The organism is Marinobacter sp. W-8 (genome assembly GCF_044342215.1).
Taxonomy (GTDB): domain Bacteria; phylum Pseudomonadota; class Gammaproteobacteria; order Pseudomonadales; family Oleiphilaceae; genus Marinobacter; species Marinobacter nauticus.
Genome location: NZ_CP172297.1, coordinates 1206435 through 1321777, shown reverse-complemented (window position 1 = coordinate 1321777; position 115343 = coordinate 1206435). Strand labels below are relative to the sequence as shown.

Here is a 115343-nt window from a genome sequence, read left to right as displayed (position 1 = left end):
TTTGGGTTGCGATGATCTCCCGTCGCAGCTGGTGTTCACCCAGCTCTTTCGAGAAACGCTTGGTCAGATCCCGCGGAAAGACCTTGTACATCTCACCCGCCAGCAGAGGATTGTCCGGCAGATTACTGTCGATCAGCACCTGTTTCAGATCCCCTTTGACGTAGGAGATCAGCACCGACAGTTCCGGCCGCGTCAGCCCTTTCTTGGCCAGCTTGCGCTCTGACAGGGTTTCGTCATCCGGCAGGAACTCCAGTGCCCGGTTGAGTTTGCCTTCGCTCTCGAAGGTATTCATCAGCCGACGATACTCTTCCAGCCGGGTGGCGGCATCCTCGCTGGCGATACTGATGGCCTGGGTCTGACGGTAGTTGTTCTTCAACACCAGCGAGGCAACATCATCAGTCATTTCCTCCAGCATGATGTTGCGCTGCTTGCCAGTCAGATCGCCCATGGCTACCGCCCGGTTGAGCAGGATCTTCATGTTCACTTCATGGTCAGAGCAGTCCACGCCGCCCGAGTTGTCGATGAAGTCGGTATTCAGGCGACCACCCTTCAGAGCGTATTCAATCCGCCCCATCTGGGTGAAGCCGAGGTTACCGCCCTCGCCTACAACCTTGCAGCGCAGCTCGGCACCATTGATCCGCAGGCCATCGTTGGCCTTGTCGCCCACGTCGGAGTGGCTTTCACCGCTGCCCTTCACGTAAGTGCCAATACCACCAATCCAGAGCAGGTCCACTTCGGCCTTGAGAATGTGACTGATCAGCATATTGGGCGGAACGCGGTCCGCCTTGATGCCCAGCAGCTTTTTCATTTCCGGGCTGACCGGAATGGACTTGGCATTGCGGCTGAATACGCCGCCGCCCTTTGAAATCAACTTGCTGTCGTAATCGGTCCAGGCGGAACGCGGCAGTTCAAACAGGCGCTTACGCTCCTTGTAGCTGCGTTCGGCGTCCGGGGTCGGGTCAATGAAGATGTGGATGTGGTTGAAGGCGGCCACCAGCCGGGTTTTTTCCGAGCACAGCAGGCCATTACCAAACACATCGCCCCCCATGTCACCGATGCCGATGGCGGTAAACTCATCCACGGCCGGGTTGATGCCCATCTCACGGAAATGCCGTTCCACGGAGACCCAGGCGCCCCGGGCGGTAATGCCCATTTTCTTATGGTCATAACCGTTACTGCCACCGGAGGCGAAGGCATCTCCCATCCAGAAGCCATATTCCGCGGCCAGGCCATTAGCGATGTCGGAGAAAGTGGCGGTGCCTTTGTCAGCCGCCACCACGAGGTAGTGATCGTCTTCGTCATGGCGGATGACCCGCTCCGGCGGCTGGATGCCGGAATCCACCAGGTTATCTGTGATATCCAGCAAGCCCCGGATGAATGTTTTGTAGGCCGCAATACCCTCTGCCTGGAATGCCTCCCGGTCAGACGGATCGGGCAGACGCTTGGCAACAAAGCCACCCTTGGCCCCCACCGGCACAATCACCGCGTTCTTCACTTGCTGCGCTTTTACCAGGCCCAGGATTTCTGTGCGGTAGTCCTCGAACCGATCCGACCAGCGCAAACCACCACGGGCCACTTTGCCACCACGCAGGTGAACCCCCTCCACACGAGGGGAATACACAAAGATCTCGAACATGGGTAATGGCAGCGGCATGTCCGGAATCTGCGACGGGTCAAATTTCACACTGATGTAGGGCTTGGGCCGGCCCTCGCCATCCGGCTGGTAGTAGTTGGTGCGCAACGTCGCCTGCATCAGCTCCAGATACAGCCGTAGCACGCGATCCTCACTGAGGTTTTCCACCTCATCCAGGCCGGCGTTGAATTCGATTTCCAGTTTCTGCTGGGCCGCCTCGCTTTTACCCTTACTCTTGAAACGCTCAGGGTTGAATCGGACCTCAAAGTATTCCAGCAGGATCCGTGTCAGGTTGACGTGATTCACCAACGTGTTGGAAATGAACGTCTGACTGTTGGAGAACCGGATCTGGCGCATGTAGCGGGCGTAAGTACGCAGCAACGCGATCTCACGCCAGCTCATGTAGGAGGACAACAACAGGCGGTTAAAGGCGTCGTTTTCGGCTTCACCGTGCCAGACCCGGCGGAACAACTCTTCGAAAATCGGGCGAATACGGTGAATATCCACCACGTTCCCAGTGTGGGACTGCAGGGTAAAGTCATGAATCCAAACCGTTTTACCCGTTCGATCAATCACCTCAAACGGGTGCTCGCCAATCACCCGGAAACCGAGATTGTCGAAAATCGGCATCACATCCGACAGTGGCAGCGGCTCGTCCGGATAAAACAGTTTGAAATGCAGCGTGTTCTCGTTTTCTTCCAGGGCCCGGTAGAAGCTCATGGCCAGATCATCGTCGCGGGCAGAGGCAGTGATGTGCTCCAGGTCGATGGCCGCCCGGCGAGGTGAAAACATGTCAGTGTAGCTGGCCGGGAAACCGCCTGCCCAGACGCGATACAGCTCATTGCCCTGCTCTTCGCCATAGGCTTCGCTCAATGCTTCGTAGAGGCCGTCTCGCCAGGACTGGGCGAGCTCAATAACCCTGTCGCGGATTTCAGCCAGCGGCAACTGGCGGTTTTCCACCTGCGGCACCCGGATGGTGAACTGCACCCGGGCCAGCACCGATTCGGAAAAGTGCGTAACAAACTCAATGTCCTCAGCCTCCAGGCGGTCCAGCAACACCTGTTCCACCTTCAGGCGTAACTCGGTGTTGTAGATATCCCTGGGGAAGAAGGCCAGGCAGGTCACAAACTGGCCGTATACGTCCTCCCGCATGAACAGCTCGATGCGGCGACGCTCCTGGATGTAGAGAATGCTCTTGGCAACGCGCAGCAACTCATCGGTTTCGATCTGGAACAGCTCGTCCCGCGGGTAGAGCGTCAGGATCTGTTCCAGCTCCTTGCCGGCGTAATCGTCGGTCAGGAAACCGGACCGCTTCATCACGCTCTGGAACTTGCGCCGCAACAGCGGAATCTCGTCAGGCCGCTCGTTATAGACCCGAGCGGTGTAAAGACCGAGGAAGCGGCGTTCGCCCACCACTTCACCCTTGCTGTTGAATTTCTTGACCGCGATGTAGTCCGGATAGGCCGGCCGGTGCACGCGGGACCGCTGCGCCGACTTGGCGAAGATGAAGATGTCATCAGAACGGGTCATTTCATGGCGGGTACGCTGTGGCAGTTCATTCAGCCGGACCCGATCCGGGCGTTCGTTGTTGACCCGCAGGATACCCAGTTCCGAGTTCTCTACCCGGCGCACCACCATGCCCTGTTTGTCCTTGGCAAAGTCGTATTCGTCGTACCCCAGGAATGTGAAGTGATCATCTACCAGCCAGGTCAGAAAAGCCCGGGCTTCTTCCTTACCTTCCTCACTGATCCCCGCCGTGGTGGCATCCAGCTCCTTGACGATCTCGCTGACCTTACCTTTCACGATCGGGAAATCACCCACCGCAATGCGTACCTCGTGCAGCACTTTCTGCAGTGTCTGTTCCAGGTCGCGAAGATCTTCCGGAGCACTGTGTCGGTCGATTTCAAGCACGATAAACGCTTCGTAGCTTGCGTCCTTCGATGCCTTTTTGGTGGTGTGCAGTTTCTTCAGCTTGCCATTGTCATCCCGCTCCACTCGCAGGATAGAATGCTGAATGGAGTGGGTGCCGATTTCCCGCTGATTGATGGCCATGCGCAGGGAATCAATCAGGAACGGAATATTGGGATGGAGAATGAAAACAACGCTGTGGGTAGACTGCCAGCCGTCACTTTCGAGGTCCGGGTTGAACACCGAAACCGGGGTTTCATCGGCGCTGCGTTTTTGCAGGAACTGCCACGCCGCCAGTACGGCACCGTAGGTATCCGAGAAGCGGCGACTGGCCAACTCCTCCAGAGGAATATGAGCGTAATGCTGTCTGGCAAAATCCGCGATCTTCTTTGCCTCGGTTTTTGCAATCTTTTCTGAGAACGCATCGGCCAACTGTTCGAAAAACTGATCCTTGCTGGCGATTGTCAGCGCATTCATATCCGACCTCTGGTTTGTGTGAAAGAAACGTAATCAGGGTATCGTCACATAAGCATAGTCAAACCCTTGATTTTTGCCGGCCAGACGCCAAAACTGCGGCAATCACTTACGCAGGCATTCATACATCAAGAGCAGTTATTTTCATGTCGTTACAGCAAACGTTCGGTGATCTCAGAGCACAGCTGGCCAAGCGTATTATTGGCCAGGACAAACTGGTCGACCGGCTACTGATTGCCCTTCTGGCCGATGGCCATCTTCTGGTTGAGGGCGCGCCGGGGCTGGCCAAAACCACCGCGGTGAAAGCACTGGCCGACCATCTGGAGGGTGACTTCCACCGGATCCAGTTCACTCCGGATCTGCTGCCTTCCGATGTCACCGGCAGCGAAATCTACCGCGCGGAGACCGGCACCTTTGAATTCCAGCGCGGCCCCATTTTCCACAACCTGGTGCTGGCCGATGAAATCAACCGGGCACCGGCGAAAGTCCAGTCGGCCCTGCTCGAGGCCATGGGCGAACGCCAGATCAGTGTTGGCATGAGAACCTTTCCCCTGCCCAAACTGTTCATGGTGATGGCGACCCAGAACCCGATTGAACAGGAAGGCACCTACCCGCTGCCGGAAGCCCAGCTTGATCGCTTCCTCATGCATGTGGTGATTGACTATCCCTCTGCCGATGCCGAGCGTGAGATTCTGCACCTTGCGCGCAGTGACTACCGTCAGGGAATCCCGAACGTAGACATTCGTCTAACCCAGGAACAGGTGATGGCCGCCCGGCAGGCGGTTTCGGATATCTACATGGCGGAACCTGTGGAGCAGTACCTGCTGGCGTTGATTCTGGCCACCCGCGATGCCGCGACCCTGGACCCTGAACTGGCTCGATGGACCGCCTTCGGCGCCAGCCCCCGCGGCACTATCGCACTGGACCGATGCGCCCGGGCACTGGCCTGGCTCGATGGACGGGATTACGTGACACCGGACGACGTCCAGACCATGGCTTACGATGTGCTGCGCCACCGGATTCTGTTGACCTTTGAAGCCGAGGCCGAAGGCATGACCGCCGATTCCGTGTTGCAGAGGCTGATCGACCGGGTGCCGGTTGCCGCCTGAGGTGTTGCTGACAGGAGACCATCACAGCGTCATGGCAGATTTCAGCCCAGCCACTCTCATTACTCTGCCGGAGCTGGTGCGCCTGCAGGCAGATGCACGAGCTCTGAAGCTGCCATCGGTAAAACCGGTCCGGTCACGCCAGGCCGGGCTACGCCAATCACGGCAGAAAGGGCGCGGAATGACGTTTTCCGAAGTGCGCCAGTACCAACCCGGTGATGACATTCGCAGCATAGACTGGCGGGTAACGGCCCGGCGCCAGGCACCGCACACCAAGCTGTATGAGGAAGAGCGGGAGCGGCCTGTATTGTTGATTGTGGATCTCGGGCCGACCCTGTTCTTTGCCAGTGCCGGCGCCTACAAACAAGTCCGAAGTGCCCAGGTTGCGGCTCTGCTGGCCTGGCTGGCACTCTGGGCGGGTGACCAGGTGGGGGGTCTGGTGTTCAATGACCGGGATCTGGCCGTGCTGCGGCCCGCCCGGCGCCGAAAGTCCGTCCTGCGCCTGCTGGATCATCTGGCCAACCACCAGCACCAGGGCAAAACACCGCCAACCCCCGCAACGAACGCCAGCCATGGGCTGGATACGGCACTGGCAGAAGCCCGCCGGGTCACACACACTGGCTCCCGCGTGTTTATCATCAGTGACTTCATGAATATCACCGAGCAGACCACCACCCTGCTGGGCGCCATGAGCCGGCACAACTCGGTCAGCGCCATACGGATTCAGGATCCGCTGGAAAAGGCCCTGCCTTCATCCGGCCGGTTTGCCGTTGCTGGCCCGGACGGCCCGATCTGGTTTGATGCTTCAAATCCTCGCTTCCAGCAGGCTTGGCAAGACAAAATCGACGCTCATGAGCAACGTCTGGCAGACTGTTTTCGGGCATCCGGCGTGTTTTCCGCAACTCTGTCGACCGGAGAGGATCCGGCCACGGCCCTGCGCCTGCTGCTGGGCCCGGGAGGTCGCATCGGATGAACCCTCAGGATCTCCTGGCACAACTTCGTGATATCCAGTTGCCAGCTACCGGTGGTTGGTGGCCGCCGGCTCCAGGCTGGTGGCTGCTGGCGATACTGGTTATTGTCGGCGCACTGGCACTTGCCTGGCTGTGGCACCGTCAGCGTCAGAAGCACCGCTGGAAACGCAGCGCCCGGACCGAACTGCAACAGCTTGAAAGCAAGGCCCGGCCGACGCCGGAATGGTTCGCAGCGCTCAATGCCCTGCTCAAACGTGCGGCACGACAGAGCCATCCGGAAAAGCATCCCGAGGCCATGACCGGGCAGCAATGGATCAACTTCCTCCTGGAAACCGCGCCGAAAGACCGCATCGCCTCCCGGCCCGTGGTCGAGGCCATGGTTACAAGCACCTGGCAACCCCGGCCCGGCGCACAGACTGAACAGGCACTGGCGTTCGCCAGAACCTGGCTGGAGGCCCAGTCATGATCAGTCTGGCTTACCCGTGGGTGCTGTTACTGGCATTACTGCCGCTGCTGCTTGGCAAACGCAAGCAGCAGAGCGAACCGGTGGATGCCCCGGTCATTCCGGTCGGGCACTGGTTATCCGGAATGCCGGGCGTAAGCTCCCGGGGGAGATCAACGCCGCTCTGGCGCCAGCTGTTGTTATTGCTGGGCTGGCTGTGCCTGGTGGTCGCCCTGGCCCGCCCTCAGCATGTTGGCGAAGAAATCCAGATGCCCGTAACCGGCCGCGATCTGATGTTAGTGGTCGACATTTCTCCCAGCATGGACGAACAGGACATGGTGCTTCAGGGCCGCAGCATCAACCGCTTGCAGGCGGTGAAACGGGTGCTGGATGATTTCATAGACGAGCGTGAGGGCGATCGGCTGGGGCTCATTCTGTTCGGCACCGAACCTTACGTTCAGGCGCCACTGACCTTCGACCGGGAAACGGTACGGACCCTGCTGTTCGAGGCAGGCCTGGGCATGGCGGGCCGGGCTACCGCCATCGGGGACGCCATCGGGTTATCGGTGAAACGTCTGCGCGAACGCCCCCAGGAACAGCGAGTGGTGATCCTGCTGACAGACGGGGCAAATACCGCCGGCCAGGTCAGCCCGGACAAGGCCACGGAAATTGCCCAGGCAGCCGGTGTGCGGCTTTACACCATCGGCATCGGCGCCGATACCATGATCCAGCGCGGGCTGCTGGGTTCAAGGCGAGTCAATCCCTCAAGGGACCTTGATGAGGAACTGCTCACGCGCATGGCAGAACAGACCGGTGGCCGGTATTTCCGGGCCCGAAGCCTGCCAGAGCTGGAAATGATCTACGACAGCATCAATCAGCTCGAACCGATAGAACAGGATGGCCAGTTCTACCGGCCGGTGACAGAACTCTACGCCTGGCCCGCCGGCATGGCCGCCGGGCTTTGGCTTCTGTTAATTGCCCTGCGACTGGCATCCAACCGTTATCAGCAAAACACCGCTACGGAGGCTGGCCATGGCTGACTTCCATTTTCTGCGCCCCTTGTGGTTAATTCTGTTACTGGCGGTTCCAGCCCTGTTTCTGGCCCGACATCAACTTCGCCAGGGTGAGACCGGATGGGCCCGATACATCCCCGCTCACCTGTTACAGCCCCTGATTCGTTCCCGGGCCAACGAAACTACTGGCACCACCCGATCGCCCCTGTTGCCCCTGAGTCTGGCTCTGGTTCTGCTCGCAATTGCCCTCGCCGGGCCAAGCTGGCGACAGGCACCGACTCCCCTGAAACAAACCCAGGACAGCCTGGTCATTCTTCTGGATCTGTCACTTTCGATGCTGGCCACCGACGTAGAACCGGACAGGCTGACCTTGGCCAAACGCAAGGTCCGCGACATTCTCGAGCAGCGAAAAGGCGGTTTGACGGCGCTGGTGGTCTACTCCGGCGACGCCCACACGGTAACGCCACTTACCGGCGACACCCGCACCATTGAGGCCATGCTTAGCGTGCTGGACCCCACCATCATGCCTGCCCAGGGCAACCGCGCCGATCTGGCCGTGCGTCAGGCGGTCGACCTGCTGGACCAGGGCGCACCGGGCCAGGGTCGCATACTGCTGATCTCCGAGGCGGTACCGGAACAGCAATACAGTGCAATCCGTCAGCAACTGGCAGAGACTCCCTATCCCCTGAATACTTTGGTGGTGGGCACCCGCGAAGGCGGCCCCATCCCCCTGGCAAAGCGCGGGTTCATTCGGGACAACGGCAGGATTGTCATCAGCCAGGCCGAACCAGACTCCCTGGCCCAACTGGCCAACATCAACGGCGGAACCAGCCACGAACTGACCCTGGATGACCAGGATATTCGCGCCCTGGCCCTGGAGCCATCACAGACCGACGAATGGCAGAACGAACAGGACGGCATGACCGTTAATCGCTGGCAGGACGACGGCTACTGGCTGCTGTGGCTGGTGCTGCCGTTACTCATTCTGGGCTGGCGTCGGGGAGCCTTTGCCATTCTGGCCTTCGCGCTGATTCCGCTGGCAGGCGCTCCGCGCCCGGTTCAGGCTCTGGACTGGGGCAGCCTGTGGCTGCGAGAAGACCAGCGTGGGCCAGATCTTATCCAGCAGGATCCGTCCAGGGCCGCTACCATTCTGGAGCAGCCGGGTTGGCGCGGCTCAGCGCTCTATCGCGATGGCCAGTACAGTGCCGCCGCGGAAGCCTTTGCCAATCAACCGGGGGCCGCCGGCGACTACAACCGGGGCAACGCCCTGGCCCGGGCCGGCCAACTGAAAGAGGCCATTGACGCCTATCAACAGGCACTGAAGCAGCAGCCGGATTTCGAAGATGCGCGCTTTAACCAGCAACTGGTTGAGCAACTCCTGAACCAGAAACAGAAGTCTCAGGGCGAGGGAGAAAGTGACAACAACCAGGAAAGCAACGATCAGAATTCCGGACAGCAGAATGGCTCCGGAGGCCAGGGCAATGACAGCCAGGACAGCGCCGGACAGGATTCTGCAAACAACAATGGCGAGAATCAGGATCCCCGGTCTGGCGAGCAACAGCAGCCCTCCGAAAACGGCGAGAATTCACGGGATGCCGCCGGAGAGCCACAACCGGAAGATGGCACACAGGAGCAGCGGAATGCCCAGGCAGGCCCGGACGGGCCTTCCGGAGAGGGGCAGAGTGGTGCCAGTGCGCCCGCCGAAATATCAGAACAACCCCTGAGCCAGGGCCAGGAGCAGTGGCTGCGGCGCATACCGGATAACCCCGGCGGGTTACTGCAACGCAAGTTCCTGCAACAGTACCAACAACGACAGACAACACCCGATGAGGGCGACACACCATGGTAACGCGCGTTATCTCCCTTGCCGCGACACTTCTTTTTTTGTTTCTGTCAGCCGCCAGTCACGCTGCCGACAGACTGGTGGTGGAACCGGATCGAACCCAGCTCTACGAAGGTGAGGTACTGACCCTGACCGTCAAGGGCTCCATGAAAATCGACATTAATCTGAGCAATCTGTTCAGCTTCGATCTGTCACAGTTGCCTTCGCCAGATATCGAAAAGGTGGAGCCGGATTTCGAAATTCTGGCCCGCAACCAGCGCTACAGCGTGCAAACCGTCAACAACGAAATGGTGGGCGAAATAACCTGGACCTATCAGCTCGCCCCGACCAGCACCGGCACACTGACAATCCCCGAACTGACGTTCAAGAATTCCGTTTCCGACCCGGTCGACATCGAGGTTATTTCCGGCACACCGCCGGATCAACCGGCGGCCACTCGTGACAGCTTTATCGAGCTGTCCGCAGACAAGGCGGAAGTGTACGTTCAGGAACAGCTGGTACTGACCATACAGTTGTTCTTCTCCGGCAACCTGATCCGGGGAGAGCTGTCAGAGCCTGAGCACCCGGACGCTATCATCGAGTCACTGGGCAAACAGCGTGAGTTTACCCGCTATCGCGACGGAATCCGGTATCGGGTGGTTGAGCGGCGTTACGCGATCTTTCCCCAAACACCCGGCACTCTCAGCCTGGAGCCCATCCGGTTCGAGGGCCAGGCCAGGGATGCCTCTGGCCAGCTGCGCTTCCTGCGTGACCGGCAGCAACTCTATGACGTTCCGGTCAAACCCGTACCTGCCGGGTATCCGGACAATCAGCCCTGGTTACCAGCACGAAGTCTGACCCTGAGCGACGAAGGCCTGCCGTCTACCCAGGAACTCGCCGTCGGCAGCAATCTCAGCCGGAAAGTGACTCTGCAGGCGCTAGGATTGCCCGCAGAAGCCCTGCCGCCTATATCCCGGGAGCTACCGGACGCCATCCGCAGCTACCCGGAACAGCCCCTGCGCAATACCGAAACCACTCCAGAGGGACTTCGCGCCACACTGCAGCAGGTGACCGCCCTGGTGCCCGTCCAGGCGGGCGAAACCACCCTGCCCGCGGTTCGAGTACCCTGGTGGAACACCGAGACCGACCAGCTGGAGGAGGCCGTGTTGCCGGAGCGCCGTTTCCGGATAACCGGCGACAATGCAACCGCCGCCCCGCCCGCGCAGACACCGGACGATTCTGCGGCGCCCGCGGATTCACCGGCAACCCCGGATACAGCCCCTGGTTCAGACGCCTCCGGCAACACTTTCTGGCTCTGGGGTACGGTTCTCTTTGCGGCGCTTTGGCTGCTGACCCTTGCGCTCTGGTGGCGGGCTCGCCAAACCTCAGCGCCCGGCCACAATGAGCCGGAAGATGACAGCATCAAGAACGAACGTCAGGCGTTTGAAGCACTACTGGAGGCTGCCAGACGAGGCTCCGGGGAGACGTCAACGCTGTTGCTGCGCTGGGCCCGGCTGCGTTTCCCACAGCACTCGTTTGATTCCGTTTCAGATCTGTTCAAACTGACAGAAGACCGCTCGCTGAAAATTGCCCTTGATCGTTTTCAGGCGGGACTGTATTCGGGTCAGCACCGTACCCACGTTGAGAATGCGAGACAGCAACTGCAACGGGAGCTGGAAAGCCTGCGCCGGAACACCGCCCGGGACAACGAAGCGTCATCACCCGACCTGCCGCCGCTGTATCCCGCGTCTCTCTCGCGCTGATTCCGGCCCAGAAAAAAGCCCGTCGAAGTGACGGGCTTTTCAAATTCAGTTGGTCAGTTCCTGGTTAATCACCAACTCCACAGGTGGTTCCGCTTCCACCGGGGGCAGCACCTCTGCCTCAACCCGGCCTTCCCAGTCTCCCGGCTGCGGATTAACACTGCCTGAGCGGCTCAAACGGGCGACCACCACCACATCTTGCTGGGCAGAAATCGCAGATTCAGGGGACATGGCATAACGATCATCCAGCCGGATCTCGGCGGGCAAATCGCCAGCTGTCATCCTGGCAACAGCAACCGGCGCACCGCCCGCCGCAGCCGCTGGCCGCGCAAAGATGAACAGCACGGTATTGTCAGCCACTTGCTGGCGCAAACCTTCGTCCAGCGATACCCGTAAGGACACGCCCGGTCCAGCAGCCTGCTGAGGCTCGGATGCAACCTGGCCCGGCGGGGTTTCGCCCAAGCGCTTGTAGGCCTCCTCGATACCACCACGGATGGCCCCAAGCTGCGGATGGTCCGGTGCCACCTCGGTAATACGCTGCCAGTATTCAATGGCTTCCCGGTAGTTTTGCTGGCCGAAGGCATTGATGCCCATCAGCCCCAGTGCATTGACCTCGTCCGGGTTCAGGGCCCGGGCAGCCGCAATGGCATCGATCACCGCCGGGGTCATCTCGCCTTCACTGGCAAAATAGTTGGCCTGAGCTGCTAACCCCAAAGCTACGGCGCTGGCGTTCCGATCTTCAGACACCACATCGGCCAGACGACGATAGGCCTCAGCCGCTTGCTCATAGCGCTCAAGACGCATGTAGGTCTGCCCCAGCATTGCCCAGCCATCGGCGTTGTCCGGACTTTCCTCAAGCCGCTGGCGCAATTGGTCCGCCAGTTCCGCCATGCGGGCCGTCTGGTCGCCCTGAGTGGCGTCCATTTCCTGCATGGCAAGGAACTGTTCCACCTGATCCATGGCGCCCCATTCCTGGTAACCAAAATAGGTGCCCACCGGCAAGACCAGGATCGCCAGCAAGGCGACAACCATGGCGCTACGCCGCCCGGGCACACGCCGCTGGGTAACGGGTTCTTCCGGTACATCATCGAGCATGGCGCCCGCCAGCTCTTCCTTTAGCTGCTTGTAGCTCTCGTCATCCAGTATGCCGGCCTCGAGCTCGTCCTCCAGCTCTTTGAGCCGGGTGCGATAGGCCAGCAGATTCTGATTTCGCAGATCCGCCTCAAGGCGGGCCCGGGGTTTATGAAAAAAGACTGGATAAAGCACAAAGGCCAGGGCCACCAGAATGAGTACGGTCCCGGCAATCCAGAAGGTATCGGTCATGGAAATATCGTCACGTCTCGAAATGAATGGGAGTTATCGGCGGTCAGCCTTGTCACTTTGACTGGCCAGAATCTGCTCTGCCCGGGCCCGGTCTTCCGGACTCAGGGGCGGCTCGTCTTCTCGCCTTCGGGCACGCCACACCACACCGGCCACAATCAGAAAACCTCCAATGGTGGCAATCGCCGGAAAGGCCCAGAGCAGGATGGTGCGGTTATCCACCGGTGGCTTGTACTGAACAAACTCGCCAAAACGATCCACCAGGGCACCGACGATCTGATCGTTGGAGGCACCGTCCTGCATCATACGGTAGACCTCATCCCGCATATCCTTGGAAATGGGCGCATTGGAATCGGCGATGTTCTGGTTCTGACACTTGGGACAGCGTAATTCTGAGATCAATTGCTGATAACGCTGCTCTTCAGCCCGGGTATCGAAGTCATAGACTTCTGACACCTCGGCAATTGCCGGGCCCGAGAGCACCATCAACACGGTTAAGAAAGCGGGTAACAAACGCATCAGCTGTTCCCCCGGGCCTGAGCGATAACCGGCAAGAGCACTTCTTCCCAGACTTTCTGGTTCACAACGCCTACGTGGCGATAGCGCACCACGCCCTCTGCGTCGATAACAAAGGTTTCCGGCGCACCATACACGCCCAGGTCAAAACCCAGGGTTCCCTTCGGGTCGAAGATAATGGTCTCGTAGGGATTACCCAGCCGGTTCAGGAACCGGAAGGCACTTTCCCGCTGATCCTTGTAGTTCAAGCCCACAATGCGAACTCCCTGCTCCCGGGCCAGATACATCAGGTATTCATGTTCATCCCAGCACGAGGGGCACCACTCGGCCCATACATTCAACAAGGACACTTCGCCCTGGAAAACTGAGGGATCCAACTGAACCTCCGGATCGTCCAGAGACTCCAGGCTGAATTCGGGAACGGGCTTGCCGATCAGCATGGATTCCAGTCTGGTGGGGTCCTTGCCCAAGCCGGCAAACAGGAATACCCCCACGCCGACGGCAATCACCAGCGGCAGGAACAGCAATACCCGCTTCATGAGGACGCCTCCGCCACTTTACCCGGCGCTGCCGGCTCGCCGCTTTTCACGGCTTCCTCATCGCGCACACGAATACGGTAGCGCTTGTCGGCAATCGCCAGGAATCCACCAATGGCCATCACCAGGGATCCGAGCCACAACCAACGCACTAACGGTTTATACTGCAACCGGATAGCCCAGGCATCTCCACTGATACGCTCACCGATGGCCACAAATATATCCCGGAACAGGCCGGCATCAATGTCCGCTTCGGTCATCACACTCATGCCAACCGGATACTGCCGCTTTTCCGGATGCAGGTCAGTCACGAGCTCCCCATCCAGGTAAACATTGAAGCTGCCATACTGGGCGGTAAAGTTGGGGCCACGACGCTCACCGATGTCGGTAAAGACTATCTCGTAATCCCCCACCATGGCGCGGTCACCGGGCTGCATGCGCACGTCGCGCTCGATGCCGTAGTTGGAAACCACCGTCGCACCGGCCATCACCATGGCAAGCCCCAGGTGGCCAAGTACCATGCCCCAGTAACTGCGGGACTGGCGCTTCAGGCCGTACCAGCGCCCTTTGCGGGACGCGGATTTATCCCAAAGGTCCCAGGCGGTGGCTACAGTCACCCACATGGCGGCAAACACACCCAGGAAGGCCCAGGGCGCGAACCCACCGTAACCGATCATCACCGCGGCACTGGCAATCAGACTGACGGCCAGCGGCCACAGCAGTTTGCGGGCCAGCCAGCCGCCGTCGGTTTTCTTCCAGCGCGAGAAAATCCCCGCGCCCAGCAGCAGGCCGGTTGCCACCGCCAGCGGGCTGAAGGTGGTATTGAAGAACGGCTCACCAATGGACAGCTTGCCCAGATCCAAATAATCCAGCACCAGCGGATAAAGTGTGCCTATGGCCACCAACAGGGTGGCGGATACCAGCAAGACGTTGTTCAGGAGCAGGAAGATTTCCCGGGACAGGGAACCATAACGGGAGCGGACATGCACTACCGGCGCCCGGAAGGCATAGAGTGTCAGACTGGCCAGAATGGTGATGCCCAGCAGGGCCAGCAGGAAACTGCCTCGCTCCGGATCCGACGCGAAGGCATGGACGGAGGTGAGCACACCGGAACGAACCAGGAAGGTACCCAGCAGGCTCAGTGCGAAAGTGACAATAGCCAGCAACACGGTCCAGCTCTTGAAGACCCCGCGTTTTTCCGTGACTGCCAGCGAGTGCATCAAGGCGGTACCCGAAAGCCAGGGCAACAGGGAGGCATTTTCAACCGGATCCCAGAACCACCAGCCGCCCCAGCCAAGCTCGTAATAAGCCCACCAGCTGCCCAGGGCGATGCCCACCGTCAGGAAGGACCAGGCAACCGTGGTCCAGGGGCGCGACCAGCGAGCCCAGGCCGCGTCCAGTCGGCCGTTGATCAGTGCCGCGATGGCAAACGCAAAGGCCACCGAAAAACCAACATAACCCATATAGAGCATGGGCGGGTGCATGATCAGGCCGATGTCCTGCAACAGCGGGTTCAGATCCTGTCCATCTGCCGGTACGTTCGGCAGCAGACGGTCAAACGGGTTGGAGGTCAGAATGATAAACAGAAGGAAGCCAACGGAGACCATGCCGAGAACCGACAACACCTGGGAGACCATCACCGACGGCAGTTTACGGCTGAAGATGGCCACGGCAAGCGTCCAGCCTATGAGCATCAGTATCCACAAGAGCAACGAGCCCTCATGGCCGCCCCAGACTGCGCTGAACTTGTAGTACCAGGGCAACATGCTGTTGCTGTTATTGGCCACATAGGCCACCGAGAAGTCATCCACCAGAAAGGCGTGGGTCAGGATCGCAAACGCCAGGGCGGTGAACACAAACATGCCGGACGCCAGTGGCCGGGCAAATGCCTGCAGGCTGTCACGCCCGGTCAGAGCGCCCGCAAGCGGCACCACGGAGAGAAGTACTGCCAGCAGCAACGAGAGAATCAGTGCAAGCTGTCCGAGTTCCGGATACATCGGGTTTCTCCAACGTCAGAAATGAATTGAGCGCTCAGTACGCCGTGGTTTCAGCGGCTTTTTCCACATCAGCAGACTTGTGCTGCCCCTTGGAAGAGCGCTCCAGCGCCTCGGCCACTTCCGGTGGCATATAATTCTCATCGTGCTTGGCCAGTACCTGATCGGCCACGAACACGCCCTGTTCATTCAGCCGCCCCATGGCCACCACGCCCTGCCCTTCCGCAAACAGATCCGGCAGTATGCCCTCATACTGTACCGGCACCGACGCCGCATAGTCGGTCACCCGGAAGTTCACCTTCAGGCTGTCGGAATCCCTTGCCACACTGCCCTCTTCAACCATGCCACCGGCCCGGATCCGGACATCAACCGGCGCGTTACCCGCTGCAATTTCCGTAGGATCGTAAAACAGGTTGATATTCTGTCGGAGTGCATAGGTGGTCAGGCCTACCGCAATGGCAATACCGGCCACCAGAAAGAGCACAATGGTCAGTCGTTTTTTTCGGATCGGATGCATGGATTACCTGCTGTTTATTCCTGGGAAACTTCGACACGGGCGAACGTAGCAGCCTGCTTTGGCCGGGCGCTGGTGCTGTTTTCCTGCTGCTGGTAGCGGCGTTTGCAGCTGGCCATAACCGCCTGATGGTGCCGGGACGACCAGACCATCAGGCCCACCAGCAGAACGGCGAACACGGCATAACAGGCCCAGACATAGGGACCATGGCCTTCCATTGCGATAAATGCGGAAAATGAATCAAACGCCATTGCTCAGCCTCTCCCCGCCATCACCAGCTCTTTCACCCAGCGGGTTTTCTGCTCCCGCATAACAATTTCGGTTTTCATGCGCAGGCACGCCAGCCAGCCAAACAACAGGTAAAGCCCAAGCACAGAAAGCAGCAACGGAACCCACATCTCGACGGGCATTGAGGGCTTCTCGGTAAGCTTGAACGTAGCCGGCTGGTGCAGTGTATTCCACCACTCCACGGAGTATTTGATAATCGGGATATTTACCACCCCCACCAGCACCAGCACAGCCACCGCCCTGGCAGCAGATTTTTCATCATTGATGGCCCGGTCCAGGGCGATGGCACCGCCATAGAGGAAAAGCAGAATAAGCATGGAAGTCAGCCGGGCATCCCACACCCACCAGGTTCCCCAGGTAGGCTTACCCCAGACGGCGCCGGTAAATAGCGACAGGAAGGTAAACACCAGGCCAACCGGCGCCACGGCCTTCACGAAGACATCCGCCAGTTTCATGCGCCAGACCAGCGTAACCACGGCGGCGGACGCCATCATGATGTAGATGGATTGGGCGAGAAAAGCGGTGGGAACGTGGATAAAAATAATGCGATAGCTGTTGCCCTGCAGGTAGTCCTTGGGAGCAAACGCCAGGCCCCAGATCAGGCCGGCAAAGAGCAGAATGATACCGATCGCCAGCAACCACGGCATAAACCGGGTTGCAATCCCGAAGAACCATTTGGGAGAACCCAGTTTGTGAAAGAATTGCCACATCAGTTGGTCACCATCTTCACTGTTATCGTTTGGTTGGTTGCCGGTCCCAAAGAACCGATCAGCTGTTCGAAAGACTGATTCTCAGGGCCGCTGCCGAGGCGAAAGGCGACAGTGTTACCGCCAGAACCAGAAACGCGCCCATCAGAGCCAGGTATCCGCCAACCGGCGCGCCTTCGGCTGCCGCTGCTACTGTGCCGGTACCAAAAATCAGCACGGGAATGTACAGCGGAATGATCAGCAGTGACAAGAGCACGCCCGCCGAGCGCAATCCCAGGGTCAAAGCGGCGCCGATAGCTCCGATCATGCTCAGTACCGGGGTGCCAATCAGCAGCGTTAGACACAGAATTGCAATAGAGTTCCCGTCCAGGTGCACCATCACGCCCAAAACCGGCGCTAACAGCACCAGTGGTAAGCCCGTTAACACCCAGTGTGCGGCTGTTTTGGCCAGCACCAGCAGAAACAGAGGCTGGGGCTGCAGTACCAGCTGTTCCAGTGTTCCATCGTCAAAATCGTGACGAAACAGGTGGTCCAGCGACAGCAACACCGACAGCAAAGCCGCTACCCAAAGGATACCGGCTCCGGACTGTTTCAGAAATGCCACCTCCGGGCTGACTCCCAGGGGAAAAAGGGTTACTACCATGATGAAAAACAGCAACGGGTTCAGCAGATCCTGCCGCTGCCGGAAAGCCACCCGGACATCCCGGGCAAATACTGCCGCCATGGCGGCTATCGGGCCGACCGATTCAGACACAGGTTTCAATGCCGGCCGCCGATCAACGTTCATGCACACCTCCGGCGCCCAGAGTGATGCGTTTCATACCCGGCATCTGGAGTTCATGGTGGGTCGTTACCAGCACCGCACCACCTTCCGCGGCGCGTTGCTGTAGCAGAGACTCAATGGCACGGACACCGTCTGCATCAATCGCGGTAAAGACTTCGTCCAGCAGCCAGAGCGGTTCGTCGGCAATCAGCAGCCTGGCCAGCGCCACACGACGTTGCTGCCCGGCAGACAGATTCCGGCATGGTACGTTTTCAAAGCCTGCCAGCCCGGTACCTGCCAGCGCCTGAACCAGCACCTCTTCGCTCACCTCCCGACGGCCGGCCATCAGGGCTTTCAGGTTCTCGACCGGTGTAAGCAATGGTTTGATGCCGGGGCGATGGCCGATGTAAAGGGTATTCCGAAGGAAGGACTCCCGTTGCCGGGCCCTGGGCTCGCCGCACCACAGCAACTGGCCCGACCAGGCATCGTTCAGGCCAGCAAGAATTCGAAGTAATGTTGTTTTGCCGGTACCGTTGGGGCCCTCGACACGGGTAACCGTACCGGGCAGTATGGAAAAGGACAGATTCTGGAACAACAGGCGCTCGTCCCGTTCACACTCAAGATCTATCGCCTGTAGTAACGGCTCGGACATCAGGGCTCCGTTTCAGAGCGATGGATGCGCAGCAGGCATCAGGTGCATGTAATGAAGGACACACAGGTGCCAACATGAAATCAGGGCAATCACTGCCAGCGCGGCGTATTATAACGAAAGCGCCAGCATATTACTCTTGCCCGACATCAAATCGACACTAATGAAACTGAACGGCGGACAACCACCCATTCCCCAGAAACAGCCCGCACCGGACCAGACCACCCGGAGCCCGGGCAAGGCTAACCCGGGCACCAGCACGGAGCCCGGCGCTGCGCTCTCGGCCAGACAACAACTGGCCCAGTTACAGCTGGCTGATCGGGAGACAGCGTTGGCCAAAGTGGCCGAGATCCTGAGGCAGAAAGGCGGCGGCCATGAGCTGTTGCTGGAACTGCGCGGACAATCCCTGAAAGTCGCTGCCGGCAACCAGCCACCGGATCTGTCCGTGGGCGATCTGATCAAGGTCATGCGGGCCGGTAACGAATTGCAGCTGATAGGCAAGCTGGCGCCGGGCCAGGAGAGTGCCGTTGCCCGGGCCCTGGCCCAGCGACTACCCTGGCAACAGAGCCTGCAGGGTGGTCTGTCACAACTGTTCACCGCCCTGAGCCAGGGCCTGAAATTGCCGCCCCAACCCGGGCAATTGCCATCCGCCACCAGTGCACAGCCTCTGCCAGCGCCCGCGCAACAGGCCCTGCAAAATCTGTTCAATCAGTTACCCAAGGCAGACGCTCTGACTCCGGGCGCCGGCAAGGCCGAGTCCATGGCCACGCAGGTACGGCAGTGGTTGTCTGAAAGCGGCCTGTTTTCCGAGGCTCGATTGTTACAGGCCGGCCCTTCCGCCGCCAGCCAGCCGGATCTTAAACTGGTACTGGCAAAGGTGGTGTCGGCTCTGCTCGCCAGCCAGAACCAGGGGCCAGAGCAATTCAACCGGCTGACACCCCTGGCCAGCCAGGATTTGCTGCAGGCACCATTGCAGTTTCCAAGAGCACCAGCGCCGACCGCCTCTCAGAACACGGGGGAGCCAGCCACGGTCGGGCAGACCCTGCGCCTGCTAGCCGGCATGCTGAACCGGATTACCGTAAACCAGCTGCACAGCCAGACGCTGAATGCCCGGGCCGGCGCCGAACCGGGCGTGCCCGTGAACACTCTGCTGATTGAACTGCCATGGTTAACGCCGCAACAGGAACCCCGAACGGCGCAATTACGACTGGAACAGTACTCTCAGGAGAAGGACGGCAGCAACCGGCCGGAACGGGCCAGCGCCAGTGAGTGGCGGTTGTCCCTGTCGATGGATCTGGACAAGGCGGGCCCGCTGCATTTCGATGTCACTTTTCGGCCTCCGTCCGTGAGCGCTCTGGTCTGGGCGGAAAACCAGACCACCCTGAGAACCGTGCATCGCGAGCTGCCACTGCTGCGACAAAGCCTGAACGACCTCGGGCTGGAAGTCACCGACCTGGACTGTCGCAGGGGCAGCCCACAGCAGATGCAAACCCGGCTGGAACACCGACTGGTGGATACCAAGGCATGACCAACACATCACAGGACAACATCCCGGCCGCTGTCGCCCTCAAGTACGACGGTGAACGTGCACCGGTTATCTCCGCAACCGGCACCTGGGAGCTGGCCGAGGAGATTATCCGGATTGCCCGCGACAACAATGTCCCGTTGTACGAGAATGCCGAGCTTGCCGGCATTCTGGCGCGTCTGTCGTTGAATGAAGAGATTCCGGAAGAGTTGTACCGGGTGATCGCGGAGATTCTGGCGTTTGCTTTCCACATCCGGGGCCGGACACCCGGAGATGCCCGGCCGGAGGAAAAAAACCCATCAGTGGATCAGGGAACGTAGCGCCCAGGCCTGCTGCCAATGCTCACCCTTGCGCGGCGCAACGGCGGTATCGAAGTAGTGCTTGAGGCGCCGGCGGTCTTCTGGCTGATCTTTCAGCGCCGAACCAATGACGTGGTGCATCATGTGTTCTACGGTCATGGCGCCACCACCGTAATACCAGGCATTCAAACTGGCCGCATGGGCCACCGATACGGCCTCGGCGGTAGACAGGGCCGCCCCCGCCAGCCGGTCGGTGCTTCGGCCGTCCAGAGTCTGCCCGTTTCGCAGCTCGTGGAAGATGGTCACCAGCACTTCCACCACCGGTTGCTCCAGGGCCACATCGATTCCAGCACGCCGGTTGGCTCTGGCCACTTCCCTCAGAACCACATCGATCTCATCATTCAGGTGCCGTATCGGCCGGATTTCCTCAAAGTCCATCCGCCGTTTCAGAGCCGCACTCATGCTGTGCACGCCCTCATCCACACTGTTTGAGGTGGCCACCAGGTTAAAACCTTCCCGCGCCAGGATAACGCCGTCTTCCCCCGGCAATTCCGGAATCACCACAACTCTGTCGGACAGTACAGACAGCATGGCATCCTGCAGCGCCTGCGGGCAGCGGGCAATTTCTTCAAAGCGCACCAAACGCCCCTCCATCATGCCCCGCAACAGCGGTGTTGGCACCAATGCCTTGCGGCTGGGGCCCTCGGTGCGAAGCAGAGCTTCGTTCCAGCTGTAGAGCAACTGGCTGACCTGGCTGATGGCGCCGCCCTGCAAGGTCAGCGTGGAATTCCCCGAAATGGCCGCAGCGAGCAGCTCCGACAGCCAGGATTTGGCCGTACCCGGCTCCCCCACCAGCAAGCATCCCCGGGACGTACACAGGGAAATGATGATCCGGACCACCATAGCCCGGTCGGCGACAAACTTACGCTCTATACCCAGTTTTTCATCGCCCAGCAGAAACTTCTCGACGCCCCGGGGCGACATCAGCCAGCCAGGAGGCATCGGGCCCGGATCCATGGACATCAGTTTGTCCAGCTCCTCGCGATAGGTTACCTCTGCCGGCTCGCGCTGGGCTGCCTTGTTGTTGGATATGGTATTTTTCATCCGATACTCCTGCGACCACCACGAACTTCCGGAGCCATGCGCTCCCTGGGCAGAATGCGGGGCAACTCAGCCAGCGGAATGATGCCCTCAATGACATGATCCAGGGCACTATCCCGCATGGTCACAAGGCCGGCATCCAGCGCTCGCCATCGTAGCTCCCCGATGGGAGGCTGACTGGAGATGGCATTACGGATATCCGAGTCCACCTCCATGTACTCCACAATCGCAACCCGACCCTGGGTACCCCGGCCGTTACACTTGTCGCAACCCTCCCCTTCAAAACACCGGAAATCCGCCGGCGCACCGTCCGGGAAAACCTCCGCCATAATGGCAGGATCGGGCCTGGCCGGCTTGCGGCAATGCTTGCAGATTCGCTTCGCCAACCGTTGCGCAATCACTGCCAACAATTCGCCGGCGATGGAGTTGGGATGAACGCCCAGGTCGTAAAGTCTCTGCAAGGAATCCACGGCGTCATTACAGTGCAGCGTGGAGAGTACCACGTGACCGGTCTGAGAGGCGCGAATGGCTTCCAGCGCGGTCTCCTGATCCCGGATTTCACCGACAAGGATGACATCCGGGTCTTCCCGAACAAACGCCCGCATGGCATCGGCAAAACTGAATCCGATTTCAGAACGTACCCGGGTTTGCTGGATGTTGTCGATGGAGTACTCGATGGGATCCTCCACGGTAATCACCTTACGGCGACCATCATCAGCCAGGGTCTGCAGGCCCGCATAGAGTGTGGTGGATTTACCAGACCCGGTCGGCCCGACCACCAGCACCAGACCCGCCGGGTTATCCAGCAGGCGCTGATAACGGGAACCAATGGCCGATGACATCCCCAACTCAGCGATGGTCATTGCCCGACCGGTTTGCGGCAACAGACGGATAATCGCATTCTCACCGTGCAGTGAGGGCTGGGTCTGGATCCGCAAATCGTAGGAGGTGTCTCCGAGCTGCAGCCTGGAACGCCCACCCTGAGGCAACCGGTGCTCAGCGATATTCAACTCCGCCCGGAGCTTGATGACGTTGATAACGCCACGAATTTCCCGGGCAGACAACTGGTATTGCGGTAAATCGTGCAGATCGCCATCCACCCGCAAGCGAATACGCACCCGGTTCTCATACTGTTCGATATGAATATCGCTGGCCTTCTCGCTGACGGCATCCAGCAGAATAGCCTCATACACAGACACCAGATACGGGCTGATGTGTTTGTTGCTGTCCTTGCCGAGCAGATCCTTGCCCGATGTATCCGGTTTTTCGGTGCTGCCCACCGACACGCCATGCTCCGCCACAAAGCGGCTGCCCTTGACAGTCAGATCCAGCGCCGACCAGATCCGCCGGAAGTCCGTCGGTGTCACCAGCAGACAGACAATTCGATGCTTGGGTGTCAGCCGTTCCATCTGATCGGTACGTGCATCCGGGTCGTCGGTGACCACGGTCAACGTGCTGTCCTCTTCCGACACCGGGATCACGCGGGAGAGATCCAGAAAGGTTCGGGAAAAACGCCGGAACAGGTCCGTATTCAGATGACTGAGTACGTCATCACCATCGGTAAACGTCATGCCCCGCTGCTGGGCAAGAGACCGGTAGAGATCAATCTCTTCCAGATTCAACCGGCGACGCAGGACATCCAGTACCCGTTCGTTTTTGGTCGCCGCCTCGGTGCGGGCATCCGCCAGTGCCGCTTCGGAGACCGCGCCAAGATCAATCAGAATCTGTTCAGAGTTACGGTTGAAATCCACCCAGCCCAGGGTTCTGACCCGCTCCAGCTTGTCGCCCCTGCGCTGGAACATGGCGACACTGGGCACCGGCCCCGCCCGACCCTCCAGGCACACCAGGTTCCCGCCCTCGCGCAGGTTCGGCAGAAGCGCCTTGGGGTCCTGGATGAAGGTCGTACACAGAATCAGGTCACAGGGCGCGTCCAGTTCCAGCCCGGTATCTGCCGAGGCCTCAATGACATCCACATTATGGACGCCGTGCTTAAAAAAGCGCTCGCGGGCTTTCTCCACCAGCGCCGGGTTGCGGTCAACATAGACCACCCGGTGAGCCAGATCCGCCAGCACGGCGGTCACATAACCTGAGCCGCCCCCAACGTGCATGACGACCTGGTCAGGCTCGATCTCTGGCATCAGGCTCAGCAGGTGTCGAACCGTTTCTTCTCTGGGGATTGAGTGGCCGGTGATGGAGGGGACGAGATCGGCACCGGAAACGAAATCGGGGCGGGAAACAACAGCGAGGGCCTCAACGGCCCTCTGATAGAGCTTCTTCATTCAGCAGCATCCGATAAAACGCCGGATCAGGCCGCCTGTCGCCGCTTCAGGGCAGATACCAGTTCGGCCTCCGGACGGGAAATTCCGCAGGTATTCATAAGATCGTCGATATCCGCGCCAAGATCAACCAGTCGCGCGGCTTCGTCGTAGGAAATTCGCAACGGATCATTCTGCCGCATTTCTTCCAGAGTGTTCTTGAGCTCATGAATCTGCCGCTCACAGGCTACCAGGCGCTGCCCCACGCCGAGGCTGCCACTGGTAGTGGCATGCAGTTCACGGCCAAGGGTATCGCAACGCTGCTTGACAGAAGCCTGTAAGGCCCGGATACGCCGGCCATGGATAACACCCTGAACCAGAACCAGAGTGATGGCTGCAGCGGTCAGGCCCCAGGGGAGCCAGGAGGGAATGGTGAAACTCATAATGGACGTCTCCGTTGTTGGTGACCCCGGGAGACGTCCATCACTGCGCTGTGAAAAGCCGGTTACAGCGACGCGATTTCAGCCCACTCGTGGTCTGACAGCATCTTGTCGAATTCGACGAGAATGATCAGCTCGCCGTTCTTGTTGCACACGCCCTGGATGAACTTGGCACTTTCCTCGTTCCCCACGTTCGGTGCAGTTTCAATTTCACTGGCCTTGAGATAGACCACCTCTGCCACAGAATCCACCAGAATGCCCATCACCTGGCTGGACGACTCCATGACCACAATCCGGGTGGCATCGGTCACTTCCGCGTCCGCCAACCCGAACCGGCGACGAGTATCGATGACCGTAACCACGTTACCCCGCAGGTTGATGATCCCCAGCACATAATCCGGGGCTCCGGGAACCGGCGCGATTTCCGTGTAACGCAGCACTTCCTGGATCTGCATCACGTTGATGCCATAGGTTTCGTCATCCAGGCGGAAAGTCACGTACTGCAGTACCTGATCGTCCTGGGCCTGATTTTGCTGTCCGCTCGGGGATGCCATAGCACTCTCTCCTTCTCGGCTGCCCGGCGGGCAACCTGATCGTCAAAAATTCATCATCAGTGCCCAATACTATAGTTAAGGGCACAAACCGTGCCAGCCTCACACGGTTTCATTGAGTAACGGACCTGTTTAACTCAGATCCAGATGGTGTTCACGCTCTGCCCGCACCAGCAGATGCGCCATGGTGCGCACATCGATCAACGCACACATGTGGTCAACCACGGTGCCCGCCAGCCAGGGGCGCTTGCTGCGCGCTGTGCGCCAGCGCACTTCATCCGGCCGCAGCGTGAAAGACTGGGCCACATCGTCACAGGCCAGCCCCCACTCACTGTCATCCAGCCGGATCACAAACCGATAATTGTCCCGGGCACCAGCCGGTACCCGGCCAGCCATAATCCACTCGGCGGTGTCCACAACCCGCAGGTTGTGGTCCCGATCCGGCCGTATCCCCATGTACCACCGGGGACTGCCAGGAATTGGCCGGATCTCTTCTTCAATACGATGGATGGCGCCCAACAGAACCAGCGGCACCGCCAACTGCAGCCCGGCCACCGTAAAAATCAGGCACTCGAACGGCTCTTCCGACCAGTCCGGGCGCGCCGGTGGCACCTCGCCATCGTTGCCCGGGGCCGTGACCGGCGCCTCCGTCTGAACCGGCTCCGGCGCTTTCTGTTCCACCACAGGTGCCTGAACGATTGGGCGAGGACGGGCTCTGGTGACAGGCTTTGCTTCGGTTTTTACCGGTTTCGGCGGCTCCGGTTCCGGTTGCGCCACTAACGGCTCCGGCTCAGGCTGTATCTGTTCTTCCTGCAACGCAGTGCTGGTGGCGGTATGCAGCAATTCATCCAGATAACTGGCAATGGCCGCTTCCGACGCAGCCAGTTGCGTCATTTTTCTGTCAGCCATGCTGACGCTCCTTCACGGAACCGGTTCGCTTCAGGAGGTCGTCCAACAAATGATCGTAGGCCCGGACACCGTGGGTTTCCGCATCCAGTTGCGAGGGAATAACCCCGGCCTGGCTGGCATCCCGGAATTTGGTATCAACCGGTACGGCGAAACGCCAGAGGGTATCCTGATAGGTCTTGCGCAACAGATTAAGGCTCTTGACCGAAGCCTGGGTCCGGCGATCATAGAGTGTGGGAACGATCATGTACGGTAATTCGTTCTTCTGGGAGCGCATGATCATTTGCAGGGTGTGCAGCATTCGTTCCAGGCCTTTGATGGCCAGAAACTCGGTCTGTACCGGAATCACCAGGTACTGGGCAGCGGCCAGTGCATTCACCATGAGCACGCCCAGTGACGGCGTGTTGTCGAGAATCACGTAGTCAAAATCATCCCACAACTGGGCCAGGGCACGGGAGACAATCAGCCCCATACCCTCAACGCCAATCATCCGACGCTCCAGGGTGGCCAGTGCAGTACTGGCAGGCAGCAGCGACAGCCCGGGGCAACCGGTATCGGTGATCAGTTGCGCCGGCAGGCCTTCAGGAACCTTGCCCTGATGCTGAAACAGGTCAAATACGCTGTGGGCGATGGTATCCGGGTCATAACCAAACCAGCTGGTCAGCGATCCGTGCGGATCCAGATCAACCACCAGCACACGCTTGCCACGTTGGGCCAGCAGTCCGCCCAGGGCGACCACAGAGGTTGTCTTCCCCACTCCACCTTTTTGATTGGCTACAGCCCAGATACGCACGTTATGTTCTCCGGTAACGGCTCAGCTTGGCGTCATGCGCCGGCCTCTGTTCAACTTATCGGCAAGGATACGGGTAACTTGAAAGCCGAATCGATGGTTTTACGGCAACCCCTTGCCGATTCGGACGATGAACAACAGGTAATACAGGAAGTGTGCCAGCTCAGCCATACGCATCTGCCACCTGCAGGTGATCAGCGCACCGCCCCCCGGATGCTTGCATCCCGGGAGATCAGCAGAACCACCCGGCGGTTACGCCGCCGGCCCTCCTCGGTGTCGTTGCGGGCCACGGGCTGGTATTGACCATAACCCACCGCTGCCAGGCGCTCTGGCTCAATGCCCTCCATCATCAACATCCGGGCGACAGCCGCTGCACGGGCGGTCGAAAGTTCCCAGTTGGACGGAAAGCGGCTGGTACGAATGGGTTGGTTATCGGTAAAGCCTTCCACCTTGACCGCATTGTCGCGGTTGCGCAGTACACTGGCGATCTTTTCAATGACTTCAAAAGAGTCGTAATGGGGCTCAGCATCACCACTGCCAAAGAGCATGCTGTTCGGCAGATTGAGTTCAATCCACTCGCTGCTGGTTTCCAGACTCACCACCCCCTGATTGATCAATTCGTCGAATTCCATGGCAAGCTGGTTGGCCATGGTTCGCAAAGCCTCGGTGCGACCCTCGGCATCCAGTTCCGGATTACGGGGCGCCTCGGTAACCGGCGGCTGAATGACATCTTCATGCTGTTGTTGCTGCGCCCGGACCGGCTGGCCGCCCACGGTGACCGGTTGCAATGAGCGCTGCGGGGCGTTAAAGACACCGGTGAAGGTTTCCGACAGCACCTTGTACTTGCCCTCATTCACGGACGATACCGAGTACATCACCACGAAAAAGGCAAACAGAAGCGTGATGAAATCCGCGTAGGAAATCAGCCAGCGTTCCTTGTTGTGGAGATCATCCTGGGGTGGTCTGCGACGGCGCATAGGAAGCCCTGGCCCGGAATTACTGCAGGAAGCCCCGCAGTCTCAATTCGATGGATTTCGGGTTTTCGCCCTCGGCAATGGCGATAATGCCATCGATCATCATGTCCTCATAACGGGTGCGTTCCTTGATGATGCCCCGCAATTTATTGGCCACCGGAAAGAACAACAGGTTGGCCAGGGCAACGCCGTAGATGGTCGCCACAAAGGCCGTGGCGATGCCGCCACCCAGTGATTGGGGATCTTCCAGATTGGTCATGACCTGAATCAGGCCCATCACCGCGCCAATAATACCGATCGTGGGGGAATACCCACCCATGGCCTCATAGACTCTAGCCGACTCCAGATCGCGCTGCTCCCGGGTTTCCAGGTCGACTTCCATGATACTGCGAATGGACTCGGGCTCGGCACCATCAACCAGCAACTGCAGCCCTTTCCGGGCAAACGGCTCGGGCTCTCTCTCCGCAAGCCCTTCCAGGCCCAGCAGGCCCTGTTTGCGGGCTTTGACGCTCCAGTCGATGACCTTGCCAATGCCATCTTCCAGCGAGATGTAGGGCGGAATAAACACCCAGCGAACCTGACCGAAGGCACGCTTGAGCATCGGCCAGGAGGTTTGCAGGATGGTCGCCGCCAGAGTTCCGCCCACCACGATCAACCCGGCCGGGCCGTTGAACAGCGAACTGACAGCGCCTCCTTCCAGCAGATTGCCACCCAGGATGGCCACGAACGCCAGGATGATTCCAAGCAGGCTCAGAATATCCATCAGCTCACACCTTCAACCAGCCGCGCGCCAATATCCTCCAGCGCCAGAATCTCGTCGCTCAGTCCGGCTTTGGCCACAGCCATCGGCATGCCATAGATGACGGAGGATTTCTCATCCTGGGACCAGATCACGGAACCGGACTGCTTCATCATCCTGCAGCCTTCCTTTCCGTCGGAACCCATACCAGTGAGGATCAGACCCAGGGTTTTGCCTGGGAAGCTCCTGGCCAGAGAGCCGAAGGTAACATCCACACAGGGTTTGTAATTCAAGCGGTCATCGCCCGGAAGAATCCGCACTTTCGCCTGCCCGCCGCGACTTTCAATCATCATCTGCTTGCCACCGGGCGCCAGCAGGGCCAGCCCCGGACGAAGCACGTCGCCGTCCTCGGCCTGGCGCACCTCAATGCGACACAACTTGTTGAGCCGCTCGGCAAAGGCCGGAGTGAAACTGGCGGGCATGTGCTGAACCAGCACAATAGGCGCGGGAAACGAAGCCGGTAACGCCGTGAGCACCTTTTGCAGTGCAACGGGGCCACCGGTGGAAGTACCGATGGCTACCACACTGTAGTGCCTGGCAGCCGTTTTTCTGGCGGGTTTACGAACCGGCTCGGAGGCCGCAGGGTCTTTACGGGGTTCCGTCGTTACCGGGCGGTGCAGGCGCGAACCGGCGCGCTCGGATGGTTCACGGCGAGGTTCCGCAGCCGGTGCCGCCGGCCTCGGGGCCACAGGCGCCGATCGGGCACCCGGGCGACTACCGGCCACATCCAGAATACGCTGGATAAGGATTTTCTGAAGTTGACTGGTGTCCCTGGCAATTTCCTCGAAGTTCTTGGGCAGGAAATCCACTGCCCCGGCTTCCAGGGCATCCAGGGTAACGCGGGCACCTTCATAGGTCAGGGACGAGAACATCAAAACCGGGGTGGGATGTTTGCGCATGATCTCGCGCACGGCAGAGATGCCGTCCATCACCGGCATCTCGTAATCCATGGTGATCACATCGGGGCGCAGTTTTTCTGCCAGCTCGACACCTTCCCGCCCGTTGGTGGCGGCGCCTACCACTTTAATCTGGCCCGAGGCCGTCAGGATTTCCGTCAGCCGTTTGCGAAAAAAGCCCGAATCATCCACGACCAGGACAGAAACTGTCATCCATTTCTCCTACACAATCCCGGAAATTCCTGCTCAGCCGTAGTGCTGCAGGAGGCTCGGCACATCAATAATCAGGGCGATACGGCCATCACCGGTGATGGTGGCGCCGGCCATTCCTGGCGTCCCCTGTAGGGCCCGGCCCAAAGGTTTGATCACCACCTCTTCCTGGCCAATCAGCTGATCAACGACAAAGCCGACCTGTTTGGTGCCCATGGCCACAATCACCACGTGCGCATTCTCCGGCTCGGCCTGACCTGCCGCACCGTGCACCAGCCAGCGCTTGATATGGAACAATGGGAACACTTTGTCCCGCACGACAATGCACTCTTTGCCGTCGACAATATTGGTCTTGGTCAGGTCCAGGTGGAAAATCTCCACCACATTCACCAGCGGCAGCGCGAAAGACTGGTCACCGAGCATGATCATCAGCGTTGGCATAATGGCCAGGGTCAGCGGCACCTTGATGATAATGCTGGTGCCCTTGCCCTGCTCGGACATGATATTGATCTGTCCATTGAGCTGGCCGATCTTGGTTTTCACCACATCCATGCCGACCCCCCGACCAGAGACATCGGAAATCTGGTCCTTGGTGGAGAAACCGGCCGCAAAAATCAGATTGAAGCATTCGTTATCGGTAAGGCGGTCTGCCGCATCCTGATCGTACAGGCCCTTCTCGACCGCCTTGCGGCGCAGGACATCAGGATTCATACCGGCGCCGTCGTCGACAATGGACAGCAGAATATGGTCGCCTTCCTGCTCCGCCGACAGAGTCACGGTTCCAGCGCGAGGTTTGCCGGCCTTTTCCCGTACGTCCGGTGCCTCGACACCATGATCCACGGAATTTCTCACCAGGTGCACTAGGGGATCGGCCAGAGCTTCAACCAGGTTTTTATCCAGGTCGGTTTCCTCACCGTGCATGACCAGATTCACTTCTTTCTTCAGACTGCGGGCCAGGTCGCGCACCACTCTGGGGAAACGGCCGAAAACTTTCTTGATCGGCTGCATCCGTGTTTGCATGACGGCAGCCTGCAGATCCGTGGTCACCACATCGAGATTGGCCACTGCCTTGTGCATGTGTTCGTCTTCGCTTTCGGAACCCAGACGCTGCAGGCGGTTACGCACCAGCACCAGTTCGCCCACCATGTTCATGATGTCGTCCAGGCGCTTGGTATCAACCCGAACCGTGGTTTCGCCCGCTGGTGCGGCCTCACGGGCAGGTGCAGGCGCAGGGGTCGGCTTGGCAGCGGCCTTGCTCTCGGCTTTGGCTTCCGCTTTCTTTGGTTCCGGGGCTGGTTCGGCCTTGCTTGATGGAGCCGGCGCAGGCTTGGGCTCACCTGCGGCAGCCCCCGCGCTTGGGCCTGCCCCCTTGCCATGCAGTTCGTCCAGCAGGTTCTCGAATTCGTCGTCGGAAATCAGATCGGCGTCACCGGATGATTTCTCCGAGCCACCGCTGGTGTCGATATCTGCCTTGGGCGCTTCATCTTCCGCAGGCGCGCCGGCAAACTGGCCCTTGCCGTGGAGTTGATCCAGCAGGGCCTCAAATTCATCGTCGGTAATCTCATCACTGTCTGAGCCGCCGGCGGATTCTGCCGGGGTGCTCACCTGCTCGTTGCCGACCGGTTTCTGGCCATCGGATTTTTCATCCGCCAACGCGTCCAGCAGCTGCTCGAACTCTTCGTCAGTGATATCGCCCTGATCCCCTTGCTGTCCGACATCCGCAGACGACGGCTCCTGTGCCGGGGTTGGTGCTTCCACCGCCGGTGCATCCTCGGACTCGGGTTTGGCGAGTGCATCCAGAGCTTCAATCAGTTCGTCCGGCGCGGGCGTCGGTTCTTCCCGGTTGCGGACTTCTTCGAACATGGCATTAACGTTGTCCAGCGCCTCCAGCACCACGTCCATCAGGTCCGGTGTTACCTTGCGCTTGTGATTCCGGAGAATATCAAACACGTTCTCCGCAGAGTGGCAGCAATTAACCAGTGCCTCCAGCTGAAGGAAGCCTGCGCCCCCTTTCACGGTATGGAAGCCACGGAAAATGGCGTTCAGCAGATCGCTGTCATCGGGATGCTGCTCCAGATCCACCAGCTGCTCCGACAACTTTTCGAGTATCTCGCCGGCTTCTACCAGGAAGTCCTGCAGGATCTCTTCATCAGCATCTAACGCCATGCGTCACCCTCTTTATTATCAGAATCCGAGACTGGACAGCAGATCGTCCACATCGTCCTGTCCCGAAACTACATCTTCCCGCTCATCGGCCTTGATCTGGGGCCCTACCCCTTTTTCGGCCGATTCTTCTTTTTCTTCAATCTGATGCACTGTGCCGGTCAGTTGATCAACGTGGCTGGCCATCACCACCAGACCAAGAAGGTTGTCTTCCACCTCTTTCACCAACGCGGTGACCTTCTGGATAACCTGACCGGTAAGATCCTGAAAATCCTGAGCTAGAAGGATTTCCGACAGGTTCTGGTACAGACTGTCGGAGTCTGTCGTCAGGCCAGCGAAGAACTTGTCGATGCGACCGTAAAGCTCCCGAAACTCCGCAGGCTCCATTTCACGACGGCGCAGACGCTGCCACTCATCCCGCAGGGCAACCGCTTCATCCCGCATGGCGTGAGCCACCGGCATGCTTTCCTCAACCAGATCCATGGTGCGGTTCGCCGCCTGGCTGGTCATCTGAACCACATAGGCCAGACGGTCAGAAGCGTCGCTCATCTTCGACAGCACTTCTTTCTGCTCGGCATTACGCGGGTCTATCTGGAAGTTCCGGATTGCCTCATGGAGGCTGCGGGTCAGTCGCCCCACTTCCCGGTACAGACTCTGATCGCGAACCTCGCTCAGTTCATTGATCAGGGTCATCGCCTTGGCATAATTCCCGGCGTTTACATTCTCAGCCAGGTCGGAGGCCTGCTTTTGAAGTTTCTCCGCCACCTCCGGATCAAGGCCCTGATGGTTCTGTTTGGTATCACTCATGGCGAGCCATCCGACCTCTGGTTACTGGATTCGTTCGAAGATTTTCTCGATCTTTTCCTTGAGCACAGCTGCCGTAAAAGGCTTGACCACATATCCGTTCACCCCGGCCTGAGCCGCGGCCACGATCTGGTCCCGCTTGGCCTCTGCCGTTACCATCAGAACCGGCAGGTTCTTCAGGTTTTCATCAGCACGGACAGCCTTCAGAAGGTCAAAGCCCGACATGCCGGGCATGTTCCAGTCAGTCACCAGGAAGTCATACTTGCCGCTTCGGAGCATGGGCAACGCGGTGTTGCCATCGTCTGCTTCATCCGTATTGGTGAAGCCGAGATCTCGCAGCAGGTTTTTGATGATGCGTCGCATTGTGGAGAAGTCATCCACAATGAGAATTTTCATGTTCTTGTCCAATGGGACCTCCAGTCAGTAACACCCGGAATTCATTCAGCCTTTTGGAAGTCTAGCAGGCTGCTACCTTAAGCGCTTATTGTGTGGTGTTTGCGCACGTTGTAAAGCATCGTTTACCAAAAGCTACACAGCTTGCTGAAAGCGAAACACAGCACCTGGCCGATCAGTCGTTGTCACCATCCCGCCACTCGGCCAACCGGCTGCGAAGTCTCAACGCCGCCTGGCTGTGAATCTGGCTTACCCGGCTCTCACTGACCCCAAGCACCGCACCGATTTCCTTGAGGTTGAGCTCCTCCTGGTAATACAGGCTCAATACCAGTTTTTCACGCTCAGGCAACTGCTCAATGGCGTCTGCGAGACTTCGCTGGAAAGCGCCTGAAGCAATACCGTCCAGCGGATTATCACTCGCTTCTGCTTCTTCTATCGGCAGCTCGCCGGATTCATTGAGTTCATCAAGACTAAAAAGTCTACCGCTGTTAGCGTCGGCGAGTGAGGCATGATACTCGTCCAGACCAATGCCAAGCTCTTCCGCTACTTCGGCATCCTGGGCCTCGCGCCCGGTACGATCTTCCACCTGTTTGATAGCACTGGCGATTCGCCGGGCGTTGCGATGCACTGAGCGAGGCACCCAGTCGCCTTTGCGGATCTCATCCACCATGGCGCCGCGGATGCGAATCCCTGCGTAGGTTTCAAAGGTGGCACCTTTGCCGGAAGAATAGCGCTGCGCGGCCTCCAGAAGGCCAACCATACCAGCCTGCATAAGGTCTTCCAGCTGCACTGATGGCGGCAGCCGGGCCATGAGATGAAGGGCGATTTTCTTGACCAGCGGCGCATGCTCTTCGATCAGGGCTGAAGGGCTCCTGGCGCCGGCCTGATGGTAAATTCCCAGATTTTTCGCCAATGTCATGTATCCGGTTTTCTTGTAGGACTGGATTCAGATCAGACTTCGACGAGCCGCTCCACGAAGAATTCGAGATGCCCCCTGGGAGAGGACGGCAAAGGCCAGCTATCCACTTTTTCGGCCAGAGCCCGGATAGCCAGCGAGGCTTTCGCCCTCGGATAGGCATCCAATACCGCTTTCTGTCTTTGGACGGCTTTCTTGACGGCCTCGTCGTAAGGCACGATACCTACATATTGTAGTGCCACATCCAGAAAACGCTCGGTGACCCGGGTCAGTTTTTCAAACAGATGGCGGCCTTCCTGCTCATTGCGGACCTGGTTTGCCAGGATACGGAAGCGGTTGGTGCCATAATCCCGGTTCATCAGTTTGATCAGCGCGTAGGCATCGGTAATGGAAGTAGGTTCGTCGCAGACCACCAGCAGAAGTTCCTGCGAGGCCCTGAGGAAGCTGACCACCGATTCAGAAATACCTGCGGCGGTATCCACAATCAGGACGTCAATCTGGTCGCCCAGCTCACTGAAAGCGTTGATCAGGCCGGCATGTTCCATGGCGCTGAGCTGGGTCATACGCTGGGTGCCGGAGGATGCCGGTACAATCTTGATACCACCAGGACCATTCACCAGCACGTCTTTCAGATCACAATCGCCGCTGAGTACGTCTTGCAGATTTCGATTAGCGGTAATGCCGAGCAACACATCGATGTTGGCGAGCCCGAGATCCGCGTCCAGCAAGACAACCCGGCGCCCCTTCTGGGCCAGGGCGATACCGAGATTGACCGAAACATTGCTCTTGCCGACACCGCCCTTGCCGCCGGAAACCGCAATCACCTGAACCGGATGTGGTCTGCTCATACTGTTATCAGTCTCTTACTACGTTCTTGTACGGGCACGCGTGCCGGTGTTTTATTGTGCCGCCAACGAGGCTCAGGCACCTTCGGCGACTGCCTGCGCGCTCTGCACGGCCTTGAGCCTTTCTACGCCCAAACGCACCAGCGGGATAGCCTCCGCCCTCTGGAGATCTTCCGGTATCTTCTGGCCATCGGTGTACCAGGCCACCGGCAAGCTGGTCTCCATAACGAATCCGAGCGCTTCGCCCAGGGTCAGGGCTTCATCAATCTTGGTCATGATGCAGCCTGCAAGGTTTGCCATCTTATAGCAATGCCACACGGATTTCATGATACGTGGCTGACTGGTCGCGGAGACCACCAGATGTGTACGGATATTGTGATCGCTGCGAGCCAACTCCGCCAGTTGTTCCTGGTAACCACGGTCGGCACTGGTCAGGCCGGCAGTGTCAATCAGTACCAGATGTCGATCCGACAGTTCATCAAGAATGTCATCCAGGGAATGGCTCTCATCCACCACCCGCACGGGCACATTCAGGATGCGGCCGAACACAAACAGCTGCTCATGAGCGGCCACACGGTAGCGGTCGGTGGTCACCAGAGCCAACGAATCCGGGCCATGCTCCAGCACGTAGCGAGCCGCCAGTTTGCCAATGGTGGTGGTTTTGCCAGACCCGGTCGGCCCGACCAGGGCATAGATTCCCCCGGCATCAAGCCAGTCTTCGCGACCGGTACGAACGCCGGTCGCCAGCATTTTCAGCGACTGCTTCCAGCCATCTTCCAGGCGCCCTGCCCGGTGCCGCCGGGACAGAGAGCCGGCCAGCTCCGCGCCCAAACCGAACTCCTGCAGCCGTTCGGCCAAGCGTTGCTGAACTGCGCTGTTACCGGCCAGCGTGGCAGTCGCAGCCTTACCACTGACCAGATCACGCAGAGAGCTGATTTCGGCACGCATACTGGCCAGTTCATCGGCATAGCCACCGGCGCCAGATTCGCTACCCGCAACTGGCTTTGTCAGCGTTTCAACACTGGGACGTGACGCCGGAAAACCGGCCGTCTCGAAAGACAAGGACGACGCCACGCCACCTGAGGCGCCACTTCCTGCGCGCTTTTCCCGAACCTCACGAATGCGACTGCGGGACCGGTTCAGCTCCTCTTCCAGCCGACGATGCTGCTCAGCCTGCATCTCTGCCAGGCGGGAGCCGTTGGTGGCTTCAACCGCTCTTTCACCCAGACGCTGGCGCGCCATGTTTTCGTCGTAGTCGAGTGCCGTCACGATCTCAACACCACCATCAACCCGGCGGTTAGACAGAATAACGGCATCCGGCCCCATTTCGTGGCTTACCTGCTTCAGGGCCTCAGCCATGGACTGCGCAAAAAACCGTTTTACTTTCATGCTGTTTCATCCTCCCACCGGCAAGCACTCTGGCTTTCCGCGATGCTCCGTCGGTTTATTGACCCACAGAAGCGACTATCGTGATCTGTTTGTTATCCGGGATTTCCTGGTAAGAAAGCACATGCAAACGCTCTACCCCGTAGCTGGCAAACTTCGCCAGTACTGGCCGCAAGGGCCCTGAAACCAGCAGGATGGCGGGCTTGCCGAGCATTTCCTGGCGCTGCACGCTGTCCTGAAGGGATCGTTGCAGCTTTTCCACCATGTTGGGCTCAAGCACCAGACCAATGTCATCCTGACCGCCGGATTGTTGACTCTGCTGTACAGACTTCAGCAATAACTGTTCCAGGTCTGGATCCAACGTGATAACCGGGATTTCGGCGTCGTTGCCACAAATACTCTGAACAATCATCCGGCGCAGCGCCTGGCGGGCTACCGTGGTCAATACTTTCGGGTCCTGACTCTTCGGATGCACGTTCACGATGGCCTCAGCAATGGAGCGCATATCCCGCACCGGCACTTCTTCTTTCAACAGGTTCTGCAACACTTTCAACAGGATGCTGATGGAAATGGTGGTCGGCACCAGTTCCTCCGCCAGCTTGGGCGAAATCTTCTCCAGCTGGTCCAGCCACTTCTGGGCTTCCTCGTGACCGATCAATTCATGAGCGTGTTTCTGCAGGATCTGGTTCAGATGTGTCGCCACCACGGTGCTCGCATCCACCACGGTGTAACCCAGCGTCTGGGCCTGGTCTTTCCTGTCGGATTCAATCCAGATGGCGTCCAGGCCGAACGCTGGATCCTTGCCGGCAATACCTTCCACCTTGCCGAACACCTGCCCCGGATCAATGGCCAGCTCCCGCTCCGGGTGGATCTCGGCCTCGGCAATGGTCACGCCCATCAGGGTAATCCGGTAGACGTTCGGCATCAGATCCAGGTTGTCGCGAATGTGCACCGAGGGCATGAGGAAGCCCAGATCCTGCGAAAGCTTCTTACGAACCCCTTTGATCCGACTGAGCAATTGTCCACCCTGGGATTTGTCTACCAGCGGAATCAGGCGGTAGCCCACTTCCAGCCCGACAATGTCCACCGTGGCCACGTCATCCCATCCGAGCTCGCGGGTTTCCCCCGGCGCCGGCAGTGCCTGCCCCTCGCCACCCGGACGATCCGGAGAAATTTCCGCACCCTGCCGGGCAGCACCACCGGCCATGCCGCCGCGGCCAACAAAACCACCTTCATCCTCAACCGTTTGCTGCTGTTTCTTCCAGATAAACCAGGCTGCACCAGCGGCCAGCAAACCAAGGCCGAGAAACGCGATGTGGGGCATCCCCGGAATCAGACCCAACAGGATCAGGATACCAGCAGCAATGCCCAGCGCCTTGGGTGCACTGAACATCTGCTGAATGATCTGACCGCCCATATCCTGGCTGGAGGTAACCCGGGTAACCATGATGGCGGCAGACGTGGAGAGCAACAGCGAAGGAATCTGGGCAACCAGACCGTCACCGATGGTCAGCAGCGCATAACGCTCCATCGCCAGACCAAAATCCAGACCATGCTGCATCATTCCGATAGCCACACCACCGACGATGTTGATGGCCAGAATCAGCAACCCGGCAACGGCATCGCCTTTCACGAACTTCGAGGCACCGTCCATGGAGCCGTAAAAATCGGCTTCCTGGGCAATTTCCGAGCGACGTGACTTGGCCTCGTCCTGGTTGATCAGGCCGGCGTTCAAATCCGCGTCAATCGCCATCTGCTTGCCGGGCATGGCATCCAGGGTAAAGCGGGCACTGACTTCAGACACCCGGCCAGCACCTTTGGTGACAACCAGGAAGTTGATGATCATAAGGATGGCAAAGACCACGAGACCGACGGCATAGTTACCACCAATCAGGACTTCACCAAAAGACTCGATCACCTTACCGGCGGCATCGCCACCCTCATGGCCGTTCAGCAATACAATCCGGGTGGACGCCACGTTCAGGCCCAGGCGCAACAGGGTGGCCACCAGCAACACCGTGGGGAAGGAAGCAAATTCCATCGGCCGCATGGCGTACACACAAACCAGCAGAATGACGATGGACAGGGTGATATTAAAGGTGAAGAACACATCCAGCAGGAACGCCGGCATTGGCAGAATCATCATGCCAAGCAGCCCCATCAGCATCAGGGGGATGCCGAGGTTCCCCCGCGTCAGGGATTTGACGTTGTTAAGGACTAGCGCTCTGTCCATGCCGGGTCTGTCTCCACGTATCTGTGCCTGCGGGCATTTTCCGGGTCGAAAATCTGACACCAGGGGTCGCTTTCCGGGTGGTATCGCAAGAACCGTACCAGCCCTTGCAAAATTTGACGTCTGCGCACCGTTCAACGCCTGACGCAGCGGCCCAGATACGGTATCCTTTCGCCATTTGCACTATCCCGATTCAAGCCAGAAACCCGAACACACAGGTGACCCCATGCCGATCCACGAAGTGAAGCACCCTCTGATCCGCCACAAGCTCGGCCTCATGCGCCGCGCCGACATCAGTACCAAAAACTTCCGAGAGCTGGCACAGGAAGTTGGCGCGCTGCTGACCTACGAGGCCACCAAAGACTTCAACCTGCAGGAAAAAACCATTGAAGGCTGGGCCGGCCCGGTCTCCGTGGAGCAGATTCACGGCAAGAAGGTAACCATTGTACCGATCCTCCGAGCCGGTCTGGGCATGCTGGACGGCGTTCTGAGCCTGATTCCGGTGGCCCGGGTGAGTGTGGTTGGCCAGATCCGCAACGAAGACACCCTCGAAGCAGAAACCTACCTGGAGAAACTGGTAGGCGAGCTGGATCAGCGCATGGCCCTGATCATTGATCCGATGCTGGCCACCGGCGGCTCCATGATTTCTACCATCGATCTGCTCAAGAAAGCCGGCAGCACCGAAATCCGGGCGCTGGTTCTGGTGGCCGCCCCGGAGGGCGTGGAAAAGGTTCTGGAGAAACACCCGGACGTGTCCATCTACACCGCGTCGGTGGATGAGCGCCTGAACGAGAAAGGCTACATTCTGCCGGGGCTGGGCGATGCCGGCGACAAAATCTTCGGCACCAAGCAGAAGGACGTCTGAGCATGCAGGACCATAACAACGATCCGGTCTGGAAACAGGCCATTGCCGGCTCCCAGATGCTGCTGGTGGCCTTTGGCGCCCTGGTGCTGATGCCACTGATTACCGGCCTGGATCCCAACGTCGCCTTGTTCACTGCCGGCCTGGGCACCCTGATCTTTCACATTGTCACCGGTGGCCAGATCCCGATCTTCCTGGCATCATCGTTCGCGTTCATCGCGCCGGTGCTGGCCTCCAAAGGCCGCTTTGGCCTGGAAGAAACCCTCGGTGGCCTGATGGCCGCAGGCATTCTGTATATCATCCTGTCCGGGGCGGTTCGTCTGCGCGGCACCGGTTTCATTACCCGGCTGTTGCCTCCAGTGGTGATTGCACCGGTCATCATGACCATCGGCCTGGGGTTGGCTCCGGTAGCAGTGTTTATGGCTACAGGCAAAACCGGTGACGGCCAGACCCAGCTGGTGCCCTATAACACCGCCATCTGGATTGCCATGATCTCCCTGGCCGTGACCATCATCATGTCGGTCTGGGCCAAGGGCATTTTCCGGCTGATCCCGATCATGTTCGGCGTCCTCGTGGGGTACGTTCTCTCCGCCATCATGGGCATTGTTGACACCACTCCCATCCAGCAGGCTGAGTGGCTGGCGATGCCAAACTTCGTAGCACCGGCGTTCAGCTGGGGCGCTATCCTGTTCATGATTCCGGTCGCCATTGCACCGGCCATCGAACACATCGGCGACGTTCTGGCCATCGGCAACGTTACCCGCAAGAACTACCTGGAAAAACCGGGCCTGCACCGTACCCTGCTGGGTGATGGCCTGGCCACCAGCGCTGCTTCGCTGCTTGGCGGCCCGCCCAACACCACCTATTCCGAAGTGACCGGTGCGGTGATGCTGACAAAGAACTTCAACCCGAAAGTCATGTGGTGGGCGGCGTTGGTTGCCATTGTTCTGGCGTTTGTCGGCAAGTTCGGCGCCGCGCTGCAGACCATTCCGGTGCCGGTCATGGGCGGCATCCTCTGCCTGTTGTTCGGTTCAATCGCAGTGGTGGGTTTGAACACCCTGATCCGCCACCAGGTGGATCTGTCCCAGTCCCGTAATCTGGTGATCGTGGGCGTGACCCTGGTCTTTGGTATCGGCAACATGGCGCTGGGCCAGCTGGAAGGCATCGCCCTATGCGCGGTAGTTGCCATCATCCTTAACCTGATCCTGCCGGGCGAACGTGAAGCCTGGGGCAAACGGATTCACCAGCACGAATCCAGCTGACCCCGCGGAAAGCAATATCCTGCCTCTATTCCGATCCCCGGAATAGAGGGCTTCAGATATCGCGCCGCATATCGGGCGGAATCGGGAAGTCCGGCATGCCGGGCTTCGGCCCCCGGCCCTTGCGGAACTGACGCAGCTGGAAGACGTAGGCCAGCACCTGAGCAATGGCCATGTACAGGCCGTCCGGAATCTCTTCACCAATATCGGTATTGTGATACACCGCCCGTGTCAGTGGCGGTGTTCGCAGGACCTCGACCTTGTTCTCCCTGGCAATTTCCATAATCTTGAAGGCCACCTCGTCTGCCCCCTTGGCCACCACCACTGGCGCGCCCATGGTTTTCTGATCGTACTTCAATGCCACGGCATAGTGGGTCGGGTTAGTAATCACCACATCGGCCTTGGGAACGTCCTGCATCATCCGGCGCTGGGCCATCTCCCGCTGGAGCTGGCGAATCTTGCCTTTGACCTCCGGCTTGCCCTCGGTGTCCTTGTACTCGTCCTTGACCTCCTGCTTGGTCATACGGAGCTTTTTCTGGTGATCGTAGATCTGGAAAGGCACGTCGATGGCGGCAATGGCAATGGTGGCGCAGGACAGGAAGAAGAAACTCCAGCCCAATGTCCACAGTACATGCTCCATGGCCGGAACGGTGGGCTCTTCGGCGATGGCGAGCAGATCTTCGGTGCGAAGGTTCAGAATCAGGATGGCGACCGCCATCACCAGGCCCACCTTGGCAATCGCCTTGACCAGCTCGATCAGGGAGCGCATGGAGAACATTCGCCCCAGGCCCTTGATCGGATCCATCCGGTTGAATTTCGGTGCGATGGCCTTGGCACTGAACAGCAGACCGCCGATGCCAATGGAGCCGGCAATGGCGGCAATCAGCAACATCACCAGTATCGGTGACAGCGCCCAAGCCGCCTCTTTGGCTGCCAGTATCAGCTGAACACTCATATGCCGGGTATCAAAAATCGCAGAGCGCTCGATCACGAAGGAGTCGCGCATGATGGACTCAATAGATGCGCCAAGCGACGTACCAAAAATCAGAAGCCCACCAGCACCGGCCAGCAATACCGCCATGGTGGCCAGTTCCTTGGAACGGGCCGTCTGGCCTTCCTCCTTGGCCTTCTCCAAGCGTCGGGGGGTAGGCTCTTCGGTTTTTTCCTGACTGTTGTCGTTCTCTTCGGCCATGGTCAGGGTTGCCCTTGCAGAGCACGCATGAAATCGAACGTTTCCCGCGTGTACTGATCGAAGTGTGGCAGGAAATTGGCGTGTAAGACCCAGATAGCAAACAATCCAAAAATCAGGCCAATCGGAAAGCCGAGGGCGAAGATGTTCATCTGCGGTGCTGCGCGTGTCATCACACCGAAAGAGATGTTCACAATCAGAACCGCAGTCACCGCCGGCAATGCCAGCAACATGGCGGAGGCAAACATCCAGCTTATGCGATGAGCCAGCGCCCACACACCACCCTGCCCCAGCCCCTCCATGCCGATAGGCAGGGTATAGAAGCTCTCGATAAACACCTCGAAGGCCACCAGATGGCCATTCATCACCAGAAACAGCAGAGTAATAGTGATGGTGTAGATCTGTGCCAGTACCGGCACGTTAACCCCGTTGGCGGGGTCTACCATGGAGGCAAAGCCCAGGCCCATCTGCATGGCAATCATCTGCCCCGCGATCACAAACAACTGCCAGAGTGCGGTCAGGGCGAAGCCCAGGCCAACGCCAATCAGGATCTGCTGCAGCGTGATGACGACCGCGTCGGCACTGAGCGCTTCCACCTGGGGTACAGCAGGAATCATGGGCGCAATCAGAATGGTCATCAAAAGGGCCAGTCCCAGCCGAACACGGGCAGGTACCAGCTGGGTACCGAAGATGGGGATGACCATGAGGAAGCTGGCCAGCCGGAATAAGGGCCAAATATGCTGCCCCACCCACTGGCCAATCAGATCCGCACTGAACTCCGCCGGCAGCATGGGCTCAGCCGATCAGATAGGGAATGCGGGAGATCAGCCCGTTGGCGTGGTCCAGCAGGGTGGTCAGCATCCAGGGCCCGGCGGCAATGATCACGATCAGTGTGATCAGAAGGCGAGGCAGGAAACTGAGGGTCTGCTCGTTGATCTGGGTCGCCGCCTGGAAGGTACTGACCACAAGACCAATCACCAGGCCCGGCCCAATGATGACGGCAGACAGCAATACAATCAGCCAGAGCGCCTCTCGCAGTATGTCAATAACCGTTTCCGGAGTCATAATTGCCTCCTAGATCCCGTAGCTGGCAGCCAGGGTACCCATGATCAGGGCCCAGCCATCCACCAGTACAAACAGCATGATTTTAAACGGCAGCGAGATGATGATGGGCGACAGCATCATCATACCCATGGCCATCAGTACGCTGGCCACCACCATGTCGATGATCAGGAACGGAATAAACAGAATAAATCCGATCTGGAACGCTGTCTTCAGTTCACTGGTGACAAACGCCGGCATCAGAACCCAGAAGGACACGTCCTGCGGTGTTTCATACTGAACATCGGCAATCCTCATGAACAGCGCCAGGTCGTCTTCCCGGGTCTGTTCCAGCATGAACTTGCGAAACGGCTGACTGGCCAGTTCCACCGCTTCCAGCGAGGTAACCTCTTCCTGCAAATAGGGTTGCAGACCCACCCGATTGGCTTCTTCCAGTACCGGCTTCATGATGAAGATGCTCAGGAACAGCGCCAGCCCAAGCAGAATCTGGTTGGAGGGCGTGGCCTGCAACCCCAGGGCCTGACGAAGAATGGCAAAGACCACGATGATCCGGGTAAACGAGGTCATCATCATGAGCATGGCCGGCAGGAAGGTCAGCGCGGTCATCAGCGCCAGGATCTGCAGGGTTACCGAGTATTCCTCAGTGCCGTTCTCTCCGGGTTCAACAGTAAACGCCGGAATGCCCGGCAGATCAGCCTGGGCCAGGGCGGGAAGGCAAAGGCCGGCAATCAGGGCAAACCAGGGAAAACTGCGTTTGAGAATGGCCACCACCATGACGTTAGTCTTTCCTTTCCGGCGCTGACCAGGATTTGCCGATCATGGACTGCAGCTTGCGGGCGAAGTCACTGGAACCGGCAGTGCCGGCATCCACCACCGGTTCATCAAATACATGCAGGGTTCTGATCGTGCTGGGTGTGATACCAAGCAGAATCTGCTGCTGCCCCACTTCCACCAGCGCGATACGCTCCCTGGCGCCGATGGCCAGTACGGACACCACCTTGATGGCATTGTTGTTCATACCGGTCATACCGCTCATCCGCCGGATCAGCCAGGCACAGCCGTAAATGATGGCCACCACCGCCAGCAGGCCGGCTCCCAGGCTCAGTATCGTCGCCACAGTATCCGGGGCACGCCCGCCCGAGGCCGCGGTATCTCCCGCCTTTGCCGCTTCCTCAGCCAACAGCGGCAACGGTGCCCAAAGCAGCAACCAGCCAGTCAGTCTTGTCATATTATTTCTGCAGCCGTTTGATTCGCTCGCCCGGGCTGATCACGTCCGTCAACCGGATACCGAACTTCTCATTCACCATGACCACCTCACCGTGGGCGATCAGGGTGCCATTGACCAGCACATCCAGTGGCTCGCCCGCCAGCCGGTCCAGTTCGATCACCGAGCCCTGGTTCAGCTGGAGCAGATTGCGTATCGGAATCTGGGTGTTGCCCACTTCCATGGAGATGGTGACGGGGATATCCAGGATCACGTCGATGTCCGGAGACTCGCCACCACCAGCGCCCTGGTCCGCGCCAAACTCCTCCATGGGAGCGGTGCGCACGTCCTGGTGCTCCGCTTCAGGTTGATCGTCGCCACCCTCAGCCTCGGCCATAGCCGCTGCCCACTCGTCTTCCCGGGAGCCCTCTGCATCGCCAGACTCGTCCATTGCCGCTTCCCACTCGGCCGCCAGCTTTTCGTCTTCGCTGAGTTCCTGCTCGTCTTTCTTGTCGTCGTCAGCCATTGCGTCCCACCTTCAGTTGTTTCTTTACCTTGGGCAACTTGGCCCGGTCGTGAATCCTCAGCGCCAGCTTACCGTCGCGGGTGCCCAGCGTTGCCTTGTAGATTGGAATACCATTGGCGGTCACCGTCAGGTGCTCGGGAATTTCTACCGGAATCACATCGCCGGCTTTCATCCGGGCAATGTCGCGCAAAGAGATGCGGCGCCGGCAGACGGTGGTATTGATTGGCACATTGACCTCTTTGATGTCCTCCTGCAAGGCGTTTACCCAGCGTTCGTCGACATCATCAATATCACTCTGCACACCCGCATCCAGCACATCGCGGATTGGCTCGATCATCGAGTACGGCAGTGCAAAATGAAGTTCGCCGCCTCCTCCATCGAGTTCAATATGGAAGGTACTGACCACCACCACTTCGCTCGGGCTGACGATGTTGGCCATGGCCGGGTTGACTTCCGAACTGAGGTATTCGAATTCCACCTGCAAGACCGCATGCCAGGCTTCTTTCATGTCGTGGAAGACCTGATTCAGCACCATTTGCACAATGCGGGTTTCGGTAGGGGTGAATTCCCGGCCCTCGATCTTGGCATGGCGACCCTCACCACCGAAGAAGTTGTCCACCAGTTTGAACACCAGCTTGGCATCCAGCACGAACAGGGATGTACCGCGTAACGGGCGAACCTTGCACAGGTTAAGGCTGGTGGGCACATACAGGGTATGGATGTACTCACCGAATTTCATGATCTGGACACCGCCGGTGGAGACATCGGCATTGCGGCGGAGAAGGTTAAACAGACTGATACGGGTATAGCGGGCAAAACGCTCGTTAATCATCTCGAGCGTTGGCATGCGGCCACGGACGATCCGATCCTGGCTGGCGAGGTCGTAGTTCTTTACGCCGGTATCATCGGTCTCTTCATAGGTATCGATGTCACCATCATCCACCCCGTGGAGGAGGGCATCGATCTCGTCCTGTGACAGTAAATCCTGCATACCTGTTCCTGCCCCTAACTGTTGGTTATCCGCCCGGTACGATTACTGAACCACAAAATTCCGGAACAATACCCGGTCGATTGCCGGCTCCCCTTCCTGCTCCAGCACCTGATTCACGGCCTGCAGCATGCTGTCGGCCAGCGTCTGACGACCTTCCGGCGTTTGCAACTGCATGAAATCGCTGCTGCCCAGCACCATCACCAGCTGGCTGCGGATAAGCGGCATATGAACATCAGCGGCAGCCAGTGCTGCAGGATCCTTGGCCTCAAACGACACATAGACCTGGGCATAGCGCTGGCGACCCTGCGCCTGAACGGTGGTCACCAGGGCTTTCTCGATATCGGTATAGCTGCTGGCAACAAAAGCGGGTTCGGCTGAAGTCGTGGTTTCGCTGTCCTCTGCGCCGGGCAGTCCGCCACCCAGGAACCAGAGTGTCCCGACCACGGAAAGCCCCACCGCCAGGATAATGATGATCACCAGCATGATGATCAGTTTCAGCTTGCCTTTTTTGGCAGGCGCTTCGGTCGCAGTATTTTCGGCCATAACACTCGCTTGTCACTTTTTTGGCGTCCGGGAGGCTCCGAACAACCTTTCTCTGGTGTGATGCAAAGGCCGGGCCAGACAGCCCATCCCCTGTTTTCAGAACCGCAGTTTAGCGTTGCCAGAGGGGATGGGCAAAGAAGTCGGAAGACAGCAGGCTGAATTGTTCAGAAATCATCCGGACTCAGGCAAAGACGTCCACTTCGCCCCGCCAGCCCAGATCAAGCTGGCCGGTGCTCAACGACTCTGCATCAGCATCGTGGCTGGCCAGTGATGATCCACCAGAGGAACGACCATCCCCCTCACCGGCCTCACCACTCTCGCCACCGGCCTGCTGACCGCCCTGGTCAGAGACATCAAACTGCCCGAGGGATAACCCTTGCTCACCCAGCATGTCGCGGAGCCGGTGGGAGTGCTGTTCGAGCTGCTCCCTCACCACCGGGTTGGCCGCGTGCACGGTGACACTGGCCTGATCATTGTGGACTTTCACCTTGACTTCCATCGGCCCCATATCCGGAGGCGTCAGATGTATTTCGGCAACCGACATATTGCGGGCGGTCAGCCAGCTCAGCTTGCCCATGACCTTGTCGCCCCACTCCGCCTGTCCAACCGGGACATCCACCGAGGTGGTGTAGCCCCGGAGCGGAATGTTGGCGTCCGCCGCCAGTTTTCCGGGCTGTGCTGCGGTTTCCATTACACTCTGGAATCTGGGATTGGAGAGCAGACTGGTCGGATCAACGGGACGGGCGCTCTCAGCGCTTGTCGCACCGGCAAGCAGGTCGGTTAGCTGCATGCCCGGAGCCAGAGCGGTGCTGCCTCCCCCGACAGATGTTTGCCCCGGCAGGCCCTTGATCAGTCCGGAAGTGGCCTGAGTTCCTGTGAGCGCCATACTTGAAGCCAGGCTCTCAGGCCCGCCCGTACCGGCTTGGTTGGCGGCTGCAGGATACAGCGACTGAAGATTGGCAAATGTCAGGGGCATCAGCGGTTCGGCAACGACCAGGGCATCGTCTGCCTCAGTATCGCTGGTATTGCTGGTGTCACTGGCCGAGGAAGGACGGGCCGGTGAATCGGAGTCCGCTACCTGCGTTTGGTCAGTGGGCGTATCGTTTTTTTCTGGCCGGGCACTGGAGGCTTCAGCTTTCTCATCAGCCCGGTCGGCTGTCTTGCGTTCCTGCGCGGCATCAGGCTGATCCCGACGTTCGGCGCGCTTGGCATCCATCCGCTTCTGCTCGGCCCTGGACAGCTCGTCAAAACGACTGTCACCGGCCTCCGGGTCCTTCCGGCCCTGCGAATTCGCTGCACCGACCTCTGGCTGACTCGTTTTCGCCGGTGCCTGGGGAAGTATGGTCTGTTGCATGGCAACCTCTTGCCGCTTTAGATCTCAGGTAGCCCCTGTTCGGAGCGTCTTCCTGCGAGCTGCAAAAGCGGTGCCAAACCTTCACACGGGCTGACGTTCAGGCCTCCTGGCCAAAGTTCAGCAAACGCTGGGCTACCTCCGAAAACTCGGCCTCAATCCGTTCAAGCACTGCAGGGGCCTGTTCCAGAGTGGCGTCATTGCCCAGTTGCTCGGCCTCAAAACACAGTCCTCCGAGCCTGGGAGCACCGATATTGATGCAACTGCCCTTGAAGCTGTGCGCGGTCTTGGCGAAGTGCTCCGGATCGGCCGTTGCCAGCGCATCTCTCAGGTCGTCAATGCGTGAACGGGAGTCTGCCAGGTAGGTCTGGATCAGGACATCAAACTCGTCTTCCATCACATCCTGCAGTTCGGCCAGCGCCTCCACGTCAAGATGGGGTTTGTCGTTCATTCGCTATCCTCGTTTGTCGGCACTCAGGCGCCACTGATTATGGCCGCGTCGGGGAACCACCAATCATAGACGATTTCCACGCGATTGCCCCGGCCGTGAACCTTGAGATTTCGCGTCATACGCCGGAGGATTTCCAGCCCCCGGCCCGCGTATCGGCCGGTTGAAGCCGCCTGCTGTTGCATCACTGTGTCAGAATATTCAGCAAAATCAAAACCATCACCACTGTCTTCACAGACAACGGTAAGGGTACCTCCACCCTCCCTGGGCTGATGCTCCAGAGAAAACCGTATGAAATGCCCATCAGTGTTACCCAGTCTGCGTGTTCGCTCCTGGTAATAACGACTGAAACCGCCCGGTGACGTTTTCCACTCTGAGGACAAGGCCAGCACACCGTGTTCCAGGGCATTGTTGTAAAGTTCCGACAACAGCGTGTAGACCTCGCCGCTTCGGCTCCTCAGACCGGGCACTTCCATACAGACATGCAGTAAAAGCGGCAGTGGGTTGAAGTCTGCCAGGGTCTGTTCCCGCAGCTCATAGATGCAGTGCCAGTCCGCCGGCCCGGTCAGCGCCGATTCCGGAATCTTGTCCGGCATTGCCTCGGGCGCCTCCGCCCGGACCATTTGCAAACAGCACAGCGTCAGGTCATCGGCCAGCTCTGGCTTACCGGTATGCTGTTGCATTCTCGCCAGCAGGGCCTCGAACGGCTCCTGCCCTGTTTCCAGCCCGGCCAGCACGCTCAGGACACCTTCCTCGCCCAGACTTTCACCCGCACTGTTGGGCGCCTCGGGGAGCCCGTCGGTCATCATCACCAGCCAGTCGCCCGGTGCCGCATCCAGCACGGTCATGGAGGCCGAAAACTGGTCCGGCTCCCGGACACCCAGCGGCAGATGCCGGGACGGAATGGCGACACGGTCGCCTCCGGCACGCAACAGCCAGCCATCCGGCAAGCCACCATTCCAGACACGCAGGCTGTTGTGTTTGAAGTCAGCCTCAACCATCAAACCACAACAGAACATGCCTACCGGCAGTATTCGCCGAAGCTTGCGGTTAATTTCCCGGAGGACATCCGGGGCGCCAAAGCCTTTGGCCGCCATCCCGTAGAAGATTTCAGCAACCGGCATGGCGCCAATGGCGGCAGGTAATCCGTGCCCGGTGAAATCACCCAGAAACACCAGAGTGCCGCCCCCGGGGCGCTGAGCAGCAAACAATACATCACCGTTGAAAACCGAGAGGGGGGATGCATGGTGGCGGATGTTGGGGGCATCCAGACAACCGGTATGGGCAATGTTATCAAACACCCGCCGCGCCGTGCGCTGCTCGTCCAGCATCTGCTGATTCTGGCGCCGAATATGGTCACGCTGGTCCGACAATGCCTGGTGCAACCCCCTCATACGATTAAACGCGTTAATCTTCGCTTCCAGAATCACGCGATTGTAGGGTTTGACGAGAAAGTCGTCGCCGCCGGCCTCAAGACACCGGGCCAGATCACCCGCCCCCGACAGGGAGGTGAGAAAGATGAGCGGCACCAGGCGCTCGCCTGCCAGCACCTTGATTTGGCGGGCGGCTTCCATTCCGTCCATCCGGGGCATCAGGGCGTCCAGCAACACCAGATCCGGCTGGGATTCCCGGAACAGTTCCACCGCCTCGGTACCGTCTTCGGCCTCAATCACGGTATGGCCCAGGCGGCTTACCAGCCGCGCCAGAATCAACCTGTCGCTGGCACTGTCCTCGGCAAGAAGTACCTTCAAGGGAATCGCCTCAGCGAATGCTGAACAACTGCTCGAAGTTGGAAATGGAGAGAATTCGCCGGACATCGCTGTTGCAGTTCTCGATTGAGATGCGGGCGCCATCTCCGCCGGCATGATCCCTTAACAGAAGCAACATGCCCAGAGCAGAGCTGTCGAGGTAAGTGGTGTCTGAAAGATCAATGACGTAGTGGCTGACGGTGGGTTCGCTGTGCTCGTAGGCATCCCGAAAGGATTGATGGGTACTGAAATCGAACCGACCCTCCACGCAGATCGTGAGGGTCTTGCCGTCATCGCTCCGGCGTGTCTCTATAGGCATTCCTGAACCTCCCGGCACATTCCACCAATGACTTTCCTTCGCTGCCAGCCATTGATGGCAAGCTTATCTGGTAAAGGATAGTCAAATAAACGGAAATTGCATCCGGGTTATCTGATGCAGATCACCGGGGACTACAATTATCGCTGTCGCCGGGCAAAGGCCCGACCGGCAGCTTCGTCCGCCAGTTTCTGGTCGCTGAGATCCCGCTCCCGCTGTTCCTGTTGCCGACAGGACTCAATGTATTTTTCCATACCACGGCGACGTTCCCAGGCCTGTTGCCACTCCCGGCGCCTGGCTTCAAACACCTGTTCCGCCTGTTGCAGCTGCCGCTGTTGCTGGGCAATCACCTGGTCCAGCTGGGCGATAAACGCCTGCCAGGCCTGCAGCCGCGCCACAGGAACAACACCCTGCTGGCTGGCGCGGATCTGGTCACGATACTCCTGCTGATACCGCTCCAGGTTTTCCACCTGTTCTCGGTGCGCCTCCACCTGCTTACGGGCTTCACCAAGGCGCTCCAGAGCTTCCTGCTCTTTTCGCTCTTCAAGGGAGAGGACAACTTCAAGCCGTTTCGATCGCAACATCAGGCATTATCCCGGTTGCCGGCGGGATTCGGCACCGCCGTCTTTCTTCGTTCCGGAGAACGCCGTTCGGGCACCACCGCCAGCAGCTGCTCAATCGCCTCCGTAAGGGGAGCACTTTCATTCAGCCCCTGCTGCAGAAACTGGCTCATATTGCCTATGTGCTGAATGGCAAAGTCAGTCTCCGGGTCGGAACCTTTCACATAGGCACCCACACTGATCAGATCACGGGCCTGCTGGTAACGGGAGTAAACCTGCTTGAATCTCTGGGCCCGGGAGAAATGCTCAGAATCAGTCACCTGGGGCATTACCCGGCTGATAGAGGCCTCCACATCAATCGCCGGATAATGGCCTTCTTCCGCCAGCCGCCGGGATAAGACGATGTGACCATCAAGGATGGCCCTGGCTGCGTCGGCAATGGGATCCTGCTGATCGTCGCCTTCCGTCAGAACGGTATAAAACGCGGTAATGGAACCACCGCCGGGTCGGCCATTGCCTGTGCGCTCAACAAGTTGCGGCAGCTTGGCAAAAACCGAGGGCGGATACCCCTTGGTCGCCGGTGGTTCGCCAACGGCCAGGGCGATCTCCCGCTGTGCCTGGGCGTAGCGGGTGAGAGAATCCATTAAAAGAAGAACGCGCTTACCCTGATCGCGGTAGTATTCGGCAATTCGGGTGGTGAGCATGGCAGCGCGCAGGCGCATCAACGGCGAGTCATCTGCCGGAGCGGCTACAACCACGGAACGAGCCAGGCCTTCATCGCCGAGAATGTCCTCGATGAATTCCTTGACCTCCCGGCCCCGTTCACCAATCAACCCAACCACGGTAATGTCAGCATCCGTGAACCGGGTCATCATTCCCAGCAGCATACTCTTACCGACACCACTGCCGGCAAACAGGCCGAGACGCTGCCCCTGCCCTACGGTCAGCAACGCGTTGATTGCACGGATTCCCACATCCATGGACTGACGCACCGGAGCCCGGTTCAATGGGTTGATGATGTCGCCGGTCAGCTGCACTCTGGCCTCTGCCTGCAACGGTCCCTTGCCGTCCAGCGGGTCGCCGGCACCATTCACCACTCGCCCCAGCATTTGCGGGCCCACCGGTACCCTGCTGGCCGAGGCCAGAGGAATCACCCGGGCTCCGGGCTTGAGACCTTCGATGGCGGTCAGCGGCATCAGGTAAACCTTATCTTCCTCAAACCCCACCACTTCCGCTTCAACACTGGTGGCGCTATCACCCTGAATCAGACAACGGTCCCCCACCACCATCGGGCAACCCACGCACTCCAGCGTGAGACCCACCATGCGCGTAAGCCGGCCAGACAATTCTGGCGCAGGCTCGTCGCTGATGGCCCCCTGAAGCTGCCGTAACCGTTCAGCCAGGCGTGATGTCATCGTCCTGGCCCTGGTCGTTGAATTCGTCAGACTCGGATTCTGGTGGTGATGTCATGCCCGAATCACTCAGCACATCCCGGTGAAAATCGGTCAGCTCCCCCATACTGGGTGCCAGCTCCTCCTGATCCGGACCGGCAGGCTCCGCCAGCTGTTCTTCCAGCATACCCTGAACCACCCGCTGGAAGCGCTTCTCCACGGTGTAATCCACCAGACTATGGCGCGATTCCACTTTACAGCCACCAGGCATGAGAGAGTCGTCCTCAATGAGGACCGCCGGTGATTCCAGGCGCTCTGTGACTTCCCGTACCGGTTCGATATCGTCAGGATGGATATGAATGCGGAGATTGTCAGCGGTCGAAGGCAGCGAAGACAGCGCCCGACGTACCACCTGGCGAATCTGCGAAGAATCAATACTGAGCTCACGGAAGACCACCGCCCGTGCCAGCACCGTGGTGAGGTTGACCAGCACCGATTCCAACTCGTCCTCATGGCGCTCTATGGGCAATAACAGCTCACCCATCAGATGCTCCAGCCGTTCCATCCGGGAGGCAACTTCCTGGCGCGTCTGCTCTGCTGCCTGCTGCTCTCCGTGACTTCGGCCCTCCGCCTCGCCAGAGGCGTAGCCGTCTTTGTGCCCGTCAGCACGTCCCTGCTCAAAGCCTTCAGCGTACCCGGCCTGGCGGCCCTCCTGAAAACCGTCCTCGCGGGCAGCCTGGCGAATCTCTTCCAGGTCGGCCGCGGTCAGCGGCTTGACTTCCTCTTCCTCGACAACCTGGTTTCCGCGCTCATCAAGCAGGGGCAATTCCCACCGTTCCCAGGCGGTCATCTGTTCTTTCGGTATGCGCTTGCTGTCCTGATCGGAATCTTTCATCACATCATTTCTTCGCCACTACCACCCAGCGAGATCTCGCCGGCTTCAGCCATACGGCGAGCAACGGTGATAATGTCTTTCTGGGCCGCTTCGACTTCGCTGACCTTGACCGGCCCCTTGGCTTCCAGATCATCCTGCAGCAACTCCGCAGCACGCTTGGACATGTTCTTGAAGATCTTCTCCTTGACGGCTTCGTCGGCACCTTTGAGCGCCACCACCAGCACCTCCGAGGAGACCTCTCGAAGCAGCGCCTGAATACCCCGATCATCAATATCCTTGAGGTTATCAAACACGAACATGAGGTCTTCAATGGTGGACGCCAGATCCGGATCCATGTCTTTGATGGAATCCATCAACGAGCCCTCAATCCCCCGATCCATGAAGTTCATGATATCGGCCGCTCGCTTCACGCCACCAATCCGACTGGTCTGGGAGGCTGCGCCACCAGAGAACTGCTTCTCAAGGATGTCGTTCAGTTCCTGCAGGGCCTGTGGCTGAATGCTTTCCAGCGACGCCACCCGCATCATCACATCCAGTCGCACTTTTTCATCAAGTGTGCCAAGAATTTCAGCGGCCTGGTCCGGGTCTAGGTAGGAGATAACAATGGCCTGAATCTGGGGATGCTCGTAACGGATAATATCGCCCACAGCCCGGGGCTCCATCCACTTAAGAGTATCCAGGCCGGTGGTATTGCCGCCAATCAGGATTCGGTCAATCAGGCTCGCGGCCTTGTCATCACCCAGCGCCTGAGTGAGCATCGCCCGGATATAGTCGTCATTACCAACCCCCAAACCGGTCTGGCCGCCGACTGCATCCACAAACTGGTTAAGCACGTAGGTGACGTCGTCCTTGCTGACGTCTTTCATCTGCGCCATGGCAACGCCAACCCGCTGAACCTCTTTCGGCCCCATGTGCTTGAGCACCTCCGCAGCGTCCGCTTCACCCAGAGACATCAGCAGGATCGCTGCCTGCTCCACTCGCGGAATCTTGCGCTGCGGCTTTTTCGGGGCATCCCCCTGCAACTGGCCGTTTTCTTCAGTCATCGACGTTCACCCACTGGCGCATAACCTGTGCAACCCTGGCGGGATCTTCCGCAATCAGGCCTTTGAGTGCATTCAACTGCCTATCATAGCTGTCTGTGGCGCCCGGCAAAAGCAGGTCATCCTGAGACGACATGGCATCGCGTAGTGCCTGCCCGCCTTCGATATCAGCAAGGCCACCATACTCCCCCTCTTCTCCGCCTTCACCACGCTCGCGGCGGCCGCCACCGGACAGCGTCTTCAGGGTGGGGCGCAGCAAGCCAAGAACCAGAATCAGAATGACCAGTCCTGCCAATACCTGCTTCATCAAATCCCAGAACCAGGGCTGCTCCCAGAAGCCCGGAGCTTCGAACTCCACCGCTTCCTCAGGGGCAAACGCGGTATTCATGACGGTAACGCTGTCTCCTCGGGACGCGGAATAGCCAACCGCATCACGCACCAGCATGCTCAGCCGTTGCAGTTCCGCCTCTGGCCAGGGTTGATAACTCACCTCGCCGGTTTCCGGGTCGACCACTTTCATGTCATCCACGGCAAGGGCCACGGTCACCCGCTTGACCGCACCCAGCTCCTGACGGGTGTAGCTGACGGTACGATCCAGTTCATAGTTCCGGGTGGATTCACTCCGGACATTCACCGGCGGAGCTGCAGGAGCGCCATCTTCCCCTGGGGCGGCAGTGGCCTGCTCCGGAACCGTCGCAGCCCCTGGCGGCTGATTGGCCAGCGCACCGGGAATGCCACCCTGGGCTCCCGCCACACGCTGCTCAGACAACTCGCGCTCACTGCGCACCGCCTGTTGCTCCGGATTGTATAACTCCTCGGCACGCTCGACCGCAGAGAAGTCGAGGTCGGCGGTGACTTCCGCGCGGTAACGCCCTTCCCCGACAATCGGGCCAATCAATGAGGCGACACGGCGGGTCAGCCGCTCTTCAACCCTGGACGTGTATTCATACTGGTCTTTCATCCGGTCTGTTTCGGCCTGAACGTCATCGCCCGTCAACAGATTGCCGTTCTGGTCAACCACAGTCACCTGATCCCGGTTCATCATCGGAATGCTGCCTGCCACTAGGTTGACGATGGCCCGAATCTGCTCGGGCTCCGGACGACGTCCCGCAAATACTTCAAGAAACACCGAGGCGGTTGGCTCCCTGGCATCCCGGATAAACACCGAGCGCTCTGGAATAGCCAGGTGCACACGAGCATTCCGGACACCGCGCATGGCAGCGATGGTGCGGGCCAGCTCGCCCTCCAGTCCGCGCCGGTAGCTGATGGTTTCCATAAACTGGGACGTTCCCAGACCACGTTCCTGGTCCAGCAACTCATAGCCCATGGTTTTCTGGTCGGTCACGCCCTCTGCGGCGAGTTTCAGGCGCGCGTTGTATACCTGCTCAGACGGCACCAGCAGCGCTCCGGTGCGGGGGTCCATCTTGTAATCGATACCGTTGCTGTCGAGGATGGTGGTCACGTCCTGCGGATTGTAGGCAGACAGATCCCCCACCACCGGCTGGTAATTGGGCTCCTGGGCCCAGAGCACCACAGCCACACCCAGCGCCACGCTGGCGGCCAGCCCCACCATAAGCCCGACCTGGCGGAGCAGATTCAATCGGTTGAACCCGAGCAAAAGATTGCTACGGCTCTCGGGAGTATCACTCTCCTGGGTAGCCGGCAGGTCAGAGGCGGCGGTTTCCGCGGGTACGCTTGCCATGCTGTTGCTCCGTTATCAGATCGGCATATTCATAATGTCTTCGTAGGCCCGCACAACCCGGTTACGCACCTGGGTCAGCGCCTCGAAAGACACGGAAGATTTCTGGGCAGCAATCATTACCCGGGTAATGTCCACATTCGGATCGCCCATTTCATAGGCCGTCCTGAGTTCGCTGGCCTGACTCTGGACCTCGTGCACATTGTTGACGGCCTTGCCCAGCATATCGCTGAAGCTGGGAACTTCCTGAGTTTCCTGAACCTGTCGTGGGCCATCGATGCGGCCACGTACGGACTGATCCTGTTCAATCCTCTGGTTCTGCATCATCTGGGTACGCAGATTCCGGATCTCAGACAGAACATTGTTTATGTCGGCACGTTGAACCATCACACTCTCCCGGCGGCCCCGTCGGGCCTGTACTTGTTGCTGACTCAAATGAACTGAAAGCAAGCAACAGGCCAGAAACGGTTAAACCATTTATTTCAACGGGTTAATAAAGCATTTCACAGTGGAAGGCGTCTACGTGACAAAGAATTGACAGGAGTGAAACCAGACCGAAAAAGAAGACCCGGCAGGCGGGTAAAAAAACGGCACCCCGAAGGGTGCCCGAAGGAATATAAGGTCGACAACAAAGGCCCTGACTCAGGCCATGGCCAGCTCCGCATCAAGATCGATACCGGCATCTCGCATCTGGGCCAGTTTGTAACGAAGCGTTCGCGGGCTGATGCCCAGCTGCTCCGCTGCCCGGTTGCGCCTGCCACGTTCTTTCTTGAGGGTCTGGATAATAATACGGAACTCCTGTTGGCGCAGATCATCTCCGAGTGAGCCAATCGCCTCATCAGCCGCTGAATCCGCTTCCAGCCCCGCCTCGGGGTCTGGCACGTCAGCCGCAGGGACCTCCATGGACCTGGCGGAAATAGCCGGCTCGGCGGGTGCACCAAAGTCAGAGGCACCGGTAATCCCAAGCTCCAGACAAAGATCGCCGGCGTGGATTACATTACCCTGATGCAACACCAGCGCCCGCTGAATGGCATTGTCCAGTTCCCGGACATTACCCGGCCAGGCATGAGCCATCAGTGCCTTACGGGCATCCTCGGCCAGGGTGATGCCGGTCAGCTTCATCTTGCGGCAATGCTTTTTCAACAGTGAACGGGCGAGGGGCAGAATATCCAGCGGCCGCTCCCGCAGGGGCTGCCACCGCATCGGGAACACCGTCAATCGATAATAAAGGTCTTCGCGGAACTTGCCCTCGCGCACGTAGTCCGCCAGATCACGGTTTGTGGTCGCCAGCACACGAACATCCAGCTGAATGGTCTTGCGACCACCGACGCGCTCCACTTCCCGCTCCTGCAATACCCGCAGCAGCTTGGACTGCAAACCAAGATCCATTTCGGAAATCTCGTCCAGCAGGATGGTTCCGCCATTGGCCTGCTCGAATTTACCTGGAGAGGCTGCAACGGCACCCGTGAAAGCACCTTTCTCGTGACCGAACAGAATGGCTTCCAGCATATTCTCCGGAATAGCGGCACAGTTGATCGCGACAAACGGCTCATCCGCTCGGGGTGACTGCTGATGGATATAGCGGGCCAACACTTCTTTACCGGTACCACTCTCACCGGAAATCATCACTGTGGAATCACTGGCCGCCACTTTCGCGGCCAACTGGAACATGCGTTTACTGACCGGATCCTCAGCCACCGGCTCATCGCCAGCCTTTTGGCGGCTTCCGCCCACGACCCGACTGACCGCTTCCACCAGAACCTGAGGCTCAAACGGCTTGACCAGATAATCGATGGCACCGGATTGCATGGCAGACACCGCGTGGCTGATCTGGCCGTACGCGGTAATCAGCATCATGGGCAGCCCCGGATACAAGCGCTGAACTTCCGCCAACAACTCATGGCCGGACATGCCGGGCATATTTACATCGCTGACCACCATATCGACCGGCGCCCGGGCCAGGCTTGCCAGCGCATCTTCAGCGCTGGCCGCTTCCCGCACCTGGAATTTCGCCAGTTCCAGCGTCGTTACCAAAGCTTCGCGCAGGTCGTGGTCATCTTCCACAATCAGAATCTGGGCCTTTGCCATGCTATGCACCTCCAACCTGTTCTTTAAAACCGGGCTGTCAGAATAGGCAGCCGAACTATCGCGTCGGCGCCTTGCTGTCCGGGGGATGAAATCGAAAACTCGCCCTGATGGGCCTTGACCACAGCCTGCACCACGGCCAGCCCGAGGCCGGTGCCATGGGACTTGGTGGTGTAGAAGGCTTCCATAATCCGACCTGCCTCACCAGGCTCGAACCCGGGCCCGTTATCGGACACCCGGATTTCCAGGCGGCCAGAGGTAGCGGAAACGACGATTGAAACATCGGCTGCCCCTGCCTCCAGACTGTTATTCACAAGATTGGTACAGGCGCCGACCAGGGCATCGCGATTGCACATCAGCCGGCAAGGCGTCTGCACCTGGTTGTCCAGGGTCACCTGCACACCTGGCGCAAGCTTGAGTCCATCAACAGCAGACTCGAGCGCTTCCACCAGGCGCGACGAATCCAGCTCTTCCGCCAGTCGGGTTTCACCGCGGGCGAAGATCAACATGTCACGAACCTGCTGTTCCAGATGGGTCAGGCGGGACATCAGCCGGGAAGCGCAACGTTGACGTAGCTCCTCATCGAGATCCGGCTGGCTCAGATGGCCACCATAGAGAATGGCAGCAGACAGCGGTGTGCGAATCTGGTGGGCCAGGGACGCAACCATCTTGCCCATGGCAGAGAGGCGCTGGGCATGAGCCAGTTGCGACTGGAGCTGGCGCGTTTCAGTCAGATCGGTCAGCAGGATCAACTGACCCGGCTGATTCTCCATGGTACGGATCTCAATGCTGACCCGGCGACCATCCTTCAGGGAAACTTCATGGCCATCATCGTTACGGGGTGCAAAACAACGGCGGATAACGTCAATCCAGCGCTCGCCCTCAAGCGGCTCGCCGAGCAAGGCAATGGCGGCCGGATTGCTCTGGCTGACGGTGCCATGTTTGTCCAGTACAACCACACCCGCAGGCAGGGCATTCAGCAAGGTAGAAAGCCTGTCCGCCAGCTGTTCTTTCTGCTCCAGCTCCTGCTGGCGCTGTCGTGATTCATAAGACAGCTCACCGGACAGCTGATTCACCCTTGATTCAAGGGTGCGATAGGAATCGGTAATCTGGCGAGACATGCGATTGAACAGCTCAAGCGCAGAATCCACAGCCTCATCGTCCTGTTGTGGAAACAGCGCTGTCACCTTGTCGTTGACATCAGCCGCGGCGTTGGCATCCGGCTGTTGGCGGGACTCCATAACGACATGTGCGTGGCTCATAACCTTTCCCCCTGACAGGCCCGGCGGGGCCATCAATACTTTCGTTCGGAAAGGTTAAAGCTAACAGCGTGCCAATTATGGTTTATTCTTTATTTTCAGATAGTAACAAAACTTCCGAAACCCGGAGTGACGGATTATCGTCGGCCAGAAACAACGATGGCGTCGCAGGTTACAAACCTTTGACGCCATCTCAAGCCAGCCACCTCAGCGACTTCAGGCTTCTTCCGAGTCGTCCCTCAGCCCGTACTTTCGTACTTTCTCCACCAGCGTGGTGCGCCGTATCCGCAGCTTCTCGGCAGCGCGGGCAACCACACCGCTGGCTTCATCCAGAGCCTGCTGAATTAACTGCTTTTCAAGATTGGAGAGATAGTCCTTCAGATCGATGCCATTCACCGGCAGCAACGCCGGCGCATCCAACCCCACCAGCCCTGGTATTGACGAGGGCATACCGGAATCCTCTACCGGACGATTCTCGTCGTAATCGTCCACATAGCGGAACTTCTTCGGCAGTTCCTGAACCCCGATCACGCCGTAAGGATGCATGATGGCAAGGCGCTCCACCAGGTTCGCCAGCTCACGGACATTGCCCGGCCAATCATGACGACACAGGCTCATGATGGCCGCCGAGTTCATCCGCAATGAACCACGCTTCTCTTTCTCCATCCGGGAAATCAGCTCGTTAATCAACAGCGGAATGTCCTCCACCCGCTCCCGGAGTGCCGGCATTTCGATGGGGAACACGTTCAGCCGGTAGTACAGATCCTCCCGGAAGTCTCCGGATTCAATCATGTCCTCAAGGTGCTTGTGGGTCGCCGCAATCACCCGTACGTCGGCGGTCTGGGTGCGATTACTGCCCACTTTTTCAAAGGTGCGTTCCTGTAGAACCCGCAGAATCTTCACCTGCATGTTCAGGGGCATATCGCCAATTTCATCCAGGAACAAGGTGCCGCCTTCCGCCATCTCGAAGCGCCCCACCCTCGCCGTGATGGCACCGGTAAACGCGCCTTTCTCATGGCCAAAGAGCTCGCTTTCGAGCAGCTCTGCCGGAATCGCACCACAGTTCACCGGCACAAACGGCTTGTCGCGCCGCGAGGAATGGTAATGCAGATTGCGGGCAACCACCTCCTTGCCGGTACCGGATTCACCGGTAATGAGAACGCTCACGTCCTTGTCAGCCACCTGCTCCATGAGCTGACGCACCTGCTGGACTTTCCGGCTGGTTCCCACAAGGCTGCGGAACAGCTGCACACCACGCTGCTGGCCGCGCTGCTGGTTGCGGCTGAACTGGTCCCGATAGATCTGTGCGCGGTACAGGGAATCCACGAACTTGGTGTAGTTCAGCGGCCATTCCATCCGCGCAATCACTCGTGCCGCATCGTCCTCTGACAAACCCTTGAGCTCAGGGTCGCCAACCAGCAACACTGGTACACCGGTCATGGCCCGGCACACCTGCTCTATGGCGGAACAGGCGCCGGATTCGGTGCCGTTGACGACCGCTACCGAAACACTATCCCAGGCCTGATCATCGTCACTCGCCAAAAGCGCCAAAGCCTCGTCGCCGGAAATCACCTGCTCTTCACCGACAAACTCCAGAATGGTGACCAGATCTCGCTGTCTGGTTTCATCCTCACTCAGCACCAGCACTTTGTTATTTTTGGACATTCACAGGAATCTCTTCATGGATTTGTGCGGTATTTAAGACCGTATGTCGGCCCGAGTCAATTTTATGACGCTATCTTTGACGATTCGAGGAGACGTTCTGATAGGTTTTGGCGGCGTTACGGTTCTGGCTGACCCCCTTCAATGAGGCTTTCGCCTCGTCGCGGGCCTTCACAGCGGCGGCATCGGCCTCGGCCACAAAACGATTCAGCGCTTCCAGTCGCTCACGTACCAACGTGGCGTCGATTCGGGCCTGTTCAAGCTCAGCCATCAACAGCTCCACCGTTGGCCGAACCCGGGCATTAAGCTGGCTCAACTGCTCCCAGTCCTGGTTGTCCAGGGCCTGCTTCAATTCGTGTTGGAGCTGATCCAGATCGGAAAGGAGGGTTTCAGGGTTGGCCATCAGCAATCTCCAGGGTTTGCAGGACAGGCTGGCCAACGGAAGGGCGCCATCGAACAGCGATGGCGCCACGCAAGTGGACGGTTAGCGCCGAGCAGCGCGACGGGCCGCAGAGGCTGTGAACTCGTTACCACGATACCCCGGCGCAAAATTATAGGCGGGGTAACCGTTGTCCAGACCATCAATGTAATAACGGTTAGCCTTCAGATCATACGTCATTTCCATGGTGGTCCAGAAGACCGGCTCGCTGTAGTAGCTGATATTGTGAGCCTCCGAAACGCGCCAGAGCTCGCCTTTCTCGTTGTATTCCTCGGAGACCAGAATCTGCCAGCTGTCCTCGTCAATGTAGAACACACGGCGCTCGTATATGTGACCGATACCGGTACGACGCTTGGCCTCTACCACCCAGACCCGGTGCAGCTCATAGCGGGCGAGTGTCTGGTTGATGTGGTTCGGGCGAATGACATCCTCAGGGCGGACACTGGAATCGTGAAGCTTGTATCCGTTGTAGGGCACCAGCAGCTCCCGCTTGCCTTTGAGCTCCCAGTCATACTGGTTCGGAGCGCCGTTATACATGTCTTTCTGGTCAACCGAACGCAGCGACGAGGAATTCGGCAGGTCGGTTTCATAGGCCAGATTCGGAGACCGACGCAGACGTCGGGAGCCGGCATCGTAACGCCACGCAAGACGAGGTGAACGCACCTGATCCAGGGTTTCGTGCACCAGGGTGATGGTGCCAGCCAGAGTGGTCGGGGCGATGGTCTCGGTTTTCAGATAGAAGATCTTGTTGTCGATATCCGCAAGATCTGCGCCTATCTGGCTATAGGCGAAGAAATAATCATAGTGGTTGACCACCGGGTTGAAAGAACCGTCTTCCTGAGGAGTGGCTGAAGCACTTCGGAAGGACACTTCCTCACCACGGTACCGGAGAATGTGGTTCCAGATCGCTTCCAGACCATTCTGCGGAATGGGGAACGGGCTGGTCATGATGGTGTCTCTTACCCCGTTGCCGTTGTCCAGCAACTCGGCGGTCAGGGCATTCTGACGAAACTTTTCGTAAACATGCTCGGGAAACGCCGCTGTCCGACGGGTTTCATACACCGGCATGAAGAATTCCGGGCCATATTGCTCCAGCATGCGGATGTGGCCGTCCGACAACTTGTCCCGGTAAAGGTCCAGGTTATCCCCTGTCACCACATAGAGGGCCTTGTCGCCAGGGAACGGATTAACTTCTACAGATCCCTCACGCCAGTTTGCCGGTGGCGTCGCAAGCCCACCATCCCAGGCTGGAATAGTGCCTGCCGCGTTACCCGCGCGCTCGGCACCAACCGGCGTCAACTCATTGTTCAGGCGCGCTGCTTCAGCTTGTGTTACTTTTGCCAGCAGCGGACTGGACGCCCCCATAACAGCAACTGCGATGGCAGCAATTAATCGGTTTCGCATCCTCAACCTCCAGCGTGAGTCACATGAGTGGTCAATACTCACCCAATCTGACGCTCTTTTTGCCAGTTTCAAACGCCCGTTTCAAGTGGTTGTTTGTAGTTTCTTGTGAAACGGTATTTCCACAAAGCGGACAGAGCGAGAAATAAACAGCCAGAAATGGTAAACTCCCAAAGTTTTACCGGCCCTGTTTCTCTGATTTTTCGTTCGCAGGTTTCTTCATGGCATCTCAATGGCATTCTCTGGTTTCGCAAAAGCTGTTTCTGGCCAAAACGTTACTAATCCGGGTTGAGCAAGACGAAGCAGCGACTGCGCCGGAACGAGAAGCCCAACTGCAAGGTGCCATTGAGTTGTTGCTGCGGGCTCGAGAACTCCTGCTGGTAATGATTGCCCGATGCCACCAGAACAAAGTCGACAGACCGGCCTCCATCGACGAGTTGGAGGCGCTGTTTCCCTATGCGATTGCGGAAGGCGGGATGTTGAAGGAACTGGCTGAAACACCAGGCAGCTGGTGGCAACAGCTGAATCAGTTGGAGACTGCCGCTGGAGAACCGCCCAAGACACGGAAAACCGTGACGGAAGAAAACATCATTGCGGTCTCGGCAGATCAGGGGCCAGATCGGTCCGTTCAGGCTCTGAACAAGATACTGGCTGCCATGACCGTATTGACCAGAGAGATAGACGAGCAACACAGCGAGTGGTAATCCGCCTGCCGGAGCCAATCCATTAACATACGCTGACAGCAGATATAGGTTGAATGAATGTCACCTTCTTTTTTTGAAATTGTACAACTCGCCGACGGCGACTATGCGCTCCGCCGGATTGATGATGACGCAGCTCCACTTGTGCGCATCTCATTCTCGGATGAAGCCAGAGAAATGCTGGAAGACAGGGACATGAACGTCGCCAAGGCGATGATTGCCGCTGGCATTGAGGCCGCTGGCAACATCAGCCACGACATTGACTGGGAAGAGGACGAAAGCGAGTTCGCCGACAATCAGCCCCACTACACCTTGCACTGAGCACCCGTTATCTCTGGCGCAACACCACACCGTGGCTATTGCCCTTGGCTGATGCCTTTTGCAAGGTTTCCAGCGCTGCACGGCCCAGCTTGTGAGTCCAGAGCACAACGGCATGGCAGGTTCCTGCGCCCAGTGCCCGCTCAGCCAGCTCTTGAGCCGGGAATTCTGTCGTTGACCGCAACACCAGAATCTCACTGGCCACAATGCCGTGCATTTTCTGCCACTTGGCCACCAGGGACTGGGGAGGATCAATCCACGCCAGCCAGCGTTTCTCCTGGTTCAGTTGTGTGAGCATTGGCAGCAGGAGCTGGAAGTTCTCTACCTGCTCCTCCGGAAGGATAATCTCGGTAACGTTACCACCGAAGCCAGAAGCTGAACGCCGCTCCGAACCAGACGTTGCCGTCCTGGCAGCTGGCGCCCGAGCGCCAGAGGAAACCTCGCCAGCCGTAACAACAGCTGCCGGCTGAAATGCCATGTTCTGAGTGAAGCTCAACTGTTCCATTACTCACCTACCTGCGCCATGCGCTGCCGTATACGGTATTCAGTGAAGATCGGAGCGGCGGATAACGCCTACGCCGAGACCTTCAATAAACAATTCCTGCTCCGCGAGATCGACTTCAATCGGAGCAAACTCCTCATTCTCTGCAATCAGCCAGACCTTGTTGCCTTCCCTGCGGAAACGCTTGACGGTGACCTCCTCTCCGACACGAGCGACAACGATCTGACCGTTATGGACATCCTGGGTACTGTGCACCGCCAGTAAATCACCATCCAGAATCCCGATGTCTTTCATGCTCATCCCCCGTACCCGCAAAAGGTAATCTGCTGAAGGAGAGAAGAAGCCCGGCTGCAGCGTGCAGTGATCTTCAATATGTTCCTGCGCCAGAATCGGGCTTCCGGCGGCAACCTGCCCGATGACAGGGAGGCCCAGATCTTCTTCGGCCTCCGGCAGGCGAATGCCCCGGCTGGCTCCCGGGACCATCTCGATGGCGCCTTTCCTTGCCAGAGCCCTCAGATGTTCTTCCGCCGCATTGGCGGAACGGAATCCCAGCTCTGCGGCAATTTCAGCCCTGGTGGGCGGGTAGCCGGTTTCATCCACGTAACGTCGGATAATGTCCAGCACCTGGGATTGTCTTGCAGTCAGTTTCATCAGTCGGGCTCCGGAATTTCGATCCTGTTTTTTTATACAGTGAACTGACTATATACAGTGTTTTATCCAGTGTAAAGCCCTCTCCGTTTCGTTTCCTTCCTGTAACGGGCGACCAACAGCCTGTATGTTATGGTGACGCAAACCAGACACAGGGAAGCCACACACAACCATGACCGTACACGACCGCTGCAAGATGCCGGAACAAACGACAAACCGGGACGGCCAGGAACGAAAAGTCGGGGTTGAGATTGAACTGTCCGGCCTGACCTACGAGGCCCTGGTCCAGCATGCTGCCCGACTGCTTGGGGGAGAGCCTGAGCTGACATCCCGTTATGTCACCCGACTGGATACGGACGCCGGGGCTTTCACCATTGAGCTGGACTCTGATCCTATCAAAGACCTGGATCTTGCCGACGAGCGGCTCCCGGAATCCATTCGGGAACTCGGCAACCACGCCATGGACGTCATTGATTTTGCCGCCGAGAAGATTGTGCCATTAGAGATTGTGGGACCACCGCTCGCAATGTCGGCTCTGGGCATGATCGAGAATCTGGTAGACGAGCTGCGAGACCTGGGTGCTGAAGGCAGCCGAGAGGCCATCTACTTTGCGTTCGGGCTTCAACTTAACCCGGAACTGCCCGATCTTGAACCCGAGACCCTGGTACGTTATCTGCAGGCGTTCGCACTGCTGTATGACTGGCTCAAGTCCCGGCATCAGCTGGATATCAGCCGGAAGTTCACCACCTACATTGAGCCCTGGAGCAGTCGGTATACCGATAAACTGATGGCAGACGATTACCGTCCTGACCTGGACACGCTGATGAGGGACTACCTGCACTACAACCCGACCCGGAACAAGGCATTGGATCTTCTGCCACTGTTCGCTTATCTGAACGAATCACTGTTGTCCGAATACGTTCAGGATCCCAGAATCAAGAGTCGTCCCACCCTGCACTACCGGCTGCCGGATTGCGACATCGACAACCCGAAATGGCATTTCTCCTCAGTCTGGAACGATTGGGTAGTGCTCGAGCAACTTGCCAATAACAGCCCGGATCTAGACGCCCTGCGGCAGGAATTCCACAGAGCCCGGAAGTTCAGTTTCCACAATCTCACCCACTCCTGGCGTGAGACCACCGATGACTGGCTGCATCAGCACGGCTATGTCTGACCGGGAAACTGAAACAGACGTTCCCGGCCTAACCATTGGCATCAGTGGTCCGGCCCGGCGAAGCATGGCTCACCGGTTGATCAGCCTGGGTCTGCGCCTGCACGGTGCCAGAACCCATTACATACGCCCGGGCGACCGAACCAACGTGGAACTGCTGGACGGACTGGTGCTTTCGGGCGGCACCCACGTGCATCCGGGTCGCTACGGTCAACAACCCCAGGTGACGGCCAGGTATGATCTGAAGCGGGATGCTACCGACACCGAGCTTCTGCAGCAGGCGGAGGCGATCAATATTCCGGTGCTGGGTATCTGCCGCGGCGCACAGTTTATCAACGTCTTTCACGGCGGATCCCTGTGCCAGAATGTCACCCCGCTACGGGTACATACCCGACATCGCCCCTTGTTACTGCCCCTTCAAACGGTTCGCCTGGTGCGGGGTAGCCGGCTGGGAGGGCTGATGTACAGCCACGTGATTGGCGCCAACCGCATTCACAGCCAGGCCATCAAGCGCCTTGGACAGAATCTCAGAGTGACGGCCGTGGACAACGACCTGTTTGTGCAGGCCATCGAAAACACCGGCCGACAATGGTTGATGGGAGTGCAATGGCACCCCGAATACCTGCTTTACCACACCGGGCACCGTCGCATCTTCAGCCACTTTGTGCACGCAGCCCGGGCCCGGAAACTGGAACGACTGGATAACCGGGAAGGCCCGGAGTTCCACTCATAAGGAGAATGACCATGATCAAACGTCGACTGCCACTTGCGCTCGCCGCCGCCGTCACCGTAATACCCGCGGCAGCCAGTGCCGGAGAAGTGAGCCTGAATGGCGAGGGTATTGTTCGTTACGAACCAGACAGCGCCAGACTACAGTTCTCAGTCACGGCCGAGCACCCGGATGCCGCCAAGGCCTCTGAACAGGTGTCCGACACCATGGACGAATGGCGCCAGGCCATTGCGGCCTATCGTAATGAGCTGGACGACTATTCTGATGCCGATCTCAGTGTTTACACTCGCATGCTTCCTGTACGGGAACAAGGCCAGGATCCCAAGCGAGTATCGGTGGCAAGCCAGACCGTCAGCTTCTCGATCAACGATCTGGATCTGCTGAATCCGTTGATTGGTGAAGCCAACAAGCTGGGGCTGCAATATCATCTTGGCAGCCACCAGTTTTTCCACTCAGACGAGCAGGGGCTGGAACGCGAAGCTCTGGCACGGGCCATTGCCGATGCCAGAAGCCGCTGCGAGTTTGTCGCCAAGCAACTCGAGCAACGTTGTGGCGAAGTGGTCAGTCTGAATGTGAACGGCGGCCATCGTCCGGTACCGATGATGCAAGCGGAATCGAAAATGGTCGGTGACGCCGTTTCAAGCGTGGGCCCCAGGGAAATCCAGGCCACCGTCAGCGCCACCTTCGAGCTGGACTGACCTGGCCACTCAGAAGTTCCGTGTATAGAAAATATCCAGTGAGGCCGCCAGACCACTGGCGGCCTCCAGATAGAAGTAGCGGCCCAAATCGTAGCGCAGGGCTACCGTGGTAATGGGTTCAAATATGCCAACACCATAACGAAGGCTTAGTTCGTCTGTGATATAGCCGCTCGCCACCACGGAGGCCTGCTCCCCTGAACCCTCCGCCTCCAATGTCAGGTTACGGATACCCAGCTCGTTTCCAATACCTTGTGTGATCTTGCTGGCCTGGGTAAGACCCAGTGACAACGCAGCCCGGCTCATCTGCCCCTCATCCCCCTGGCCCCGGGGCGGACGACCAAGAATAACGTACGACAAGGCATCACTCTGCGGCATCGACGGTTCCGAGAACACTTCCGTTTCCGGCTCATCCACCGGGCCGGACAACCGGATCCCGGCGACCACCGTATCAACTTCACGGACTGCCTCAATGTCCAAATACGGTCGGGTCAGCGCACCTACAAAGAGAATCCGTGCCCGGCGCAGGTCCAGTTCCTGGCCAAAGGCTTCATAGCGACCATTCACTAACTGCAGCGCACCCCGCGTATCCATGTTATTGCCAATGCGCAACGTGCCTTCGAGGTTGCCGGTGACACCAAACGCGGCAAACGACACCTCATCCTCACCGACCACCACAGTGACATCCATGAGCATGGACCGAATGGCAGGTTCTTCCCGTTCGACACCCACGATGACTTCATCCTCGGAAACCGACACCGCCGATGGGGGGACGCTCTGGACTTCGATTTCGCCTCTGGGCACCTCAACGCGGCCGGAGACCGACAGCTCGCCAGATTTGAAGGCAATATCCAGATCCGGTGCCACCTCCAACCGGGCATAAGGTTCCAGCGTCACCGGTAGCCGTTCGCCTTTCAGGTTGATCGCGACCTGCGGCGACTGTGCCCACTCCAAGCTCCCGGAGACCTCGCCCTTACTCCGATCATTGCTTTTCCAGCGCCCGTTGATATCGGCCGACTGCCCCCGAAACTCAAGCACTACGAGCAATTCCTCCAGTGGCAGGGGAAGGCCAGGATCAAACACACGCCCTTCACTAAGCACCAGCTCGCCGGTGACGTCGGGCTTCATCAAGGGACCGCTCAAACGACCACTGCCATTAACCCGCCCCTGAATGTCTTCAATACCGGTAAAAGCCGAGAGGAAGGCAAGATTAAGAGCCTGGAGCCGGAATTCACCATCAACCGTGCGGTCACTGGCCAGAGGATCCACCGCAAGATCCAGGTCAAACTGGCCAAGTTCCGGGCCGCTGAAATCCAGGCTGACATTGGCCTCATCCGGTTTAAGATTAGCCTCAACCACTAGCTGGTCATGAGTGATGGGCTGCCAGTCGTCCAGTACCAGAACCCCGAACTCGCCGGCGCCGGCATCAATCCGGATAGTGCCATCGGGACCCGCATCCGTGAGTGTCAGGGCAATGTCTGCATCTATGGTCGACTGCCACCGGAAAGTCTCTGGAAACAACGGCGCCAATGCACTGGCAGGGAAACCTCGCACTTCATAAGCAATGCGGGAGTCTGGCCACAATCTCTGGTCAGCCGCACAGACCGAGCTTTGCTGCCAGCGCCAACAGTGACTGCCAAGCTCAAGAGCCCCGGCCACGTAGGTAAGATCCGCTCTCGTATCCAGCTGCCAGACATGCCCCGGCTCTGGTACTGAAATCTGGCCACGGGCCAGCTGTCCGCGCCAATCCGGCAGTTGCTCTCCCAGCCCGCCGTCGAATTCCAGCTCAATCGAGGCTTCGGGATGATCGGCTTGCACAGCCAATGTGTGGCGCTCCCGGGTGCCGCTGAGCGAGGCCACAACTTTGTCCAATTCCTGACCAGCCAAACGCAGCTCAGTGCCGGACAACTCAAGGTCAATCTTCCCGTCACCGCCCAGGCCTGCTTCAAGCTGCGCTTCGGTAATCAGGAACTGGTCCAACCAGGCCAGATTGCCCGCCGTCAGAGAAAGCTCACCTTCCGGAGCTTCCGGCGAGCCAGAGAGCCGAAGCCGTCCGGCAACCTCCCCAGCAAGATCGGCCAACAACTGTTGCGGTGCGGCAAGATCAAAACGCAGGTCGCCCGCCAGGGATTCGCCATACCGCCCGCTGCCCTCAAGCCGGTTATCCCCAACAGCAAGGGCCAGGTTCTGCACAACCCAGTCCTGGCCCTGAGTGGAGAGCTTTCCTTTTGCCTGCGCTGGCTGCTGCCGCCATTGGCCGCTGAGGTCGATATCGGCGAATAACTCGGGCAGTGCCCCGTCCCGCAACTGACCTCTGGTGGCCACGGTTCCGTTCAAACGTGCTTCCAGCAGCGGCACCCAATAACCCGGATTGAATCGATCGAGCTCAAACTGCGCCTCCCAGCCCAGAGGCCCGGAAAACACCAATTCTGCCTGGCCGGAAAGCGCGCCAGCACCGGTGGTCATATCCAGTTGGCTTAGGGTCACCGACTGCAGGTCGCCCACCAGCCGGGACGTGAGTTCGGCCTCCCCCAGGGGCCCGGCCACGGAAGCGTCCAGCTCCGCCTGATAACGGCCCTCACGGTACTGAACCTGGCCATCCAGACGGTTCAGTGCAACCGGTGGAGATTCCAGACCCGGAATCAGGCCATACCAGGGAAACCCGTCCAGGGTTATGTCGGCATTGGCATCAATACCATCACGCCATGAAACATTGCCGTTCGCGCCGAAGCGCCCTTCGGAATTGCCCTTCCGATCCCGGGCGATCATCGAAACTTCAACGCCGGAAGCGCCTTGGAGGGTCACCAGACCCTGAACTGACGCCTCCACCGGCCCGGTGGACGCCGGCAGCATTGCCCGGGTTCGGGTATTGAAACCCCGAGCCAGGCTGCCATCGAGTTCCAGCCGCCATTGGCCCAGCGTCAGGGTTTCGGGTACCGAGCTGTGCGGCAGAAATTCCGGCGACTGAAGCTTCAGGGTAGCCGGCAAATCGGCATCAAGCGGATCCATCTCCCCCTCAAGGCGGGCATCGAGGTAGCCTCTGCTGGCGCCTGCCACACGAAGATCCCGGGCGCTGCCGGACAGATCCAGGGCAACCTGCCAGTCGTCTCCGCTCGGTGGTGGCAAGGTAACGTTGACTGAAAGATTCAATGGCCAGTCCCGACGCATCTCGGCTCGGCCATCGGCGGTCACCAGAATATCACCGCGTTCATACAGAAGGTGGTCAATGTTCAGGGTGGCACCCGACGCCCGGGAATCCAGCTCGACCCGATTCCAGACCAGGTTGTCATTTACCGTTAGTGCCCCGAGCCGGACTTCACCGATATTCACACCCAGGGGCAGATTGACGGAAGGCAACTGGATATCACCTCGTGGCTGATCAGCCTGGTCGGGGGATTCCTGCACAGTAACCGCGATACTGGCCGCCTTGAGCGTGTCCAGGCACACCGTCAGCTCAAAAAGGCACGACGGTGACCAGTCAATTTCCGGTTCGCTCACCTGCACGCCCACACCATAGCCCTGCCAGACCAGTTCGTCGGCACGCCACTGCCCCAGCATCGACCCTTCGGCCGCTTCCGTCCGCAGGCCGGGCACCTGTTCTATAACCCAGGCGGTTCCGGTCTCACTGCGCAGGGCCAGTAAAACTGCAACCACCAGCAACAGGGGCACCAGCAGCAACACCAGCACAATGACCAGCGGCCAGAACCACCAGTGCCGGGTTTTTCGGGTTTCCGGTTCGGCATCCGGGGACTGTGTATTTCTGGATTGTGTCTCGGTCACAGCTCCGGCCCCATGGAAAAGTGAATCCGCCAGCCACCGCCAAGCTCCTCATTCAAACCCCTGGCAACATCCAGGCGAAGCGGCCCCACGGGGCTGACCCAACGAATCCCCACCCCAACACCGGTCGCCAGCGGATCAAAGACATCGTTCACGGCATTACCCTCATCCACAAAGGCGGCCACACGCCAGTTCCTGGCAAACTCATACTGGTACTCAGCACTCCCCACAATGAGATATCGACCGCCAACGGCCACACCATCGCTGTCCTCCGGTGAAAGCGTCTCATAACCATACCCTCGTACGCTCTGGTCACCGCCGGCAAAGAACCGGAGAGAGGGCGGCACATCGGAAAAATTGTTGGTGGCAACACCGCCAAAGTTGAACCGGGCAAGAAAACGATGGTTGTCAGCCAGGGTGTACAGACCTTTGGCAAGCAGATTGACATGCAGAATATCCGCATCTGAAAGCACCGCCCGGTGGGCCCCGGTGACATCCAGCTGTAAACGGAAGCCCCGGGACGGATCCAGTGGCGAATCCGCCTGCAGCTTTGAATAGCTCACACCCGGCAGAAGCAGGCTGGAGGTCCCTCGCTCACCGTCACCAATGCGAAAGCGCTCGCCTTCCCAGCGCATCGACAACACCTGCATCCAACCGTTGTCCAGTTGATGGTTCCATTGCTGACCGAAGGTCAGGCGTTCGGACTCAACGTCTTCCACATGTTCCCGCTGATACCCGGTGCCCAGACGGATGGAATCGGTCATGGGCGGGTCAAGAGGCAATTCGTACCAGCCACTGACACTCTGACGCAGCTCAGACAGCTCGGTGTCCGCCCCTCTCTTGTGTCCCATGGGGTTGATATAGTGCTCGCGCCAGTTACCCCGGAAACGCGGCCCCACATCGGTCGAGAACCCGACACCCGCAGAGACCGACCTGGGAGGTCTTGGGGTCAGACCGATATTCACTGGAATAACACGATCCTCGGCCTGGGAAGGTGAGGCATCAATGTCGACACCGGAAAAATACCCACTGTTGGACAGATCCCGGTTAAGCCGCGCCACCTTGTCGGCATGAAACGGCTCACCCGGCTCTGTGGTCACAAATTGCCTCAGCAACTGCTCCTCAAAACCATGGCCTTCCAGAAACGTGACGTCGCCCAGCTGATAACGTTCACCGGTGCGATAGGTGAGCAGAATATCTGCGGTGTTGGCGTCCGGATCAACTTCCAGCTTCCGGGTCTCGTACTCGCCGTCAAAGTAGCCCAGGCGCCCTGCCCGGTTCTCTATCGACTGCCGTAAACCGTCGTATTCACCATGATTCAGAATGTCACCCTCCCGAGGGCGCTCCGGAAGGTCTTGCACCAGGTCGGGATCGTCTTCCCCCGGACCCTGAATTTCCACACGCCGGGACCGGACGCGCACGGGCTCGCCGGGAACGATGGTCAGCACCAGCTCCGCTGGCGCTTCACCCTGTTCATTCACTTGCCAGCGAATGCTCGGGTTGTAATAACCCAGAGCCCGGACTGCTTCTTCCACCTGAGAGACGGCGCTGGAAGCATAGCGGCGAAGTCCGTCAGCGGTTCTGTCCTGCACCTCACCCAGCAGGATTTCCGCGTTCTCCTGCAATTGGTCGTAATCCCCCTCGACCTCTACCCGAACCTGGTTGGCAAATCCCGAGCTCGCCTGCCATAACAGCAACCATATCACTGGCCTGATCGCTGCTTGAATGTGAGTCCCGAATAACCGCATCAAAGGATGGCTGCCCTGACCAGATAAAGTGAATGTTCCCTGTCACAGGGGCGAGAGTTTACCCGCAAGACCGGGGCGCTATCCATGCCCGCCGTATTAAGATTAGCAGCATAACGCCATTGCTGTTGCCACCGTCAGCCTCGTACCTGTTCCAGAAATAGGCTAACCTGTCAGACACTTATAGAGCCATAGACAGGTCCTACGGATGCTTCATGTAAACCGCGAAAACCTGAAATCCAGTCATCAGTTGATCTGGCTCCTGATCGACTTTCTGATGCTTGGCCTGTTGATCATCAACCTTTCGTTCATCATCTGGGATTCCATCTACAACTTTGTGGCTGTGCAGAATCTCCTAAAAGACTACGCGCCGGCACTGCAATCTGCCTACCACCCCATTCATGAACGCTTCATCTTCTACGACCTGATCTTCGTGGCCATTTTCCTGAGCGAATTTGTACTGCGCTGGGGTTATTCAATCAGGGCAAAAGTCTATGACCGCTGGTACTTCTATCCGTTCATCCACTGGTACGATCTGGTGGGCTGCATTCCGGTTGGCAGCCTCCGGTTTCTGAGAATCCTGAGGGTGATCTCTATTATCTACCGGCTGCATCAGTACAAGATCATCGATTTCACCAACACCCGGCTGTTCCGGTTCGTTAATTTCTACTACGAAGCATTCATGGAGGAGTTGTCTGACCGGATTGTCCTGAAAGTACTCAGCGGTGTTCAGGAAGAAGTTCGGCGGGGCTCGCCTCTGTTTGAGCGTATCCAGCAGGATATTCTTTATCCGCGGCGGGAAATGTTGTCAGACTGGATTTCAGAGCGGGTGGCAGTGGCAGCCAAGGAGGGTTACGTACCAAATCGCGGCGCATTGAGGGCCTACCTGGAAAACCGGGTAGACCAGGCCTTGAAGCAGAATCTGGAGCTATCCCGATTGAAATACCTGCCAGTGGTGGGGCCAACCATCCAGGATACGCTGGAGAATGCGGTGGGTGATATTGTCGCCAATGTGATTCACCAGATTCTCGAAGACCTGGCCTCCACTTCTAACCATGCGTTTATTGAAGATATCGTCAACGTATTCCTGCCCGAACCTGGCCAACAACAGGAAGAGGCCGAAAACGAAGCGCTAATCAACCTGATACTGGAGGTGGTCGACGCCATCAAGGACCAGGTCCGGGTCAAACACTGGCGCGAGAATCTGCCCTGACAGGAATTGCTCTTTACTGTGGCAACCCATCGATGACCGCCTGACAGACCTGTTCCTGATTCATCCCCTGGCCCTTGATGGTCAGGTCCGCGTAGCGGGTATAAAGGGCGAAACGCTCTTCAAATAACGCTTCCAGAGACTGGTCGGGCCGACGGGAGATACCGCGGAGACTGTAATTGCCGATACGTCTTCGCACCTCATCCAGAGAAATATCGAGAAACACCACGGTACCCTTCTGCCTCAGGTGTGTCATCGCGGCCTCACTGTACACCGCGCTACCACCCGTGCTGATGATCTGACCTTCAACCTCAAGAGCCAGCAGTACCTGCTCTTCAATCCGGCGCAGGGCCAGATACCCGTCCTGGTCAACAATCTCCTGCAGCGTTCGCCCGGCCTGCTGCTGTATCAACAGATCGGTATCGACAAACCCCAGGCCCAGGCGTTTCGCCACCAGCACCCCGACGGTGCTTTTGCCGCTGCCAGGCATGCCGATAAACACCAGATTTCTGCGCCCGGTGGTCATGCTGCTTCACGAGCCTCTGCCGAACGGCAGGCCGCCGCGGTGAACAGCACATCGGTTGAGGAGTTCAATGCGGTTTCGGTGGAATCCTGAACCACACTGATGACAAAACCAATGGCAACCACCTGCATGGCCACTTCCGTGGAGATGCCAAACAGGCTGGTCGCCAGCGGAATCAGCAGCAGCGAGCCTCCAGCCACGCCGGACACCCCGCAGGCCGCAATAGACGACACCACACAAAGCAGCAGTGCGGTCGGGAAATCCACCGGAATACCCAGGGTATTCGCAGCCGCCAGGGTAATCACGGAGATGGTGATGGCGGCACCGGCCATATTGATAGTGGCACCCAGCGGGATGGAAATAGCGTAAGTATCCGGGTCCAGCCCCAGCCGGTCACACAGGTTAAGGTTAACCGGGATATTGGCGGCGGAACTGCGGGTAAAAAAGGCCGTGATGGCACTGCCTCTTAAACAGGCAAATACCAGAGGGTAAGGATTCTGGCGGGTGTGGAGGAAGACAATCAACGGATTGGTCACCAGGGCCACAAACAGCATACAGCCAACGATGACCCCAAGCAGACGGCCATATTCCAGCAGCGCGCTTATACCGGCATCGGCCAAGGTGTTGGCAACCAGGCCGAATATTCCCAGCGGCGCAAACCGGATAACGGCCCGGACAATGCCGGAAATTGCATCGGACAGGTCGTTCACCACTTGCCGGGTGGCGTCACGGCCCTGACGCAGCATAAGCCCCAGACCAACCGCCCAGGCCAGAATGGCAATGAAGTTACCCTCCATCAGGGCATTGACTGGATTGGTCACCGCGCTCAGCAGCAGGTTGCGCAGGATCTCGACTACCCCGCCGGGTGGGTTACCACTGACTTCCGGAAGCTCCAGCGTGAGTTCCGTGGGGAAGACAAAGCTGGCGATCACCGCTACCACAGCCGCCACCAGCGTACCGATCACATAGAGCAGCAACACCCCACGAATGTGGGTTGGCTGTCCCTGCTGGTGATTGGCAATGGCTGCCGTCACCAGCGCAAACACCAAGATAGGCGCAACCGCTTTCAGGGCGGATATAAACAGTTGGCCAAGCAGAGAAACCGATTGGGCAGTATCAGGCCAAATCACGGCCAGCAAAACGCCGGCAATGATTCCGATGGTAATCTGGGGTATCAACCCCATCTGCAGCAGGGGGCGTACAACGCCAAGTCGCCGGGAAGACATCTTTGGGCTCCTTTTGCTTGGTCAGAAAGGGGCATCACCCGGCAATAATGGCCATGGGAATAATCTGCCGCCCAGAAAGCAAAAAAGGCAGATCAGTGAAGGTAACTGACCTGCCTTTTTCTTTTTTGGTAGCGGGAGCTGGATTCGAACCAACGACCTTCGGGTTATGAGCCCGACGAGCTACCAGACTGCTCCATCCCGCATCAAACTTTTCATTAATCAGGTAGAGGCCCGATCAACGTGGCGCGAATACTATAGCTCTGGCCGCCAGCTGTCAAAGAGGATTTCGGTTATTACCTATCCCGCCCGGATCAGCGTTCCAGAATTGCCGTCACGCCCTGGCCGCCAGCGGCGCAGATTGAGATCAGGCCACGACCACTACCTTTCTGCTCCAGCAGCTTGGCCAGCGTGGCGACAATACGGCCCCCCGTGGCGGCAAACGGATGCCCCGTGGCCAGACTCGAACCCTTCACGTTCAGCTTGTCGCGATCAATGGTGCCCAATGGTTTTTCCAGCCCCAGGCGCTCCCTGCAGAATCCCGGATCTTCCCAGGCTTTCAGGGTAGATAAAACCTGTGCCGCAAATGCCTCGTGAATCTCATAGAAGTCGAAATCCTGAAGGGTCAGGCCTGCCCTTTCCAGCATCCGGGGTACGGCATAGGCTGGCGCCATCAGCAGGCCCTCTTTCTTGTCGACGAAATCCACAGCAGCCACTTCGGAGAAGGTCAGCCAGGCTTTGACATCCATGTTATGGGCCTTTGCCCATTCTTCGCTGGCCAACAGAACCGCTGAGGCGCCATCGGTGAGCGCCGTGCTGTTGGCCGCGGTCATGGTGCCGTTTTCCCGATCAAAACAGGGCTTGAGGGCGGCCAGTTTTTCCAGCGTGGTGTCCGGACGCAGGATATTGTCTTTATCGAGACCGGCCATGGATGTGATCAGATCGTCGAAGAAACCCTCACCGTAGGCTTTTGCCAGCTTCTGATGGCTTTCCCAGGCCAGGCGATCCTGATCTTCCCGGGCGATGCTCCACTCTTTGGCAGTCACCTGACAATGGTCACCCATGGACATGCCTGTTCGGGGTTCACCGTTTTCCGGAATTTCCGGTACCAGATGGCCTGGCCGGAAGCGCCCAAGAATTTTCAGACGCTCCTTGGTGGTCTTGGCCCGGTTGAGATCCAGCAGGATCTCCCGGAGCCCTTCTCCCACCCCGATCGGCGCATCGGACGTGGTATCGGTGCCGCCAGCAATTCCGCACTCGATCTGACCCAACGCTATTTTGTTCGCCACCAGAATCGCGGCTTCCAGCCCGGTTCCGCAAGCTTGCTGAATATCGTAGGCCGGGGTTTCAGGTGCCAGACCACAGCTGAGAACCGATTCACGGGTAAGATTGAAGTCCCTGGAATGTTTGATCACGGCGCCCGCGACCACTTCGCCCATTCTCATGCCGTCCAGATTAAAGCGATCCACCAGCCCACGAAGCGCCGAAGTCAACAATTCCTGGTTACTGATCTTGCTGTAGGCAGTATTGGAGCGGGCAAACGGAATACGGTTACCGCCAATAACGGCAACCCGTCGAATGCCCTGGCTTGCCCCTTTCACGGGTACTGAGGTTTTCTTTGCCTGTGCCATCGCTGTGTTTCCTTGTGAGTCAGATGATTCTGTTTCGGTTCACCGATACTGTTGATGAGTCTAGCGCCTGACGGCAGTCTCTCATTGGCAACTCTGACAACGCACAACCTGCGTTCAGTCAATACAATAGCTGGAAGATTCCTTACCCTTTAGGCTAATTTGCAATCAACCAGATACACAAGGAAGAAAACATGTCTGACCTCTACCTCAAACTCGTGAATACCCCGGTGGGAAAAACCGCCGCCCAGTCTCTTGGTTTGCCGTCACCGGCCCCGCTGAAACGTCTCAAGCGGGTGGATCAGCCCTTTGTTGAGGGCGATGTCCTCATTGGTGCCGGCAACGGTGCCCGCGCCATTGCCACCCTGGGCAGCATTGTTGGTGCCAGCCCGGCCACGCTGCACCACGCCTCCGGGCCGGAAACCCTGGCTGAATCGGCCAAGGCAAGCCCCAAAGCCCGGGCACTGGAGATCACCGGCGAGGTCTCCGGTAAGTTCTCGGCGCTGATTTTTGATGCCTCCGGCCTGCAGAAACCAAGCGAACTGCGCGCCTTGTATGACTTTTTCCACCCCACTATCCGAAAACTGGCGGCGAATGGCCGGGTTCTGGTGATTGGCCAGGACCCGCACACCTGCCGCAAGGCCCCTCAGGCTGCAGCACAACAAGCGCTGGAAGGCTTTGTCAGGGCCGTTGGCAAAGAGATCGGCAAAAAGGGCTCCACCGCGAATCTGGTGTGGATCGCACCTAATGCCGAAAACCAGCTGGATTCCTCGGTTCGGTTCTTCCTGTCGCCACGCTCAGCCTATGTCTCCGGGCAGGTGGTCCGCATTGGCAAAGCCGACGAAGCCAAAGCCACCAATCCGGTCGCACCATTGTCAGGCAAAGTGGCCCTGGTGACCGGCGCATCCCGAGGCATTGGTGCCGCCATTGCTGAAACCCTGGCCAGAGACGGCGCAACCGTCATCGGGCTGGACATCCCGCCGGCACTTGAAGAACTGCAGAAAGTAACCGGTGCCCTGAAAGGCAAGGCGCTGGCCTGCGACATCACCGATGAGAAGGCGCCAAAGCTGATCGCAGACTTTATCGAGAAGGAAACCGGCGGTGTTGACTTCGTTATCCACAACGCCGGCATCACCAGGGACAAGACTCTCGGCAACATGCCCGAGCACTTCTGGGATATGACCATTGCCGTCAACCTGACGGCGGAAGAACTGATTGATGAGGAGCTGGCTGAGCGCAAACTGATGCGGGACAACGGCCGCATTGTCTGCATTTCTTCCATCAGCGGCATCGCCGGAAATTTCGGCCAGACCAACTATTCCTGTGCTAAAAGCGGCGTGATTGGCTATGTCGAATCCATGGCCCGCCATCTGAAGAACGGCATCACCATCAACGCCATCGCACCGGGCTTTATCGAAACCCAGATGACTGCTGCCATGCCGTTTACCATCCGTGAGGCCGGTCGACGCATGAACAGCCTGTCTCAGGGTGGACAACCGGTAGATGTGGCCGAGGCTATCGCGTGGTACTGCAACCCTGCGTCTGCGGGTGTGAACGGTAATGTGGTTCGGGTGTGCGGTCAGTCTCTGATCGGCCGGTAATTCAGAGCAGGCAATTCATGGAGGAGGCCGGCCAGGGAATACCCTGCGCCGGCCATTTTTTGCGACGCGCCAAGCGGCTAACATTTTCTGCGGACATAAAAAAAGCAGACCATATTGGTCTGCTTTTTAAAATCTGGTGGGTGGTGCAGGGATCGAACCTGCGACCCTCGCCTTGTAAGGGCGATGCTCTCCCAGCTGAGCTAACCACCCGGGATAAGGTGGCGGAGCGGACGGGACTCGAACCCGCGACCCCCGGCGTGACAGGCCGGTATTCTAACCAACTGAACTACCGCTCCGCATCGATTCAGCCTTGCTGAATCACAACTCTGCTTTGAAAGTGGTGGGTGGTGCAGGGATCGAACCTGCGACCCTCGCCTTGTAAGGGCGATGCTCTCCCAGCTGAGCTAACCACCCACTTTCGCTGCCTTACTCTATTTCAGGCTCAAAACAGTCACTTGCTGCGCTTGGCGCTTGCTGAGTCAGCCTTGCTGTCTCAACCAAGTGAGACGCGCATTTTAAGCATTTGGCTCACTGTGTCAAATGTTTTTCCGAAAATTGCTGAACTTTTTTCCGAGGCGCTCTCAAATGGACATTTATTGATCAAAATCAGAGCGTTGTACTGCCTTGCCCTGCCCGGGAAAGGGGCGTATTTCCGCAGACTTCTGGCCCGCCTGCTGCCCCTTGCTTCTCAGAGCCAGTTCACTCACCCGCGCCCGGCGTTCGCCCGGCACCGCCTGGCTGGCAAGCGCCTGGTTAAGTTCATCCAGGCGTTGGCGAGCCTCGCGCCAGGACTCCTCGAGCAACGGACCTACCTGCCCGGCCAGCTTGTCAATACGCAGCCGAAACGTCTCTTTGAAGGACATTATTTTTATCTCTTATCACTACACCACCTCCAGTGTAGACAGTGCCTAGAATATCCACCAGCCTCCCGATTCCGCCTCTTCCCTGCGCTCGCGCTCAAGTTCCAGCTGGGCATACTCCTGCTCCAGTGCCTCCAGTTTGCGGTCGGTTTCCAGCGGCACCGTTGGCCCGCCACCGAATGGCCAGAACCAGGAGGTTTCCTCATATTTACCTTCCTGCTGCAGGCGCTCAATCTCCAGTTCGCGCTCCTGCTCCAGAGCCAGCTTCCGCTTCTCGTAGTCGGTGTCTTCGTTAACCTCGACAATCGACGTTGCCGCATGGTTCGGCGCCAGCAAGTCGCTGTTCAGGAACAGCGTGGTCACAATTTCATCGGACTGCATGGCATATTCTCGGGTAACCAGCTGCAAATCCCCCGAGGCCAGCGGGTGCTCCGGATCCAGATCCGGATGCGGTCGTGCAGGCTCCGTCAATTCGTTGTATCTCAGGTAGTAAATCTTGCCGGGCTCCACCTTCAGGGTGGCATCCGCAATCAGGCTCAGACTGAAGGAATTCAGGCCTTCAAGCCCAAGCAATGGCCGGCGCATGGCAATGTGACGTTCGCCGGGACTCACTTCCAGCCAGGTAAAGCTGTTATTGCGGATATTGAAATAGTGTTTGTCGTCAATATAGACACTGGGAGACTCAATCTCATCCGCCGCCCACTGGGAGTGGGTGCGGTAGAAATACAATAAGGCATTGTTCTGGTCCCACTGATCGGTGTCGATATGCACGAAATCATGGCCAGACACCGGATGCAGAAAGCCACCCACACTCTTGCCAATAGACTGATAAACGGTGCAGCCAGACAACACCAGAAAGCATGCCACAACAACGGCACTCTTAACGAAAGGCACTCGGATTTTCATTGTTATGCACTCTTCATCCCTTATCGAGTAGGGACGATCATAACAACTGGCCACCACAAGAAATGAGAGCTACCGCAAGGGATGAATACAAACCGTTACATTCATCCCCTGCAACCACTACTGTCCTGAGCTCGATGCCCTGAGCTGATTGACCTCCTCCGACAGACGCACAAGCCGTGAGGTAAGCTGGGCACGCGATGCATCAATGGACTCAACGGTGCGGGCCAGTTCCGCCAGTCGATTCCGCAGTGCCTGAACGTCACCGGCTCCGGCCAGCCCATCCGTTCGGGCCTCGAGGGAGGTCAGCCGGCCTTCAATACCGTCGATACCCAGTTTCTGCTCCTGCTCAAACCGACGGATACGGCTCTCCACCACCTGATCGATGTCGCCAATCTGCTGACTTAGCCTGGTCAGCTGCGACGTCGCCTCACTATTTGCCTGCTCAAGAGCTGCCACAGAGGTCTCCAGCTTCCGGCTCAATTGAGCGATATCTCCAGCCAGCGTTGTACGAACCTGTTCGACCGTAGTTTCCAGGTCCGACACTGACTTTCCGGTCTCGGCCAGATTCTGATCCAGCGCCGAGAGCCGCTGGCCATGCTCCTCAAGCTGTTTCCGGTTACGCTCATTGGCAACTACCCAGAGCTTGCGGATCTCGCTGTTGGCGGTCTCTACCTTTTCAGCATTGGCCGCTATCTTTTCCTCCAGGGAAGCACCGCGCTCCTGCAAGGATTCCCCGGTTTCCGAAAGCTCACCCTCGAAACGGGCCAGCGCCAGCTTGCTCTGCCGGGCCCAGTAATCCGCCTCTTCCAGTTGACTCTCCAGCGCGGCGATGCGCTGACTCTGGCTATACCACCCTGCGCCAGCCGCCACGGCAAGCCCCAAAATCGCTCCCCAGACAAGAATTCGTCCACCACGACCACCGCCTCCGCCAGAGCCCGCAGCTGCACCAGGAGACTTGGCTTTGGGAGCCCCGCCCCCAGGCTCACGCTCCTTACTGGTACGGGGCTTTCGCGCTTCCCCGGCGCCAATCGGGGGTTCTGCTCTCAGCTCATCTTCGTCCGGGCGGATGGATTCCATTACAGCTCCTGGAAATGGATGGTTTAATTGTATAAACGACGATAATACCTGCAGTTACGGACAGGTTAAAATGAAGGCTTTTAAAGAAAGCGCTCCGGCACCCGGACGCCCGGGCTTGCCGTGTTGCACGGCAACTGGCCAGAACATACAATGGCCGGCTTTCCAATTATCACAGGACTGTTGCTTATGCAGCCGCTTGTTGGACTCATCATGGGCTCCAAATCTGACTGGCCCACCATGGAACACGCTGCCGATATGCTCGACAAACTCGGCGTGCCCTACGAAACCCGGGTTGTCTCCGCCCATCGCACACCGGATCTGCTTTTTGATTACGCCAAGACCGCGGCCGATCGCGGCCTGAAGGTCATCATCGGTGGTGCCGGCGGCGCAGCGCACCTGCCGGGCATGGTCGCCTCACAAACGTCTTTGCCGGTACTGGGCGTCCCCGTACAATCAAAAGCACTGAACGGGCTTGATTCCCTGCTCTCCATCGTTCAGATGCCCGGCGGCATTGCTGTCGGCACCCTGGCGATTGGCAAGGCCGGCGCCACCAACGCGGGCCTGCTGGCAGCACAAATCGTTGGCACGTTCGACGACAAGGTTCGCCAGGCGGTGGAAGACTTCAGGAAAAACCAGACCCAGACGATTCTGGATAACCCTGACCCCAGGGATCAGTAGCACCAATCCAAAGCCAGGTGAGCGGGCCGGGGAAGACTTTCCAAAACTGTTGAGGGCCAAGGACGGCCCGAAACAAGCGCACAGGGATGTGCTCGTAGCGTGTTTTGGAAAGTCTTCCCCGGCCCGCTCAGGCACCGAAGCAGCTTTCTTTTGATCAGGAGAACCAGATGAGAATCGGTGTACTAGGAGCCGGCCAACTCGGGCGCATGCTGGCCCTTGCCGGATACCCCCTCGCAAAGGAATTTGTGTTCTACGACATGTCCGGCAGCCCCAGCGCTGGTCTGGGGGAAGTCATTGTGGATCGCGACGGCAGCTACCTGGACGACTTCCTCTCCCGCGTCGACCGCGTAACCTACGAATTCGAGCACCTGCCTGTTGAAGTGGCGGAGAAGCTGGCCCAACACAAGCCGGTTCACCCCTGCCCCCGGGCGCTTCAGGTTTGCCAGAACCGGGAGGCAGAGAAAACCCTGTTCGGCCAGCTTGGCATTCCAACGCCGGAATGGAAAATCGCCGATAGCGCTGCTTCCCTGAAAGCCGCGGCCGAGGCACTTGGCTGCCCGGTGGTAGCCAAATCCATCACTGAGGGCTACGACGGCAAAGGCCAGGCTGTCCTGAGAGATCCGGAACAGGCAGAAGAAGCCTGGACGGCCATCGGCCATCCCAGGGTAATCGTTGAGAAGTTCGTTAACTTCAAGCGCGAAGTGTCCATCATCGCGGTTCGCGGCGAGGACGGCGATGTGGCGTTCTACCCCATTGCCGAGAATACCCACCACGAGGGTATCCTGCGTTATTCAATTGCCCCGGCACCCGGCCTGCAACCCCACATCCAGCAAGATGCCGAAAAGTACATCAAGGCACTACTGAACGAATTGAACTATGTGGGCGTATTGACTCTGGAGCTGTTCGAGACCGAAGACGGCCTGGTCGCCAACGAAATGGCCCCCCGGGTTCATAATTCCGGACACTGGACCATTGAGGGTGCCATGACCAGCCAGTTCGAGAATCACATTCGCGCGGTCAGCGGACATGCTCTGGGCAATGTTCAGGCACGCGGCCTGAGCTGCATGATTAATATCATCGGCGAGCACGGCGACATTGAACGGATACTGGAACTGCCCTACGCTCACCTTCACCTCTATAATAAAGGGGAGCGCCCCGGCCGCAAGCTAGGGCACGTGAACATTCTGGCAGACAGTTATGAAGAGCTGGTCTGGCGGGTCCGGAACTGCGCACAGTTTCTGCCCGGCAGCCCCGAGTTTAAAAGCTCTCTCACAACAAGGGGTTGATTTAACTCAAACCGCCCTTATATTGCGAGAGTGTCAACTCACATAAACAGAGAGAACCAGGGAGAACGACCTCATGGCATTTGAACTTCCCGCACTGCCTTACGAAAAAAACGCACTGGAACCGCATATCTCTCAGGAAACCCTGGAGTATCATTACGGCAAGCATCACAACACCTACGTAACCAAGCTGAACGGCCTGGTTGAAGGTACTGAGAATGCCAACAAGTCTCTGGAAGACATCATCAAGAGCGCCAGTGGCCCGCTGTTCAACAACGCAGCCCAGGTATGGAACCACACCTTCTACTGGCACTGCCTGAGCCCGAACGGTGGTGGTGAACCCACCGGCGCCGCCAAAGAAGCCATCGAGAAGGCCTTTGGCTCCTTCGAAGACTTCAAGAAAGAATTCAACGACAAGGCCGCCAACAACTTCGGTTCCGGCTGGACCTGGCTGGTGAAAAAAGCTGACGGCAGTGTTGCCATCGCCAACACCAGCAACGCCGAAACCCCGCTGACCGGTGCCGACAAGCCGGTACTGACCGTTGATGTCTGGGAACACGCCTACTACATCGACTACCGGAACAGCCGCCCGAACTATCTGGAAGCGTTCTGGAACCTGGTCAACTGGGATTTCGTGAACGAAAACCTGGCGTGATCCAGCCAGATCAGCGGTCAGCATTAACTGGCTAACCGTTGCCCGAACGCCCGCACGGGAATCCCTGCGGGCGTTTCTGTATCTGAATGCGACGAAACCGAAACAAATCGATACACGCATCCGCAAGAAACTCTGAAAAAATCGGCCATACTCCATGAAGTTGAAAGGAATCTGAACCATACTGTCATGTGCCGCGTGATAGATCCTGTCGCAGGGTCCGACAGAACCAATCAGACAGATGAGCCAAGAACAGCGGATGCATAAAACCTTTGAAGTAGAGAACCACCTCGGATACCGGATTCTCAGATGGGTACTGCTCGTCGCGTTGCTGAGCGGTATTCTGATGAGCGCCGTACAGGTGGTGCTGGATGCCAAGCGGGTATCGGCTGAACTGGAACGCGACGCGGCCCAGACCCTTGCCATGGTGGAAGACTCTGCCACCCAGGCTGTATTCTCCATTGATGATACCCTTGCCCAACAGGTGGTGGACGGCCTGTTCGCCCTGGAACCCATTCACATGGCCAAAATCACCCATCCCGATGGTGATGAACTGGGTGATCGGCTACGCCCTCTGCAGGACTCTGCGTTTCGCCCTTTGACCGATCCGATTTTCGGCCAGGTTCGCGAATACCGCGAGCGCCTCACCCGGGGCAGCAATCCTGATCTTGTCTACGGCTATCTTGAGGTTCACTACGACACCGCCCCCTACGCTCGAACCTGGCTCGGCCGAGCACTGGTGACGTTTGCCTCAGGCATCGCCCTGGCACTCATTCTTGGCATCGTACTGTTCGTGGTGTTCCATCTGCTGCTGACCCGCCCGCTGCTGCGCATTGTGCAGTCGGTCAAAAAGGTTGATCCGGCACATCCGGACGATCGTCTGGTGTCGATTCCGGAAGGACACCGGGCCGATGAGCTTGGCCTTTGGGTTAACGCCACCAACAATCTGCTTGTGGCTATCGGCGACACCCAGAAAAAACATCGTGAAGCCGAAGACCGGGTCACCCGCCTTGCCCGCTACGACACACTGACCGGCCTGCCCAGCCGGGATGCCTTTATGGAAGATCTGCAGGGCGCTATCGAACGGGCCAGAGAAGGGCACAGCTCGATCGCGCTCATGGTCTGTGGCATTGATGACTTCAAATCCGTCAATGAACAGTGCGGTTTCCGTACCGGGGACACCATCCTGCAAACCGTCGCCAGTCGCCTGACCGCCAATCTTTCCTCAGACAGATTCAATGTCGCCCGGCTGGGCAGTGACCAGTTTGTCATCGTTGAAAAGCACCTGCGCGATGGCTTCCAGGCAGCAGAAACCGCCGAGAAGGTCCTGGCCACCATCGGGTCGCCGATCAATTCCGGCAACCACCGGATTTCCATGACCGCCACCCTGGGGATTTCCCTGTTCCCGTCAGATGCCGACCAGGCAGACCGCTTGCTCCAGAGTGCCGAGCAAACCATGGCACTGGCGAAACAAACCGGACACAACCACTTCCAGTTCTATGTAGCCAGCATCGACCAGGAAATTCGCGAACGCAAACAGATGGAAAAGGACCTGGCCCAGGCCCTCGCAAACCACGAGTTCCACCTGGTCTACCAGCCACAGATCAATCTGGAGACCCGGCGCGTTATTGGTGCAGAAGCACTGCTGCGGTGGGAACACCCTGAACACGGCATGATTCCCCCGGATCTTTTCATTCCGGTAGCGGAAGCGAATGGTTCCATCGTCGAGATTGGTCAATGGGTCCTGGATCAGGCTTGCTGGCAGGCCGCTCGCTGGGCATCCGAAGGTACTCACCTCAGAATCGCCGTGAACCTTTCCGCCGTTCAGCTACGCCAGGAATCCATTGTTGACGATATTCTCAACACCCTGAAACGTCATAATATTCCGGCGGGACGCCTGGAACTGGAAGTGACCGAAACCAGCTTTATGACCAACCTCACCGATGCGGTCGCCAAGCTGCATCGGCTGCATCGGGCCGGCATCAGTATTGCGGTTGATGATTTCGGCACGGGCTATTCATCGCTGACCTATCTGAAGCAGATGCCGGTACAGCATCTGAAGATCGACAAGCAGTTCATTCGGGACCTGCTGATCAACGAGGAAGATACCCGAATTGCCAACACCATCATCGACCTTGGCAAGAGCCTGAATCTGACCGTCGTCGCAGAAGGTGTGGAAACAGCAGAGCAGGAGTATTACCTCAGCCAGCGCGGCTGTGCACTTGCCCAGGGATATTTCTTCTCCAAGCCCTTGTTACCCAGAGATTTTGAGAATTTCGTACAGACTTTCCACGCCCGGATCGTGGAAAATAACGCCTGAACCTTTAGCCCTTAGGAGTAGTCATGGGAACGACTGTCATCGGTCTTGTCGTAATCGCCGTTGTCATCCTCTACCTGGTGTTTATCTACAACCAGCTCGTCTCTTTGCGCAACCAGTTCAAGAATGGCTTTGCCCAGATTGATGTCCAGCTTCAGCGCCGCCACGATCTGATCCCCAACCTGGTGGAGTCCGCGAAAGCCTATCTGGACCATGAAAAGTCCACCCTGACCCAGGTAATGGAAGCACGCAATAACGCGGTCAGCGCCCAGAAAGATGCCGCCCGTGACCCAGGCGACAGCACCAAGATCCAACGCCTTGGCAGCGCCGAGAACCTGCTCACCAAAGCCCTCGCCAATTTCTACGCCGTGGCCGAGAATTACCCTGAGCTGAAAGCCAACGAGACCATCCAGCAACTGATGGAAGAACTCTCCAGCACCGAGAACCGTGTCGCGTTCGCGCGCCAGGCGTATAACGATGGCGTGATGAACTACAACATCTTCCGCGAGAAGTTCCCTAACAATATCGTGGCCGGCCTGTTTGCGTTCAAGGAAACCGCCCAGCTGCAGCTCGAATCTCCAGAGGCCCGCCAGGCTCCGAAAGTCAGTTTCTGAGGCCTGATTCATGGCGAGCCCCGGTTTCTTCCAGCGCCAGGCCAATGCCCGGCGCAACACTGGCCTGTTGGTCGTTCTGTTTCTAACCGCAGTCACCCTGATTACTCTGGCGGTCTGCCTGGTGGGTTACATGGTCACCCGCAGCCAGACCTCAGCCCTGCCCTTCCATTACTGGCTGCTGTCCAGCCACGGCCTGACGACCGCCGGTGCGGTGGTCGCGCTGATTGGCATCGGTTCCCTGGTACGCTGGGTGGATCTGGCCGGAGGCGGCACCCGGGTAGCACGAATGGTGGGCGCTCGGGCTATTGATCCGGACACCCGCGATCCGGAAGAACGCAAACTGCGCAACATCGTCGAAGAGATGTCTATTGCCAGCGGCGTGCCGGTACCGGAACTCTACGTGATGGACCATGAAACCGGCATCAACGCCTTTGTCGCCGGCTATACCCCTGGTGAAGCGGTGATGGTGGTCACGCATGGGGCCCTGACACAGCTGAACCGGGACGAACTCCAGGGCGTGGTAGGCCACGAATTCAGCCACATCCTCAACGGCGATATGCGCATCAACGTGAGGTTGATCGCCCTGCTGGCCGGCATCCTGATGATCGGCCAGATTGGCCAGTTTCTCCTGAGAGCCGGCTTCTACAGCAGTGGACGCAGCCGAAATCGGGACGGCCGGGCACAGGCTGCCATGGGGCTGATCGGGCTGGCCTTGATGGTGATCGGCTATGTCGGCGTGTTCTTTGGCCGGCTCATTCAGTCGGCCGTCTCACGCCAACGGGAGATGCTGGCCGACGCGTCATCCGTTCAGTTCACTCGTAACCCCGAAGGCATTGGCGCCGCCCTGTTCAAAATCGGGATGAAAGGCGGGTATCTGGACACTACCAGCCATGCCAGCGACATGAACCACATGTGTTTCGGCGAGGCAGCAAGGATGAAATTCACCTCCCTGCTGGCATCCCACCCTCCCATTGACGAACGAATCAACGCCATCCAGCCAGGGCTGATGGCACGCCTGCGCAGCAGGCTACGGGATACCGAACCGGGCTCACGCTTGCAGGGACAAGGCCGCAATCCGGATAAGGCAGCCATTGGAGACCTGGTGAGCCAGGTAGTCGAACCCGCTCAAGGCACCCGAAAGTACAGCCTATCGCCTCTGGCGAGCTCCCTGACCAACGAATCTCCGACGGCAACCCCTGCGCTGTCCAGCCGCGTTGGCACGGTTTCCGCGGACAGCGAGCGCTTCGCCAGCAGTCTCCTGAAGAAACTGCCATCGACCTTTCGCAACCTGTTATATACCCGTGCTGGGGCCGTTCAGCTTTGTTATGGCCTGGTTATTTACGAACTGACGGACCCCGAGCAAACCGAGAGGCTTGCTCTCATACCAGAGCACTCCGTGCTGGGCGCCCAACCCGAGTTGCTTGGTAAACTACTGCCATCCCTAAAAGAACTTGGCGAACGCGCACGTTTTCCAATGCTTGAACTGGCCATGCCGGCGTTGCGAAAGCTCGATCCGGAGGAGCGGGACACCCTTCTCGCAAACATTCAGACGCTGGTTCAGGCGGACAACCGGGTGACCCTGTTCGAACTCGCACTCACCACCTTCCTGTGGCGGCATCTAGGCCGTGGCTCCGGGCAGGTCGTGCCCGTAAAATACCGAAGCTTCCGGCAAGTCAAACCCGCCATTGAGCAGGTGCTGAGCCTGTTCGCCCGGGCCGGCACCGAAGCACCGGAAAAGGCTCAAGCGCTCTATCAGGAGGCTATTTCCGGGTTCGGCAACGGAAACGACGAAACCATGCACAGCAAGATCACCATGCAGAACCTTAGAGCTGCTCTGAATGTTCTCAGCAAGCTCTCACCACTGCTGAAGCCTTCCATTATTGATGCCTGCGGACATTGCATCAGTCACGACGGAAAGGTGGAAGTTAAGGAATACGAATTAATGAGGCTGGTGGCGGATCAGCTGGACTGCCCGATGCCGCCACTCTGAGAGCACTCGAAGCACCGCCCCAGTCCTGCTCGCCAGGGCGATGATCAGACAGCGCGGTTATCCACGCTGTCTCGCCCGCACAACTGCCTACTGCCGGCGCCCTTCAAACAGCATATCAACCGACGGATCAGATTCTTCCTGCGGCAAGCCAAGCTTTTCCCGCACTTCCAGGTTCACATCCCAGAGGCGGTTGAACTTTTCAGTGGTCGCCGCCACAGCATCTGCCTTGCCCAACATAATCGTGGGGCGTAGGAAAACCAGCAGGTTGCGCTTAACGCGGGTCTCGGATTCAGAAGAGAACAAGCGACCAAGCACCGGGATATCGCCCAGCAGCGGCACCTTGCTCTTGCTGACCTGGTAATCGTCCTTGATCAGACCGCCCAGTACCACGGTCTCACCGTCATCCGCCAGCACGGTGGTTTTAATCTCACGTTTGTTGGTGATCAGATCGGATGCACCATCAACGCTGGTTGTGGAAATGTCCTCGGTCGTTTGCTCAACCACCAGACGCACCAAGCCATCGGCACTGATCGTAGGCGTGACTTTCAGCGACAACCCCACATCGCGCCGCTCGATGGTGGTAAACGGGTTGGTGGTCCCGTCTCCGGTCACGGTAGACTGGCCAGTACGGAACGGTACGTTCTGGCCAACGATAATTTCAGATTCCTGATTGTCGAGGGTAATAATGCTGGGCGTAGACAACAGGTTCGCCGCGGAAGAAGAGGACAGTGCCTGAATCAGTAAGCCCCAGGTAACACCATCCTCATCACGCTGCCCGGCACCGACGGTCAACCCGCCGGCTAGCTGCGGAATAGTGTCACCCACCAGAGCTCCAATCACGGAGTTCAGGCCAACCATACCCTGGCCACTGGTCAGGTTTGTACCCAGCACCGGAAATGAACCTGCAGACTCATCGCCAGCCGCCAATTGCACCCCGAGCTGATCGCCCAGCTCATCACTGATTTCCACAATGGCCGCTTCAATCATCACCTGGGCACGGCGCACATCCAGCTGTGCCACAATCTGCTCGGCTTCCTGCATCAGGGAGGGGTCCCCCCGGACGACGAGAGCATTCAGCCCTTCGTCGGCAAAGACTGAAAAGCTGCTGCCCGGATTCCCGGCAGAGCCACCCGAACTGCCGCCAGCGCTACCCTCTTTCACTACCTCACCCATCACACCTTTGAGTATTTCGGTCAGGGTCTTGGCATCGGCATGACGAAGACGAATCACCTTGGTGGTTCCGCCACTGGCAGACGGTTGGTCCAGTTGGAGAATCAAACCGCGCATCTTGTCCCGAAAGGTTTCGTCGCCCCGCAGAATCAATCGATTGCTGCGCTCGTCGGCTGTCACGCTGTATTTGCGTGCGGCATTCTCACCGCCAACGCGGCCAAGCTCTTCTGGTGCCAGCTCCTGCAGCAGGGTCACCATGTCACCAACCCAGGCTTCCTGCAGCTGAATCACTTCCACTTCGTATTTAGAGGGGCTGTCCAGTTCCCGAACGATCTGTTCAATGCGAGCGATGTTAGAGGCATGATCACTGACAATCAGGGCGTTTGCCGCAGCCACACCCGCCAGATGGCCGTATTTGGCGACCAGGGGACGCAGAATCGGAACCAGTTCCAGGGCGTTGGCATTATCAATCTGGATAACACGGGTAATCAATTGCTCGGAAGGCGTTTGCGGAAACCTGTTCAGGTTCTCTGCAGACTGTTTGGCATCGACCTGCTGGACAATTTTGACGACTTCCTCTCCGGGGATCGCAGTAAAACCGTGCACATTCAGCACTGCCAGGAAAAGATCGTATATTTCGTCCTTGTTCATGGGGGCACTGGACAATACCGTGACCTTCCCTTTAACCCGGGGATCCACCACAAAGCTGTAGCCGGTTATGTCTGCCACCTGGGTGACGAAGGCCCGAATGTCCGCATCCTTGAGGTTCAGCCTCCAGGTTTCTTCCTGCGCCTGCGCCAGCGAAGCCAGCGGCAATAAAAGCGCGAACATGATTGCCTGGAGGAGGTTGATCTTGTGGTTATACATCTGGCGATATCGTCCTGTTATTTTGAGTACCCTGTCAGCGCCATTGTTCGGGTATGGCGTAACTGACCGTCAGCAGGGTTCCGTCACGTTCAATTTCTATATCCAGCTGCGGCTGGCTGCGCCAACTGTCCAGCAACTGCTTGTCCTGCTCGATGTCGCCCAGAGGCTGACCGTTCACCGAGGTAATGATATCTCCCGGACGCAGATTCACGGCGTTCAGCATGGCGTTGGAGCCATCATACACATACCCACTGCGATCCTCTGCAGGCTGCAGACCGTAGGTTGCCAGTGCAGCCACGCCTTCACTGTCCAACCGCGCTCTGGCGTCTTCCAGGTAGGTATCCGGCGATTCTGCCGTTTGCACCGGCTCTTCCGCAACCAGCGCTCCGGTCTCTATCTGTTCCTCAAACGCCAGGGATTCGTACCTCCCCCCCCTGCGTAGCAGAATTCTTCCAGCCTCGACCTCCGCCAGCTCAGCGTTGCCCGGTAACTGGTCGCCAACCCGATAGTATTCGGTTTCGCCGTTACTTCCGGCAACTATAGCACCGGAGTCCTCCGGACGCTGCCCGACAAGCACACCTTCCAGCCTCAGGCGCAGCCCGGTTTCCGGTGCAGAGCGGCGCACCACGTCGGCCACACCCACCTGATTATCCGGCCTCCCGAAGAACTCATAACCGGCGATCGGAGCCTCTGACACTCGGCTACGGACCTCAGCGCCGGCAGCCGTCTGCCCGAAGATTTCCGGTACAGGCCGGTCGTTCCAGGCAATCAACCAGGTTAGTTTCGCCAGCTCTACCGCAAGGTAAAGCACCAGCGCAAGCAACAGCAGATTCGCCAATGTACGCGAGAACCGCTCCTGACGCCCCACCGACAGCTTCATCATATTACAGGCCTCCGGGCAGCAATGGCTGCCGGACCCGGAACACTACGTCACCCGGCCTTGCAGAATCTGGCCAGGGCTGTTGCGCCAGATCGACCATGCGCTTGTACACCCGCAGTTCCATCATGCCATCCCAGAGTATGCTGGCATCAGCCGCCGGCCCGCTTGCACCCTGCTCTGCCACTACCAGTGAAACGCCTCCGTCCACGGTGTCCAGATCTGCCTGCATGGGAGGAAACACGGCCTGGCCCACCTGATTGCCCATCGGCCAGGTAACCCTGCCACCATCCCAGCGCCCGAGCCCGTCTGCTGACTTCAGGCGACCGTCTGACCAGGACATCTCGAAGCGATCCACAGACACGGTTCCCTCAATCATGGCGCCACCGCTCTGGCGTATCAGTTGCTCGAACTCGGCAACCGCTATCAGCCCATTGGCACTGACCTCAAAATTACCCTGCCAACCGGCACGGGCAACCCCTTCCACGCGGGATTGTGATGAAGACACGGAAAATTGCAGCGGTAATGTCACCCCGGACAGCGATGGCCAGCCAAATTGCCATTCCAGGCGTGCCGGAAAACCAGCCACAACAACCCCTGCGGCCCCATCCCAGAGACGCCCGGATACCTGCTGCACCCGAACCTGCTCTGGCAGCTGCACCTGGGCCGAGGCCTGCTGCCAGAGCCAGCCAGCCGGAACCAGAACAATCAGCGTGATCCCGTAAACCAGCAGACCGAGCAACAGCAGCAGAACCACTTTGCCAGGGCCGAGAAAGGATTTTGGTCGGGATTCAGTCATTGCAATTGGCACATTTAAAAACCGGTAGCCGAGTCTAACAAAGCCATTGGGCAAGTTCATGACAAAAAAACGAAAAACCCCGCGCCAGTGTGAACCAGCGCGGGGTTTTCAGGGGTAGATCGGGCCAGGCCTCAGAAACTGAGACCTGTTCGGGATCTGGCCGGCATTACATCATGCCGCCCATGCCTCCCATTCCGCCCATGCCACCCATATCCGGCATACCACCGCCGGCTTTCTCGTCTTCCGGCTCGTCTGCAACCATCGCCTCGGTGGTGATGATCAGAGAAGCGACAGAAGCCGCTGCCTGCAGGGAAGAACGGGTTACCTTGGCGGGATCCAGGATACCCATTTCCAGCATGTCGCCGTACTGCTCGGTAGCAGCGTTGAAGCCGAAGGAACCTTCGCCTTCTTTTACCTTGGCAACCACCACAGAAGACTCACCGCCTGCGTTGAATACGATCTGACGCAACGGAGCTTCCATGGCGCGACGCAGAATGTTCACACCAGCTTTCTGCTCGTCGTTGATGGCGTCTACCTTGTCCAGAGCCGCAATGGCGCGGATGAGGGTAACACCACCACCAGCTACGATGCCTTCTTCAACGGCAGCGCGGGTGGAGTGCAGAGCGTCTTCAACGCGGGCCTTCTTCTCTTTCATTTCAACTTCAGAGCCGGCGCCCACTTTGATGACGGCGACACCGCCAGCCAGCTTGGCGACGCGCTCTTGCAGCTTCTCTTTGTCGTAATCAGAGCTGCTGTCTTCGATCTGCTTGCGAATCTGCTCAACGCGAGCGCTGATATCAGCCTCGGCACCAGCGCCACCGATGATCGTGGTGTTTTCCTTGGTCACGTTGACACGCTTGGCAGTACCCAGGTCATCCAGAGTGGTGTTTTCCAGGGTCAGGCCGACTTCTTCGGAAATCACCGTACCGCCAGTCAGAATGGCGATATCCTGCAGCATTTCCTTGCGACGGTCACCAAAGCCAGGCGCCTTCACAGCGTTGACTTTCACAATGCCGCGCATGTTGTTGACCACCAGAGTAGCCAGGGCTTCGCCTTCGATGTCTTCAGCGATGATCTGCAGCGGCTTACCAGCCTTTGCAACCGCTTCCAGCACCGGCAGCAGTTCGCGGATGTTGGAGATCTTCTTGTCAACCAGCAGGATGTACGGGTCTTCCAGCTCGGCGGACATGTTGTCCTGGTTGTTGATGAAGTACGGGCTCAGGAAACCGCGGTCAAACTGCATGCCTTCAACCACGTCCAGCTCGTCTTCCAGGCCACGGCCTTCCTCAACGGTAATGACGCCTTCTTTACCGACTTTTTCCATCGCGTCGGCGATGATTTTGCCGATGGTCTCGTCACCGTTGGCGGAGATAGTACCGACCTGGGCGATCATGCGGCTGTCGTCGCAGGGCTTGGCCATTTCACGGATAGCTTTAACAGCTTCGGCGGTACCTTTGTCGATACCACGCTTCAGGTCCATCGGGTTCATGCCGGCTGTCACGGCCTTGATACCCTCATTCACGATGGACTGGGCCAGTACGGTCGCAGTCGTGGTACCGTCACCAGCAGTTTCGTTGGCCTGGGAAGCGACTTCCTTCACCATCTGCGCGCCCATGTTCTCGAACTTGTCTTTCAGCTCGATTTCCTTGGCCACAGATACGCCGTCCTTGGTCACAGTCGGAGCGCCGAAAGACTTCTCCAGAACCACGTTACGACCTTTGGGGCCCAGGGTTACCTTGACCGCGTCCGCCAGGATGTTAACACCTGCTACCATGCGCTTACGGGCGCTATCACCGAATTTAACGTCTTTTGCTGCCATGTCTTCTATTCCTGTTCGTTAAACCGAAAATTGAACCAATCGGATTAATGAGCGTTCGTGCCTATCGCTGTTGCGATCACTCAAGCACGCCGTAAATATCGTTCTCACTCATGATGAGCAGCTCTTCACCGTCAACCTTCACGGTGTTACCGGCGTACTGACCGAAGACCACGGTGTCACCCACCTTGACCGCCAGTGCACGGGTTTCGCCGTTATCCAGAATGCGGCCATTACCCACAGCGATCACTTCGCCCTGGGAAGGCTTTTCTTTGGCATTACCCGGCAGCACGATGCCACCCGCAGTTTTCTCTTCTTCTTCCTTACGGCGTACGACAACACGATCGTGTAGCGGACGAATTTTCATTGCTCTGTTTCTCCAATAGTCAGATTAATGTGGCAATGACAATTGCATGTTAAAAATGTCTGGCCGGAGACCCGGACCCGACAAATTGCCCCGGCATCCAAGCCACTGATAGACAGCGGTTTTCAGCCTGAAGCGAATCTGTGCTGTGTTAATGGGGTTGAGCGAAAGGTTTTCAACACCCGCAACGAAAAAAAATTTACTTTTTTTCCTGCTCATCCTGATCAGACTGCCCCTGCTGGAGCTGGCCCCTATCAGTCCGGGTCTGATCCTGGTACTCGCCTTCAATGATGTTGCCGTTGGCATCACGATCGAATGGTCGCTGCTGGCCAAATGGGCCTTGCCCGAAGGGCCCTGCACCGCCTCCGGCGCTGAAAAAGAAACTCCGGCCGTGATTCTGCCCCGACACCGTCATCCGCTTCAGCGCCTGCGATGCCAGCCAATGTCGCGAGCCCGGCAACAAACACAGAAAGCCGAAGGTGTCGGTGATAAACCCCGGCGTGAGCAACATGGCGCCACCGACCGCAAGAATCAGCCCCTCGGCCACTTCTTTTGCCGGCAACTCACCGCTGTTGAGCCGTTCATTCGCCCGCAACAAGGTCGCCAGCCCCTGCTGGCGCAGCAACCAGGCCCCGATTACAGCCGTCAGAAACACCAGCCCTACCGTATTCAACACGCCGATAACGCTACCGACCTGAATCAATACCGCCAGTTCGGCAATGGGCATAACGATGAAAAGAAAAAAGAAAACGGGCAAAATGCCTCCCCATAAAAACGATGCAGACACACAGAGAACGTAAAACACCTCTGAACTTAATTAGGGCAAACCATGAAACTTCAAGATTCTGTTATCGCAATCACTGGTGGCGGCCAGGGCCTCGGCCGCGCAATGGCTGAATACCTGGCAGCCAAAGGCGCCAGGCTGGCACTCATCGACCTGATGGAAGACAAGCTGGCTGAAGCCGCTGAGGCCTGCAAACTGGCCGGTGGCGACGCCAAAACCTATGTCTGTAACGTCGCCAAAGAAGAAGACGTTGAGGCAACCTTTCAGGCAATCATCAATGACTTCGGCCACCTCAACGGCCTGGTGAACAACGCCGGCATCCTGCGCGACGGCCTGATGGTGAAATTCAAGGACGGCAAGCTCGAGAAGCGCATGGAACTGGCCCAGTGGCAGTCCGTGATCGACGTTAACCTCACCGGCGTTTTCCTGTGCGGCCGGGAAGCGGCCACCCGCATGATCGAAAACGGCGACCAGGGCGCGATCATCAACATCGCCTCCATCTCCCGCGCCGGAAACATGGGCCAGAGCAACTACTCCGCCGCCAAAGCCGGCGTATCTGCCCTGGTGCCAGTGTGGGCCAAAGAACTCGCCCGCTACGGCATCCGCTGTATGGGCATCGCCCCAGGGTTTATCGAAACCGAAATGACGGCCTCCATGAAGCCCGAAGCCCTGGAGAAAATGACCGCCGGCATCCCCCTGAGACGCATGGGCAAGCCAGAGGAAATCGCCTCGGCGGTAGCATTTATCTTCGAGAACGACTACGTTTCTGGCCGCATGATCGAGGTGGACGGCGCCCTGCGCCTGTAACCCGGCCAATTCCGGAGCTCTGAATGAACGAGTCCGAAAAAGAACCGACAAAGGAGCAGAAAATCTGGCAGGTAGTGGCCGCGATTCCGAAAGGAAAAGTGGCCAGCTACGGCCAGGTAGCCGCCATGGCCGGCCTCGGACGCCAGGCGCGTTTCGTTGGCCGTGCCCTGGGCAAACTGCCCGCCGGCCACTGCATTCCCTGGTATCGGGTTATCCGGAGCAATGGCCAGATCGCTTTTCCTGAAGGCACGGAAACCTGCCAGCTTCAAACAGAGAAACTGAGGCTGGAAGGGGTGGAAGTGTATAAAGGAAGGGTAAAGATGAAGGACTTTCAGTGGCAGCCTTGAGCCGAACGCCCAAGGCTGCCACCGGACCAACAAAGACTCAGATCAAACCGCCTTGGCGGCAATGATCTTGTCGTGCCACTCAACCGGGCCGGTCTGGTGCACGGAACTGCCACGGGAATCCACGGCTACGGTTACCGGCATTTCTTCCACCTCAAACTCGTAGATGGCTTCCATACCCAGCTCTTCGAAGGCCACCACCTTGGCGCCCTTGATGGCCTTGGAGACCAGGTACGCAGCACCACCCACCGCCATCAGATACACTGCGCCGTGCTTCTTGATGGCGTCGATGGCAACCTGGCCACGCTCGGCTTTACCGATCATGCCGGTCAGGCCGGTTTTCTCCAGCATGGTGTCGGTGAACTTATCCATACGGGTGGCGGTGGTGGGGCCTGCCGGGCCAACCACTTCTTCGCGAACCGGATCAACCGGGCCCACGTAATAGATGAAGCGACCTTTCAGATCCACCGGCAGCTCTTCGCCGCGCTCGATCATATCTACCATCTTCTTGTGGGCGGCATCACGGCCGGTCAGCATCTTGCCGGACAGCAGAACGGTCTCACCCGGCTGCCAGTCTTTCACGTCTTCCGGTGTCACGGTGTCCAGGTTCACGCGGCGAACATTCTCACCCACTTCCCAGGTGATTTCCGGCCAGTCGTCCAGGCTCGGCGGAGTCTGCAGGGAGGGGCCAGTGCCATCCAGCACAAAGTGTGCGTGGCGGGTAGCGGCACAGTTCGGGATGATCGCCACCGGCTTGTTGGCCGCGTGGGTCGGGTAATCCTTTACCTTCACATCCAGAACGGTGGTCAGGCCGCCCAGACCCTGGGCGCCAATGCCCAGCTCGTTTACCTTCTCGAACAGCTCAAGGCGCAGCTCTTCAGCGCGGTTGGAGGCGCCACGGGCCTGCAGATCGTGAATATCGATCGGATCCAGCAGGGCTTCCTTGGCCAGTTCCATCGCCTTCTCGGCGGTACCACCAATACCGATACCCAGCATGCCAGGCGGACACCAGCCGGCACCCATCTGCGGAATCATTTTCAGAACCCACTCCACTACGGAGTCAGACGGGTTCAACATGGCAAACTTGGACTTGGCCTCAGAACCGCCGCCCTTGGCTGCAACGTGCACTTCTACGGTGTTACCCGGCACCATCTTGTAGTGAATGATGGCCGGGGTGTTGTCCTTGGTGTTCTGGCGCTTGCCGTCCGGGTCTGCCAGCACAGAGGCCCGCAGTACGTTGTCCGGATGTGTGTAAGCGCGGCGAACGCCTTCGTTGATCACGTCGTCCAGCGCCATGTCGCACTCGAACTTCACATCCATACCGATGTTCACGAACACGGTAACGATACCGGTGTCCTGACAGATCGGGCGATGGCCCTGGGCGCACATGCGGGAGTTAATCAGAATCTGGGCCATGGCATCCTTGGCCGCCTGGGACTCTTCCTTCTGGTAGGCCTCGTACACGGCCTGAATGAAATCCTTCGGGTGATAATAGGAAATGAACTGCAGCGCATCGGCTACGCTTTCGATCAGGTCGTCCTGGCGGATCACGGTGGTCATAGTGGCCTCATCAGCTTTCTGATTATCGGAAGTATGCGGAGCCACCAAAGCAGCCCCCTGCTTATATAAGGAAGCGAGAGTTTACCAGAAATTCGACTCAGCGGTTGATGCGACAGAAGGCGCAAATGCTATGTAGGCCAGCGAAAATAGCTATGACGGTAAAACCAATTCGCAACAATTTGTTAAAACAGGCATTACCCGGTCACTGGAACTCGACAAACCGCGGAGCGGCCACTATTTTTGATTGAGGGCCACTCCAAGGGTGCGAGGAGGGTTTCCAGACGCAGAATCACACTTTTGGCTGATCAACACTTGCTACTCTGTCGCTATAGTCGAAGCTACAGAAATTGGCTTTTAAGTGCTGGCTACAATTTCAGACAACCAACAAATCAGAAAAGGCTGTGCGCGGAATCCTGGGGCCGACCGGTTCCGTCAACGCCGAATATAACGACACAACAACAGGAAAAGGTTCCACCCATGTTCAAGAAAACTCTAATAAGTCTTGCCGTGGCTTCTTCCCTTGGGTTGACGGGCTGTTTCAGTGGCTCTAACAGTGGGGGTAATGATAATCCCAAGCCGCAGTATGCCGGTGATGCCCTGAATACAACATACCCGCTGTTCAACCCGGCCAAGCGCCAAATCCCGACACCGACCGACCTGAGTTTCTCAGGTTCACTGGATGGAACGTTCAAACTGGATTTAACCGAAGACTCCAGCCCTGTTGAAATCGCTCTCGATAGCCTTAGCGGTGCGTCTACGGTAGATCCCATTACCATCAAGACCAGTGGCCAGATCGACAAATCATCGCTAAAACCAAATCAGAACATCTTCCTGATTCCGCTCAAGTATGCGAGCGGTGACCCGATTCAAGGTCTTTCTAATCAGGAACCGCCAACGGTTGATCAAGCAAAAGCGGCGAAAACGAAATTCATTGTCGACGTTATCAATGTTGATGACTCCACAGCGATCAGAATTAGTCCCACTGAGCCGCTGGCTCCCAACACTCGATACGTTGTAGGGATTACTAAAGACGTCAAAGACACGTCCGGTAAACCGATCGGTCAAGACCCGGTCTACGCCAATATCACAGGCGAAGGCACAGACAATGATCCGAACTTCGGTCTAGTTAACGCTGCTCTCGCTCCGATACGCTCTTTGGTCAACAACCTTTGGGAACCGATCGTCACCAAATTCGTAGCTTTTAGCTCCAATGGCGCAAGCACGCTGTCAGCCGATGACATCGCCATGAGCTATAGTTTCACCACATCAAATGATGTCATGGTGACTCGTTACATCGCTTATCCGGAGAACTGGCTGCGCGACCAACTCGAGGGTTTTGTTCGGGTATCGACTGCCAAGAAAGTTGTTGGCGCTGCAAGGTTTGCATCGGGTGAAGATCTCGAACAGGAAGAGCCCAGTCCTTTAACAGGCTTCCAACAGTGGGACCTAAACGAAGATGATAGCATTGACGCGAAAGACTTCGATGTTAATGGTGATAACTCTGTAACAACTGCAGATTTTCTTTTTGCAAATTCGGATCCGAGTGATTTCGGATTTGAGGACGTGAACGCTGCAGTTAAAGCGGCCATAGCAACATTCAAGCCCTCAATCGCTTTAAAAAATCAATTGCTTACACCCTGCGACCAGCCTCCGGTGCAGAGCGGCAATCTGTTTGATGATCAATTGAACTGCGTAGCAAGCGCTCTTCTCACGAACTTCCTAGGCAGCCCGAACGCCGAGCCTGCCGCAAGACCTATCGGAAACACCTGGTCATCTTCTAGGGCTGATGCGAAATCCGCGGTGCTCGCAAGCATTGAAGGCTCCAGTATCGTAGACATTTCAGAGAATACCATCGAACTCCCCTACTACCTGGGCCGGCCAAAAACACCAAGCGAGCAAATCCCGGAGTTTCTCGCAGGAGCTCCGATTCAGACGTCCTCGTGGGTCGCAGACAAGACATACGCATCAACAATTGTGAACGCTCTAGGTCTGCCGCTGGCTCAGGGAAAAGAGCTAAGCCAAGCCGTAACGGCACGCTTCCCATTCCCCCAGGAAAGCGGTGAGACTCTAATTGAAGTCCCATTGCTGGTCATTCACCCTAATAGCTTAGACCTGAACAACGCTTCGGCTGGGGATATAGACGATGTCGTTATCTTCCAGCATGGGATTACAACAGACCGCAGTGCCGCGATGGCTTTTGGAACGGCTCTGGTCGCTAGTGGTTTGCAACAAGGTCGTAACATCGCTGTTGTTGCGATTGACCAGCCACTGCATGGCGTGGCGCCAGCAACCAGAGAAAAGCGTGAAGATCTCGCCGAAACGCTGTTAACAAGTACGGTACTGAGAGTGATTGGTGTCGCACCGGGAGCCACGCCAACTCAAGAACAGCTACTGACCGCTGAGGCATTTGCGACCGCGTTTGCTCCGGCACTTGCAACCGACCTAATTACCTTTGAAGCCCAACTTCAAGCTGTAGCATCGGACAATACCAATGATGCTCAGCCAATCGCCGCGGGCTTGCTCAACGCGCAGCTCGACGGAACCCGGGCACTGTTGGCAGACACCGTTCAAAAAGCGGGAAGCACAATTCCGGGCTTGGCCCCAGCCTCGAAGGAAACGGGGGTTGTCGAGTCAGGAGTAAACGAACGACATTTCGGCTGGGGTAGCAATGTGGATTTCGACCGGTCCGTTGATGCAGGACCTGCAAACTCACCATGGGCTGCAATGAAATTCCCTACAAATCCAACCGACCCTGTGGCTGACGCAGGCGAGTCCGGAGACTTGTTCATCAATTTGGGCAACTTCCTGAATAGCCGTGACAATCTGCGCCAGGGCGTTCTTGACCTTCTGAACTTGCGAGCATCACTGCCGGTGGAAGTTGGAGCCTTTGCTGACGCTGACACCAAGTTCCATTTCGTAGGTCACTCACTGGGTACTATTAACGGTAATGCGTTTGTTGTGGCTGCCAACTCCGGTGACCGCCCGGATCTGAGAATTGAGAACAGTCACCTGATGACACCGGCTTCAGGCGTGGTAAGAATGCTTGAAAACTCACCGTCCTTTGCACCAACCATCCTCGCCGGGTTGAAGCAAACAGACTCTGATCTGACCCAGGCAAGCAACAACCTACAGTCGTTCTTCACAGTATTCCAGGCCGCTATCGATACCGTTGACCCGATCAACACAGTCGACCAGCTTCGGGATTCCAGAACACTGATCTCGCAAATGGATGGTGATCGCACCACGATAAATGCCGCTTGGAACACCTATTACGACGATAGCATTTCCAACTGGAAAGAGGGGTACAACGTTTTTTCAACAGACGCCTTTGAAGCATACGGAATCGACATAGATTCTCAAAGTCCTGCACCGCTGGCAGGCTCTGAACCCCTTGCAGCATGGCTGTTGGCCGGCGACTTCGGTAATAACGAACTGCCAGCGATTACCCGTTACGAAGAGGGCACCCATAGCACACCGGTGCTTCCTCGTTCAGAAGTTGCTGAACCAGCCAACTTCGGGGAAGCCCAAAGCTTTGCGGAATTGGAGTATGAATTCCTCAAAGACCGCACACTGCCTCTCGAAGAGAAGACTATCGTAACAGCAGCGAACGCTGAGAATACATTTAAAGGACTGGTGGGTGAGACTCTAAAAATGATTCTGACGACACCTGCTCCATAAACCCACCAAACGGTACGATAATTAGAAAACCCGGCTCCAAGCCGGGTTTTCTATTTCTCAGGCAAACTTTAAGGGCACACCCAACTGCCTCTGCATCTCCCTATCCCCCCGATCCCTTTCAACAACCATCCCCCTCGCCTTCATCTGCGGATGCTCTGCCGCCTCCTCAATCGTCAACACCGGCTCCACACAGGCATCCACTTCGGCAAACACCTCCTGCCACTCTGCCAGTGAACGCTCCGCGATCTTTTGTTTGATAGCGACTTTCAGCTCCTGCTGATGTTCAGGCTTCTGGCTCAGGGCATAGCTTTTCAGTTCGCCCAACCCAAGGGTGTCGCACAGGCAGGAAGAGAATTGTGGTTCCAGGCTCCCGACAGACAACCAGCGACCATCCCTGGTCTGGTAATAGTCATAGAATGTCCCACCATTGAGCATGCTGCTTTCGGGCTTCTGAGGCTGTCCGCCTGCCAGGGCAGCAGCACCCGCCATGGCATTCAAAGCGAAGGCGGCATCGGTCATGCTGATGTCGATAAAGGCGCCCTCACCGGTTTCCTGGCGTTTGATGACAGCAGCAAGGATACCCATTACGGCATGATGGGAACCGCCGGCCACATCGGCAACCTGAATGCCCATGGGTGGCGGGCCGCTGTCGGCACGGCCGCAGTGGCTGGCAACACCGGAAATAGCCAGGTAGTTGATGTCGTGGCCGGCTCTGTCTTTATAGGGGCCGGTCTGACCATAACCGGTAATGGCGCAGTAGATCAGTTTCGGATTGATGGCTTTGAGTACCTCATAGCCTATCCCGAGGCGATCCATGACGCCCGGGCGAAACTGCTCCACCACAATGTCGTAGTCTTGAACCAGCTGCTTGACCTTTTCAACACTCTCTGGCTGTTTCAGGTTCAGCTGCAAGGTTTGCTTGCCGCGACTGAGGTAGGAAAAGGTGGTGCTGAATTTACCGTCAAACGGTGGCATTACCTTGGCCAGATCCACGCGATCCGGAGCTTCAATTCTGAGCACTTCCGCGCCCATATCGGCGAGCATCATGGTGGCGTAGGGTCCGGGCAGCAAGGTACTGAAATCCAGAATTTTCAGGTTGGCGAGCGGGGCTGCCATAAAGCATCTCCTTGTTTTTGATCGGCGGCAATGACTCTGGCTCATGCTGACGGGTTTTGCAGGCCGGGCCAACTACCGGTTCCTTCATTCCTATTGACCGTTTCTTCCATCCGTTGGCAAATCATGGGCTTGCAATGTTGAGCCGGGTACTTATGATGAAGTTCTTTCTTTCTTCTGGCTGCCTCTATGTCAACACTGACAGTCTCACGACATTTTGTTGAAGCTTCCCTGTCAGGCGCCGAACGCCTGGGCCTGGACAGCCGTGCTTTGCTCCAGGAGGCCGGGATCTCGCCAGATCTTCTTCGCATTGAAATGGCAAGGGTGAGCAGTGATCAGTTCAGCAAGCTGATGCAGGTAATCTGGCAGCGCACTGGCGATGAGTTTATGGGCATGGGGCCACGCCGTGCCCGCTCCGGAACGTTCGCCACCATGTGTGCGTTGGTGGTCGGTTGCCAGACGCTGGAAGAGGTATATCAACAGGCCTTCCGGTTCTCTCGGCTGTTCGAACCGATGGTTTCCATGGAGCTTGAAATCTTCGGTGACCGTGCGCGCCTGGTCACGCGAATTGAAGGCAGCATCCACGACCCGGACTATTTTCTGCGCGAGAGCATTCTGGTGATCTGGCACCGGCTGGGCAGCTGGCTTATTGGCCAGCCCGTGGAACTGGAGAAAGCTGAGTTCGATTACCTGAGGCCAGATCACGGGGACGAATACCGGCACATTTTTCATTGTCCGCTGGCGTTCGAGTCCGACTGTACGGCATTGACCTTCAGCAAACGTTTCCTCTCCGCCCCGGTGATTCGGGACAAGCCGGAAATGCGACAATTCCTGAAAACCTCCCCGGCAGACCTGCTGTCACGACCGGATGAGAGCAACACCTGGACCGGTCGTATTCGTGGCCTGATTGGCCGTGACTTCTCCAAACCCATGCCGGATTTCGACTGGATAGCACAAGAGCTGCACACCAGCCCGCAAACCCTAAGGCGCCGCCTGAAGCAGGAGAACACGTCGTTTCAGGAGATCAAGGATCTATTGCGGCGGGATATGGCCATCTACTATCTGGCCCATCCGGAGATGCCCATCAACGATATTGCCGAACGGGTAGGCTTTACCGAACCATCCACCTTCCATCGGGCCTTCAAGAAGTGGACGGGGGTCACCCCGGGCGCCTGGCGGGAAGGCGAACGGGGCGATCTGGTCTGAACACCCGGCCTTACGAACTTCCCTGCTGCAGGTTCCGGATCAAGCGCCCCAGAGTTCGGGCAATGTCCCGGGCCTGATCGCGATTCTCCGCCAACTGGAAAAGCCGGGAGCCGTCCCGCGGATCATAAACCCAGCAGGCTCCGACCACCGGTTCACAATCCCAACGCAACTGAGGATTCACACCGAATACCGACAGAGACAGGGTTCTGCGAACGGTGGTGCCATCGGGATTGCGCTCGATGTCCTGAATACTGATATTGCCATCATCCAGAGCCACCTGGTACTGGCGATCTGCTGGCCTGTCCAGGCGCACCACCGTTTTGTCACGCCGCCAGCCAGCGGTCTCAAGCAGAGTATTCAGATGGATGACCAGAGCCTCCCTGTCCGAGCCTGCCAGATACAGCTGGCGCAGCGTCTTCACATCCTGTTCATTCGCCGGCTCAATCACGGCCACGGGCTCGTTGGCATTGGCCTGCCCTTCGGCCAGAGCGCGAACACTGGCACGGCTGGCCTTCTCTATGTCGGTAATCAGCTTCAGGCTTTGCTGGTAATGCGTGCCCTCTGCCCCGACCCGGGTAATGTATTGCTCCAGTGCTGAACGTGCCTCATTCAGATGATTGGCCTGCAACATGGCCCGGCCGCGATAGTAGTAATACTCGGCGGGCTTTTCTCCCTCCATGGCCTGAAGGCGGTTCAGGTACTCCCCTGCCTCACTCCAGTTCTCTGCTGCAACGGCTTCTTCAGTCGCCAGCATCAAGCGGCGAATCTCGTGTTCCGGAGCCAATGCCTGGGCGAATCCCGCCTGCAGGGCAAGAACAGAAGACAACACCAGGCCCGCAAATGCCTTGTGACCAGGCAAACGCCTTTTTTTCATGGATGACAACATACCGCTACTCCTGTTGGTCCTCTGCACGGGCTTTCCCGGCGTCCGTAGGCTCCCTGTCGATGGCAGGCGTATCTCCCGGCTCATCGGCGTCTTCAGAATCGACCTCGGCCTGATCCACTATCGACTTGGGCAACTCTTTTTTAACCCTGACCCCCAGCTCCACAAACCGATTGGCCTGGGAAATCAGATTACCACGGCCCCGTGTCAGGGTATTCATGGCATTATCGTAGGTGCCCTGGGCCGTGTGTAACTGGCTTCCCAGCTTTTCCATAGCCTCGACAAACACCCGCAGCTTGTCGTAGACCGCGCCGGCGCGATCGGCAATGCGGCGGGCATTCTGGCTCTGGCGCTCATAACGCCAGATATTCTCAATGGTTCTCAGTGTCGCCAGCAGGGTGGTAGGCGTCACCACAATAATCTTTCGCTCAAATGCTTCTGCGAAGAGATTCTCGTCCTGCTGGAATGCTGCCACAAATGCCGGCTCAATGGGCATGAACAGCAGCACGAAATCGGGAGAATGCAGCCCGTTGAGCTGACTGTAATCTTTCTCGCTCAATGTACGGATGTGATTGCGAACCGCCTCAACATGCTGCTTCAGCGCCGCAGCGCGCTCTTCCTCCTGATCTGCGGTCACCCACTGCTGATAGGCCACCAACGATACTTTGGAATCAATCACCAGATTTCGCTGATCCGGCAAATGCACGATGACATCGGGCCTCAACAACTGATTATCTTCGTCCCGGTAACTCCCCTGGGTTTCGTACTCGACCCCTTTGCGCAGGCCCGACCGTTCCAGCACCCGCTCCAGGATCAACTCACCCCAGTTGCCCTGAATTTTCTTGTCGCCTTTGAGAGCGCGGGTCAGATTGGCGGCTTCTTCGGTAATTTGCCGGTTCAGCTCCTGCAACGATTTTATTTCGCTGCGAAGCGCCTGGCGATCCCGGGTTTCCGTGGTGTAGACATCCTCAACCCGTTTGCGAAAATCCTGCAACTGGTCACGGAAGGGGTTGAGCAAGGAGTCCAGGCTGGTTTTAGATTGCTGACTGAAGCGCTCACTTTTCTGGTCGAAAATCCGGTTCGCCAGGTTCTCGAATTCCTGCTTCAGTGCGTCGCGATTCTTCTCCAGCAACTCCAGTTTTTCCGAGGCATTGCGGCGCTCTTTATCCAGTGTCACCTGCTGCTCGCGTAACTCGACCTTCAACTGGCCTAACTGTTCGGAGAGTGTTTCAGCCCGCTGCTGGTATTGACCGCTTTCATTTACCAGTTGCGCAACCCGGTCCTGTTTTGCCGCCAGCTCCGATTCCAGAGCCGCCAATCGGTTTTCCAGGTTGGCAGACTGCTGTCGCCAGTGCTCGATGCCCTGCTCCAGCTGCCCAGAGCGGGCTTTCTGCTCCTCCAGTGCGGTCTGCAGATGTTCAACTTCCTGTTCATGCAACGCCTGCACCTGCTCGCTATCTCTCAGTTGCCTGTCCCGGGCGTCCAGTTCCTCGCGCAAGGCAGACTCGGTGGCTTTATCCTGACGCCGACGCCACAGCAGCCAGATCATGCCCGCCAGACACAAGGCGGCACTCGCCACCAGAGCAAGGAACCAGCCTGCCAGCCATTCCGGACGTTCAGCCATGGTGAGGGTAAGCGCATCTAGCACCAGCAAGTTCTCCTTGAGTCTTGATTGGTAGAATCAGGGCATGGCCCTGGGATCAAAGCCTGACAGTCTACCGCAATGCTCACCCTTTTTTCTCGTTGGCGGAACGGGGCCACCAGGCCGGCATCGACTGTTTGGCATTTATCAACATTGCGCCAATCCGCCTATGGACGCCGAGCGTAAATTCCTCTACAACGGTTAAAAAGCACTCAATCGAAGTGCAAAAGCCGTAAATGGAACGCTGACTGGCAGGCCGGAGCGTGTTCAAGGAATTGTGGAGAAAATTCGGGTCCGACTTCCTGCAGGCTACCTGCGTGGAAGACGAGCAGGCATTGTCTTCGGAGAACCAGGGCCCGGGGGGCAAGCATTTGCGCGTCTTGCCGCACATTACCCACACTGGCGAGTTCCACCTTGAACGGCTGACCCAGTTGCTGAAAAGCCGTTATGGAAAGAGCCTCACGGTGCCGACCGACACCACCTCCAGCGACCGTGCGCTCAAAGAAGTCATTTCCTTTGCTGCTCGCATTCAGGACCAGGATATTCAGCGGGAGCTGCTACTGTTCTACCTCAATTGTTCCCCAGTCATCCAGGAGTACCTCAGATCCGAGACGCCGCTGGGCCAGGGGCCCTTCCTGGGCCGGTAAAGATGCGCCTTAACCATCTGTAAAGTCACCACACAGGTACGTTGTAGTATACTCTCCCGCCTGATTGACAACACATCCAATGGCTGAGGCATCCATTGCCAATAATTCTCACGGCCGGTTCAGGGGATATTCATGGGGTCCAGGTTTTCGCAAACCCGCTCATTCTTCGCAGTTGCCCTAACAGGGCTGGCTGTCGCACTTTCCGGTTGCGCTTCCGATCGCTATTTCATGGTGCCGAAAGAAAATATTGAAGAGGTGCGAGCCTCGGTCCAAAGCCAGCGTGCAACCCTGGTTACCATGGAGCAGAATGCCAGTGTAAGGCACGAAAAGCTTCTGCAGCAGAATCAGGATTCTACCCAGACCATTCTTCAAGCCATTGCCACTCAGGTTGAAAAGCCATCGTGCCCACCACCAAAGGCGGCACCTACCTGCCCCGCTTCCCGCGAAGATAAAGGCCGGGCGGATCGCCTAAAAGGCAAAGTCGTTGTCGGTGAGGTCGAAAAGTTTTTCCTGGCTGGCCCCGACCATGTCTATACCGCCCGAATCGACAGTGGCGCGGAAACCTCTTCCATACACGCCCGCAACGTTCAACGTTTCGAGCGCGACGGCAGCAACTGGGTGCGCTTTGAAGTGCCGGTTCCTGGCACCAAGGAGGCCGAATGGGTTGCCATGGAGAAAGAAATCTCCCGGCGCGTGAAAATTATCCAGTCCAGTGCCGATGAGTCTGAACGACGTGTAGTGGTGGAGCTTCAGTTTGCCATTGGCGACCACCAGCAAGTAGCTGAGTTTACGTTGGCCGACCGGACAAATCTGACTTACGAAGTCCTGATTGGCCGCAACGTATTGCGAGACGTCATGTTGATCGATGTCGGCAAGGAATTCGCAACAGAGCTGCCCGAATCCTACCTTGAACAAGCGGCAAACGGAGAGGAAGAATGACGGTACGCTCCCGGGTCCCGTTTTACGTGTTTGTCTTCCTGTTGATTGCGGCAGGGATAGCGATCGCCACCTGGCGCCATCTGGAACTGGGTATTCCGTGGATGACCGGAGAACAGCGCCCGGTATGGATGATTGAGGCGCGGGTCGATTTCCAGGGCCAGAACAGCCCGGCTGAAGTGAGTCTGCACATACCGGAGCAGCCGCCCGGCTTTCGCATTCTGACGGAGCAGGCCGCCTCACCCGGCTACGGCTTCTCAATTCTGGATAGCAACAGCGGGCGCAGGGCCCAGTGGACAAAACGAGATGTCGCCGGCCCACAGACTCTCTATTTCAAAGCACAGTTTGTACCGGATGAAGACGCGATTCATGCTCCGCCAGCGCGTAAACCCCGAGCATTGACGGTTTTCTGGGAGGAGCCCCAGGCCACCGCCGTAAGAGAACTCCTGAGCCAGGCTTCCGAGCGCTCCAGCTCACCCGAGAGCATGACCCGAGAGCTGATCCGCCTGATGCAGCCGGACAACCGCACCCAGAACACAACACTGCTGGTATCCGACGACAACTATCTGCAACTGCTGGTAAAAATGCTGAATCACGCCGGCATTGCTGCCCGCACCGCCGACGCCCTGAAGCTTGAGGATGCCCGGCGCCGCCAACAGCTGGTGCCATTCCTGCAGATATACAACGGCAAGCGCTGGCTTACCTTCGACCCGCGCACCGCAGAACAGGGCGTACCGGAAAACCTGCTGCTCTGGCGACAGGGGTCCGACTCCCTGCTCGATGTGGTGGGCGGCGACGACTCCCAGGTGAGCTTTTCCATGCTGCGACAGACCGTACCGGCGCTGCAACTGGCAACGCTTGAGTCCAATGCCAATGGGTTGAGTGTGCTCGGCTTCTACCAGTTACCAATAGAAGAACAGAGCATGTTCCGAATGCTGCTGTTGCTCCCCATCGGCGCGCTGATTGTTGCCTTCATGCGGATTGTCATCGGCATCCGCACATCGGGCACCTTTATGCCGGTCCTGATTGCCGTGGCGTTTGTCCAGACCACCCTGGTGCCGGGGCTGATCGCATTCTTGTCCGTCGTAGCCATTGGCCTGCTGTTGCGCGGTTATCTTTCCAGCCTGAACCTGCTGCTGGTATCCCGCATATCGGCCTTGATCATCCTGGTGATCTTCATCACCGCGGGGCTCAGCATTATTGGCTACCAGATGGGCTTTAACACCGGCATGACCGTCACCTTCTTCCCAATGGTGATCATCGCCTGGACCATCGAGCGTATGTCCATCCTCTGGGAGGAAGAAGGCGCCCGCGAAGTGCTGGTGCAGGGATCAGGCAGCCTATTTGTGGCCATCTGCGCCTACCTGGCCATGAGCACTCCGCTGGCTGGCCACCTCACCTTCAACTTCCCGGAGTTACACCTGGTTATTCTCGGGCTGATCTTGCTGATGGGTCAGTACACCGGCTACAAGCTCAGCGAGCTCAAGCGGTTTACCCCGATGAAGGCCTACGACTGATATGGACTGGATCTCTCCACGCAGGCTGAAAAATCTCGGGATGCTGAACATGAACCGGCGCAATGTGGATTACATTGCCCGGTATAATGATCGCTCGTCCTACCCGCTGGTGGACAACAAGCTGAAAACCAAACTGGCGGTGAGCGAATACGGTGTAAAAACCCCCAAGCTGCTGCAGGTGGTTCGCCAGCAACACGAAATCTCCCATTTTCGGGAAATGGCGGAGGATCTGGCCGGTTTCGCCATCAAACCAGCAAAAGGCTCTGGCGGCAAGGGCATTACCGTGATTACCGGACGAGATGGCGACGACTTTATCAAGGCCTCCAGCGCCCGCATTTCCGTCGCGATGCTGGAGCGTCACCTCACCAACATTCTGGCTGGCCTGTATTCCCTTGCCGGTACCCCGGATGTTGCCATTGTTGAAAACCTGGTTCAGTCCTCCCCGGCACTCGCCAGGTACTCCTTCCAGGGCGTACCCGACATCCGGATCGTGGTGTTTCAGGGATATCCCGTCATGGCTATGCTCCGGCTGGCAACCACCGCGTCCGACGGTAAAGCCAACCTGCACCAGGGGGCTGTTGGCGTCGGGCTGGATATCGGCTCTGGCCAGAGCCTGAACGCAGTTCAGTTCAATCGGCCGATTACCCTGCACCCGGACACCGGACTGGCTCTGGAGAATATCCGGATTGAAGACTGGGAAAACATGCTGGAAATGGCAGCCCGATGCTATGAGGCCACCGGCCTGGGATATATGGGGGTAGACCTGGTGGTGGACGCCAACGAAGGCCCACTGCTGCTCGAACTGAACGCCCGACCCGGTCTGGCCATTCAGATGGCCAACGGCTGCGGCCTGCTGCCCAGGCTCAACGCGATCGAGAGCCTCAAGCGCCCACATTTCAGCCCCAGAGAGCGAGCGCTGTTTGCCATGGAAAGCTTTGCCCGGCGCTGACGATCAGTGTTTGGGCATAAAAAAACCGGAGCAGGTGTAGCTCCGGTTTTTTGTTCAGACCCGCTGATCAGGAGGTCAGCTCACCCCTTTGCAGGAGCAACTTCCTCTCATGGGTGAGGCCTTTCAACAAGCCCCAGGTCATCAGCAGAAGTATTGCCGTGAAGGGCAACCCGGCACTGATGGCCACGGCCTGGATCGCGCCCAGAGCGTCTTCGCCACCGCCGAAGATCAACGCCGCCGCAATGGCGCCTTCCATGACCACCCAGAACACACGCTGAGCCGTCGGGGCATCAGTTTTGCCGCCAGCGGTGATACTGTCGATCACCAGTGAGCCAGAATCCGACGAGGTTACGAAGAACACCAGCACCAGGATAATACCGACGAACGACACAATGCCGGTCCAGGGCAGCTGCTCAAACATCTGGAAGGTCGCCAGAGAAACCTCGGTCAGGCCTTTGTCTGCGAGCACACCAACGCCTTGTTGGATCTGTTCCAGTGCCGTGCCACCGAAACCACTCATCCATACGGTGGTGATCAAGGTCGGGATAATCAGAACCGCAGTGACAAACTCTCGTACTGTCCGGCCTTTTGAAACCCGCGCGATAAACATACCTACGAACGGTGACCAGGAAATCCACCAGGCCCAGTAGAATACAGTCCAGCCCTGGAACCACGCCTCGTCTTCACGACCAAACGGATTACTCAGCGGCACAAGGTTGGCCACGTAGGTGGAAGAGGTTACCCAGATGGTCTCCAGAATGGTCATGGTCGGGCCGGCGAAGATCACGAAAAACAGCAAGATGCCTGCCGTCGCCATGTTGATGTTACTGAGCACCTTCACGCCGCCGTCCAGGCCACGCAGCACGGAAATGAGCGCCAAGGCCGTAACGCCAACAATGATAGCCATCTGCACATTGGTGCCAGAACCTACCTGAAACAGGTAATCCAGGCCGGAGGCAGCCTGCTGGGCACCAAAGCCAAGTGACGTGGCCAGACCAAAGATGGTGGCCACAACCGCGAGGACATCAATGATGTGCCCCGGCCAGCCCCACACCTTGTCTTTCAGCAGTGGGAAAAACGCGGAACGGATGGTCAGTGGCATGTTCTTGTTGAACGCAAAGAACGCCAGAGACAGGGCCACGATGGCGTAGATTGCCCAGGGGTGCAGCCCCCAGTGATAAAGGGTCGCCCCCATTGCCAGATCACGCGCTTCGGGAGAGTTGGCAGCCACATTGAAGGGAGTTTCATACCAGCCTGTATAGTAGGCCACCGGCTCGGCCACGGCCCAGAACATCAGGCCGATCCCCATCCCGGCTGCGAACAGCATGGCAAACCAGGACATGGTTGAGAATTCGGGCGTTGCATTCTGTCCGCCCAGCCGGATCTTGCCTACCGGCATGAAGATCAGCGCAAGGCTGACAACCACAAAAAGGTTGGCGCTGAGCAGGAAGAACCAGTCAAAACTGGCAATAATGTCCCACTTGGCCCCATCAAGAGTCTCCTTCGCCGCGGCCGGAAACATCAGGGTTCCGATAACAAACAGAACCACAATGATGGCCGCTACCGGGAAAACCCAGTTATGAAGATCCAGGCCGAACGGATTGATATTATCCTGGCCTGCGACGTAATCCGTCTGATATTCGTCTTTCACTACCTCGCCCACGTTGGCGCCTCCTGGTCTGGTGTGATCACTGAATATGCTGAGTGAATGGATAACGCAATGAACAATCATTCATACGTTACAAGCCGGTCATTTTATTACTTTGAACTCAAAACATCAAAAGCAAGAAAAATGCCTTTTTTATCTACATCAGCATAGCCCAGATTTTGCAGAGGCAAAGATTGTTCCCTGAAACAGGTCTACTACCCGGACAGGTGACGTAGTTATACTGCAAGGTTTCGCCGACACCCGCCCGACAGCAATCAGAGGTATTCATGGAAAAAACCACCACCTTCCCTTTGCGCTATTCTGCTTATGTCCTCAGCATCGCCGGACTGCTGGTGTCGTTACCGGTAACGCTTTGGCTTGGAGCAGGCTATCTGTTTCCGGTGATTTTTGGTGCGCTCACAGCCCTCGGAACCTGGGATTTACTGCAGCGAAAGCATACTGTTAGCCGAAACTATCCCATCATGGCCAACTTCCGGTATCTGTTTGAGTCGATCGGCCCGGAGATCAGGCAGTACTTTATCCAGTCCGATACGGAGGAGCGGCCCTTCTCGCGGGAACAGCGCACTATTATCTACCAGCGGGCGAAGAACGTGCTCGACAAGCGACCATTCGGCTCACAGTTAGGCATGTACGACGAGGGCTTTGAATGGATGAACCACTCGCTCACCCCAACCCGACTCGACAGCAGTAACTTCCGGATTTTGATCGGCCGAAACTGCGACAAACCATACAGTGCCAGCGTGTTCAACATCTCTGCCATGAGCTTTGGCTCACTTTCCGCCAACGCCATTCTGAGCCTGAATACCGGCGCAAAAAAAGGAGGCTTCTACCACGACACAGGGGAAGGATCGATCTCCCGCTACCACCGGGAACCCGGCGGAGATCTGGTCTGGGAAATCGGTTCCGGCTATTTCGGTTGCCGGCATCCCGATGGCACGTTCAATGCCGAGATGTTTGAAAGGAACGCCACACTCGACCAGGTGAAAATGATAGAGGTCAAACTATCTCAGGGGGCAAAACCGGGCCACGGTGGTATTTTGCCTGGAGCAAAAGTGACCCCCGAAATCGCCGAAGCCCGAGGCGTTCAGGTTGGCGAAGATTGCATCTCCCCCGCCAGCCATTCCGCCTTCTCCACCCCCATTGAATTGCTGGAATTCCTGGAAGAGCTGCGAAGCCTCTCCGGAGGCAAACCGGTCGGCTTCAAACTGGCCATTGGCCACCCCTGGGAATGGTTTGCCATCGTTAAAGCCATGCTGAAGACTGGCAAAAAGCCCGATTTCATCGTGGTTGATGGCGGTGAAGGCGGCACCGGTGCGGCGCCACTGGAGTTCATCAATCGGCTTGGCATGCCCATGACCGAGGCCCTACTGCTGGTTCATAACACCCTGGTGGGTACCCACCTGCGTGAAGACATTGCCATTGGCGCCGCCGGCAAGATTACCTCCGCGTTCAACATTGCCCGTACACTCGCCCTGGGGGCAGACTGGTGCAATTCCGCGCGAGGCTACATGTTTTCCCTGGGTTGCATCCAGGCGCTGAACTGCCATACCGGGCGTTGCCCCAGCGGGGTGGCGACTCAGGATCCGCGTCGTGGCAATAAACTGGACGTGCCCTTGAAAAGCGAGCGGGTATTCAACTTCCACAAGAACACTCTAGATGCCCTGCAGAATCTGCTTGAGGCCTCGGGTCTCCGGCATCCCTCTGAGCTTGGCCCGGAGCACATCGTTCGCCGCATCTCCAAAACCGAAGTGCATAGCTATCTGGACCTGTTTCCGTTCCTCGAACCGGGAGCACTACTGGAAGGCAAAACCGGCCTTCGGGTGTTGGATAAGTACTGGGAAAGCACCCAACCGGATACCTTCGAGCCGCCGGAATTCATCCTGGCGCTGCGGGAGACCAAGTTACGTTGATTTCGAGAGAAATTCGCCAGCCCGGTGTTTATTTTTAGTTTGGGCTGGTGTAGACTTCGCTCCCGCTAAGCCACTGAGATAAACCTTGTTTCTCGGCGGTTTGCAGTTTACGGGGCGTAGCGCAGCTTGGTAGCGCACTTGCATGGGGTGCAAGGGGTCGTAGGTTCAAATCCTACCGTCCCGACCAGAATTCCCTACACAAAGCCCGGGCCGAAAGGTCCGGGCTTTGTCGTTCTATCAGGCAGCGACCGCCTGCCCACGCTTCTCCCAGGGGTATTCCCGAATCGGCAGGTGAATCAGTGCCGACAACGCCCCGACGCCCACACCGATCCACCACACCAGCGTGTAGTTATGGTAGAGGTCGTAGAGGGCCCCACCCAGCCAGACACCAAGAAAACCGCCAAGCTGGTGCGAAAAGAATACCAGGCCATAGAGCGTGCCCATGTACTTCAACCCGTAGATGTGGGCAACCAGGCCAGACGTCAGCGGTACCGTTGCCAACCACAACGAACCCATCGCCACCGAGAAGAGCACAACGCTTTCAGGAGTAATGGGCGCCATGATAAAGGCGGCAGAGACGATTGTCCGTAACAGGTAAATCGTCGCCAGAAGGTACTTGCGCGAGTATCGGTTACCCAACCAGCCGGCCATCAGTGTGCCACCGATATTGAACAGACCGATCAGAGCAATTGAGATGGCGCCGAGCCCGGACGCTGACGTTACCCCCAGCACGTAGATCAGGCTGTCTGGCGTAATTGGCCCACACATTTCGGTTATAAACGCCGGAAAATGCGCGGTGATGAAAGCCAGTTGGTACCCGCACGAGAAAAAGCCGATAAAAATGAACAGGAAGGAGGGGTCTTTCACCGCTCGCTTCAGCACCACCCCCATCGGCTCATCGGTCGATACCGAGGGCGCCGCCTTGGGTGCCCGCATAAACAGAAGGGCAAGCATCGACACCGTAATGAAACCGGCCAGCACCATGAACACGCTTTGCCAGGGCATCTGGCTCAGCAGCGCCTGCGCGACGGGCGGGCCAATGATCTGCCCTGCAGAACCGGCAGCGGTTGCAATGCCCAGCGCCATGGAGCGATGCTTTTCCGGGGCAGAGCGCCCTACGACAGCGA

The 115343-nt window shown here is 58.0% G+C and carries 103 protein-coding genes and 5 tRNA genes (2 of these 108 cut by a window edge); 33 read left to right on the top strand and 75 right to left on the bottom strand.

All coding sequences use genetic code 11. The features are described 5' to 3' along the window. Positions 1-4018: the 5' portion of an NAD-glutamate dehydrogenase gene (locus tag ACF8YQ_RS06055; RefSeq protein WP_396622882.1), read on the bottom strand. Its footprint begins 863 nt before the window's first position; 4018 of the gene's 4881 nt are visible here — the first part of the coding sequence; it begins with the start codon at positions 4016-4018; its stop codon lies off the left edge, out of view. 143 nt (positions 4019-4161) lie between these two features. Between ACF8YQ_RS06055 and ACF8YQ_RS06050 the strand changes: the two genes are divergently transcribed. Genes ACF8YQ_RS06050 through ACF8YQ_RS06025 form a run of 6 tightly spaced genes read left to right on the top strand, consistent with a single transcriptional unit; the run spans position 4162 to position 11132 of the window. Continuing rightward, positions 4162-5124: a MoxR family ATPase gene (locus tag ACF8YQ_RS06050; protein WP_011785419.1), complete on the top strand. Its 963-nt coding sequence runs from the start codon at positions 4162-4164 to the stop codon at positions 5122-5124. 31 nt (positions 5125-5155) lie between these two features. Continuing rightward, complete coding sequence (locus ACF8YQ_RS06045) at positions 5156-6094, top strand: DUF58 domain-containing protein (RefSeq protein WP_396622881.1); 939 nt, start codon at positions 5156-5158, stop codon at positions 6092-6094. Next, positions 6091-6558, top strand: coding sequence for a DUF4381 domain-containing protein (locus ACF8YQ_RS06040; protein ID WP_396622880.1), 468 nt, complete (start codon positions 6091-6093; stop codon positions 6556-6558). The genes ACF8YQ_RS06045 and ACF8YQ_RS06040 overlap by 4 nt, the downstream gene beginning before the upstream one ends. Next, a complete protein-coding gene (locus tag ACF8YQ_RS06035) occupies positions 6555-7574 on the top strand; it encodes a vWA domain-containing protein (RefSeq protein WP_396622879.1) in 1020 nt (339 codons plus the stop codon). The genes ACF8YQ_RS06040 and ACF8YQ_RS06035 overlap by 4 nt, the downstream gene beginning before the upstream one ends. Continuing rightward, complete coding sequence (locus tag ACF8YQ_RS06030) at positions 7567-9396, top strand: VWA domain-containing protein (protein WP_396622878.1); 1830 nt, start codon at positions 7567-7569, stop codon at positions 9394-9396. Before ACF8YQ_RS06035 ends, ACF8YQ_RS06030 begins: the two co-directional genes overlap by 8 nt. Then, a complete protein-coding gene (locus ACF8YQ_RS06025) occupies positions 9390-11132 on the top strand; it encodes a BatD family protein (protein ID WP_396622877.1) in 1743 nt (580 codons plus the stop codon). The genes ACF8YQ_RS06030 and ACF8YQ_RS06025 overlap by 7 nt, the downstream gene beginning before the upstream one ends. A 45-nt stretch (positions 11133-11177) precedes the next feature. Here ACF8YQ_RS06025 and ccmI read toward each other — a convergent pair whose 3' ends face one another. Genes ccmI through ccmA form a run of 9 tightly spaced genes read right to left on the bottom strand, consistent with a single transcriptional unit; the run spans position 11178 to position 18419 of the window. Further along, positions 11178-12452, bottom strand: a complete 1275-nt coding sequence (gene ccmI / locus ACF8YQ_RS06020) for a c-type cytochrome biogenesis protein CcmI (protein WP_396622876.1) — start codon at positions 12450-12452, stop codon at positions 11178-11180. Positions 12453-12485: 33 nt separating this feature from the next. Then, positions 12486-12968, bottom strand: a complete 483-nt coding sequence (locus tag ACF8YQ_RS06015; RefSeq protein ID WP_396622875.1) for a cytochrome c-type biogenesis protein — start codon at positions 12966-12968, stop codon at positions 12486-12488. Beyond that, positions 12968-13504 (bottom strand): DsbE family thiol:disulfide interchange protein, encoded by a 537-nt coding sequence (locus ACF8YQ_RS06010; protein WP_396622874.1) that lies wholly within the window; start codon positions 13502-13504, stop codon positions 12968-12970. The genes ACF8YQ_RS06015 and ACF8YQ_RS06010 overlap by 1 nt, the downstream gene beginning before the upstream one ends. Further along, positions 13501-15498, bottom strand: coding sequence for a heme lyase CcmF/NrfE family subunit (locus ACF8YQ_RS06005; RefSeq protein WP_224849075.1), 1998 nt, complete (start codon positions 15496-15498; stop codon positions 13501-13503). Before ACF8YQ_RS06005 ends, ACF8YQ_RS06010 begins: the two co-directional genes overlap by 4 nt. A gap of 34 nt (positions 15499-15532) precedes the next feature. Then, on the bottom strand, positions 15533-16012 hold the full coding sequence (ccmE, locus tag ACF8YQ_RS06000; protein WP_224849077.1) for a cytochrome c maturation protein CcmE: 480 nt from the start codon (positions 16010-16012) through the stop codon (positions 15533-15535). Positions 16013-16026: 14 nt separating this feature from the next. Next, complete coding sequence (gene ccmD, locus ACF8YQ_RS05995) at positions 16027-16260, bottom strand: heme exporter protein CcmD (protein ID WP_224849079.1); 234 nt, start codon at positions 16258-16260, stop codon at positions 16027-16029. Positions 16261-16263: 3 nt separating this feature from the next. Further along, entirely contained in the window at positions 16264-17007 is a 744-nt protein-coding gene (locus ACF8YQ_RS05990; RefSeq protein ID WP_224849082.1) for a heme ABC transporter permease, read from the bottom strand. Positions 17008-17065: 58 nt separating this feature from the next. Continuing rightward, on the bottom strand, positions 17066-17791 hold the full coding sequence (gene ccmB / locus ACF8YQ_RS05985) for a heme exporter protein CcmB (RefSeq protein ID WP_224849084.1): 726 nt from the start codon (positions 17789-17791) through the stop codon (positions 17066-17068). Beyond that, positions 17781-18419, bottom strand: a complete 639-nt coding sequence (gene ccmA / locus ACF8YQ_RS05980; RefSeq protein WP_224849086.1) for a cytochrome c biogenesis heme-transporting ATPase CcmA — start codon at positions 18417-18419, stop codon at positions 17781-17783. The genes ccmB and ccmA overlap by 11 nt, the downstream gene beginning before the upstream one ends. Before the next feature lie 160 nt (positions 18420-18579). On the opposite strand from ccmA, the gene ACF8YQ_RS05975 reads away from it, so the two are divergent. Together ACF8YQ_RS05975 and ACF8YQ_RS05970 are read left to right on the top strand one after the other, a co-directional pair. Beyond that, positions 18580-19944, top strand: a complete 1365-nt coding sequence (locus tag ACF8YQ_RS05975; protein ID WP_396623278.1) for a flagellar hook-length control protein FliK — start codon at positions 18580-18582, stop codon at positions 19942-19944. Next, positions 19941-20261 (top strand): EscU/YscU/HrcU family type III secretion system export apparatus switch protein, encoded by a 321-nt coding sequence (locus ACF8YQ_RS05970; RefSeq protein ID WP_273029830.1) that lies wholly within the window; start codon positions 19941-19943, stop codon positions 20259-20261. The genes ACF8YQ_RS05975 and ACF8YQ_RS05970 overlap by 4 nt, the downstream gene beginning before the upstream one ends. On the opposite strand, the gene ACF8YQ_RS05965 is transcribed toward ACF8YQ_RS05970, so the two are convergent. The 16 genes from ACF8YQ_RS05965 to flhA all read right to left on the bottom strand — a co-directional run bounded on the left by ACF8YQ_RS05965 (position 20241) and on the right by flhA (position 37902). Beyond that, on the bottom strand, positions 20241-21344 hold the full coding sequence (locus tag ACF8YQ_RS05965) for an AAA family ATPase (protein ID WP_396622873.1): 1104 nt from the start codon (positions 21342-21344) through the stop codon (positions 20241-20243). The two genes, ACF8YQ_RS05970 and ACF8YQ_RS05965, sit on opposite strands and share 21 nt — an antisense overlap. Further along, entirely contained in the window at positions 21341-23620 is a 2280-nt protein-coding gene (locus ACF8YQ_RS05960) for an ATPase, T2SS/T4P/T4SS family (protein ID WP_396622872.1), read from the bottom strand. Before ACF8YQ_RS05960 ends, ACF8YQ_RS05965 begins: the two co-directional genes overlap by 4 nt. Positions 23621-23646: 26 nt before the next feature. After that, complete coding sequence (locus tag ACF8YQ_RS05955) at positions 23647-24039, bottom strand: DUF2802 domain-containing protein (protein ID WP_011785439.1); 393 nt, start codon at positions 24037-24039, stop codon at positions 23647-23649. A 62-nt stretch (positions 24040-24101) separates the two neighbouring features. Further along, positions 24102-24590: a chemotaxis protein CheW gene (locus ACF8YQ_RS05950; RefSeq protein WP_011785440.1), complete on the bottom strand. Its 489-nt coding sequence runs from the start codon at positions 24588-24590 to the stop codon at positions 24102-24104. Positions 24591-24719: 129 nt separating this feature from the next. Then, a complete protein-coding gene (locus ACF8YQ_RS05945; protein ID WP_396622871.1) occupies positions 24720-25496 on the bottom strand; it encodes a chemotaxis protein CheW in 777 nt (258 codons plus the stop codon). Beyond that, entirely contained in the window at positions 25489-26286 is a 798-nt protein-coding gene (locus ACF8YQ_RS05940) for a ParA family protein (protein WP_011785442.1), read from the bottom strand. Before ACF8YQ_RS05940 ends, ACF8YQ_RS05945 begins: the two co-directional genes overlap by 8 nt. A 191-nt stretch (positions 26287-26477) precedes the next feature. Further along, positions 26478-27260, bottom strand: coding sequence for a flagellar motor protein MotD (gene motD, locus ACF8YQ_RS05935; RefSeq protein ID WP_222534633.1), 783 nt, complete (start codon positions 27258-27260; stop codon positions 26478-26480). Between the two features lie 19 nt (positions 27261-27279). Further along, positions 27280-28020: a flagellar motor protein gene (locus ACF8YQ_RS05930; RefSeq protein ID WP_011785444.1), complete on the bottom strand. Its 741-nt coding sequence runs from the start codon at positions 28018-28020 to the stop codon at positions 27280-27282. Beyond that, complete coding sequence (locus ACF8YQ_RS05925; protein WP_396622870.1) at positions 28020-29165, bottom strand: chemotaxis response regulator protein-glutamate methylesterase; 1146 nt, start codon at positions 29163-29165, stop codon at positions 28020-28022. Before ACF8YQ_RS05925 ends, ACF8YQ_RS05930 begins: the two co-directional genes overlap by 1 nt. A gap of 33 nt (positions 29166-29198) precedes the next feature. Continuing rightward, positions 29199-31328: a chemotaxis protein CheA gene (locus ACF8YQ_RS05920; RefSeq protein WP_396622869.1), complete on the bottom strand. Its 2130-nt coding sequence runs from the start codon at positions 31326-31328 to the stop codon at positions 29199-29201. An 18-nt stretch (positions 31329-31346) separates the two neighbouring features. Further along, positions 31347-32132 carry a protein phosphatase CheZ gene (locus tag ACF8YQ_RS05915; RefSeq protein ID WP_011785447.1) on the bottom strand — a complete coding sequence of 262 codons (786 nt, stop codon included), beginning with the start codon at positions 32130-32132 and terminating at the stop codon, positions 31347-31349. A gap of 21 nt (positions 32133-32153) precedes the next feature. After that, a complete protein-coding gene (cheY, locus tag ACF8YQ_RS05910) occupies positions 32154-32537 on the bottom strand; it encodes a chemotaxis response regulator CheY (RefSeq protein WP_011785448.1) in 384 nt (127 codons plus the stop codon). Between the two features lie 160 nt (positions 32538-32697). Then, positions 32698-33441: an RNA polymerase sigma factor FliA gene (locus ACF8YQ_RS05905; RefSeq protein ID WP_226597081.1), complete on the bottom strand. Its 744-nt coding sequence runs from the start codon at positions 33439-33441 to the stop codon at positions 32698-32700. Between the two features lie 32 nt (positions 33442-33473). Continuing rightward, positions 33474-34286: a MinD/ParA family protein gene (locus tag ACF8YQ_RS05900; RefSeq protein ID WP_011785450.1), complete on the bottom strand. Its 813-nt coding sequence runs from the start codon at positions 34284-34286 to the stop codon at positions 33474-33476. 72 nt (positions 34287-34358) lie between these two features. After that, entirely contained in the window at positions 34359-35672 is a 1314-nt protein-coding gene (gene flhF, locus ACF8YQ_RS05895) for a flagellar biosynthesis protein FlhF (protein ID WP_396622868.1), read from the bottom strand. Positions 35673-35727: 55 nt separating this feature from the next. Further along, on the bottom strand, positions 35728-37902 hold the full coding sequence (gene flhA, locus ACF8YQ_RS05890) for a flagellar biosynthesis protein FlhA (RefSeq protein ID WP_014421044.1): 2175 nt from the start codon (positions 37900-37902) through the stop codon (positions 35728-35730). Between the two features lie 223 nt (positions 37903-38125). On the opposite strand from flhA, the gene upp reads away from it, so the two are divergent. Beyond that, a complete protein-coding gene (gene upp, locus ACF8YQ_RS05885) occupies positions 38126-38764 on the top strand; it encodes a uracil phosphoribosyltransferase (protein ID WP_011785453.1) in 639 nt (212 codons plus the stop codon). Positions 38765-38766: 2 nt separating this feature from the next. Further along, a complete protein-coding gene (locus ACF8YQ_RS05880; protein ID WP_396622867.1) occupies positions 38767-40023 on the top strand; it encodes a uracil-xanthine permease family protein in 1257 nt (418 codons plus the stop codon). A 52-nt stretch (positions 40024-40075) separates the two neighbouring features. Here the strand turns inward: ACF8YQ_RS05880 and flhB are convergent, their stop codons facing one another. The 23 genes from flhB to ACF8YQ_RS05765 all read right to left on the bottom strand — a co-directional run bounded on the left by flhB (position 40076) and on the right by ACF8YQ_RS05765 (position 61832). Further along, on the bottom strand, positions 40076-41212 hold the full coding sequence (gene flhB, locus ACF8YQ_RS05875; protein ID WP_011785455.1) for a flagellar biosynthesis protein FlhB: 1137 nt from the start codon (positions 41210-41212) through the stop codon (positions 40076-40078). 2 nt (positions 41213-41214) lie between these two features. Next, complete coding sequence (gene fliR / locus ACF8YQ_RS05870; protein ID WP_396622866.1) at positions 41215-42000, bottom strand: flagellar biosynthetic protein FliR; 786 nt, start codon at positions 41998-42000, stop codon at positions 41215-41217. 4 nt (positions 42001-42004) lie between these two features. Further along, entirely contained in the window at positions 42005-42274 is a 270-nt protein-coding gene (gene fliQ / locus ACF8YQ_RS05865; protein ID WP_011785457.1) for a flagellar biosynthesis protein FliQ, read from the bottom strand. 9 nt (positions 42275-42283) lie between these two features. Further along, entirely contained in the window at positions 42284-43045 is a 762-nt protein-coding gene (fliP, locus tag ACF8YQ_RS05860) for a flagellar type III secretion system pore protein FliP (protein ID WP_396622865.1), read from the bottom strand. A gap of 4 nt (positions 43046-43049) precedes the next feature. Then, positions 43050-43499 (bottom strand): flagellar biosynthetic protein FliO, encoded by a 450-nt coding sequence (gene fliO, locus ACF8YQ_RS05855; RefSeq protein WP_396622864.1) that lies wholly within the window; start codon positions 43497-43499, stop codon positions 43050-43052. Between the two features lies 1 nt (position 43500). Beyond that, a complete protein-coding gene (gene fliN / locus ACF8YQ_RS05850) occupies positions 43501-44001 on the bottom strand; it encodes a flagellar motor switch protein FliN (RefSeq protein WP_023009861.1) in 501 nt (166 codons plus the stop codon). Continuing rightward, positions 43994-44992: a flagellar motor switch protein FliM gene (gene fliM, locus ACF8YQ_RS05845; protein ID WP_011785461.1), complete on the bottom strand. Its 999-nt coding sequence runs from the start codon at positions 44990-44992 to the stop codon at positions 43994-43996. The genes fliN and fliM overlap by 8 nt, the downstream gene beginning before the upstream one ends. 42 nt (positions 44993-45034) lie before the next feature. Next, positions 45035-45535 carry a flagellar basal body-associated protein FliL gene (gene fliL, locus ACF8YQ_RS05840; protein ID WP_396622863.1) on the bottom strand — a complete coding sequence of 167 codons (501 nt, stop codon included), beginning with the start codon at positions 45533-45535 and terminating at the stop codon, positions 45035-45037. Positions 45536-45716: 181 nt separating this feature from the next. Then, the gene (locus ACF8YQ_RS05835) at positions 45717-46889 is read right to left on the bottom strand and encodes a flagellar hook-length control protein FliK (RefSeq protein WP_396622862.1); all 1173 of its coding nucleotides are present in this window, start codon (positions 46887-46889) and stop codon (positions 45717-45719) included. 97 nt (positions 46890-46986) lie between these two features. Further along, complete coding sequence (locus ACF8YQ_RS05830; RefSeq protein WP_022991620.1) at positions 46987-47337, bottom strand: Hpt domain-containing protein; 351 nt, start codon at positions 47335-47337, stop codon at positions 46987-46989. A 23-nt stretch (positions 47338-47360) separates the two neighbouring features. After that, positions 47361-49085: a SpoIIE family protein phosphatase gene (locus ACF8YQ_RS05825; protein ID WP_396622861.1), complete on the bottom strand. Its 1725-nt coding sequence runs from the start codon at positions 49083-49085 to the stop codon at positions 47361-47363. A 10-nt stretch (positions 49086-49095) separates the two neighbouring features. After that, positions 49096-49401 (bottom strand): STAS domain-containing protein, encoded by a 306-nt coding sequence (locus tag ACF8YQ_RS05820; RefSeq protein WP_014421036.1) that lies wholly within the window; start codon positions 49399-49401, stop codon positions 49096-49098. A gap of 137 nt (positions 49402-49538) precedes the next feature. Next, positions 49539-49982: a flagellar export protein FliJ gene (gene fliJ, locus ACF8YQ_RS05815; protein ID WP_022991623.1), complete on the bottom strand. Its 444-nt coding sequence runs from the start codon at positions 49980-49982 to the stop codon at positions 49539-49541. Continuing rightward, positions 49982-51373, bottom strand: a complete 1392-nt coding sequence (gene fliI, locus ACF8YQ_RS05810) for a flagellar protein export ATPase FliI (RefSeq protein ID WP_396622860.1) — start codon at positions 51371-51373, stop codon at positions 49982-49984. Before fliI ends, fliJ begins: the two co-directional genes overlap by 1 nt. Then, positions 51354-52244 (bottom strand): flagellar assembly protein FliH, encoded by an 891-nt coding sequence (locus ACF8YQ_RS05805; protein ID WP_396622859.1) that lies wholly within the window; start codon positions 52242-52244, stop codon positions 51354-51356. Before ACF8YQ_RS05805 ends, fliI begins: the two co-directional genes overlap by 20 nt. Next, positions 52244-53287: a flagellar motor switch protein FliG gene (fliG, locus tag ACF8YQ_RS05800; protein WP_011785470.1), complete on the bottom strand. Its 1044-nt coding sequence runs from the start codon at positions 53285-53287 to the stop codon at positions 52244-52246. Before fliG ends, ACF8YQ_RS05805 begins: the two co-directional genes overlap by 1 nt. Then, a complete protein-coding gene (gene fliF, locus ACF8YQ_RS05795) occupies positions 53280-54986 on the bottom strand; it encodes a flagellar basal-body MS-ring/collar protein FliF (protein WP_222447862.1) in 1707 nt (568 codons plus the stop codon). Before fliF ends, fliG begins: the two co-directional genes overlap by 8 nt. A 15-nt stretch (positions 54987-55001) precedes the next feature. Further along, the gene (gene fliE / locus ACF8YQ_RS05790; RefSeq protein ID WP_011785472.1) at positions 55002-55370 is read right to left on the bottom strand and encodes a flagellar hook-basal body complex protein FliE; all 369 of its coding nucleotides are present in this window, start codon (positions 55368-55370) and stop codon (positions 55002-55004) included. 255 nt (positions 55371-55625) lie between these two features. Next, on the bottom strand, positions 55626-57071 hold the full coding sequence (locus ACF8YQ_RS05785) for a sigma-54-dependent transcriptional regulator (RefSeq protein WP_396622858.1): 1446 nt from the start codon (positions 57069-57071) through the stop codon (positions 55626-55628). A 23-nt stretch (positions 57072-57094) separates the two neighbouring features. Then, positions 57095-58330: a PAS domain-containing sensor histidine kinase gene (locus tag ACF8YQ_RS05780; RefSeq protein WP_222447860.1), complete on the bottom strand. Its 1236-nt coding sequence runs from the start codon at positions 58328-58330 to the stop codon at positions 57095-57097. A 213-nt stretch (positions 58331-58543) separates the two neighbouring features. Next, complete coding sequence (locus tag ACF8YQ_RS05775) at positions 58544-59992, bottom strand: sigma-54 dependent transcriptional regulator (protein ID WP_396622857.1); 1449 nt, start codon at positions 59990-59992, stop codon at positions 58544-58546. A gap of 70 nt (positions 59993-60062) precedes the next feature. Then, positions 60063-60392, bottom strand: coding sequence for an SOS cell division inhibitor (locus ACF8YQ_RS05770; RefSeq protein ID WP_396622856.1), 330 nt, complete (start codon positions 60390-60392; stop codon positions 60063-60065). An 81-nt stretch (positions 60393-60473) separates the two neighbouring features. Next, on the bottom strand, positions 60474-61832 hold the full coding sequence (locus ACF8YQ_RS05765; protein ID WP_396622855.1) for a DUF1329 domain-containing protein: 1359 nt from the start codon (positions 61830-61832) through the stop codon (positions 60474-60476). A gap of 218 nt (positions 61833-62050) precedes the next feature. Here ACF8YQ_RS05765 and ACF8YQ_RS05760 point away from each other — a divergent pair, with 218 nt between their 5' ends. Further along, entirely contained in the window at positions 62051-62533 is a 483-nt protein-coding gene (locus ACF8YQ_RS05760; RefSeq protein ID WP_219193493.1) for a DUF6586 family protein, read from the top strand. Between the two features lie 57 nt (positions 62534-62590). Next, positions 62591-62851 carry a hypothetical protein gene (locus ACF8YQ_RS05755; RefSeq protein WP_121206861.1) on the top strand — a complete coding sequence of 87 codons (261 nt, stop codon included), beginning with the start codon at positions 62591-62593 and terminating at the stop codon, positions 62849-62851. Positions 62852-62858: 7 nt separating this feature from the next. Here the strand turns inward: ACF8YQ_RS05755 and ACF8YQ_RS05750 are convergent, their stop codons facing one another. Then, on the bottom strand, positions 62859-63353 hold the full coding sequence (locus ACF8YQ_RS05750) for a cell division inhibitor SulA (RefSeq protein WP_396622854.1): 495 nt from the start codon (positions 63351-63353) through the stop codon (positions 62859-62861). A gap of 39 nt (positions 63354-63392) precedes the next feature. Further along, positions 63393-64004 carry a transcriptional repressor LexA gene (gene lexA, locus ACF8YQ_RS05745; protein ID WP_031210455.1) on the bottom strand — a complete coding sequence of 204 codons (612 nt, stop codon included), beginning with the start codon at positions 64002-64004 and terminating at the stop codon, positions 63393-63395. Between the two features lie 166 nt (positions 64005-64170). Here lexA and ACF8YQ_RS05740 point away from each other — a divergent pair, with 166 nt between their 5' ends. Genes ACF8YQ_RS05740 through ACF8YQ_RS05730 form a run of 3 tightly spaced genes read left to right on the top strand, consistent with a single transcriptional unit; the run spans position 64171 to position 66597 of the window. Further along, positions 64171-65172, top strand: a complete 1002-nt coding sequence (locus ACF8YQ_RS05740; RefSeq protein WP_396622853.1) for an amidoligase family protein — start codon at positions 64171-64173, stop codon at positions 65170-65172. Continuing rightward, the gene (locus tag ACF8YQ_RS05735; protein WP_396623277.1) at positions 65165-65902 is read left to right on the top strand and encodes a gamma-glutamyl-gamma-aminobutyrate hydrolase family protein; all 738 of its coding nucleotides are present in this window, start codon (positions 65165-65167) and stop codon (positions 65900-65902) included. Before ACF8YQ_RS05740 ends, ACF8YQ_RS05735 begins: the two co-directional genes overlap by 8 nt. An 11-nt stretch (positions 65903-65913) precedes the next feature. Beyond that, positions 65914-66597 (top strand): SIMPL domain-containing protein, encoded by a 684-nt coding sequence (locus ACF8YQ_RS05730; protein WP_228198057.1) that lies wholly within the window; start codon positions 65914-65916, stop codon positions 66595-66597. Positions 66598-66606: 9 nt separating this feature from the next. On the opposite strand, the gene ACF8YQ_RS05725 is transcribed toward ACF8YQ_RS05730, so the two are convergent. Further along, positions 66607-70374, bottom strand: a complete 3768-nt coding sequence (locus ACF8YQ_RS05725; RefSeq protein WP_396622852.1) for a translocation/assembly module TamB domain-containing protein — start codon at positions 70372-70374, stop codon at positions 66607-66609. Then, a complete protein-coding gene (locus tag ACF8YQ_RS05720) occupies positions 70371-72119 on the bottom strand; it encodes an autotransporter assembly complex family protein (RefSeq protein WP_396622851.1) in 1749 nt (582 codons plus the stop codon). Before ACF8YQ_RS05720 ends, ACF8YQ_RS05725 begins: the two co-directional genes overlap by 4 nt. Before the next feature lie 205 nt (positions 72120-72324). On the opposite strand from ACF8YQ_RS05720, the gene ACF8YQ_RS05715 reads away from it, so the two are divergent. Beyond that, the gene (locus ACF8YQ_RS05715) at positions 72325-73329 is read left to right on the top strand and encodes a hypothetical protein (RefSeq protein ID WP_396622850.1); all 1005 of its coding nucleotides are present in this window, start codon (positions 72325-72327) and stop codon (positions 73327-73329) included. Between the two features lie 13 nt (positions 73330-73342). Here the strand turns inward: ACF8YQ_RS05715 and ACF8YQ_RS05710 are convergent, their stop codons facing one another. The 4 genes from ACF8YQ_RS05710 to ACF8YQ_RS05695 form a co-directional block, all read right to left on the bottom strand. Continuing rightward, positions 73343-73852: a shikimate kinase gene (locus ACF8YQ_RS05710; RefSeq protein WP_396622849.1), complete on the bottom strand. Its 510-nt coding sequence runs from the start codon at positions 73850-73852 to the stop codon at positions 73343-73345. Beyond that, on the bottom strand, positions 73849-75075 hold the full coding sequence (gene sstT, locus ACF8YQ_RS05705) for a serine/threonine transporter SstT (RefSeq protein WP_396622848.1): 1227 nt from the start codon (positions 75073-75075) through the stop codon (positions 73849-73851). The genes ACF8YQ_RS05710 and sstT overlap by 4 nt, the downstream gene beginning before the upstream one ends. A 126-nt stretch (positions 75076-75201) precedes the next feature. Continuing rightward, positions 75202-75278, bottom strand: a tRNA-Met gene (locus tag ACF8YQ_RS05700). A gap of 108 nt (positions 75279-75386) precedes the next feature. After that, on the bottom strand, positions 75387-76703 hold the full coding sequence (locus ACF8YQ_RS05695) for an acetyl-CoA C-acetyltransferase (protein ID WP_396622847.1): 1317 nt from the start codon (positions 76701-76703) through the stop codon (positions 75387-75389). 191 nt (positions 76704-76894) lie between these two features. Here ACF8YQ_RS05695 and ACF8YQ_RS05690 point away from each other — a divergent pair, with 191 nt between their 5' ends. Continuing rightward, positions 76895-78301: a 3-oxoacyl-ACP reductase gene (locus tag ACF8YQ_RS05690; RefSeq protein WP_396622846.1), complete on the top strand. Its 1407-nt coding sequence runs from the start codon at positions 76895-76897 to the stop codon at positions 78299-78301. A gap of 134 nt (positions 78302-78435) precedes the next feature. On the opposite strand, the gene ACF8YQ_RS05685 is transcribed toward ACF8YQ_RS05690, so the two are convergent. The 6 genes from ACF8YQ_RS05685 to ACF8YQ_RS05660 form a co-directional block, all read right to left on the bottom strand. Further along, positions 78436-78511, bottom strand: a tRNA-Val gene (locus ACF8YQ_RS05685). Between the two features lie 9 nt (positions 78512-78520). Next, a tRNA-Asp gene (locus ACF8YQ_RS05680) sits at positions 78521-78597 on the bottom strand. Between the two features lie 42 nt (positions 78598-78639). Beyond that, positions 78640-78715: transfer RNA gene (locus tag ACF8YQ_RS05675), tRNA-Val, on the bottom strand. A 179-nt stretch (positions 78716-78894) separates the two neighbouring features. After that, positions 78895-79164 carry a hypothetical protein gene (locus ACF8YQ_RS05670; protein WP_396622845.1) on the bottom strand — a complete coding sequence of 90 codons (270 nt, stop codon included), beginning with the start codon at positions 79162-79164 and terminating at the stop codon, positions 78895-78897. A 45-nt stretch (positions 79165-79209) separates the two neighbouring features. Next, positions 79210-80067, bottom strand: coding sequence for a DUF2846 domain-containing protein (locus tag ACF8YQ_RS05665; protein ID WP_396622844.1), 858 nt, complete (start codon positions 80065-80067; stop codon positions 79210-79212). 117 nt (positions 80068-80184) lie between these two features. Beyond that, positions 80185-81144 carry a hypothetical protein gene (locus ACF8YQ_RS05660; RefSeq protein WP_396622843.1) on the bottom strand — a complete coding sequence of 320 codons (960 nt, stop codon included), beginning with the start codon at positions 81142-81144 and terminating at the stop codon, positions 80185-80187. Positions 81145-81330: 186 nt separating this feature from the next. On the opposite strand from ACF8YQ_RS05660, the gene purE reads away from it, so the two are divergent. The 6 genes from purE to ACF8YQ_RS05630 all read left to right on the top strand — a co-directional run bounded on the left by purE (position 81331) and on the right by ACF8YQ_RS05630 (position 88678). Then, entirely contained in the window at positions 81331-81822 is a 492-nt protein-coding gene (gene purE, locus ACF8YQ_RS05655; protein WP_011785495.1) for a 5-(carboxyamino)imidazole ribonucleotide mutase, read from the top strand. Between the two features lie 167 nt (positions 81823-81989). Continuing rightward, the gene (locus ACF8YQ_RS05650) at positions 81990-83108 is read left to right on the top strand and encodes a 5-(carboxyamino)imidazole ribonucleotide synthase (RefSeq protein ID WP_396622842.1); all 1119 of its coding nucleotides are present in this window, start codon (positions 81990-81992) and stop codon (positions 83106-83108) included. Positions 83109-83181: 73 nt separating this feature from the next. After that, positions 83182-83760 carry a superoxide dismutase [Fe] gene (sodB, locus tag ACF8YQ_RS05645; RefSeq protein ID WP_011785497.1) on the top strand — a complete coding sequence of 193 codons (579 nt, stop codon included), beginning with the start codon at positions 83182-83184 and terminating at the stop codon, positions 83758-83760. A gap of 256 nt (positions 83761-84016) precedes the next feature. Then, the gene (locus tag ACF8YQ_RS05640; protein ID WP_396622841.1) at positions 84017-86077 is read left to right on the top strand and encodes a putative bifunctional diguanylate cyclase/phosphodiesterase; all 2061 of its coding nucleotides are present in this window, start codon (positions 84017-84019) and stop codon (positions 86075-86077) included. A gap of 23 nt (positions 86078-86100) precedes the next feature. Then, positions 86101-86688 carry a LemA family protein gene (locus ACF8YQ_RS05635; RefSeq protein ID WP_226597131.1) on the top strand — a complete coding sequence of 196 codons (588 nt, stop codon included), beginning with the start codon at positions 86101-86103 and terminating at the stop codon, positions 86686-86688. A 10-nt stretch (positions 86689-86698) separates the two neighbouring features. Then, positions 86699-88678 (top strand): M48 family metallopeptidase, encoded by a 1980-nt coding sequence (locus ACF8YQ_RS05630; RefSeq protein ID WP_396622840.1) that lies wholly within the window; start codon positions 86699-86701, stop codon positions 88676-88678. 87 nt (positions 88679-88765) lie between these two features. Here ACF8YQ_RS05630 and gspD read toward each other — a convergent pair whose 3' ends face one another. The 6 genes from gspD to ACF8YQ_RS05600 form a co-directional block, all read right to left on the bottom strand. Continuing rightward, a complete protein-coding gene (gene gspD / locus ACF8YQ_RS05625) occupies positions 88766-90715 on the bottom strand; it encodes a type II secretion system secretin GspD (RefSeq protein WP_396622839.1) in 1950 nt (649 codons plus the stop codon). A 34-nt stretch (positions 90716-90749) separates the two neighbouring features. Then, a complete protein-coding gene (locus ACF8YQ_RS05620) occupies positions 90750-91598 on the bottom strand; it encodes a type II secretion system protein N (protein ID WP_396622838.1) in 849 nt (282 codons plus the stop codon). 1 nt (position 91599) lies between these two features. Then, positions 91600-92391, bottom strand: coding sequence for a type II secretion system protein N (gspN, locus tag ACF8YQ_RS05615; protein WP_396622837.1), 792 nt, complete (start codon positions 92389-92391; stop codon positions 91600-91602). A 166-nt stretch (positions 92392-92557) separates the two neighbouring features. Next, complete coding sequence (gene groL, locus ACF8YQ_RS05610; protein ID WP_014421008.1) at positions 92558-94210, bottom strand: chaperonin GroEL; 1653 nt, start codon at positions 94208-94210, stop codon at positions 92558-92560. Between the two features lie 76 nt (positions 94211-94286). Continuing rightward, positions 94287-94574 (bottom strand): co-chaperone GroES, encoded by a 288-nt coding sequence (gene groES, locus ACF8YQ_RS05605; RefSeq protein ID WP_011785505.1) that lies wholly within the window; start codon positions 94572-94574, stop codon positions 94287-94289. Positions 94575-94770: 196 nt separating this feature from the next. Further along, positions 94771-95328: an FxsA family protein gene (locus tag ACF8YQ_RS05600; RefSeq protein ID WP_023009840.1), complete on the bottom strand. Its 558-nt coding sequence runs from the start codon at positions 95326-95328 to the stop codon at positions 94771-94773. A gap of 72 nt (positions 95329-95400) precedes the next feature. On the opposite strand from ACF8YQ_RS05600, the gene ACF8YQ_RS05595 reads away from it, so the two are divergent. Then, positions 95401-96162 carry an SDR family oxidoreductase gene (locus tag ACF8YQ_RS05595; RefSeq protein ID WP_396622836.1) on the top strand — a complete coding sequence of 254 codons (762 nt, stop codon included), beginning with the start codon at positions 95401-95403 and terminating at the stop codon, positions 96160-96162. A gap of 23 nt (positions 96163-96185) precedes the next feature. Next, positions 96186-96509: an MGMT family protein gene (locus ACF8YQ_RS05590; protein ID WP_023010611.1), complete on the top strand. Its 324-nt coding sequence runs from the start codon at positions 96186-96188 to the stop codon at positions 96507-96509. Positions 96510-96551: 42 nt separating this feature from the next. Here the strand turns inward: ACF8YQ_RS05590 and ACF8YQ_RS05585 are convergent, their stop codons facing one another. Further along, positions 96552-98066 (bottom strand): fumarate hydratase, encoded by a 1515-nt coding sequence (locus ACF8YQ_RS05585; protein WP_396622835.1) that lies wholly within the window; start codon positions 98064-98066, stop codon positions 96552-96554. Positions 98067-98543: 477 nt separating this feature from the next. Here ACF8YQ_RS05585 and ACF8YQ_RS05580 point away from each other — a divergent pair, with 477 nt between their 5' ends. Continuing rightward, positions 98544-101744 (top strand): Ig-like domain-containing protein, encoded by a 3201-nt coding sequence (locus tag ACF8YQ_RS05580; protein ID WP_396622834.1) that lies wholly within the window; start codon positions 98544-98546, stop codon positions 101742-101744. Positions 101745-101801: 57 nt separating this feature from the next. Here the strand turns inward: ACF8YQ_RS05580 and ACF8YQ_RS05575 are convergent, their stop codons facing one another. After that, entirely contained in the window at positions 101802-102860 is a 1059-nt protein-coding gene (locus ACF8YQ_RS05575) for a CaiB/BaiF CoA transferase family protein (RefSeq protein WP_396622833.1), read from the bottom strand. A gap of 186 nt (positions 102861-103046) precedes the next feature. On the opposite strand from ACF8YQ_RS05575, the gene ACF8YQ_RS05570 reads away from it, so the two are divergent. After that, entirely contained in the window at positions 103047-104063 is a 1017-nt protein-coding gene (locus ACF8YQ_RS05570; RefSeq protein WP_396622832.1) for an AraC family transcriptional regulator, read from the top strand. 10 nt (positions 104064-104073) lie between these two features. Here ACF8YQ_RS05570 and ACF8YQ_RS05565 read toward each other — a convergent pair whose 3' ends face one another. Together ACF8YQ_RS05565 and rmuC are read right to left on the bottom strand one after the other, a co-directional pair. Continuing rightward, entirely contained in the window at positions 104074-104949 is an 876-nt protein-coding gene (locus ACF8YQ_RS05565; RefSeq protein WP_396622831.1) for a hypothetical protein, read from the bottom strand. 4 nt (positions 104950-104953) lie between these two features. After that, positions 104954-106600, bottom strand: coding sequence for a DNA recombination protein RmuC (rmuC, locus tag ACF8YQ_RS05560; protein WP_396622830.1), 1647 nt, complete (start codon positions 106598-106600; stop codon positions 104954-104956). 263 nt (positions 106601-106863) lie between these two features. Between rmuC and ACF8YQ_RS05555 the strand changes: the two genes are divergently transcribed. The 4 genes from ACF8YQ_RS05555 to ACF8YQ_RS05540 all read left to right on the top strand — a co-directional run bounded on the left by ACF8YQ_RS05555 (position 106864) and on the right by ACF8YQ_RS05540 (position 110637). Next, a complete protein-coding gene (locus ACF8YQ_RS05555) occupies positions 106864-107235 on the top strand; it encodes a hypothetical protein (protein ID WP_396622829.1) in 372 nt (123 codons plus the stop codon). A gap of 132 nt (positions 107236-107367) precedes the next feature. After that, positions 107368-108174: an ATP-dependent zinc protease gene (locus ACF8YQ_RS05550; RefSeq protein ID WP_396622828.1), complete on the top strand. Its 807-nt coding sequence runs from the start codon at positions 107368-107370 to the stop codon at positions 108172-108174. Continuing rightward, on the top strand, positions 108171-109688 hold the full coding sequence (locus ACF8YQ_RS05545; RefSeq protein ID WP_224849231.1) for an inactive transglutaminase family protein: 1518 nt from the start codon (positions 108171-108173) through the stop codon (positions 109686-109688). Before ACF8YQ_RS05550 ends, ACF8YQ_RS05545 begins: the two co-directional genes overlap by 4 nt. A gap of 1 nt (position 109689) precedes the next feature. Continuing rightward, positions 109690-110637, top strand: a complete 948-nt coding sequence (locus tag ACF8YQ_RS05540) for an alpha-L-glutamate ligase-like protein (protein ID WP_396622827.1) — start codon at positions 109690-109692, stop codon at positions 110635-110637. 67 nt (positions 110638-110704) lie between these two features. Here ACF8YQ_RS05540 and ACF8YQ_RS05535 read toward each other — a convergent pair whose 3' ends face one another. After that, a complete protein-coding gene (locus tag ACF8YQ_RS05535) occupies positions 110705-112300 on the bottom strand; it encodes a BCCT family transporter (protein ID WP_396622826.1) in 1596 nt (531 codons plus the stop codon). Between the two features lie 272 nt (positions 112301-112572). Between ACF8YQ_RS05535 and ACF8YQ_RS05530 the strand changes: the two genes are divergently transcribed. After that, positions 112573-114216, top strand: a complete 1644-nt coding sequence (locus ACF8YQ_RS05530; RefSeq protein ID WP_396622825.1) for an FMN-binding glutamate synthase family protein — start codon at positions 112573-112575, stop codon at positions 114214-114216. 110 nt (positions 114217-114326) lie between these two features. Further along, positions 114327-114403, top strand: a tRNA-Pro gene (locus tag ACF8YQ_RS05525). 50 nt (positions 114404-114453) lie between these two features. On the opposite strand, the gene ACF8YQ_RS05520 is transcribed toward ACF8YQ_RS05525, so the two are convergent. Continuing rightward, positions 114454-115343, bottom strand: partial view of an MFS transporter gene (locus ACF8YQ_RS05520; protein WP_011785521.1) — the 3' portion only. 376 nt of this gene lie beyond the right edge of the window; the window shows 890 of its 1266 coding nt (coding positions 377-1266); the start codon falls outside the window, past its right edge; the stop codon is at positions 114454-114456.

What these genes read in the sequence shown, in the direction of transcription:
- ACF8YQ_RS05670 (WP_396622845.1), bottom strand. Translation starts at nt 79,164, where the DNA reads ATGTCCTTCAAAGAGACGTTTCGGCTGCGTATTGACAAGCTGGCCGGG.
- sstT (WP_396622848.1), bottom strand. Translation starts at nt 75,075, where the DNA reads ATGTCTTCCCGGCGACTTGGCGTTGTACGCCCCCTGCTGCAGATGGGG.
- ACF8YQ_RS05595 (WP_396622836.1), top strand. Translation starts at nt 95,401, where the DNA reads ATGAAACTTCAAGATTCTGTTATCGCAATCACTGGTGGCGGCCAGGGC.
- ACF8YQ_RS06015 (WP_396622875.1), bottom strand. Translation starts at nt 12,968, where the DNA reads ATGCGTTTGTTACCCGCTTTCTTAACCGTGTTGATGGTGCTCTCGGGC.
- ACF8YQ_RS05730 (WP_228198057.1), top strand. Translation starts at nt 65,914, where the DNA reads ATGATCAAACGTCGACTGCCACTTGCGCTCGCCGCCGCCGTCACCGTA.
- ACF8YQ_RS05740 (WP_396622853.1), top strand. Translation starts at nt 64,171, where the DNA reads ATGACCGTACACGACCGCTGCAAGATGCCGGAACAAACGACAAACCGG.
- ACF8YQ_RS05805 (WP_396622859.1), bottom strand. Translation starts at nt 52,244, where the DNA reads ATGAAAGATTCCGATCAGGACAGCAAGCGCATACCGAAAGAACAGATG.
- ACF8YQ_RS05660 (WP_396622843.1), bottom strand. Translation starts at nt 81,144, where the DNA reads ATGGAATCCATCCGCCCGGACGAAGATGAGCTGAGAGCAGAACCCCCG.
- ACF8YQ_RS06040 (WP_396622880.1), top strand. Translation starts at nt 6,091, where the DNA reads ATGAACCCTCAGGATCTCCTGGCACAACTTCGTGATATCCAGTTGCCA.
- ACF8YQ_RS05830 (WP_022991620.1), bottom strand. Translation starts at nt 47,337, where the DNA reads ATGAACGACAAACCCCATCTTGACGTGGAGGCGCTGGCCGAACTGCAG.
- ACF8YQ_RS05620 (WP_396622838.1), bottom strand. Translation starts at nt 91,598, where the DNA reads ATGATGAAGCTGTCGGTGGGGCGTCAGGAGCGGTTCTCGCGTACATTG.
- ACF8YQ_RS05575 (WP_396622833.1), bottom strand. Translation starts at nt 102,860, where the DNA reads ATGGCAGCCCCGCTCGCCAACCTGAAAATTCTGGATTTCAGTACCTTG.
- ACF8YQ_RS05545 (WP_224849231.1), top strand. Translation starts at nt 108,171, where the DNA reads ATGACGGTACGCTCCCGGGTCCCGTTTTACGTGTTTGTCTTCCTGTTG.
- flhB (WP_011785455.1), bottom strand. Translation starts at nt 41,212, where the DNA reads ATGGCCGAAGAGAACGACAACAGTCAGGAAAAAACCGAAGAGCCTACC.
- ccmA (WP_224849086.1), bottom strand. Translation starts at nt 18,419, where the DNA reads ATGTCCGAGCCGTTACTACAGGCGATAGATCTTGAGTGTGAACGGGAC.
- ACF8YQ_RS06010 (WP_396622874.1), bottom strand. Translation starts at nt 13,504, where the DNA reads ATGAAGCGGGTATTGCTGTTCCTGCCGCTGGTGATTGCCGTCGGCGTG.
- ACF8YQ_RS06025 (WP_396622877.1), top strand. Translation starts at nt 9,390, where the DNA reads ATGGTAACGCGCGTTATCTCCCTTGCCGCGACACTTCTTTTTTTGTTT.
- ACF8YQ_RS05760 (WP_219193493.1), top strand. Translation starts at nt 62,051, where the DNA reads ATGGCATCTCAATGGCATTCTCTGGTTTCGCAAAAGCTGTTTCTGGCC.
- ACF8YQ_RS05915 (WP_011785447.1), bottom strand. Translation starts at nt 32,132, where the DNA reads ATGAGTGATACCAAACAGAACCATCAGGGCCTTGATCCGGAGGTGGCG.
- ACF8YQ_RS05900 (WP_011785450.1), bottom strand. Translation starts at nt 34,286, where the DNA reads ATGAGCAGACCACATCCGGTTCAGGTGATTGCGGTTTCCGGCGGCAAG.
- motD (WP_222534633.1), bottom strand. Translation starts at nt 27,260, where the DNA reads ATGCGCCGTCGCAGACCACCCCAGGATGATCTCCACAACAAGGAACGC.
- fliO (WP_396622864.1), bottom strand. Translation starts at nt 43,499, where the DNA reads ATGACAAGACTGACTGGCTGGTTGCTGCTTTGGGCACCGTTGCCGCTG.
- ACF8YQ_RS05710 (WP_396622849.1), bottom strand. Translation starts at nt 73,852, where the DNA reads ATGACCACCGGGCGCAGAAATCTGGTGTTTATCGGCATGCCTGGCAGC.
- ccmI (WP_396622876.1), bottom strand. Translation starts at nt 12,452, where the DNA reads ATGACCGATACCTTCTGGATTGCCGGGACCGTACTCATTCTGGTGGCC.
- ACF8YQ_RS05770 (WP_396622856.1), bottom strand. Translation starts at nt 60,392, where the DNA reads ATGGCCAACCCTGAAACCCTCCTTTCCGATCTGGATCAGCTCCAACAC.
- purE (WP_011785495.1), top strand. Translation starts at nt 81,331, where the DNA reads ATGCAGCCGCTTGTTGGACTCATCATGGGCTCCAAATCTGACTGGCCC.
- ACF8YQ_RS05690 (WP_396622846.1), top strand. Translation starts at nt 76,895, where the DNA reads ATGTCTGACCTCTACCTCAAACTCGTGAATACCCCGGTGGGAAAAACC.
- ACF8YQ_RS05735 (WP_396623277.1), top strand. Translation starts at nt 65,165, where the DNA reads ATGTCTGACCGGGAAACTGAAACAGACGTTCCCGGCCTAACCATTGGC.
- ACF8YQ_RS05590 (WP_023010611.1), top strand. Translation starts at nt 96,186, where the DNA reads ATGAACGAGTCCGAAAAAGAACCGACAAAGGAGCAGAAAATCTGGCAG.
- ACF8YQ_RS05835 (WP_396622862.1), bottom strand. Translation starts at nt 46,889, where the DNA reads ATGCAACAGACCATACTTCCCCAGGCACCGGCGAAAACGAGTCAGCCA.
- ACF8YQ_RS05905 (WP_226597081.1), bottom strand. Translation starts at nt 33,441, where the DNA reads ATGACATTGGCGAAAAATCTGGGAATTTACCATCAGGCCGGCGCCAGG.
- ACF8YQ_RS05990 (WP_224849082.1), bottom strand. Translation starts at nt 17,007, where the DNA reads ATGTGGCAATTCTTTCACAAACTGGGTTCTCCCAAATGGTTCTTCGGG.
- ACF8YQ_RS06045 (WP_396622881.1), top strand. Translation starts at nt 5,156, where the DNA reads ATGGCAGATTTCAGCCCAGCCACTCTCATTACTCTGCCGGAGCTGGTG.
- sodB (WP_011785497.1), top strand. Translation starts at nt 83,182, where the DNA reads ATGGCATTTGAACTTCCCGCACTGCCTTACGAAAAAAACGCACTGGAA.
- ACF8YQ_RS05775 (WP_396622857.1), bottom strand. Translation starts at nt 59,992, where the DNA reads ATGTCCAAAAATAACAAAGTGCTGGTGCTGAGTGAGGATGAAACCAGA.
- fliN (WP_023009861.1), bottom strand. Translation starts at nt 44,001, where the DNA reads ATGGCTGACGACGACAAGAAAGACGAGCAGGAACTCAGCGAAGACGAA.
- ACF8YQ_RS05635 (WP_226597131.1), top strand. Translation starts at nt 86,101, where the DNA reads ATGGGAACGACTGTCATCGGTCTTGTCGTAATCGCCGTTGTCATCCTC.
- ACF8YQ_RS05765 (WP_396622855.1), bottom strand. Translation starts at nt 61,832, where the DNA reads ATGCGAAACCGATTAATTGCTGCCATCGCAGTTGCTGTTATGGGGGCG.
- ACF8YQ_RS05970 (WP_273029830.1), top strand. Translation starts at nt 19,941, where the DNA reads ATGACCAACACATCACAGGACAACATCCCGGCCGCTGTCGCCCTCAAG.
- fliF (WP_222447862.1), bottom strand. Translation starts at nt 54,986, where the DNA reads ATGGCAAGCGTACCCGCGGAAACCGCCGCCTCTGACCTGCCGGCTACC.
- groL (WP_014421008.1), bottom strand. Translation starts at nt 94,210, where the DNA reads ATGGCAGCAAAAGACGTTAAATTCGGTGATAGCGCCCGTAAGCGCATG.
- ACF8YQ_RS05650 (WP_396622842.1), top strand. Translation starts at nt 81,990, where the DNA reads ATGAGAATCGGTGTACTAGGAGCCGGCCAACTCGGGCGCATGCTGGCC.
- ACF8YQ_RS05780 (WP_222447860.1), bottom strand. Translation starts at nt 58,330, where the DNA reads ATGAGCCACGCACATGTCGTTATGGAGTCCCGCCAACAGCCGGATGCC.
- ACF8YQ_RS05950 (WP_011785440.1), bottom strand. Translation starts at nt 24,590, where the DNA reads ATGGCATCCCCGAGCGGACAGCAAAATCAGGCCCAGGACGATCAGGTA.
- ACF8YQ_RS05530 (WP_396622825.1), top strand. Translation starts at nt 112,573, where the DNA reads ATGGAAAAAACCACCACCTTCCCTTTGCGCTATTCTGCTTATGTCCTC.
- ACF8YQ_RS05920 (WP_396622869.1), bottom strand. Translation starts at nt 31,328, where the DNA reads ATGGCGTTAGATGCTGATGAAGAGATCCTGCAGGACTTCCTGGTAGAA.
- fliP (WP_396622865.1), bottom strand. Translation starts at nt 43,045, where the DNA reads ATGGTGGTGGCCATTCTCAAACGCAGTTTTCCCTGGTTTGCCCTGATT.
- ACF8YQ_RS05630 (WP_396622840.1), top strand. Translation starts at nt 86,699, where the DNA reads ATGGCGAGCCCCGGTTTCTTCCAGCGCCAGGCCAATGCCCGGCGCAAC.
- ACF8YQ_RS05960 (WP_396622872.1), bottom strand. Translation starts at nt 23,620, where the DNA reads ATGAAGAAGCTCTATCAGAGGGCCGTTGAGGCCCTCGCTGTTGTTTCC.
- ACF8YQ_RS05570 (WP_396622832.1), top strand. Translation starts at nt 103,047, where the DNA reads ATGTCAACACTGACAGTCTCACGACATTTTGTTGAAGCTTCCCTGTCA.
- flhF (WP_396622868.1), bottom strand. Translation starts at nt 35,672, where the DNA reads ATGAAAGTAAAACGGTTTTTTGCGCAGTCCATGGCTGAGGCCCTGAAG.
- ACF8YQ_RS05665 (WP_396622844.1), bottom strand. Translation starts at nt 80,067, where the DNA reads ATGAAAATCCGAGTGCCTTTCGTTAAGAGTGCCGTTGTTGTGGCATGC.
- ACF8YQ_RS05785 (WP_396622858.1), bottom strand. Translation starts at nt 57,071, where the DNA reads ATGGCAAAGGCCCAGATTCTGATTGTGGAAGATGACCACGACCTGCGC.
- ACF8YQ_RS06005 (WP_224849075.1), bottom strand. Translation starts at nt 15,498, where the DNA reads ATGTATCCGGAACTCGGACAGCTTGCACTGATTCTCTCGTTGCTGCTG.
- ccmB (WP_224849084.1), bottom strand. Translation starts at nt 17,791, where the DNA reads ATGAACGTTGATCGGCGGCCGGCATTGAAACCTGTGTCTGAATCGGTC.
- ccmE (WP_224849077.1), bottom strand. Translation starts at nt 16,012, where the DNA reads ATGCATCCGATCCGAAAAAAACGACTGACCATTGTGCTCTTTCTGGTG.
- ACF8YQ_RS05965 (WP_396622873.1), bottom strand. Translation starts at nt 21,344, where the DNA reads ATGAAAAATACCATATCCAACAACAAGGCAGCCCAGCGCGAGCCGGCA.
- ACF8YQ_RS05550 (WP_396622828.1), top strand. Translation starts at nt 107,368, where the DNA reads ATGGGGTCCAGGTTTTCGCAAACCCGCTCATTCTTCGCAGTTGCCCTA.
- groES (WP_011785505.1), bottom strand. Translation starts at nt 94,574, where the DNA reads ATGAAAATTCGTCCGCTACACGATCGTGTTGTCGTACGCCGTAAGGAA.
- fliI (WP_396622860.1), bottom strand. Translation starts at nt 51,373, where the DNA reads ATGACATCACGCCTGGCTGAACGGTTACGGCAGCTTCAGGGGGCCATC.
- fliG (WP_011785470.1), bottom strand. Translation starts at nt 53,287, where the DNA reads ATGACTGAAGAAAACGGCCAGTTGCAGGGGGATGCCCCGAAAAAGCCG.
- fliM (WP_011785461.1), bottom strand. Translation starts at nt 44,992, where the DNA reads ATGCAGGATTTACTGTCACAGGACGAGATCGATGCCCTCCTCCACGGG.
- gspN (WP_396622837.1), bottom strand. Translation starts at nt 92,391, where the DNA reads ATGACTGAATCCCGACCAAAATCCTTTCTCGGCCCTGGCAAAGTGGTT.
- ACF8YQ_RS05580 (WP_396622834.1), top strand. Translation starts at nt 98,544, where the DNA reads ATGTTCAAGAAAACTCTAATAAGTCTTGCCGTGGCTTCTTCCCTTGGG.
- ACF8YQ_RS05695 (WP_396622847.1), bottom strand. Translation starts at nt 76,703, where the DNA reads ATGGCACAGGCAAAGAAAACCTCAGTACCCGTGAAAGGGGCAAGCCAG.
- flhA (WP_014421044.1), bottom strand. Translation starts at nt 37,902, where the DNA reads ATGGACAGAGCGCTAGTCCTTAACAACGTCAAATCCCTGACGCGGGGG.
- ACF8YQ_RS05750 (WP_396622854.1), bottom strand. Translation starts at nt 63,353, where the DNA reads ATGGAACAGTTGAGCTTCACTCAGAACATGGCATTTCAGCCGGCAGCT.
- ACF8YQ_RS05540 (WP_396622827.1), top strand. Translation starts at nt 109,690, where the DNA reads ATGGACTGGATCTCTCCACGCAGGCTGAAAAATCTCGGGATGCTGAAC.
- upp (WP_011785453.1), top strand. Translation starts at nt 38,126, where the DNA reads ATGCCGATCCACGAAGTGAAGCACCCTCTGATCCGCCACAAGCTCGGC.
- ACF8YQ_RS05880 (WP_396622867.1), top strand. Translation starts at nt 38,767, where the DNA reads ATGCAGGACCATAACAACGATCCGGTCTGGAAACAGGCCATTGCCGGC.
- fliJ (WP_022991623.1), bottom strand. Translation starts at nt 49,982, where the DNA reads ATGTTGCGATCGAAACGGCTTGAAGTTGTCCTCTCCCTTGAAGAGCGA.
- fliQ (WP_011785457.1), bottom strand. Translation starts at nt 42,274, where the DNA reads ATGACTCCGGAAACGGTTATTGACATACTGCGAGAGGCGCTCTGGCTG.
- fliE (WP_011785472.1), bottom strand. Translation starts at nt 55,370, where the DNA reads ATGGTTCAACGTGCCGACATAAACAATGTTCTGTCTGAGATCCGGAAT.
- ACF8YQ_RS06050 (WP_011785419.1), top strand. Translation starts at nt 4,162, where the DNA reads ATGTCGTTACAGCAAACGTTCGGTGATCTCAGAGCACAGCTGGCCAAG.
- gspD (WP_396622839.1), bottom strand. Translation starts at nt 90,715, where the DNA reads ATGTATAACCACAAGATCAACCTCCTCCAGGCAATCATGTTCGCGCTT.
- fliL (WP_396622863.1), bottom strand. Translation starts at nt 45,535, where the DNA reads ATGGCCGAAAATACTGCGACCGAAGCGCCTGCCAAAAAAGGCAAGCTG.
- ACF8YQ_RS05945 (WP_396622871.1), bottom strand. Translation starts at nt 25,496, where the DNA reads ATGGCTGACAGAAAAATGACGCAACTGGCTGCGTCGGAAGCGGCCATT.
- ACF8YQ_RS05755 (WP_121206861.1), top strand. Translation starts at nt 62,591, where the DNA reads ATGTCACCTTCTTTTTTTGAAATTGTACAACTCGCCGACGGCGACTAT.
- fliR (WP_396622866.1), bottom strand. Translation starts at nt 42,000, where the DNA reads ATGCTGCCGGCGGAGTTCAGTGCGGATCTGATTGGCCAGTGGGTGGGG.
- ccmD (WP_224849079.1), bottom strand. Translation starts at nt 16,260, where the DNA reads ATGGCGTTTGATTCATTTTCCGCATTTATCGCAATGGAAGGCCATGGT.
- ACF8YQ_RS05720 (WP_396622851.1), bottom strand. Translation starts at nt 72,119, where the DNA reads ATGCGGTTATTCGGGACTCACATTCAAGCAGCGATCAGGCCAGTGATA.
- ACF8YQ_RS05585 (WP_396622835.1), bottom strand. Translation starts at nt 98,066, where the DNA reads ATGACCACCGTGATCCGCCAGGACGACCTGATCGAAAGCGTAGCCGAT.
- ACF8YQ_RS05930 (WP_011785444.1), bottom strand. Translation starts at nt 28,020, where the DNA reads ATGGATATTCTGAGCCTGCTTGGAATCATCCTGGCGTTCGTGGCCATC.
- ACF8YQ_RS05975 (WP_396623278.1), top strand. Translation starts at nt 18,580, where the DNA reads ATGAAACTGAACGGCGGACAACCACCCATTCCCCAGAAACAGCCCGCA.
- ACF8YQ_RS06030 (WP_396622878.1), top strand. Translation starts at nt 7,567, where the DNA reads ATGGCTGACTTCCATTTTCTGCGCCCCTTGTGGTTAATTCTGTTACTG.
- ACF8YQ_RS05565 (WP_396622831.1), bottom strand. Translation starts at nt 104,949, where the DNA reads ATGTTGTCATCCATGAAAAAAAGGCGTTTGCCTGGTCACAAGGCATTT.
- ACF8YQ_RS05640 (WP_396622841.1), top strand. Translation starts at nt 84,017, where the DNA reads ATGCATAAAACCTTTGAAGTAGAGAACCACCTCGGATACCGGATTCTC.
- ACF8YQ_RS05820 (WP_014421036.1), bottom strand. Translation starts at nt 49,401, where the DNA reads ATGCCTATAGAGACACGCCGGAGCGATGACGGCAAGACCCTCACGATC.
- ACF8YQ_RS06035 (WP_396622879.1), top strand. Translation starts at nt 6,555, where the DNA reads ATGATCAGTCTGGCTTACCCGTGGGTGCTGTTACTGGCATTACTGCCG.
- ACF8YQ_RS05955 (WP_011785439.1), bottom strand. Translation starts at nt 24,039, where the DNA reads ATGAGTTTCACCATTCCCTCCTGGCTCCCCTGGGGCCTGACCGCTGCA.
- ACF8YQ_RS05925 (WP_396622870.1), bottom strand. Translation starts at nt 29,165, where the DNA reads ATGACAGTTTCTGTCCTGGTCGTGGATGATTCGGGCTTTTTTCGCAAA.
- ACF8YQ_RS05715 (WP_396622850.1), top strand. Translation starts at nt 72,325, where the DNA reads ATGCTTCATGTAAACCGCGAAAACCTGAAATCCAGTCATCAGTTGATC.